Raw genomic sequence first — 113,235 nt, forward strand, 5'->3', positions numbered from 1 at the left:
TACGGGCTTTCCGGCACGCTGTCCGAACTCGGCAGCCAGCAGGACCGCAACTACCGGCTCGACACGGAAGACGGCCGCTATGTGCTGAAGATCTGCCATGCCGCCTACGAGACAGAAGAGCTCGAGGCGCAGAATGCGGCGATCCACCATTTGCGCGCCAAGGCGAGTGCGCCGCGTGTTCCCAACGTGATGGCGTCCACCGAGGGGCAGGAGATCGTTTCCGTCAGCGTGCGGGAGCAGGATTACCAGGTCCGTTTGCTGGAATATCTCGAAGGCGAAGGCCTGACCCACCGTGCCTATCTCGCGCCCGCCTCGGTCGCGGCGCTCGGCGCGCTCTGCGCGCGGCTGGCTGAGGCGCTTGCCGATTTTACCCATCCCGGACTCGACCGCAGCCTGCAATGGGACCTGCGCCGCGCCGGGCCCGTGGCCGTGCAACTGCTTTCCTCCATTACCGACAGCGCCGCGCGCGACAGGATCGCCAAGACGATGGTCATGGCTGTGCGCCGCATCCAGCCGCTTGCGCCGTCACTGCGGCTTCAGGCGGTTCATCACGACGTGACGGGTGATAATGTCGTCAGCCGCCCTGATCTGCACGGGCGGCCTGTTCCCGACGGCGTGATCGATTTCGGCGACATCATCCGCGGCTGGCTGGTCGGCGACCTTGCCGTGACCTGCGCCTCTCTGCTGCATCAGGCAGATGGCGATCCCTTTTACATCCTGCCGGCAGTGAAAGCCTATCACGAGATCTATCCGCTGATCGAGGACGAGCTGAAGGCACTCTGGCCGCTCATCGTGGCGCGCGCCGTCATCCTCGTCGCCAGCAGCGAGCAGCAGATCGCGATCGACCCTGACAATGACTATGTCAGAGGAAATCTGGAGGGCGAACGGCGCATCTTCGATACGGCGATGTCCGTACCGTTCGAACTGATGGAAGCGGCTATCCTGAAAGCGGCCGGTGTCGATATTGCCGGTGTCAATACGACGGACTGGCAGTCGCTCTTGCCGGAGATCGATCCTGCAGCCATCGCCTATGTCGATCTCGGCGTGCAGAGCCCGCATTTTTCTGACGGCAACTGGCTGGCGACCGACATGGACTGGCGGCTTCTTGCCCGTGCTGCGGCGGAAACGGGAACCGCGGCGACGCGTTACGGCGAATATCGCCTGTCCCGTGCCGGCTTGCACCACGCAAAAGTCCAGGCGACCTATGCCCTGCATATGGATATCTGCCTTGCGGCAGGCAGCGTCGTTGCGGCGCCCTTTGCCGGTCGGATCACCTGGTACGACCAACATCTGGTCCTCACAGGCCCCGACATGAAGCTGCATATCGACGGCATCGAGCTTTCAGTCGAGGACGGCAGCGAGGTCGCCGCCGGTCAGGGGCTCGGCACGGTCTCCGGCGAGACGTCCTCACTCGGCGGATTGCGCCTGCAGCTTTGCAGCATCGCCGGCTTCGAGCCGCCACTCTTTTCGACACCGCAACAAGCCGAGGCGTGGTCCGCGCTCTGCCCCTCGCCTTCGGTGCTCCTCGGGCCGGGTGCCGATGCACCAAAACCCGAAACGGCAGCGCTTCTCGAGCTGCGGCAGGCGCATTTCGCCAGTCCGCAGAAGAATTATTACGCGCACCCGCCGCAGATCGAGCGCGGCTGGAAGGAGCATCTCTTCGATATCGAGGGTCGCGCCTATCTCGACATGGTCAACAATGTCACGATCCTCGGCCATGGTCATCCGCGCATGGCGGAAGCGATCGGCCAGCAATGGCTGATGCTGAACACCAATTCGCGCTTCCACTATGCCGCCGTCGCGGAATTCTCGGAGAGCCTAGCATCGCTGGCGCCCGACGGCGTGGATGCCGTGTTCCTGGTCAACAGCGGCTCGGAAGCCAACGACCTGGCGCTGCGGCTTGCCTGGGCGCATAGCGGCCGACGCAACATGGTCTGCCTGCTGGAGGGCTATCACGGCTGGTCGGTGGCAAGCGACGCGGTCTCCACCTCTATTGCCGACAATCCGCAGGCGCTGACGACAAGGCCGGACTGGGTTCACGCCGTCGTTTCGCCCAATACCTATCGCGGCCAGTTCCGCGGGCCGGAGTCGACTGCAGATTATCTCGGCACCGTGATGCCGGTGCTGGAGGCCATCGATGCCAAGGGCGAAGGGCTGGCCGGCTTCATTGCTGAATCGGTCTATGGCAATGCCGGCGGCATTCCACTGCCCGACGGCTATCTCACGGAGGTCTACCGGCAGGTGCGGGAGCGCGGCGGCCTCTGCATCGCCGACGAGGTGCAGGTGGGCTATGGGCGGCTCGGCCATTATTTCTGGGGCTTCGAGCAGCAAGGCGTCGTGCCCGATATCATCACCATCGCCAAGGGCATGGGCGATGGCCATCCGCTCGGCGCCGTCATCACGACGAAGGAGATCGCCGTTTCGCTGGAGAAGGAAGGCTATTTCTTCTCCTCGGCCGGCGGCAGCCCGGTCAGTTGCGTTGCCGGCATGACGGTTCTCGATGTCATGGCCGAGGAGCGGCTGCAGGATAATGCCCGGGAGGTGGGCGACCATCTGAAGGCGCGGCTGGCAGCACTCATCGACAGCTACCCGATCGTCGGCGCCGTGCATGGCATGGGCCTCTATCTCGGCCTCGAATTCGTGCGCGACAGAACGACGCTGGAGCCGGCGACCGAAGAGACGGCGGCGATCTGCGACCGGCTGCTGGAACTCGGCGTCATCATGCAGCCGACAGGTGATCACCTGAACGTGTTGAAGATCAAACCACCGCTCTGCCTGACCGAACAAAGTGCTGATTTCTTCGTCGACATGCTGGAAAAGGTGCTTCGAGAAGGCTGGTAGACGGGGGAACTTCGGCCGTTAACCATTTCGGTCTTTTCGAGGCTTTGCGATTTTTAACGAAAAGCCCCATTGCCGGAATCAAATCGACTTCCTATGTCTGCCTCGGCGATTTCGAGGCGTCTCGAACCGTCACATTGATTGCACGAAGGCGTGATACAATTCTTCCTGCAAATTGAAATGTGGTGGAATGAAATTTTTCGGATCGCCGATATTTTGACACGTTTCGGAATATGTTTCTTATAGGCCATCAGCTATTCTCTACTAAGTTAGTAGATTAAAGAGATGGTCTTTCACCGGCCCCGGGCTCTACCGGGACCACGCAAGTGCAACGCCAATACAAGGAACGAGACATGATCGATTTCGCAATTCTCGCCAGAGTCCTTGGGCGATCTGTGCTTGGCAATGACCGTCCGGGCGCCCTCTCCCGCCCGAACTGTCGAATGTGACGTTCGTCCCCTTTCAACGGTAACAGACAAGTCAATTCGCCATAGCCAGCGCATCCGCGCGGCAGGAGTTCTACGCATGAAAAAAGAAGTTATCGAATATGCAGGCATCCCGGTCGGGATCGTCATTCCGGACGATGACCGGTTGAAGTTCATTGCCGTCAAGTTCCATGTCCATGACCTCGACGAGCAGCATTTCAGCTCGCCCGCCGAGGTGAAGCTGGCCATTCACGACCTGATGACCCGCCGCCACCCGAAGCCCCTTCATGCCTGACGCAGAACGCGGCTTTAATACTCAGAGGATTTCCGACCGGCCCGGCAAAACGGGCCGGTCTTGTTTTTTGCCAGTCTTGTCTTTTAAACGCATTTGACTTCCTATCGGCGCGCTTCCCTTCAAGACAGGAGCCAGCGCTTGTCCGATCTTCTCAACCTCCTCACCGATATTGAAGGCGTCTCCGTCGGCCACGCAACCGACCTCTCGCTTGGTTCCGGCGTCACGGCCATTGTCTTCGATGAACCGGCAGTCGCTTCCGGCAGCGTGCTCGGCGGTGCGCCGGGCGGGCGCGATACAGCGCTGCTCGACCCTTCCATGGTCGTCGATGCTGTCGACGCCTTCGTGCTGTCGGGCGGATCGGCCTTCGGTCTCGACGCTGCGGGCGGCGTGCAAGCAGGCTTGCGAGAGATGGGACGTGGATTTCAGGTCGGCCCGGTTCGCATTCCGATCGTGCCCCAGGCGATCCTGATGGATCTGCTGAATGGCGGCGACAAGGATTGGGGCGTGCATTCGCCCTATCGCGAGATGGGCTATGAGGCCGTGAAAGCCGCCTGCAAGGGCGCGTTCGATCTCGGCACCGTTGGTGCGGGCACGGGGGCAACGACCGCGACCTTCAAGGGCGGGCTCGGCTCGGCAAGTGCGGTCAGCAGCGCCGGGCATCGCATCGCGGCCATCGTCGCCGTCAATGCCGTCGGTACGGCGACGATCGGCGAAGGCCCGCATTTCTGGGCCGCCCCCTTCGAACAGAATGCAGAATTCGGCGGGCTCGGCTTGCCCAGCCTGATGGACCACAGCCTGCGGCTGAAGGGCGTGAAGACGACGGCCACGACGATCGGCGCCATCGTCACCGATGCATCGCTGATCAAGGCGGAGGCGCACCGGCTTTCCATCGTCGCCCATGACGGGCTGGCCCGCGCCGTGTTGCCCGCCCACCTGCCGCTCGATGGCGATACGATTTTTGCGGCTTCCACCGGCAAACACAAGCGCAACGACATGGCAAGCCTGATGGAATTGTGTCATCTGGCCGGGATCGTCATGGCGCGGGCGATCGCGCGCGGCGTCTACGAGGCGACGGCGCTTCCGGTGCCGGATGCGCTGATGGCATGGCGCGACCGCTATCCGGCCGGACGCTAGTTGCCTAGATTACATAAAAGAGCCTCACGGCGGAGAACGGGTGAATGCAGATTCGGGCGCTGATGTATTTCGACGAGCTGGTGCGAACCAACTCCATGCGCCAGGCCGCCGAAAACCTGAATGTCGCGCCGACGGCCATCAGCCGGCAGATCGAGAACCTCGAATACCACTTCGGCGCGCCCCTTGTGGAACGCAGCGCCCGCGGTGTGAAGCTGACGGCTGCCGGCGAGCTGCTGGCGGCGCGTGCCGGGCGCACCCTGCGCGAGCTCGATCATGTGCAGCAGCTGATTGAGGATCTGAAGGGCCTGCAGCGCGGCCGCGTCAACATTTATGCAAACGGCGCAACCGTTGCTAATCTGCTTGCGCCTGCGCTGGCCGAATTCAGCCTGAAATATCCCAAGCTGCGCTTTGCCGTGACGATCACCAGCGCACGGGCGGCCATCGAAGCGGTCAACAGTGCGGAAGCCGATATTGGGGTGACCCTGTTTGCGCCGCCGATGTCCGGCACCAAGGTGCGGCTGCGCTCGGAAATCGCCTACGACCTCATCACCTCGCCGAGCCACCCCGCAGCGGCGCGTCCGGATATTCCCCTGAAGGAATTGGCCGATTACGCGCTGGCTCTGCCCGATCAATCCTTTGGTTTTCGCCAGGCCTTCGACGCGCTCTTCGAGAAGGAAGGGCTCAGCCTCGATCCGGTTTTTGTGACAAGTTCGCTGGAGATGCTCAAGGAACTGGTGTTGAGCAACGCGGCGGTGACGCTGCTGCCGGCGCTGACCGTTCGCCGCGAGATCGAGGCCGGGCAGCTCTGCGCCATTCCCTTTGCCGGCAAGACCAGCATCCGCACGCATGTCGATCTCTGCGTGGCGCCCGATCGACAGCTTTCCTTTGCCGCAACGAAGCTTCTCGATTTCATCGAACGCTTCATGCGCGAGCAATCGAACCGCAAGACCGACAGCAAAGAGTAGAACTCGCGGACTTGCATCAAGGCAAGAATTGCGGTGTAGCTTTTTCGGCTACGCTGAGCACACAAAATCGTCATTGTGTGTGCACTGCCGTAGTGTCACTCTACTCGCAAAAGGGATCCGCCAAGCAGCGGAACCAAACAGGGGAACAGGATGATCAAGGTCTCGCTCGTGCCGTCGGCGCGTCTCATGCGGCGTCTTTCCATTGGTGCGGCGCTTTTCGCCGGCATCATGATGCTGGCGCTGACGCCCGCCGAAGCCGCCAAGACCACACTCAATCTCGGTATGAGCGTCGAGCCTGCTGGACTCGACCCGACGATCGCCGCACCGGTCGCCATCGGCCAGGTCACCTGGCAGAATGTCTTCGAAGGGCTGGTCAGCATCGACGAGACCGGTAAGGTGCAGCCGCAGCTCGCCAAGAGCTGGGAAATTTCCCCCGATGGCCTGACCTATACGTTCAAGCTGCAGAGCGGCGTGAAATTCCACGACGGCGAGGCCTTCGATTCGGCCGCCGCCAAGTTCGCTCTCGACCGCGCCCGCGGCAAGGATTCCGTCAATCCGCAGAAGCGCTTCTTCGCGTCGATCGCCTCCATCGACACACCCGATGCCGAAACATTGGTGTTGCATCTTTCCGCCCCGACCGGCAGCCTGATCTACTGGCTCGGCTGGCCGGCCTCCGTCATGGTCGGCCCGAAGTCTGCAGCGGACGACAAGACGACGCCTGTCGGTACCGGACCGTTCAAATTCTCCACCTGGGCCAAGGGCGATCATGTGGAACTGGTCAAGAACGCCGACTACTGGAACAAGGACGGCACGGCCAAGCTCGAAAAGGTGACCTTCCGCTTCATCAACGATCCGCAGGCACAGGCGGCAGCACTGAAATCCGGCGATCTTGACGCCTTTCCGGAATTTGCCGCGCCGGAGCTGATGAGCTCCTTCGATGGCGACGCGCGTCTCGCGACCAAGGTCGGCAATACCGAGCTCAAGGTCGTTGCAGGCATGAACAATGCCCGCAAGCCTTTCGACGACAAGCGCGTGCGTCAGGCCCTGATGATGGCGATCGACCGCCAGACCGTCATCGACGGCGCGTGGTCCGGCCTCGGCACGGCGATCGGCAGCCACTATACGCCGAACGATCCCGGTTATCAGGACGCGACAGGCGTGCTGCCTTACAATGTCGAAAAGGCCAAGGCACTGCTTGCCGAAGCCGGCTATCCCAGTGGTTTCACCTTCACGATAAAATCGCCACAGATGACCTACGCCCCGCGCAGCGCGCAGGTGATGCAGGCGATGTTTGCCGAAATCGGCGTGACCATGAACATCGAGCCCACGGAATTTCCGGCGAAATGGGTGAAGGATGTGATGACCAGCCGCGATTACGACATGACGATCGTCGCGCATGCCGAGCCGATGGACATCGATATCTATTCGCGTGATCCCTATTACTTCAACTACAAGAACCCCGCCTTCAACGATCTCATGAAGAAGGTGCAGGAGACTACTGATACGGCCGAACAGGCCAAGATCTACGGCGAGGCACAGAAGATCCTCGCCGAGGACGTGCCGGCGCTCTACCTCTTCGTTATGCCCAAGCTCGGCGTCTGGGACAAGAGGCTGAAGGGCCTGTGGGAGAACGAGCCGATCCCGTCCAACGTTCTCAGCAACGTTTCCTGGGAAGATTAAACAACCGAGTGCGGGCGGCGACTGACAGGGTGATGAAGACGATATGATCGCACTGCTTTCCCGCCGCCTTGCCGGCCTTGCCATTACCCTTCTCGTTGTATCGCTGGTGATCTTCGCCGTCATGGATCTGCTGCCCGGCGATCCTGCTTCGATTATGCTCGGCACTTCGGCAAGCCCGGAGACACTGGCGGCGCTGCGGCATGAGCTCGGCCTAGACCAGCCGCTTCTGTTTCGTTACGGCCAATGGCTTGCCGGTGTCTTCTCGGGCAATCTCGGACAATCCTACACCTATGGCGTTCCGGTCGCCGGGCTGATTATCGAGCGGTTGGCAGTGACGCTGCCGCTCGCGCTGATCGCCATCATGCTCTCGGTTTTGATTGCCTTGCCGCTCGGCGTGCTGGCGGCGGCGCGGCGCGGCGGCATTGTGGATGCGATTGCCACGGTCTTCTCGCAGGTCAGCATCGCCGTGCCGGCCTTCTGGGTGGCGCTGCTGCTCATCATCCTGTTTTCCACTACGCTCGGTCTCATGCCGGCAGGCGGTTTTCCGGGATGGGACGCCGGGCTTCTGCCTGCATTGCAGGCGCTGGTGATGCCGGCCGTAGCGCTGGCTCTGCCACAAGCCGGAGTGCTGACGCGCGTGACGCGATCTGCCGTGCTCGACACAATGCATGAGGATTTCGCCCGTACGGCCGTCGCCAAAGGATTGGCGCGCAGCACCGTGCTCTGGCGGCATATCGTGCCGAATGCACTGGTCCCGATCCTGACCATCCTCGGGCTGCAATTCACCTTTCTCGTTGCCGGCGCGGTTCTGGTCGAAAACGTCTTCAACCTGCCGGGGCTTGGCCGGCTTGCCTTTCAGGCGCTGTCGCAGCGCGACATCATCGTCATGCAGGATGTCGTGCTGTTCTTCGCGAGCCTCGTCATCGTCATGAACTTCATCGTCGATCTCTCCTATCTCGTGATCGATCCGCGCATGCGAAAGGCGGCATGATGGCACCCATCGTCTCCTCCGCCATCATTCCGCGACGCAGAAGCTTCAGGCTTAGCCGGCGAAAGAATCTGATCGCCGGAGCCGTGATCGTTGGCTTTCTGGCCGCGATAGCCCTGCTGTCGCTTGTCTGGACGCCGCTGCCTCCGGCAAAGATGCAGATCATTCACAAGCTGCAGCCGCCGCTTGCCTTCGGCCTGCTTGGCACGGACCAGTTCGGCCGCGATGTGCTCTCCATGCTGATGGTCGGATGCTGGAATTCGCTGTCGATCGCCGTCAGCGCGGTCGCCATCGGTGGGACGCTTGGCTCGATCGCCGGCATTTCCGCGGCTGCGATCCGTGGCCCCTATGAGACGCTGATGATGCGCGCCTGCGACGTGATCTTCGCCCTACCTCCGATCCTTTCGGCCATGATCCTCGGCGCCTTTCTGGGACCGGGGCGCTTTACCGCCATCACGGCAATCGCGGTCTTCATGGTACCTGTCTTTGCCCGCGTGACGCTCGCTACCTCCTTGCAGGCCTGGAGCCGAGATTACGTTCTGGCGGCGCAGGCGATCGGCAACAGCCGCTTCACGATCTCGGTCCGACATGTGCTGCCGAACATCATAAGCCAGATCATCGTGCATGCGGCGATCCAGCTCGGCCTCGCGATCCTGACGGAAGCCGGCCTTTCCTTCCTCGGCCTCGGCATGGCGCCGCCGGCACCGACCTGGGGGCGAATGCTGGCGGATGCCCAGACCTTTCTGTCGCTGGCCCCGTGGCTGGCGATCCTGCCCGGCCTTGCGATCGCGCTCACCGTCTTCGGCTTCAACATGCTGGGTGACGGGCTGCGTGATCTTTTCGACCCGCGCGAAGCGAGCCGCTGATGTCCTCCCAAGACAAAACGCCCGAAAGACCAGATCATGCTAGATACCGATTTCACCATTCGCGAGCTCCGGCAGCACTTCACTGACAAAAGCCTCTCGCCGCTCGAATACTGGCTTGCCCTCGAAAGGCATATCGAGGCCTGGGAACCTTCGATCGCAGCGCTTTATCTCTACGATCCGCAGGCGGCGCGCGAGCAGGCGAAGGCATCGAACGAACGTTGGATGAAGGGTCGAACACTCGGTCCGCTGGACGGCATCCCGGTCACGCTGAAAGAGCTGATCGCGACCAAAGGCCAGCCAGTACCGCTTGGCACGAAAGCGATCGAACTGAAGCCCGCGGAAGCGGATGCCCCGGCGGCGGCTCGTCTGCGGGAGGACGGCGCAATCATCTTCGCCAAGACGACCTGCCCCGATTACGGCATGCTCTCTTCGGGCCTTTCCAGCTTTCATCCTCTGAGCCGCAATCCCTGGGACATCACCCAAAACCCCGGCGGTTCGAGCGCTGGCGCCTCGGCGGCAACCGCTGCCGGCTACGGGCCGCTGCATGTCGGCACCGATATCGGCGGCTCTGTGCGCCTGCCGGCGGGCTGGACCGGCGTCTTCGGCTTCAAGCCAAGCCATGGGCGCATTCCGGTCGATCCCTATTATGTCGGGCGCTGTGCGGGGCCCATGACCCGCACCGTGGAGGATGCCGCCTATTCCATGGCGACCCTTTCCCGTCCCGACTGGCGCGACGGCACCAGCCTGCCGCCGAATGACTTCGACTGGATGGATCTCTATATCGATCTCAGCGGCATGCGGATCGGGCTGATGCTCGATGCCGGCTGCGGTCTTGCGGTCGATGAAGATGTGAGGATAGCGGTCGAAGCAGCCGCGAAGCTCTTCGAGAAGGCGGGAGCGACGATTGTTCCAGCCGCGCCAGTGCTGACGCGCGCCATGCTGGATGGGCTCGACACTTTCTGGCGCTCGCGTTTCTGGGGCGACATTGCCGGGCTCAGCGAGGAACGCCGCGAGAGCATTCTTCCCTATATCTACGAATGGGCGAAGGGCGGAGCCGATGTCAGCGGCGTGGATGCCGTCAAGGGTTTCAATCAGACGATCGAGATGCGCAAGACCTGCGGCCGGCTTTTCACCGAGGTCGATGCGGTGTTGTCACCGACCAATCCGATCGTCTCCTATCCGGCCGAATGGCCCTCGCCGACCAACGATCCGAAGCTGCCCTTCGAACATATCGCCTTCACGGTGCCATGGAACATGTCGGAGCAGCCGGCGTCGTCCATCAATTGCGGCTTCTCGAAGGGCATGCCGATCGGCCTGCAGATCGTCGGGCCGCGCTTCGATGACATGCGTGTGCTCAGGCTTTCGAAAGCCTTCGAAAACTGGACGGGTGGCGTGAAAAATTGGCCACAGCCACCGACTGCCTAGAGCGATTACGCAATTTTAGAACGGCCGGCGATAGCCGGTCGGCTGCTCATAGAGCCAACCGATGCGCTCGACGGCGGCCTCGAAATTCTCGCGCGCAACGGTCATCGTGTGGCCGTTGGCATGGATGATCATTTCCGGATCTTCGAAAACGGCGACGTGGCCTTTCCAGAAGACCAGATCGCCGCGGCGCACTTCCGAACGGTCGATCGGCTCGCCGAGATCAGCCGCCTGCATGTCGGTATCCCGCGGCGCGCTTCTGCCGGTCATCTGCAGCGCAAGCTGGACGAGGCCGGAGCAATCGATGCCGAGGCCGGAACGGCCGCCCCAGAGATAGGGCGTTTCCAGAAAGCGGGCGGCGATATCGACATAATCCTGGCCGTCCAAGGCACCCAGCGGCTGCAGGTGCTTCGAGAAGATCGCAGTGCCGTCATCAAGGACCAGATAGTGATTGCCGCGCGCTTCCGCTTCGCCGGCAATATGGACGCGGCTACCCATGGAAAGCACTGACCTATAGGGTTTACGCAATTCCGGTTCGGGATAGAGGAAGGTGCGCTGCGGAACGACGATATGGGTCGGGGCCGTCGCTGCTTCTGCAACTGCGTCCTCGGGCAGGTAGCCGACATAGCCGTCGGATGCGGCTTTGACCCAGCACCAGCCGTCGGCGCGATCGAATATCGTGACATCCTCGCCATAGAGCAGTTCCGTGTCGATGCCGCGGGCAAAGTCCGGCTGGGGCCGCAAGGCAACGACCGGGACGCAGACGCGGGCCGGCGTGCCGTTCACAAAGCGCGTCGCTTCGACCTTGCCCTCAAGGCCGGCTTCCGCGAGATCCGGGCGATAGGCGTGGAGGCGGCGGTCGAGCATCGTCATGGCATTCCTTTCAGATGGCCTTTCAGCCGGGGGCCTCTCAGACCGGAAGCTTGCGGCCCTGCTCGCGCACGAGGTCGCCGAGCTTTTCGAGATAAAGCGCGCCGCCAACGGTACGCTTGATGATGACGTTGCGCCGGTCGGCATCGTCGCGGACGCGATCGACGAGGCCCATTTCCCCCATCGTATCCAGCGCCCGGGTGATGACCGGCTTCGTCACGTTCAGCGTCGCAGCCAGTCCGCGCACGGTATGCGGCGGCGGCACCAGATAGATATGCAGCAGGATCGCCATCTGGCGCAACGTCAAATCTCTGTTGTCGTGACGGACTTGGTTGAGCGCCACACTGTGCCAGAGGCCAAGCGCCTGCGAGGCGGTCAGTTCAATCGGCACGGCCCCTCCGGAAATCGTTACGCTAACGTTTCATTTTCCGGCAGTTACAGCGCGCAAGCAAGAGGCGGCACAGAATGCCGCCTCACAAGGTGAATAAAATTTTAACGATTGGCTCAGCGAAGGCTTTTGCTTTCACATGTCGTTATAGCCAAACCGCTGCACACTTTTGCGCGACATGCTTTGGCGGCTCAGCGGACGTTGTGGCGGATATGGTGGTAAAGCGCGCGAATTGCCTGCGCCTCGCCGCCTCCAGGCGAATGTGCGCGCTCGTTCGGTGCCCAGCCGTAGATATCGAAATGCGCCCAGCTCTTTGCTTTGCTGACGAAGCGCTTCAGGAAGAGTGCTGCGGTGATCGCACCGGCCATACCGCCCGCCGGAGCATTGGTGATATCGGCAAACTTGGTGCGGATGTCCTTCTCGTAGCCGGCGTAAAGCGGCAGCCGCCAGAGCGGATCGTCCGTCTCGAGGCTTGCTTCCGTCAAGTCGTGAGCGAGGATCGCATCATCGGTGAAGAAGGGCGGCAGATCGGGGCCGAGGGCAACGCGAGCAGCACCCGTCAGGGTCGCCATGTCGATCAGCAGATCGGGTTCTTCCTCGTCTGCATAAGCGAGCGCATCGGCCAGAATCAGGCGACCTTCGGCATCGGTATTGTCGATCTGGACCGTCAGACCCTTGCGGCTCTTGTAGATGTCGCCGGGGCGGAAGGCATTCGACGAGATGGAATTCTCGACGACCGGGATGATGACGCGCAAGTCCACCTTCAGCTTGGCATCCATGATCATGAGCGCCAGGCCCATGACGTTCGCGGCACCGCCCATGTCCTTCTTCATCAGCAGCATGGAGGAAGCCGGCTTGATGTCGAGGCCGCCGGTGTCGAAGCAGACGCCCTTGCCGACGAGCGTCACCTTGCGGTGGCCCTTCTTGCCCCAGCGCAGCTCCAGCAGGCGCGGCGCGTCGGCGCTGGCGCGGCCGACAGTGTGTACCAGCGGGAAGTTTTCCTTGAGCAGGTCGTCACCGATGATGACCGACATCTCCGCCTTGTAATGGGCGGCAAGGCCGCGGAAAGCAGCTTCGAGCTGCTCCGGACCCATGTCGTTGGTCGGCGTATTGATCAGGTCGCGGGCGAGGAAGACGCCGGCGAGCTGGCGCTTGATCTCATTGCCGTCGGCATCGCGCGGGATCATCAGCGTCGCAGCCGGGGATTTTTCAGACTTGTAGCGGTCGAAACGGTAGCTGCCGAGGCCGAAGCCGAGCGCCAGACGGTTGGCCGTCAGCGGTGCGGTCTCGACATGCCAGTCGCCGGCCGGAAGTGCGCGGGCGAGCTTGCCGGTTATAAAAGGCTGTTCCGATGGATTGCTGCCGAGGCCGAAGAGCGCGCCGCCGAGGTGACCCTCGGCGGTGGGGATCAGCAGCACCGAGCCKCTTTCCGCCTTGTAGCCGGCCTTGCCGGCCCAATCGAGCGCGATCGGATCGATCGTGCCGGTTTCGATATGGGCGGGCGTGACGGCGAAGATGGGCAGCGTCGACCCACCCTTGGTGTTGAAAGGCGTGGGTCTTTCGATGAATTGGAAGGGGGCCATGATTGTCCTTAGCGGCGGGGCAGAATCATTTCTTAACTGTATGTTAGGGTTAACAGACTATTGCTGGAGCGAAGATTGCGTCAAACCTTTCCCTGTTCCGTTTCGAGGTCAGGCGCCGATTTATTCAGGAACGCGCAATGCCCTTCTCGGCCTCTACCCCTTTTAAGAAGCGTGTTTTTCAGGGAACCGTGGCTCTTCTCGCCATGCTCGCCCTCGGCGGCTGCTCGACAACATCAAAGGATCGGATGACAACCGGTTCGATCCCGAAACTCGACAGGCCAGTCGAGCAGATGGATGCCAACGAATTGCGGGCCGCCATCGACCGCGTCGGCCAGGCCTATGAGAAGAACCCGCGCGATCCCGTCAACGGCGTAAACTACGCCAATCTGTTGCGCATGAACGGACGCGACGCGCAAGCGCTCGCCGTCATGCAGCAGGTTGCCATCGCCAATCCCGCTGACCGCAACGTGCTTGCCGCCTATGGCAAGGCGCAGGCCGCCGCGGGGCAGCTTCAGCAGGCGCTGGATACGATCGGCAGGGCACAGACACCCGATCGGCCCGACTGGCGGCTGATCTCGGCGGAAGGCGCGATCCTCGATCAGATGGGCAAGCCAAGCGACGCGCGCCAGCGTTACCGCGATGCGCTCGATATTCAGCCAAATGAGCCATCGATCCTTTCCAACCTCGGCATGTCCTATCTTCTGACGGGCGATCTGCGCACGGCGGAAACCTATCTTCGCTCGGCGGCAGGCCAGCCTTCTGCCGACAGTCGCGTGCGCCAGAACCTTGCCCTCGTCGTCGGCCTGCAGGGCAGATTCCCCGAGGCCGAGCAGATTGCGCGGCGCGAGCTTTCGCCGCAGCAGGCCGATGCTAATGTCGCCTATCTCCGCGGCATGCTTTCCCAGCAGAACTCCTGGCAGAAGCTCGCGGCAAAAGACACGACGTCGCCTGCTGCCGCCAACACCAACTGACCTATTTGCTGCTCAGTCCCGAGAGGATGAGACGCAGGCCGAGGCCGGCCATGACAGCGCCTGCCGCCCTGTCGATCCAGACCTTGGCGGCGATATAGAGCTTTCGCGGATGATGGGCCGAGAAGGCAAATGCCACAATCGCATACCATCCCGCCTCCACCAGGAAGACGCCCACTGGCAGCGCCAGCAAAAGCTCCGCCGGCACGGTTTTGGGCAGCAGTGCTGCAAAGATGCTGGCGTAGACAACGATCGTCTTCGGATTGCTCAACTGCGTCAGCAGAGCAGCCGTAAAACTGCGTGCCGGCACGCTTTTACCGGCGACATCGCCCGACAATACAAGCGGCTCGCTCGCTCCCTTCCAGATCGCGAAGGCGATATAGAGCAGGTAGGCTCCGCCAGCGATCTTCAACACCAGATAGAACCACTCGAATTGTGAAAGCAGCGCCGTCAAGCCGGCAAGCGCAAGGATGGCAAAGGTCACGCCGCCGATGCCCATGCCGAGTGCAGCGGCAAGCCCGTCAAAGCGGGAACGGGAAATGGCAATGCGCGAGACGACGACGAAACTCGGGCCGGGGCTCATGGCGCCGATCATCAAAGCGCTGATGATGCTGATAAAGATGCCCAGAGAGGACATGGCAAAACTCCATTTTTCACACAATTCCGGACTCAAAACCGCTGTATAGTTTTGCCGGTATTGCTCACGTGATCAAGGGTTGCCGAGGCGGGCGGCGCGAAGTTCCGCGCTTACCGATGGGTCGCCATCCGTTTCGCCAGTCACGCGGAAAAGCAGGGTCGTCGGATCTTTTGACGGCGACAAGCGTCAGAACCGGTCGGCAACCTGGATGCCGGCAGGACCAAGGATGACGGCGACCAATACCGGCAGGAAGAAGAGGATCATCGGAACGGTCAGCTTCGGCGGCAGGGCAGCAGCCTTCTTTTCCGCCTCGTTCATACGTTCGTCGCGGCCTTCCTGCGCAAGCACGCGCAGCGCCGTCGCAACCGGCGTGCCGTAACGGTCCGCCTGCATCAGTGCCTGGGTGACCGAACGAACGAGATCAATCTGGGTGCGAGTTGCGAGATTCTCGAGCGCGACGCGGCGATCCGGCAGGAAGGAGAGCTCAGCGGTCGTCAGCACCATTTCTTCGGCAAGCGGAGGCGATTGTTCGCCGAGCTCTTCGGAGACGCGACGCATTGCCGCTTCGATGGAAATGCCCGATTCCACGCAAATCAGCATCATGTCCAGCGCGTCCGGCCAGGCGCGCTTGATGGATAGCTGACGCTTGCCCATACGGTTGGAGATATAGATGTTCGGTGCATAGAAGCCGATATAGGCGATACCGATGACGATGAAGACTCGTATCGGCAGGCCCTTGTCGGCAAGATTGCCGAGGCCGAACATCCAGAATGCGGCAACGGCCAGGAAGAGAAACGGCAGAAGAAAGCGCGCAACGAGGAAGGTATTCAGCGCATTTTCCGAGCGCAGACCAGCCGCGCGCAACTTGTTCATCGTGTTGTCGTCGACAAGCGCCTTGCGCAGGTTGAAACGCTCGACGATCTGGCGGACGGATCGATTGTTCTGGTTTCTGAGCGTGGCCTTGCTGCCGACATCGGCATTCAGACGGGCGCGCTCGCGGGCGCGGATCTGCTCGCGCTCGGTCGAGACGGCCTTCATGCGCTTGTTGAGATCACCGCGCTCGAAAAAAGGAACGGCAAGCGTGTAGAAGGTGGCGAAGACGGCGATGGCGACGAGCACCGCCACGATCATGGCGGGATCGGTCAATGTTGCGGCGAGTTCCTGCGACATGCTGCTTTGCTCCCGCTAGATATCGAAGTTGATCATGTTGCGCATCACGAAGATGCCGATCGACATCCAGACCGCCGAAAAGCCCATGATGAAGTGGCCGCGCGGATCGGTGAACAGGATCATCATGTATTGCGGCGACGTCAGGTAGACGAGCGTGGCAACGATGAATGGAAGGGCGCCGATGATGACGGCAGATGCCTTGGCTTCCATCGACAGCGCCTTTACCTTGGCCTTCATCTTCTTGCGGTCGCGCAACACCTTGGAGAGATTGCCGATCGCTTCCGACAGGTTGCCGCCGGCCTGCGACTGGATGGCGATGACGATCGCGAAGAAATTGACTTCCTGCAACGGCATCTGATTGGTCATGCGGGCGCAGGCTTCGGGTACGCTGAGTCCGACCTGCTGCGATTCGACGATACGCCGGAATTCGCCCTTGACGGGCTCGACCCCCTCGGTCGCAACGAGGCGGATCGCATCGTTCAGCGGGAGGCCGGAGCGGATGGAGCGGACGATGACGTCGAGCGCATTCGGAAATTCATCGAGGAACTTGTTCTGCCGGCGCGAGACGAGGAAGCCCACCACCCAGCGCGGCAGACCAAGCCCTGCGACCACGGGCACGCCAAGCATGATCGGTGTCGATGCGCCGGCGATGAAAAGCACGACCAGCAGCACAAATGCGAAGAGCGCGCTGAAAAGATAGAAGCGGGCGGGCGTGATCGGCAGTCCCGCCTGCACCAGGCGGGATTTCAGCGACAGTGTCTTCTTGGTCTTTTCGTGCTGCCGCTTTTCGAGATCCTTCAGGTTGTCCTGCACCGATTTGCGGCGCTTCGACAGTTCCTGCACACGGTCGCGGGCGGCCTTGACCTTGGTGCGATCGAGTTCGGCCGATTTGACGCGGTTGATGCGGCTTGCCGATTTCTTGTCGCTCTCGATACGCGAGAACAATATGGCATAGCTCACCGCGGCCGCCGCAACGGCTGCGAGAACGACAATTGCCAGCACTGTCGGATCGATGCCAAACATCTCAATCCTTCGATTTCGATTCCATCTCGTCGAGCGCGGCGGCGAGGCGTTTTTCTTCGTTGTAATAGCGGGCGCGATCCCAGAAATGCGGCTTGCCGATACCGGCGGACATATGGCGGCCAATCAGACGGCCGCTGGCGTCCTCGCCTTCGATCTCGTAGCGCATCAGGTCCTGAGTGATGATGACGTCACCTTCCATGCCGATCACCTCGGTGATCTGGGTGATGCGACGCGAACCGTCACGCAGGCGCTGCGCCTGGATGATGACGTCGATCGAGGAGGAGATGATCTCGCGCACGGTCTTTGCCGGCAAGGTGAAGCCGCCCATGGCGATCATCGATTCCATACGGCTCAGGCATTCGCGTGGGTTGTTGGCGTGGATCGTGCCCATGGAGCCGTCGTGGCCGGTGTTCATGGCCTGCAGAAGGTCGAAAACCTCAGGTCCGCGCACTTCGCCGACGATGATGCGTTCGGGGCGCATACGCAGGCAGTTCTTGACGAGGTCGCGCATGGTGATTTCGCCCTCGCCTTCGATGTTCGGCGGGCGAGTTTCCAGGCGCACCACATGCGGCTGCTGGAGCTGCAGTTCGGCCGTATCCTCGCAGGTGATAACGCGCTCGTCGCGGTCGATGTAGTTCGTCAGGCAGTTCAGAAGCGTGGTCTTGCCGGAACCCGTACCGCCGGAGATGATGACGTTGCAGCGAACGCGGCCGATGATCTGCAGGATGGTCGCGCCTTCCGGCGTGATGGCGCCGAAGCGCACCAGCTGATCAAGCGTCAGCTTGTCCTTCTTGAATTTGCGGATGGTGAGTGCCGGGCCATCGATGGAAAGCGGTGGCGCGATGACGTTGACACGCGAGCCGTCAGGCAGGCGCGCGTCGCAGATCGGGCTCGATTCATCGACGCGGCGGCCGACCTGGCTGACGATGCGCTGGCAGATCGACAGAAGCTGCGAATTGTCGCGGAAGCGGATTTCGGATTCGATCGTCTTGCCGCCGACTTCGATGAAGGTCTGGCCAGCACCATTGACCATGATATCGGCAATGTCGTCGCGCGCCAGCAGCGGCTCCAGCGGACCATAACCCAGCACGTCATTGCAGATATCCTCGAGCAGTTCCTCCTGCTCGGAGATCGACATCGCGAAATTCTTGATGGTGATGATATCGTTGACGATATCGCGGATTTCCTCGCGCGCGCTTTCGCCGTCCAGCTTGGAAAGCTGCGAGAGGTCAATCGTATCGATCAGCGCGGAAAAGACCTGCGCCTTGGTATCGTAATATTCGTCTGTCCGGGCCGGGCGCTTACGCTGCGGCGTCTGCATCGGCGGCGGTGCCACCTGCTGGCGGACAGGCTCACGCGACGGTTCGACGAGCACTGCGGGACCGGATGGGGCTGCCGGGGCGGCAGCCGGCATCGGCGGCGGCGGAGCGGCGACACCGCCGGCACCGGCCTTTCCGAAACCTTCATTTCCGCGTTTTCCGAACATTGATCCGATCCAATTCTACTCGTTCACTTACGCTTCAGAAGGCCGAGAAGGCCGCCCTTCCTGGATTTCTTGATTGCCACGCGACCCGTGACGATGTGCGAGATCTGCGAAAAAGTCTCCGCCGTCGGCGACTTCGGATCGACCTCCGAAATCATCCGGCCACTGTTGGCGGCGTTTCCGAAGAGGCCGATATCGAAGGGAATGATGGCAATCGGTTCGACTTCCAGCGGCTCGCAGAAATCGGAAACCGAGATTTCCGGCCGCTTCGGCATACCGACCTGATTGAGAATGAGATGCGGTACCTTGTCGTTCGGGCGTATCTTGCGGAGCGCATCGAGCATGTTCTTGGTGTTGCGCAGGTTGGCGAGATCGGGAACCGCGCAGATAACCACTTCGTCGGCGCTTGAGAGTACCGTACGGGTCCAGTCCGACCAGGCATGCGGAACGTCGAGCACCGTTACGGGCGCGCTGCGCTGCAGCACATCCATGACAGGCTGGAAGGCCTGGCCCTCGAAATCATAGGCACGGTCGAGAAGCGAGGGGGCGGCCAGCAGCGAAAGATGCTCCGAGCATTTGGTCAGCAGGCGGTCGAGGAAAACCTCGTCAAGCCGCTCCGGCGCAAAGACGGCCTCGGCAATGCCCTGCGCCGGATCCTGATCGAAATCGATGTTCGCCGTGCCATAGGGCAGGTCGAGATCGGCCAGGATCGTTTCGGTCGAGAACAGGTTCGAGATGCCGAAGGCGCAATTATGAGCGATGGTCGATGCGCCGACCCCGCCCTTGGCGCCGATGAAGGCGATGCTGCGGCCAAGCGGCTCGGCTTCCGGATCGACGAAGATCGTCGCCATTGCGCCCATGATATCGGGCATGGCGACGGGTTGGACCATATATTCGGAAATGCCGTTGCGGATCAGATCGCGGTAGAGACCGATATCATTGTAGTAGCCGACGATGATGACCTTGGTCGAGGGATCGCAGACGGCAGCGAGCGGAGCCAGTTCGGCGAGCAGGCCGGCGGAGTTCGCCCTGGTCTCGATGATGATCAGGTTCGGCGTCGGAGCGCCTGAGAACATGTTTGCAGCAGCAGCCGTGCCGCCGCTGGTGATGCGCAGACTGACTTTCGACATGCGCCGGTCATTGGCGCAGCGCTCCATCACCCGCTGCAGTCCTTCGCTCTCGCAGAAGGCATGAACGGAGATGCGCGGCAGCGGCCGCATGTTTTCCAGTTCGCCCATGCGCATTGCCTCTTCGGCATGGCGGAGTTCGCTGTTATTCTTGATCTCGTAGTCGACGGTGCTCATCGTTCCATCCCGCCTGATCAGAAACCGGTCTGGCCGGAATCGACGTCCTCGATCGTGGACGTCGTCGTCCGGTATTCCTGGATCGCCTGATTGCGCCGCTCTGCGTCGATCGGGGTCATGCCGCGCGGAGCGACGAAATCTTCCGGATTGGCGACCTGGGCGGCGAGGTTGTTCTGCGAGGCACAGCCGAAATTGTAATAGTTCTGGTTCGTGAAGTCGGCCGTGATATCCTTCGGCCATTGGCCGCACTGGGTCGTTACCGCCGTTGTGCCGGTAAAGCTCAGCCGCAGCGGTGCAGCATCGAGGAGACCGGTTGCCGCATAGGACGTATTGATGATCTTGTTGCTGGCGATACCGCGCGAGGCAAGTTCGGCCCGGACCTGGCTGCGCAGGGCGCGGGCCGCTCCCGCATTCGGTGAACCTTCCGGAGACAGGATATAGACCGGGCCGGAGGCGCGCGACACATAGTTGGTTGCAAAGCCGCGGATCAGCTCACGCTGGGCAATCGTCAGGCGGCGATCGGTAGAGGCGACGGGAATGTCTACCGTCTGCTCGGCTTCCGTAACGACAATGGGATGGCGCTCCCGGTAGTCATCAGGGATGCCGCCCGTCGTCAGTTGGTCGCGCGGGCCGGCGCAGCCGGAAAGGATGGCAACGGCGAGCGAAGCAGCCACGAGCAGTGGTTTTGCGCCTCGGGACTGTCTCGTATTCGAAGGAGCCATCGCCTGATCTCTGTTCTTTTTCATCGGTCCAGACCGCGCTCCGCTCATTTGTAGATAAACCCGATGGAACCGTGGAACTGTGCATCGGCAACCGGCGCCTGGCGGCTGCCGTAAACCTTGTTGACGCGGTTCATGAAGAAGGCGGAGGCATCGTTTTCCGGACTGAAATTGTCATCCGGACGATTGAGCTGGTTGCGCGCCACCGGACGCACCAGATAGGGCGTTGCGATGATGACCAGCTCCGTTTCCTGGCGCTCAAATCCCTTCTGGCGGAAGAGCGTGCCGAGAAGCGGGATCTTCGAGACGCCAGGTGTGCCGTTCATCGTCTGGGAAATGTTGTCCCGAATGAGGCCTGCAAGAGCGATCGAACCGCCCGAAGGGAGTTCGACTGAAGTCTCTGCCGAGCGGCGCTGATAGGTGGGCGCGGTACCCGATACCGACGGCGCCGGCTCCGAGACGTTGGTCTTGATCTGCAGGCTGATGCGGCCGGAAGAAAGGACCACCGGCTTGAAAGCCAGATTGATACCGTAGTTATAGGGAACGACCGTGACGTTGCCTTGGTTGTCCGTCGTTGAATAAAGAACCTGACCGCCGGAATTGAAAGTCGCGGCCTGACCGGAGATCGCCGTCAACGTGGGTTCGGCCAGCGTGCGAACGACCTTGCCCTGTTCCAACGCATTCAGGTAGGTCGAAATATCGTATTTGCCGATCGAGTTCTTGAAGAGTGCGGCGAGGCCACCACCGACGACGGATGTGGCCGTATCCGCCGAGGGGCTGCCGAGCTGGGCGACCGTCATGCCCGAGGAATTGGTGACGAGATTGTCGAAGCCAAGCTGTTTCAGGACTTCACGGCGGACCTCCGCGATCGTGACCTTGAGCGTAACCTGGTCTTCGCCCTCGATCTTCAGGAGGTTAACGACCTGGGAGACCTGGCGGTTTTCGGCAAAGAGCGCAACCGCACTGTCACCGCCGCTACCCGAAGCGGTTTCCGTGCGCGTCGTGGCCTCGCCGCCCTTCAGGAATGCCTCGGCGAGCGATGCTGCCTGGGTTGCATCCTGCGGCGTGCGAACGGTACCCGTCAGCACGATATTATCAGAAACGATCTCGACTTTGATGGCGGAGTCGGGAATGAAGCGGCGCAGATTGGTCTCAAGACCGGAAACGTCGCGCTCGATCTCGATATCAAGGCTGACGACCTCCTCGCCGCTGGCGCCGAAAACGAAGATGTTGGTCTGTCCGACCTTCTTGCCAAAAAGATAGATGCGCCGCGACGTACGGGTCACGGCATCGGCCATGCTGGGATCGGAGACGAGAATGTCATGTGCGTCTTCCGGCAGGTCGACGACAACAGCCTTGTTGAGGCCGAGCTTCAGACGGCGATGTGCGCCGGGACCGCTTTGCGAAATGCGGATGAGGCTTTCCGAGCCGGCGTTGGCCTGCTTCACGTCGAAAGGCGCATGAAAGGAAAGCGGTGTAACGCCCGTCGCCGCCGTTGCCAGAGAAAGGCAGCCGGCCAGGAAAAGCCTGGTGCACTGTTTTGAGTTGCCCATCTGCATTTCCCTTACTCCGGCTTCACTGAGCTGGTGGCATCCGTGACGATGGAGCCGGACTTGATGACCTGGATGATTGCGCTGCCGTTATCGCCGCTCAGCAGATAATCTGCCGCACTGGTATCCTGCTCCTGCGCGTCGGCGACGGAGCGCAGGGCGAGCGAAAGGCGATCGGCCATCTGCTGGGCGACGGCCAGAACTTTGGTCTGGTCGGGGGTCAGCTCCAGCGTTGCTGTCGTGCCGACCGCGGCCTTGGTGCCGTCCTCCTTCTCCTCGATCTGCTGGTCGATGGCGAGAACGCGGACATTGCTGAGCACGGTTTCGGTTATGTATTTGTCCGTACCCTGCCCCTTGCGCACCATGATGACGTCAACGCGGTCATTGGGGAGGATGAAGCCGCCGGCGCCGGTCGCGACGGAGATTTCGGTCGCGACGGCGCGCTTGCCGGCGGGCAGCAACGAAGACAGGATACGACTGTTGGAATCGGCGAACTTCTCCGGACGGATCGGCTCTCCTTCGAAGACGGGCAAGCGCACGACGGCGCCCTGCAGATCCTTGATCGCATCCGGCCGGTCAGTCTCGGTAATGAAGCCCTGGACAACGCCGTTCTGAGGCCAGGCCATCCAGTGAACGGCCTTCTCATCCAGTCTCGCGCCGACAGGAAGATTGGCGCTGGAGACCAATACGTTGACGGTCGGCTCCTTCTCGATAACGGATTGAACCTTCGTCACGACACCGCCACTACCGGCCATGTTCATCGCAAGAAGACCGGCGAGGCCGGCTGCCACCACGGCGACAGCTAGAATAATAAGGCGGGCCGGTTTCATTGATCATTCCTTGGGGCACAACGCGTTCGCCCCGCAGAATGCTCAGGAATTGGTATAATTATGGTTAATGGAACGCTTACATTTTAAGTTAACGGCCGATTAAAATGCCGTCATTTCAGGCTTTCCAGCGCGGCAATGAAGAGCGGCGAGGATGGGAAGGCCAGGAAGCCGCCGATCGCAATGGCGATACCATAGGGAATTTTCTTGGCGAGCAGGAGCGAATTGGGAATGGGCAGGCCGATCGCCAATATCGTATTTGCCTGCGAGCGGATCAACAGGATTGCCAACGTCACCAGGCCGCCGATGACACTGACATAAACTAGAAAAGACAGCAGAGCGGGATCGTACCCGAACCAGATCGCGGCCGCGCTCAAGAGTTTCGCGTCTCCACCGCCCATCACATTCAGCGCAAAGAGGGCAAAACAAATGCCGAACACGATCGCGGCGCCAAGTGCGTGCATTCCGATTGCCGGAAGAGACAAGCCACTTAAAGGCGCCAACACTACGAATGAAAGCACCATTATCAACGATACCCTGTTCGGAATCGTCATCGTCAACAGATCGGATATGGCAGCAAAAGCAAGGCAGAGCGGAAAAACCAGAAGGATTGCGGCTACGATCATCCTCTCACCTGCCCAAGTTCTCATCTGCCTAAGACAAATAGGCTCACGGCGTTTCGCTCGTGAGCCTGACCTTTTCTAAACCAGAGCTGTGCTCCAGTAATAGTTATTACTTCACAGCGTCGTCCAGCTTGTTGCCCAGCTCGGCGAACGTAGAGTTCAGCTTGCCGCCGAGCGTAGTGGCACCAGCAACGAGGGCTACGGAAATCAGAGCGGCGATCAGGCCGTATTCGATTGCGGTCGCGCCGGATTCATCCTTCAGAAAACGGCTAAAAAGCTTGGTCATGGTTACTCCTAACTCCAGTTGATGTTCAGCACGTCCGCCAACTGTTGCCGTTGATCGGATGGCTGCAACCTAGCGAATGGCCGTTTCCATCGACTTAATGAAATGCATTAACAAGGTGTAAACGAGACAACCGACCCAGCCAGGGTAAGCAACTCCTTACCGCATTGCTTGCATTTCTAAGGAATTTCTGGAAGCAAGTGGAACAATAGCTTTCAAGCATCCAGAAATGGCACGAATTTTTGCTGCCCGTCGATTTCATGCCTCATCGAAGCGTACCGAAACAATCCCGGGCGTTTCACTCATGAACATGGCATGGAGAGCTTAAAGCTTCGTTCACCATTTTTTTCCATTCTATCTGCAATTAGCATTACGATCGTGAAAGAGGGCCAAAATGCCATCGAACGGCAAGACCGTTTTCTTTGCCTGGGTGATTTCGGCTCTTACGGCATCCGCGGCCTCCGCCCAGGAAGACATGCTGCGCGTCTATATGGATCACGCACGCGTCCTGAAACTCGACCGGCCGGTCAGCAAGGTCATCGTCGGCAATTCCAAGGTTGCCGATGCGACCGTCGCCGACTCCAAGACGATCGTGTTGACGGGCCGGAGCTTCGGCACGACCAATATCGTGCTGCTCGATGGCGACGGCAACGCCATTCTGGACGACCGCATTCTCGTCTCCATCGATGAAGGCAATACAGTGCGCGTCTATCGCCAGACGGAGCGCTCGGTTCTTTCCTGCACGCCCAATTGCGAGCAGCATTCACAGCAAGGTGAAGCGGCTTCCGGAAACTAGCTAATTACGCCCAGCTCACACCTGTTCGTTAAAATAGCTGCTCCGGCCTGAAACGGAAAATCAACGAACGCGCCTTAGTGTGGCGCCCGAAGAACATTTTCGGGGCCAGACCATGGCGATCAGTGAGCAGGAGACGGGCAAGGTGCGTGCGTCCCTCCGTTTATCCAGACTTCGCGCCCTGGCACGCTCGCGTGATGGCTCTGCCGCGATCGAATTCGCATTGCTGGCCATTCCCTATTTCATCATCATATTCGCCATCCTGGAAACCTTCATCGCCTTTGCGGCGGAACAACTCGTCTCGAGCGCCGTCGATACGATGAGCCGTCAGATGCGGACAGGGCAGATCACATTCGATTCCACCCGTACGACCTACAAGACACAGACACAGTTCCGGCAGGCTTTCTGCGACGAGATCTCGATCATCATCCGCTGCTCGGCGACGGAGGCGGCGACACCTGGCAAGCTCTATCTGGACGTGCGGAGCTTCACGACCTTTGCCTCGATCCCGACGACGATCCCCCGAGTGTCTTCAGATAAATATTCCGATCTAAAGATTTCAGACTTCAAGTTCACGCCCGGCGGCCCCGGTTCGATCAACATGGTGCGGGCCTATTACCGCTGGTCCATCATCGTCGATCTCGTCCGTCCTTATGTCACCGGCCTTCGCCCAGTCGGCAGTTCCATGCCGAGCGAATATCTGATCGTCGCCACGGTAGCCTTCCAGAACGAGCAGTATCCATGATGGCACGCCGCGGACCCCTGATCTGGCTGGCTTCGACGGCGCGGCGCTTTGTACGCGACCGGAAGGGCGTGGGCGCCATCGAGTTTGCGATCATCTTCCCGGTTCTGATCATGCTCTATCTCGGCGCATTCGAGATCACGCTCGGGCTCAACGTCAGCAAGCGCACGACACGTGCCGCCGGCTCGATCGCCGACATCATTACCCAGCAGCAGAGCGTCACCAAAAGCTCGCTCACAGATATCGCCAAAGCTGCCCCGGCGATCTTCGCGCCTTATGACAGTTCCGGTCTCTCATTGAAGGTCACGGCAATCCAGATCGACGGCAGCGCCAATCCCACGGTTCTTTGGTCCTGGGCCCCAAGCGGTGCAGCACCCTATGCCAAGAACAGCGCGGTTTCAGATGTGCCGACGGAAATGAAGAAAGCAAACAGCTTCCTTATCCGCACCGAGCTCAGCACGCCCTATACGCTGCTCGTCTTTGCTCCCAGCTTCTTGCCGGCGGAGACGCGCACCATCACGATCAGCCGCAGCTATTTCTATCGCCAGCGGCAAAACGACAATATTCCCTGCGGCGACTGCTGAAGCGTGTCGCGATCCTTCGGATCCGCCTGCCAAACTTTAAGTTCCACACCGCAAATTTGCCAAGCCGTTCCCGTCATTATATGGCTGTGCGCTACTGCATAATTCCTTAAATCGGAATCGATTTAAGGATAAAATTATGCAGCAATTTAAAGTGCTACAGCGTCCTTTGCGCGTCCGAAAAGACGCGCGGCGCTGTAGTCGGATCGTTCCAGCTATACGCTGGCGACAGCAGATAATACGGGTGAAAAATGGCGCGTGCCTTTCTCTTCGTTCTGGATTCCTTCGGTGTCGGCGGAGCACCGGATGCGGCAGCCTATGGCGATGAAGGCGCCGACACGCTCGGCCATATCGCCGAATTCTGTGCGGCGGGTGCTGCCGACCGAGCCGGTCTGCGCTCCGGTCCCCTCGCACTCCCGAACATGTCGGCGCTCGGGCTGCTGCATATTGCGCGGGCGGCTTCCGGCCAGTTTCCGGCCGGCATGCCGTTGCCGGACAAGATCTACGGCATCTACGGCGCTGCCAACGAAACTTCGCGCGGCAAGGACACGCCATCAGGTCACTGGGAAATCGCCGGAACGCCTGTTACCTTCGACTGGGGCTATTTTCCGAGCGAAGGCGATGCCTTTCCGCAGGAACTGATCGACGCGCTCTGCCGCGCAGCGGATGTGCCCGGCATTCTCGGCAACTGCCATGCCTCGGGAACGGAGATCATCGCCCGTTACGGTGAAGAGCATATGCGCAGCGGCAAGCCGATCTGCTACACTTCCTCGGATTCCGTGTTCCAGGTGGCGGCTCATGAGGTCTATTTCGGCCTCGACCGCCTGCTCACCTTCTGCCAGATCGCCCGCAGCCTTCTCGATCCCTATAATATTGGCCGCGTCATCGCGCGCCCCTTCATTGGCCAAAGCGCCGCGACCTTCCAGAGAACGGGCAACCGTCGCGATTTCTCGGTGCCGCCGCCAGAACCGACGCTGCTCGACCGGCTCGTCCAGCATGGCCGCAATGTGCACGCCATCGGCAAGATCGGCGATATCTTCGCCCATCATGGCGTTTCACGGGTCATCAAGGCTAATGGCAACGATGCACTGATGGATGCCTCCCTTGCTGCGATAGACGAAGCGGAGGATGGCGATCTTGTCTTCACCAATTTTGTCGATTTCGACATGCTGTACGGCCATCGCCGCGACGTGCCGGGTTATGCAGCTGCCCTTGAAGCCTTCGACGAGCGCCTTACTGAAGTTCACCGGAAGCTGCGGGCCGGCGACCTCGTGATCCTGACCGCCGATCACGGCTGCGACCCGACCTGGCGCGGCACCGACCATACGCGCGAGCGCGTGCCTGTTATCGCCTACGGTCCCGGCATCAGGTCACGTTCGGTCGGCGTGCGCCGGACCTATGCCGATATCGGCGAGAGCATTGCGCGGCATCTCGGTATTCCCTCGGGACAGTATGGGAGGAGTTTTCTGTGACATCGCATTTGAGGAAGGTCGAGCTGCACTGCCATCTGGAGGGTGCTGCTCCCCCTGATCTGACCGAGGCTCAGGCGCGCAAATACAACATCGACATCAGCGCCCATCTGCAGGGCGGCGCCTATGTCTGGCATGATTTCGCGAGCTTTCTGGAATGTTACGACAAGGTTTCCGAGGTCTACAAGACCGAGGAAGACTACGCGCTGCTGACGGAAACCTATCTGGAAGAACTTGCCGGCATCGGTACGATCTACAGCGAGCTCATCGTTTCACCCGACCACGGCAAGCGCATCGGCCTCGGTGCGGACGCCTATATATCCGGTGTTTGCGAAGGCATCCGCCGGGCGAAGGCAAAAACCGGCATGGAGGCCCGGCTGATCGTGACCGGGGAACGACATTTCGGTCCGGAAAGCGTGATCGGCGCTGCGGAATATGCGGCGAAGGCCAATAATCCGCTGATCACCGGCTTCAATCTCGCCGGCGAGGAGCGGATGGGTCGCGTTGCCGACTATGCGCGCGCCTTCGACATCGCCCGCGATGCAGGGCTCGGCCTTACCATCCATGCCGGTGAAGTTTGCGGCGCCTTCAGCGTTTCGGACGCATTGGATGAGGTGCGCCCTTCGCGTATCGGCCACGGTGTGCGGGCAATCGAGGATGCCGACCTCGTCAAACGGCTTGCAGACCTCGGCACGGTACTGGAGGTCTGCCCCGGCTCGAATATCGCGCTCAAGGTTTTTCCGGATTTCGTCTCGCACCCGCTCCGTCAACTGCGGGATGCCGGCGTGAACGTGACGATCAGCTCCGATGATCCCCCCTTCTTCCACACGTCGCTCAAGCGGGAATACGAGCTTGCCTCGGAAACCTTCGGCTTCAGCGACGCCGAAATTAATGCGATGACGCGCACGGCCATCGAGGCTGCCTTCGTCGATGATGAGACACGCAAGGCGTTGCTTGCCCGGCTCTAAAGCGTGCCGCGATCTATCGGATTCGCTTACCACGCTTTAGACTTTTATTTTCGCATGCCGTTATCGCAAAACCGCGGCGCACTTTTGCGCGACATGCTTTAGTGGCGCGAGATTGTTAATGCTCCAGGCAAATTCGCCTCCGCTCTTGCAGAGGAGACGATTTCCATGAAAGAAACAGCCGATAAGAACAAAGAATTGGAAGGTTTCCCTATGGACGGCGTCACAGTCATCGATCACCCGCTCGTGCAGCACAAACTCACCATCATGCGGCGCAAGGAAACCTCGACAGGCAGCTTCCGCCGGCTGTTGCGCGAAATCTCGACATTGCTTTGTTATGAGGTCACCCGCGATCTGGAGCTGACGATGGAGACGATCGAAACGCCGATCCAGCAAATGCAGTCGCCGATCCTCGAAGGCAAGAAGCTGGTTTTCGCCTCCATCCTGCGCGCCGGCAACGGTCTTCTCGAAGGCATGCTCGATCTCGTGCCGTCCGCCCGTGTTTCCCATATCGGCGTCTATCGCGACCATGAAACGCTGCAGCCGGTCGAATATTACTTCAAGGCGCCCGAGGATGTCGCCGAGCGCCTGATCATCGTGGTCGACCCGATGCTTGCGACCGGCAACTCCTCGATTGCGGCCATCGACAAGCTGAAGGAGCGCGGAGCACACAATATCCGCTTCCTCTGCCTGCTGGCCGCTCCCGAGGGTATCAAGAACTTCCGTACCGCCCACCCCGACGTTCCGGTCTTCACGGCGGCGATCGACAGCCATCTGAACGAGAAGGGCTATATCGTGCCCGGTCTCGGCGATGCCGGCGACCGGATGTACGGCACCAAATAGTTTCAGCTTCCTTTACCAATTCGAAAACCTTCCAAGGCCCGGCGGTTCGTTCCGGGCCTTTTTTGTGTCGCCGTTAGCAACTTTTCAGCACTTATGGCTTAGCTGCTTGAAGCGTGAGGTCCCGCATGAGGCGGGGTTTATACAGGAAGGATTTCTGTTTCATGCTCATGCGTACCGTCATATTTGCCAGCATCGCGGCTGCGCTGGCGACACAAGTGCCTTCTCTGCTCACCCGCACGACGCAGCAGCCCGGCAATACGATCTCCGCAAATTTCGTCTCGACCGAAGATAGTGCACCCGATACGTCGGCCACGATCGCCGATGGCGGCATGATCCGCCTGCAAGCCGATGCTCAGGGCCACTATACCGGCAATTTCAGGATCAACGGCAAACCGGTACAGGGGCTGATTGATACCGGCGCCACCTATGTCGCGCTGAACGAAAGCCTCGCTCGCAGGCTCGGCTTTTCCGGCAACCAGCTCGATTTCCGCTATGCGGTCAATACGGCGAACGGCCAGACCAAGGCGGCGCATGTGATGCTCGACCGCGTGGAAATCGGCGGCATTCGCGTTCGCAGCGTCGAAGCCTTCGTGCTGAAAGACGAGGCGCTGAGCGGCACGCTTGTTGGCATGAGCTTCCTGCAGAAGCTTGCCTCCTACTCCGTCGCCGACGGCTCACTCAGCCTCAAGCAGTAAACTCCATCAGATACGGCCGGCGATAACTGGGGGAAGCTCCGGCTTCTCGTCTGCAATGCGATAGTTTGCGGCAAGTGCGACGACGGCCCTTTCGGCCGAAGCTTCGTCGGCAGCGTGAACGAGCGCTATCGGATCGCCCTCATTCACGCGTGTTCCAAGCGGCAGCAGACCCGTGAAGCCGACGCTGTGGTCGATCCTGTCAGCCGGATGGCGTCGCCCGCCGCCAAGGTCGATCACGCTCACGCCCACATCGCGGGCGTCGCAGGCCGCGAGCCAGCCGGTGCGCGATGCCGGAACAGGCCACTCTATCGGTGCCTTGCGCAGATAGGCATCCGGCCGTTCCAGAAGATCGGCCGGGCCGCCGAGCATATGCACCATGCGCGCGAAGATCTCCGCAGCCTTGCCGGAAGAGAGAGCATCCTGTGCCCTGCCCTCCGCCTCCATAAGCGAGCCCGCAATACCCGACTGCACGAGCATCTCGGCGGCAAAGGCAAGCACCACAGTTTCAAGGCGCGTACCGGTCTTTCGACCTGCCAGAAAATCAAGGCAGTTGCGCACTTCCACGGCATTGCCGGCGCTATCGGCAAGCGGCTGGTTCATGTCCGTGATCAGCGCAGATGTCTTCACGCCCGCGCCATTTGCGACTTCGACCAGCGAATGCGCCAGCACGATTGCCTGCTCCGGATCGGCCATGAAAGCGCCGTTGCCGGTTTTGACATCGAGCACCAATGTCTGAAGGCCGGCGGCAAGCTTCTTCGACAGGATCGAGGCTGTTATCAGCGGGATGGAATCGACGGTGGCCGTCACATCGCGCACGGCATAGAGCCGGCCATCGGCCGGCGCCAAGGCACCCGTCGGACCGATGATGGCGCAGCCGACCTCCTTCACCACTTTGCGGAAGAGAGTGGCATCCGGATTGATCGTATAGCCTGGAATGGATTCGAGCTTGTCCAGCGTTCCCCCGGTATGACCGAGGCCGCGGCCGGAAATCATCGGCACGGCCAGACCGCAAGCGGCAGCGATCGGGGCAAGCATCAGCGAGACGTTGTCGCCCACTCCCCCGGTCGAATGCTTGTCCGCGACTGGCCGATCGATGCCCTCCCAGGAGAGCATGTCGCCGGAGCGCGCCATGGCAAGCGTCAGCGCGACGGTCTCGGTGCGTGACATGCCCTTGAACCAGACCGCCATGGCAAAGGCGCCGATCTGGCCTTCCGACAGATTGCCGGCAGCCAGGGCTGCGATAAAAGCGTCGATATCATCGCTCGGCAGTTCGGCGCCGTTGCGCTTCTGGCGGATAATCTCCTGCGGGATCATCTCAATAGCTCGAAGCGGCCGCCGCCGGCTTCGGCTCCGTGCCACCAAGCACGGAGAGGATATTGTCGAGCAGGCCGGAGGCACCGAAACGGAACGTGGAGGGCATCGCCCAGTCCGGCGTCATGATGGTTTCCGCAAGGCTCAGATAAAGGGCGGCATCCGCAACGGTCGATATGCCGCCGGCCGGCTTGAAACCCACCTTGCGGCCGCTCTCTCTGATCGCGCGGATCATGATGTCGGCTGCTTCCAGCGTCGCGTTGACGGCAACTTTGCCGGTAGAGGTCTTGATGAAATCGGCGCCCGCTTCGATCGCCAGTTCCGAGGCACGGCGGATGAGGGCGGCATCCTTCAGCTCGCCGGTCTCGATGATGACCTTCAGGAGCACGGGTGCAACGCACTCGGCGCGCACGGCCGCGACCATATCGGTAACGGCCTTCTCGTTGCCTGCCATCAGCTTGCGATAGGGGATGACGAGATCGATCTCATCGGCGCCATCGGCGATCGCCTCGCGCGTTTCGGCGGCGACATCAGCGATTTCCATGTCGCCGGAGGGAAAATTGACGACGGTCGCGATACGGACCGGGTGGCCCTTGCCGAGCACGATGCGGGCATGGGCGACGAAACGCGGCCAGATGCAGATTGCAGCGCTGCTGCCATAGGGTGTCTGCGCGCGGGCGCAAAGCGTATCGATCTGCTCCTGGGTGCAGTCGTCCTTCAGATTGGTAAGATCGAGAAGGGAAAGGGCGACAGCAGCCGTTTCGCGGCTGGAATGGCTATTCATATTCGCTTCCTCCACCGGCAATCAGTTTCCGGCAATCATTTCTTTGAGTATAGCGGCAAGACGGGCACCGCCGACCGGCGCCATATCCTTGGTTTCTTCGTGGCTGAGCTCGTTTCCGGTCATGCCAGCCCCATAGTTGGTGATTACGGAGGCGGCGGCAACCCTCAGCCCCAGCATTCTTGCGATGATGACTTCAGGCACGGTCGACATGCCGACTGCATCGGCGCCGAGAATGCGGGCCATGCGGATTTCGGCCGGCGTCTCGAAACTCGGGCCCGAGAACCAGATATAGACGCCGCTTGCGAGCGGGATATCGAGTGTCCTGGCAGCCTTCTGCATGGCAGCCGAAAGCTCGGCGTCATAAGCATTGGTCATGCCGACGAAACGGTGGTCGCTCTGTTGCCCGATCAGCGGATTCATGCCGGAATAATTGATGTGATCGGCAATCTGCATGACCGAACCGGGCGGTATATCCTCTTTCAGCGAACCCGCCGAATTGGTGAGAACCAGGGCCTCGACGCCGAGCGCCTGCAGGACCTCGATCGGCAGCCGCATGGCGTTGGCATCACCCTTTTCATAATAGTGGACACGGCCGGAGAGCATGATGACCGGCACCGAACCGAGATGGCCGGCGACGACCTCTCCGGCATGACCGGAGACGGCGCTGACCGGAAAACCCGGCAGATCCTTATAGGGAATACGCACGACATCGGTGAGCTCACTGACCAGAGAGCCGAGGCCGGAGCCGAGCACGATGCCGTAGCGCGGTTTGAGCCCGCCGAGCAGAGCCGCGAGCAGATCGATGGTCGCGATCATCCGAGTTCCGTCTCGAAGCTGAAGGGAAGAAGCTCTTCCATGGTCATGGTCTTCTTCACACCGGCTTCATCGCAGAGATAGATCTTCGTGTCCTTCGAGGCGAATTCCGAGATCTTCTGCCGGCAGCCGCCGCAAGGCGGGCAGAGCGGCAGTTTTTCGGCGATGACGGCCATTTCGACGATCTTCTTGGCGCCACCCATGATCATGGCGCTGATTGCCGTCGGCTCTGCGCACCAGCCCTGCGGGAAGGAGAGGTTTTCGATATTGGCGCCGGTATAGACTTTGCCATCCTCGGCGCGGATTGCCGCGCCGACGGGAAACTTGGAATAAGGAGCATGCGCGAAGGCCATGGCGCCGCGGGCGGCTTCGAACAGGTCGTGAGACATATCAACGCTCCTTCGTATAGGGCACGCCGCCGGCCTTCGGCGGTATTGCAACGCCGATGAAGCCGGCGAGCAGAACACAGGTCAGGATATAGGGCAGAGCCTGGAAAACCTGTACCGGTACTTCACCGATCAGCGGCACCTGTTTGCCCTGCATGAAATTCGCCAGCGCATCGAGGAAGCCGAACAGCAGGCAGGCGAACATGACAGGCACCGGCCTCCACTTGGCGAAGACGAGAGCGGCGAGCGCGATATAGCCCTTGCCTGCCGACATGTCCTTGATGAAGGCAGCCGATTGGGCGATCGCCAGATAGGTGCCGGCAAAGCCGCAGAGGATGCCGGCGCACATGACGGCGCGGTAACGCAGCCAGGAGACCGAAATGCCTGCCGTATCGACCGCACCCGGATTTTCGCCGACGGCGCGAAGGCGCAGGCCAAAACGCGTGCGGTAGAGCACCCACCAGGAGAAGGGCACGGCGAGGAAGGCAAGGTAGGTGAGGATATTGTTGCCGGAGATCACGCCGGCATAGAGCGGGCCGATGATCGGCACCTCACGGATGGCATCGGCACCGGGGAGTATGATCGGCGCGAAACGGGCGTCGGGTGCCAGTTGCGGCGTGCGGCCGCCCTGCCCGAACCAGGCCTGGCCGAGCACGATGGTGATACCGGCGATGAAGAAGTTGATGGCCACGCCCGAGATGATCTGGTTGCCGCGATTGGTGATCGAAGCAAAGCCGTGCACGAGGCTCAACGCCACCGAGCAGACCACGCCGGCGCCAAGGCCGGCCCAGGCCGAGCCGGTGAGATAGGCGATGCAGGCGGCGGCAAAGGCCGAGCCCAGCATCTTGCCTTCGAGGCCGATGTCGAAAATGCCGGCGCGTTCGGAAAACAGGCCGGCAAGTGCGGTAAAGATCAGCGGAATGGAGAGCCGGATCGTCGAGCTCAGAACATTGATGAAAATTTCATAATATTCCATCGTCTGTTCCTCAGGCTCGCTTGAACTGCTGGTAGATGAGCGCCATCGCCGGGCGGAACATATATTCCAGCGCGCCGGCAAACAGGATCACCAGACCCTGAATGACAAGAATCATCTCGCGGGTGATGTTGGGCATTTCGAAGGAGATCCAGTCGCCGCCCTGATAAAGGACGCCGAAGAGGATCGCGGCGAAGATGATACCGAGCGGGTGGTTTCGTCCCATCAGCGATACGGCGATGCCGACGAAGCCTGCGCCGCCGACGAACTCCACCTGCAGGCGAGCCGACGAGCCCATGACCGGGTTCAGCGCCATCATGCCGGCGAGAGCGCCTGACAGCAGCATGGCGATGATGATGGTGCGCGCATGGGGCGTGCCGGCATAGGCGGCAGCTGTCGGGCTGATGCCCAGCGTGCGCATGTCAAAGCCGAGCTTGCTGCGCCAGACCAGCACCCAGACGAACCAGGCGGCGAACAACGCGATGATGAAGGAGACGTTGAACGGGGCCGCACCGAGCTTGGCTCCGAACATGGTCATGACCCAGCCGAGCTTCGGAAGCTGTCCGCCTTCGAGGAAGGTGCGGGTTTCCGGTGCCATCTTGCCCGGCACGATCAGCACATGCACCAGCAGATAGACCATGAGGGCGGCTGCGATATAGTTGAACATGATCGTCGTGATGACGATGTGGCTGCCGCGCTTGGCCTGCAGGAAGGCGGGAATGAAGGCCCAGGCAGCGCCGAAAAGGCCGGCGCCGATAACGGCGATCGGCATCGTCACATACCAGGGCACATAATTGTCGAGCGCCAGCGCCACCAGCGCACAGCCAAGGCCGCCAATATAGGCCTGGCCTTCCGAGCCGATATTAAAGAGGCCGGCATGGATGGCGACGGCGACCGAAAGGCCGGTGAAGATGAAGCTCGTCGCGTAATAGAGCGTGAAGCCTATGCCCTCACCGCTGCCGAAGGCACCTTCGATCAGCAGCGACAGCGCGGCCAGCGGGCTTTCGCCGATCAGCCAGACGACGAAGCCGGAGATCAGGAAGGCGACGATCAGATTCAAGAGAGGGATCAGACCGTAATTGATCCATCTCGGTAGTGTTACGGAAGCAGTGCTCATCGAGGCCTCACGCGGCAATGCCGGCCATCATCAGGCCGAGGGTCTGTTCACCGGCATCGGGCGTCTTCTCGCCGACGACGTGGCCGGCAAACATGACAAGGATACGGTCTGAAAGGGCACGGATTTCGTCGAGTTCGACCGATACGAGCAGGATGGCCTTGCCCGCATCGCGCATCTCGATAATCCGGCGATGGATGAATTCGATGGCGCCGATATCGACACCGCGGGTCGGCTGGCCGATGATCAGCATTTTCGGATCGCGCTCGATCTCGCGGGCGACGACGATCTTCTGCTGGTTGCCGCCGGAGAAATTCGCCGTCTTCAGGCGCGGGTTCGGCGGGCGGATGTCGTATTTCTCGATCTTCTCCATGGCATCCTTACGGATGGCTTCGAGATCGAGCAGCGGGCCACGGCTGTAGGCCGGCCGGCGGTGATAACCGAGCACAGCATTTTCATATTCCTCGAATTTCAGGACCAGGCCCATGTGGTGGCGGTCTTCGGGGATATGCGCGAGGCCGAGCTCACGCAGGCGCGCCGGATCGGCCTTGTCGATGGTCTGGCCGTCGAGCAGGATCTCGCCGGAGGCCGGCTTGCGGATGCCGGCAATCGCTTCCAGCAGTTCCGACTGGCCGTTGCCGGCGACACCGGCAATGCCGACGATCTCGCCGGCGCGGACATCGAAGGAGACGTTATCGACCATCGTCACGCCTCTGTTGTCCTTGACCGTCAGGTTGCGGACGGAAAGCATGACATCGGCAGGCTTTGCCTCGCCCTTCTGGACGCGCAGCAGAACACGGCGGCCGACCATGAGTTCGGCAAGCTCTTCGACCGTGGTCTCGCTGGTCTTGCGGGTGGCGACCATCTCGCCGCGGCGCATGACGGAGACAGTGTCGGTGATCGCCATGATCTCGCGCAGCTTGTGGGTGATGAGGACAACGGTCTTGCCCTCGTCGCGCAGCACGCCAAGGATGCGGAACAGGTGATCGGCCTCGGCCGGGGTCAGCACGCCCGTCGGCTCATCGAGGATCAGGATCTCGGCGCCGCGATACATGGCTTTCAGGATTTCCACACGCTGCTGCAGGCCGACCGGGAGCTGCTCGATCAGCGCGTCCGGATTGACCTCCAGGCCGTACTCGGTTTCCAGCCGCTTGAGTTCGGCGCGGGCAGAAGCAACGCCCTTCGCCAGCAGCGCGCCGCCTTCGGCACCGAGCATGATGTTTTCGAGGACGGTGAAATTATCGACCAGCATGAAATGCTGGTGCACCATGCCGATGCCGGCTGCGATCGCCGCCTGGCTGTCCCTGATGGTGATGGGCTGGCCGTTGACGCGGATCTCGCCGCTGTCGGCCTGGTAAAAACCGTAGATGATGGACATCAGGGTCGATTTACCAGCGCCGTTTTCCCCGATAATGCCATGGATCGAGCCCTTGGCGACGGTCAGGTTGATGTCCTTGTTGGCGTGAACGGCGCCGAATTTCTTGTCGATGCCGACAAGTTCGATAGCAGGCTGGTCTGTCACAGCAGGCTCCAAATAAGAAAAGGGCGTATGGCGAAAATCCTTGTCCGCCATACGCCCGATCTCAGTTACGACTCACTTCGGGCAGGCGTTGTCCGTGGTGTAATCGTGGACCTTGACGGTGCCAGCAATGATGTCGGCCCTGGCCTTGTCGACGGCGGCCTGCATTTCCGGCGTGATCAGCGACTTGTTGTTCTCGTCCATCGCGGCGGCAACGCCGTCTTCCTTGACGCCGAGAGACTGGACGCCAGCCGTGAACTTGTCGTTCTTGGTGTCGTTATAGGCGTTGTAGACGGCGAGATCGACGCGCTTGACCATCGAGGTCAGAACGGAACCCGGATGCAGGTGGTTCTGGTTGGAATCGACGCCGATCGACAGCTTCTTGTTGTCGGCTGCCGTCTGCAGAACACCGAGACCGGTCGCACCGGCTGCTGCGTAAACAACGTCTGCGCCCTGGTCGATCTGGTTCTTGGCGAGCTCGCCGCCGCGAACCGGGTCGTTCCAGGCAGCACCGGTCGTGCCGGTCATGTTCTGGAAGACTTCGACGTCGGCCTTGACGGCGCGTGCGCCCTGCTCATAGCCGCACTCGAACTTGCGGATCAGCGGAATGTCCATGCCGCCGACGAAACCGACCTTGCCGGTCTTGGACGCCATGCCGGCGAGAACGCCGACGAGATAGGAGCCTTCCTCTTCCTTGTAGAGGACGGAACGGACGTTCGGCTTGTCGACGACGGAGTCAACGATGATGAACTTGGTGTCCGGGAATTCAGCGGCAACCTTCTCGACAGCCGAGGTCCAGGCGAAGGAAACGGCAACGACCGGGTTGAAGCCGCGGCTTGCGAAGTTGCGGATGGCCTGCTCGCCCTGGGTGTCGCCGGTCGGCTCGAAATCGCGGTAGGCGATGCCGGTTTCCTTCTTGAACTTTTCAGCGCCGTTAAAGGCAGCTTCGTTGAAGGACTTATCGAACTTCCCGCCGGTGCCGTAAACGAGAGCCGGCTTGATGTCGGCGGCAAGCGCCGTCGTCGACATCGCTGCCACGGCAAGGAGGGTGAGAAGGGATTTTTTCATGAGTTTGCAGCCCTGTTGTTGCTATTTGTTTGGGGTCCTCCCGCAAGCCTTTTTCAGGCATGTCTGCGGAACCACCGACCTCCCCCCGGAGGCCTGGCTGCGTGCATCCTTGCATGGCTCAGCGAAAAATTCACCAGAAATTTTTCGGTTGGTAAAGATTTGCCATTATTGCCGAAAATCAGTCCTTTGGTGCTGAATTCTGGGCAAATCGACTGCTAAAATGCGAATTTTCTAACCAATGCCTTGGCGTCATCGGCACCATTATCTTCCCGTTCTGGTAGCTGCCGATTGCGCTCATCCACACCCTCCGGCCCCTGTTTGTCAGGCGGTAAAACGGCCTGCCACCGGCGGCTTCTTGTAGCCGATCATCCACAGCAGCAGCGACAGCACCAGAAGCACGGCAAAGGCCGGCTGCAGCATGAGCCATTGGAAGATGAAAGCGTAGAAACGCGGATGGACGTAATAGGAAACGGAGGACTGCAGCGCGACAAGCGTCGAGGGGCTGACATCCTCCCATGCATCCGACATCGGGGTCATGATCACTTGCGAAGATGCGACGGACTGGATCGAATCGATGGTACCGGCAATGACCGCAACTGCCAGCGCAAACAGACTGGCAAGACGCAACAAGAAACGCATCGATTCCTCCGACGACGGGTAGGCCTGATTATACGGCGAGCCGCGCCATTCTCCACTCAGACCTAGAGATAGGTTGGCAACGGAGACGGCGCAATGGACGGCATTGCGCGTAGTTTTATCGGAAGAAGTCAAAAAACTGTTAGATTTGGGTTGATCGGTGAAAAATCATCGGTATATATCGCGCCGTTCCGACGATTTGCATCCTCTGCGGATGCGAACACCCAATAAGGACAGGTGGCCGAGTGGTTTAAGGCGCACGCCTGGAACGCGTGTGTACGTGAAAGCGTACCGTGGGTTCGAATCCCACCTTGTCCGCCATTGGTTTCATCTAAGCTCACGTAATCGCTGTGTTTTTGTCGTCGTGAAATTTGGCGATCCTAGGAGCGATCCCAGCAGCTGAATAGCCTCGCCTCCTTACCAAGATTCGCCGATTTGAAATCCTGCGCTGTTGCCTCATTGACGTCCCGCCTGAAATGCAGATGCGGCAAGAGGGGTGCCGAAATCGAAATCGGCCATATGTCTCGATAGGATGGAGGAAAGAGCATGTGCGGAAGGGTGTTCGTTAAATCCGATCTGCAGACGTTGATGCAGAATTTCGCCTTTGCGGGCCGCGAAGGCGTGCTCGGCATGGCAAACCAGTTCCCGCGCTATAACGGGGCTCCAACCCTTGAATATCCCATCATCATCATGGACACCGATCGCAGCGGCAAATACGGGGCGAACTTCGCAAGTGCCAATTGGGGGCTCAAGCCGGCTTGGTGGAAAGCCGGCATGGTTACGCCGATCAATGCCAGGTGCGAAGAAGTCGCTACCAAACCGATGTTCCGGGATGCCCACCGGTCAAGGCGCTGCCTCATCCCGATTGATGGGTTTTTCGAGTGGCACAAGCTCGACGAAAAGGGAAAGAAAAAGCAGCCCTATGCCATTGCGATGAAGGCCGGCCAGCCCTTTGCATTGGCCGGCCTTTGGGAGATATGGCGCGATCCGGAAACCGATCTGCAGGTCCGAACTTTCACCATCGTTACCTGCGCGGCAAACGAGATGATGGCGACGATCCATGACCGGATGCCCGTCATCCTGCATGAAAAGGACTATCAGCGCTGGCTATCCGAGGAACCGCCGCCGCATGATCTGATGACGCAATTCCCGAGTGAGCTTATGACCATGTGGCCGATCGGGCCGGGTGTCGGCAATCCACGGAATGACCGGCCCGATATTATCGAAGAGATCGATCCCGATCCGGAGCCATCATTTATCTGATCGGCAGCGGAACGACAAAAGCCTCGGCGATCGAGCCGCATTGATATCGTAAAAGATCGCCCGATGGCCGACCAATTTTGTGTCCTGATGGAACAAACATCCGAATGCCTAACCACCGCGGAGACGCAAGGCAGTGGCGGTAGAGCTTGCTGCATCTTGGTGAACTCTGCCCGGGGCTGAGAACTACGGTGCTCCCTGATTTTGCGGGAGAGATGGAACAGACGTCTGCGGGGGAGAGGGAACCGATCCCTGCGAGGGAGAGGGAGCCGACGTTTGCGGGCGGGAGAGAACCCATGGAGCCAATTTCTTAGCAGATCGATATTTGATACCGAGATCGGTAAAGGCGGCCGGCAATCCATCCGTGGAGTTTACAAGAATCTCCATATTTCTCATGATGGTCTTCACTTCCAGCGCACTGGCTAAGCTACGGCTTCTACCTTTTAGCTTATTGTAGGCTTTGACCGCTTCCACGACGACCCGAAATGTTCTCGCGAAATCGTAACGGAATTTCATTTGAAATCGGACCTGCGGGTTCATCAGGTTGTTCTGCTCCCGTAAAACTCTAATCCCCTTTCGAAGTTCCTGTCCGGTGGCGATCACAATCCGGCGGTTCGTGCTATCCGTATATCGACTTAGCCGGAATTGCAGCTTGTGTTTCTTGTCCTTTGTAGCGAAGCTCCAGATATGGTCGTAATTGATGAGTGTAGCGGCTAAAAGCTCTATTGCAGCTTCAAATTCCGCTTCTGTATCATCAGCGACATATCGCTGTTCCTGAGCCATAAGCAGGCTTGTTTGTGTTCCAATATACTCCGCCTGCGCCTTCGCAACGGATCTATTTTCTGCCAACTCTATGCGCTGCTCTTTTAATTCCATTGATTGTAGGAAAACCGCTACGACGAGCCAGATAAAGGCGAGCGGCGAGAAGGAACCCGCCAGAAAATCTCCCCATTCGTTGGCCGTAGTTAGACAGTCTAAGCCATAAAAGCATTCCACCATAGAGCCGCCATTTGAGGTGCTATGGTGAAACAGGAAATAACCAGCTGCTCCAAGCCAAACCAAAGTGCTTAACCCAGCACCGACGAGCACAAGCTTCGAGACGGGAGACAAGCCTGTACTTGCAACGGCTCCCGGATCAGCATCACCTTCCGTGTTAGCAACCGCGGCCATTGCGATCCCCCTGCATGACCTACCCGGAACGAATATTCTCAGTCATTGAGCGGCAACGTCAAGTTCCAAATAGGAGCGCCACCCCAGAAAATTGCAGCTATTTTTCAAACCTCCCTCGCGCTTGCAAGCCGCGTATCCTAAATAGTTGTCAGGATAGCTCGACCAAATAACCGGGCGACGACTTGGAGTGTGTCTTGCAAGGTCTAATGTTTGTCTTCGGTCGAGAACTGCTTCGCTTTATTGTGCTGGAGGTCTGGGCGTATTGGCGCAAGCAGCGGCGTGAGCGCAAGTATGAGGCCGACATGGCCGCTTTCAGGGCTGGTAAGGGCAACCTTCGGCGGCCTGTCAGTGGCGATGCCAGGTAACATCAATCAGCGGCGAACCGCCTCTTTCGCCTCTGGCACCAACACCCCATCAATCAACCACCGCCAGTAAGGCAGGCTCGCAAAGGGCGTCAGCCTGAGAACCGTCGCAACGTCGCCTTCTGTCATGCCGGGCGCATTGCATGTGATTGCGCCCTTCGCATTGGCGACGGCGAGGCCGGCAAGGCTCGTGGCATCCGAAGCAAGCTCGTAGGTCGGGCCGAGCAAGCTGCCCACGATCGAGCGCGAGGCGTAGAGGCTCGGATACCCAACTCTTCGAGACGTTGCACCTCCGGCCCGCCAAGTTCAGCAGCGCGACGAAATTCGCGGGCTGCTCCACAACGCGATCCTAACACGATAAGTTGGTCTACATTTTCATTGCAACGACGCAGAGGGGAAACCAGCAGTGGCGAATTTCAAGGCTGAGGACGAAGCGATCGGGACGATCATCCTGGTGGAGGAGCTGTTTCAATCCCTGGTCAAGTCCGGCATTGTGCCTGCAGCCGTCATGGCTGATGTCGTGCGCGGTGCCGTTGCGCGGCTGGATACGACCGATCATTTCGGCGCGGGTGCGGCCGTGCGCCACTATTTCGAAAGCTGGCTGTCGAAGTAGATACTCTTCGCTGGGTGCATAGGGTGCAGGAGATGCATAGGCAGTTTTCCACGCTCTATAGGAAATGTCAGATTCAATGTCTGTCATGTCACCATCTGACATTTCCCACACGGCGTAAGGGAGATCCTATGCAAATTATGCACCCTATGCAGAGAGGTATTTGAAAACCCTCATCAGAACGGGATTATTGGTTGGCTGCCGCGATGAACATGCATTTCGGCGAAAGCATCCGCGCAACTTAGAGCCCCGTGCGTCCATTCGGACGCACAAAGGACGCTCTAACTCTTTGAATCTACGCATCGGGCTTTCCGAAAATCGATTCCGATTTTCGGGCCGATGCTGTAGCGCCGTCACCTACGCAGCGTCTTTGCCTCAACTCTTCCCTACGTTTTCGACTTTCCAAAGCACCGCATTGACGCGGTTTTTCCCCGCACTGACGATCATCTGGCCGTTGACGATCCGGCCGCAGTGTTTGCGCAGGAACCCGCTGAACCGCGTCGTATTCAGCCGCCCGCGCTCGATGAAATCCGAAAGCGCCTCCACCAGCCCCTCGTGCCGGCGGTTGCCGATCGGATCGAAGGCTCCCTCGTCCACCATCCTGGCGATATCGGCCGCGACCCAGGGCTTGCCGGCCGGCAGGGCTGAAATGATCGCCGATGTTCGTTCCTTCTCCGGGTCGTTATCCCGGATCTTTACCGCATTGCCGAGCGGATCGGGCAGGCCGAGCCAGACGAGCGCGGAGCGGACGAGGTTTGACCAGTGCTCGAAGGAGCCGAGCGCCGGCGAGACCTTGTCGGCCTCATTGGCGACGAATGCCCGCAGGAGCGTCAGGGCTGATGTGACGATCTCCACGCGTTGCCGGCGTGCGTCCTCGATGACGTCGCTCTCGAAGACGCGCTCTTCCGGCCGCTCGACGCCGGCATCGAGGTTGATCAGCACCACGCGCCGCGTCAGGTCGCCGGCAAAGCGCAAGCCGTTGCCCGTGGCGCAGAACATGACCGCCGTTGCCGAGTCCAGCGAGACGGTCTTGCCGAGCGGGCGAATATTGACTTCCTCCTGGGACAGAACCTGGCAAAGGTGATCGGAGCGAAGCGCCACCGACAGGTTGTCCAGATTGATGAAACTGTCGCCCTGCAGGAGCCGCGACTCCAGAACCTTGCGCAGCTCGTTATCGTCGCCTGCATAGGAGTTGACCGCGGCGACCCGGCCGGTCGCCAGAATGGCGGCAACGTCCACGAGCTTGGATTTGCCGGTACCGGGCGCCGTCGCATTCACGCCGAACAGCGGCGCGGTTTTCAGGCTGGGGCGGATGATCGCCGTCAGGATCATGGCGAGCGCTGCCGATTCATCGACGCCGCCCACGAAGGGGAAGCTCGAAATGAGCTTCCTGATGGTGTCCAGCGCCGCCAGTGCCGCAGCCCTGTCAGGGCTTTCGGGTATTGCGGGCCATGTCTTGTCCGATTCAAACARGATGCCGGATTGCTGGTCGAAGCCCTGCGCATCGATGATGGTGCCATCGCTGCGCATCGTCGGCAGAGAAACGATCGCCCTGATCTGCGGGAAAGGCCAATCGCCGTGTCGCGCAATGACGGATCTCGCGACCAGCGCCGGGCAGGATATATCCCTGTAGCCGAGCTTCTTTCTCTCGTCGGGCTTCAGCCAAAGCACGTATCTCGTCAGGATGTCGATGATCGCATTCTCATCGGCAAGAACCAGCACCGTCTTTTCCTTCCCCGCAACGCGGACGGCCTGAAACAGGGCCGTGTCGCGGGCGTAGAGCCGCGCGCCGGCATCGACCACCAGGCGGCAGGCGCTCGTCACCGCTTCCGAAAGGTCGGCTTCGTGGAAGATGAGCCTCGGCCGGTCGTCTCCCTCTCTGGCCGGTGGCGGCATGTCACGGACGACTGCTTTGCGCCGCGACGCGCGGCCGACGCGCTCGACCGTTACAGGCTTTTCGTCCTGTGCAGCCGGCAGCGCAAAGGGGCGCACCGTGGCCTGCATGAAGGCGTCGATCTCGGCTTGCGTCCATCCATCGTCCAGCGCATCGGCGCAATCCCAACCGCGACCGGGATAGAGGCCCGCCCGCCAGTCTTCGACGCGATAGGTCTCACGCTCGCTTTCGACACCGATATCGGCAAAGCCAACGAGCCGGACACGGGAGCCGAGGCTCGCCAGGTGCGCGGCGATTTCATTTGCCGCCGCCATGCCCGGGGGATCGAAATCCGGCCAGATGAGCACGTCGCGGCCTGATAGCGGCGACCAATCGGTGTGCTTGACGCCCTGCGTTCCGCCCGCCCAGGAAACGACCGCCCGCCCGCTCGATTCATGCAGCCTGTCGCGGCACTTCTCGCCCTCGACAACAAGCACTTTTCCCTCGCCGATATCTGGCCGGTTGCCGATCGTCTCCAGGCCGTAAATCGGCCGGGGCTTCGGGAACGGGAAGCGGCACCATGTTTCGGTCCCGTCCGGCAGACGGACAAACATCACCATCGGCGTTTCCTTAACCCCATCGGCGAGATCATGGCGCAGCACATAGCCTGATAGAGAGCCGTCGGCATTGCGATAGGGAAAGACCATCGAGGGCGCAAAAGAGCCCCATTCGGAGCGCTCGCCCTTGCGCTTGGGATTGTAGAGCCGCACGCGCTGGCCGGCCCGCAACAGATCCGCCGGCGGCCGGATCGGCGTTACGCCCTCATAGGGATCGCGCGCCTTGACCGGTTTCGGCCGAAGGTTCGGCCGGCCGCTGACGCCTCCGCCGAGGATGCGGATGGCTTCGGGCAGATCGACGCCCTTCACCTCGCGCACGAAATCAAGCACATCGCCCTTCCTGCCGCAGCCGAAGCAATGGAAGCGCTCGATACCGTCATTGCCTGTGAAGATCGTGAAGGACGGGGTGTCTTCCGCATGGAAGGGGCAGCAGGTTTCAAGCTCCTGCCCGTTGCGATCGAGCTTGTAGCCGTGTTGCGAGACGGTCAAAGCAAGCGACACCTCACGGCGCAGACATGCGATATCGTTCACGTCCATCTTCGACGGCGTGTATTCAGGTATTCGGAGCATGGCATTGTCCCGTTTCAGACGGTGCGGTTGGCGGTTTCGGCCGGCGCCTTGATGTGGCTCTCGATGAAAGCCTGCAGATCCGCGGGGCGAAACAGGGTGCGCCTTCCGACCTTCACAAAGCCAAGCTGGCCGGCCCTCATCTGCCGGTAGAGGGTGGGGCGACTAAGGCCGGTCACCTCGATGACTTCCTTGAAACTAAGCAGGATTTTCGGGCTGGCTTCCACGGTTTCTCTCCAGGTCAGATTGTGTCTGACCGGATTCGTAGAGGCGGAAAGTTGTCGGGAAGAAGTGGTGGGCTGGAAGAGCGGGCTTGGGCTTCTCGGGCTTTCTCCCGCCTGAGAGGGTATTTGTTTGCGCATGTCGTTATCGCAAAACCGCTACACACTTTTGCGCGACATGCTTAAAGACACCAAAAATGGATGGCGTTTCGGGGCGCGGCCCGCTTTCAGCCGCGCGCCTAGTAAGGCTTGGCAAAGCAAAACCCGGTAACGAACTGATGTGGCGTGATCCGGAGCGAGAGGGGTGGCAAGGGCTGCTGCCCGCCGGGGCGCGACCATCCGGGGACCTACCATGAAGAAACTCATCATTGCGGCCGCCTTTGCGGCATTCCTGCCTGTGATGGCCCAGGCGGAAACGCTGGAATTTCCGAGCGACGATCCGGTCGCGACCGTCACCATTCCCGACAACTGGGGACCGAAGGAAACGGAGACCGGCATAGACGCTTCGTCGGCCGATTCGGCGATCTATCTTTCGATCGATGTTGCCGATGAAAAGACCAGCGACAAGATCATCGACGAGGCCTTCGCCTTCCTGCAGAAGAACGGCGTGACCATCGAGGAGAAGACCCAGAAGGAGTCCGAAGCCGAGATCAACGGCATGAAGATGAAGACCTTCGATTGGGATGGCGCGGACAAGGAAGGGCCGGTCAATATCGGCGTCGCCGTGCTTTCGCCTGCTGAAGGCAAGCTGCTCCTGATCACCTACTGGGGCACCAAGGGCAAGCAGGACGCCCATGACGACGAGCTGATCGCCATCATCAGCTCGCTGAAGCCGGCCGGCTGATCTTGTCCGACGCGATGCGAGGCGCTGCCGGCAAGGCGGCGCCTTTTTCATGCGGGAACAAGTGCGCGCCGACACGGTTCCTTTCCCATGGCAAAAACAGGCACGATCCGCATCGGCATATCGGGATGGACCTATGCGCCCTGGCGCGGTGTCTTCTATCCCAAGAGGTTGGCTAGGAAGAGCGAGCTTGCCTATGCCTCCCGGCAATTTCCCTCCATCGAGATCAACGGCACGTTCTATGGGCTGCAGAAGCCGGATGTCTTCGCCCGCTGGCGTGACGAGACGCCCGAAGGCTTCGTCTTTTCGGTCAAGGGATCGCGCTACATCACCCATCTCAAGCGCCTGCGCGATATCGAAACGCCGCTTGCCAATTTCCTCGCCTCCGGCCTGCTGCGGCTAGGCCCGAAACTCGGGCCGATCCTCTGGCAATTTCCGCCAAGCCTGACATTCGATGCCGATCTGTTTGCCCGGTTTCTGGCAATGCTTCCCAAGGATACAAATGCTGCGGCCGAGATCGCGAAGCGGCATGACGAACGGCTCGATGGCCGTGCCTGGACGAAGAGCGAGACGAGGCAGCCCATGCGCCACGCGCTGGAAATTCGCCACGACAGTTTCTGCAAGCCCGACTTCATCGAATTGCTGCGTGAATACAAAGTCGGGCTGGTGGTCGCCGATACCGTGGAATGGCCGTTGCTGATGGATGTGACGGCTAATTTCATCTATTGCCGGCTGCACGGATCGGAACAGCTTTATGTCAGCGGCTATAGCGATGAGGCGCTCGATCGCTGGGCTGGACGCATCGATGCCTGGACGCACGGGATCGAGCCTGATGATGCCAGCCGTATCAGGTCGCCGCTGAAACGCTCGGCGAAGGGCCGCGATGTCTATGTCTATTTCGACAACGATGTGAAGGTTCGGGCGCCAGCCGACGCTCGATCGCTCGCGGAGAGGCTCGGCGTCGCCCACCCGCCTGACGACAGTGTCGTCGTCAATCCGAAAGGCCGCGGCAGCAGGCTGATGGCAGAAGAGCCGCGCCGGCACTGGCCGGCGCCGCGTTCCGTTTCTTAGACCAGCACAGCCTGATCGGTGCGGTCTTCGGCGCCAAAGAATTTCAGATAGCGTTCGACTTCGGCCGGTTCGCCGGTCGCCTTCTGCGGATTGTCCGAGAGCTTGACCGCCGGGCGGCCATTGGCGTCGCTCACCTTGCAGACGATGGAAATCGGCAGGAAATCGGAACTGTCGTTCGGCGCGCAGCCGGCGAAGTCATTCGTCAGGTTCGTGCCCCAGCCGAAACTCATGCGGACACGGCCTTCGAAATGCTTGTAGGTGTCGATGATCGCATCGACATCGAGGCCATCGGAGAAGATCAGGAGCTTCTGGCGCGGGTCGCGGCCCATCTTTTTCCACCAGTCGATGATCTTTTCGCCGCCTTCGACCGGCGGGGCGCTGTCCGGGCGGAAGCCGGTCCAGTCGGCCACCCATTCCGGCGCGTCGCGCAGGAAGGCGGCCGTTCCGAAGGCGTCCGGCAGTACGATCAAGAGGTTGCCGCCATAGAGCTTGTTCCAGTCGCGCAGCACCTTGTAGGGCGCGTTCTTGAGCTGCTCGTCGGTCTCGGCAAGGGCGGCCGCCACCATCGGCAGCTCATGCGCATTGGTACCGACGGCTTCGAGATCGGAATCCATAGCCAGCAATACATTACTGGTGCCGGTRAAKGCMGGACCGATTCCTTCCTTCAGCGCTTCCACGCACCAACGCTGCCAGAGGAAGCTGTGGCGGCGGCGGGTGCCGAAATCGGAAATGCGCAGGCCCGGCAATTCACGCAGCTTTTCTACCTTGGCCCACATCTTGGCCTTGGCGCGGGCATAGAGCACGTCAAGCGTGAAGGGACCCATCGTCTTCATGGCTGCGCGCGAGCGCAGCTCGTTGATGATGGCGAGGGCCGGGATTTCCCACATGGTCGTTTCCTTCCACGACCCATGGAAATCCAGCACATACTGGCCGTCTTTCTTGGAGAGCTCATATTCCGGCAGCTGGAAATTGGAGAGCCAGGCCAGGAATTCCGGCTCGAAGATCTGTGCGCGGCCATAGAAGCTGTTACCGGCGAGCCAGATCATCTCCTTCTTGGCGAGCCTGAGCGTGCGCGCATGATCGAGATGCTCGCGCAATTCGCCCTCGTCGATCTGTTCTGCAAGGCGCACGCGCTTGGTGCGGTTGATGAGCGTGAAAGAGGCATTGACCTCAGGATAGAGCTTCCAGATCATCTGCAGCATCAGAAGCTTGTAGAAATCCGTATCGATCAGACTGCGAACGATCGGATCGAGTTTCCAGGTATGATTGTAGACGCGCCTAGCGATATCGGTCCTGGCCATGAAACTCCTGCCTGTCCGTCAATCCGGTCAGGTGCGGCCCTGGAACGGCCAGCGCACAAACCGGCTCGTGCGCTTTCTTATCGAAAAATCGATCGGCAAAGTCCAGAAAAAACAACAGGCAACGTCCCGCAGCAGGAATGGCTGCGGGACGTGGTTTAAATGCCTGACATCCGCACGTTATTGTGCGGGTGCCGCGGGCTGAGCCGGGGCCGGGCTGGCGTTCTGCGCGGGAGCGGCTGGAACCTGCGACTGCATTGCCTGGCCCGGCTGCTGCGGAGCGACGTCATTGGCTTGCCTCTGGCCCCAGATCTCGACCGGGATCCAGATGAGGAAGGCCAGCACCAGAGCGGCCACCAGCACCGTCAGGATGCGACGACCCGTGCGGCCCTGCCTGGCCTTCAAAGGCGAAATCTGCTCTTCGGCATGAAGCTTCTGATCGGACTTTTCCCAACGCGTTTCGGTGTGCGTCATGGTCGTCTCCTTCGGTTATCCGCAGGCGAGGCCGGCGGAACTTCGGTTAGGAAACGGGGAGTGGCGTCGGATGGTTCCGAAAGGGATCAGTAGCCCGCCTTACGATCGACGACGAATTGCAGCGGCTCGCCGCGTTCGAAGCGGGCGATCTGGGTCTCGACATGACGGAAAAGCGCGTTCTCTTCGGAGATCGCAGCGTCATGCGGGGTGATGAAGACAGTCTCCAGATGCCAGAGCGGATCATCCGCCGGCAGCGGCTCGACCTCGAAGACATCGAGCGAGGCGCCGCCGAGCATGCCTCCCTCGATCGCCGCGACGATGTCGGCCTGGACCTGGCTCTTGCCACGGCCGGCATTGATGAAAACAGGTTTGCCGAGCGCGCCGCCCTGGCGAAGCCTGGCGAAGAAGGCCTTGTTGTAGAGGCCTGATGTATCAGGCGTCAGCGGCAGCAGGCCGACGACGATATCGGTCTTCGACAGGAAGGTATCTAGCTCCGAACCGTCGAAGGTTTCGATGCCTTCAACCTCTTTCTTCGAGCGCGACCAGCCGATCACGTTGAAGCCCATGACCCTGAGCTTGGCGACGGCATCCTGGCCGAGAATACCGAGGCCCATGACACCGACGGTGATTTCGGCGGCTTCCGGCGGGACGAGCTTGCCCCAGACCCGGTCGCGCTGGTCCCGGTCATGCTCGCGCTGCAGGCGCAGATGCATGAGGCATTGCATGACCACCCATTCGCTCATGCGCGTCGTCAGGCTGCTATCGACGAAGCGGACGATCGGAAGATCGGGCAGATCGGGAATGGACAGGATGCTATCGACGCCGGCGCCGCCGGAGAAGAGCACCTTCAGGTTCGGCGCGCGCTGGAAGATATCGGCATCCGGCTTCCAGAGCAGCGCGTAATCGACGCCGGTGAGGTCGAGCGCCTTGTTCGCGGGATCGGCTGAATTGATGCTGCCGCGATCGGCAAAGGCGGTCTTGAGGATGCGGGCAACGGTATCAGGGTCGAACTTGAGGTCGACGAGAATGGGAGGTCTTGCTGACATGATCTTCTTTACTGCTGCCCGTCTTTTACTGCTGAATTGCCGGCGTCGGCACCGCCTCGATGTTGAAGGCGGCGGCCATCAGCGCCCTGGTATAGTCATCCTTCGGCGCACGGAAGATATCCGCTGACGGCCCCTGCTCCACCACCTTGCCGAAGCGCATGACAATGACGTCATTGGCGAGCGCCTTGACCACTTTCAGGTCGTGGCTGATGAAGAGATAGGCAAGTTCGTGCTTCTTCTGCAGGTCGCGCAAGAGATCCACCACCTGCGCCTGCACGCTCATGTCGAGCGCCGAGGTCGGCTCATCGAGCATGACGAAACGGGGCTTCAGAACCATGGCGCGTGCGATCGCGATGCGCTGGCGCTGGCCGCCGGAAAATTCATGCGGGAAGCGCCAGCGGGTGAGCGGATCGAGGCCGACTTCTTCGAGCGCCCAGCAGACGCGCTGGTCGCGCTCTTCGGCCGAGAGCGAGCGCTCGTGCACTTTCAGGCCTTCGGCAACGATATCGCCGACGGACATGCGTGGGCTCAGCGAGCCGTAGGGATCCTGAAAAACGACCTGAAGCTGGTTGCGCAGCGGCCGCATGTCCGTGAATGAATAGCTCGCTATATCTTTCCCGACGAAGGAAATGCGCCCCTTCGAGGAGATGAGGCGCGTCAGCGCCAGCCCCAGCGTGGTCTTGCCGGAGCCGGATTCGCCGACGACCCCGAGCGTCTGGCCGGCTCTGAGTGTCAGGTCGATGCCGTCGACGGCCTTCACGTGATCGACGACCTTACGCATGAAACCGGCCTTGATCGGGAACCAGACCTTGATGTCATTGCCTTCCATGACAACAGGCTTGGAGGGGTCGGTCACCGGCGGTTCGCCGCGCGGCTCGGAGGCGAGCAAATGGCGCGTGTAGTCGTGCTTCGGATCGGTGAAGACCTCCTCCACCGGTCCGGTCTCGACGATCTTGCCCTTGGTCATGACGCAGACGCGGTCGGCGAATTTGCGCACGATGCCGAGATCGTGGGTGATGAAGAGCATGGACATGCCGTGCTCGCCCTTCAGCTTGCGCAAGAGTTCGAGGATCTGCGCCTGGACCGTGACGTCGAGCGCGGTGGTCGGCTCGTCGGCGATCAGCAATTCGGGGCGATTGGCGAGCGCCATGGCGATCATCACACGCTGACGCTGGCCGCCCGAGAGTTCATGCGGATAGGCTTTCAGCCGTTTTTCCGGCTCGCGGATGCCGACCTGGTTCAGCAACTCCAGCACGCGGGTGCGCGCCGCCTGCCCGGTCATGCCCTGATGCAGTGCGAGGATTTCGGCAATCTGCTTTTCGATCGTATGGAGCGGATTGAGCGATGTCATCGGCTCCTGGAAGATCATGGTGATGTCGTTGCCGCGAACTTCGCGCAATTCGCGGTCGGAGGCCTTCAGCAGATCCTTGCCCTTGAAGAAGATCTCGCCGCTCGGATGGCTTGCCGAGGGATAGGGCAGAAGCCGCAGGATTGAGTTTGCAGAGACCGACTTGCCGGAACCGGATTCGCCGACCAGTGCGACAACCTCGCCCTTCTCGATACCGAAAGAAATGCGGTCGACGGCAAGCGAGGTTTCGCCGCCCTGATGGAAGGCGACGGAGAGATCGCGGACGGAGAGCAGCGTTTCACTCATTGGAACGTCTTTCTCGGATCGAAGGCATCGCGCACCGCTTCGCCGATGAAGATCAGCAGCGACAGCATGATCGACATGGTGAAGAAGGCCGTCAGCCCGAGCCATGGCGCCTGAAGATTGGCCTTGCCCTGGGCGATCAGTTCACCGAGCGAGGGAGAGCCCGGCGGCATGCCGAAGCCCAGGAAGTCGAGCGAGGTCAGCGTGGTGATCGAACCCGAGAGAATGAAGGGCAGGAAGGTCAGCGTCGCGACCATCGCATTCGGCAGCATATGCCGCCACATGATGGTGCGGTTGTTGACGCCGAGGGCGCGAGCGGCCCGCACATATTCGAAATTGCGGGCGCGCAGGAACTCGGCACGCACGACGCCGACGAAGCCCACCCAGGAAAAGAGCAGCATGATGCCGAGCAGCACGAAGAAGCCGGGCGGCAGGATGGCGGCGATGATCAGCAGGATGTAGAGAACCGGCATCGAGGACCAGATCTCGATGAAACGCTGGAAAAACAGGTCGGTCCAGCCGCCGAAATAACCCTGGATGGCACCGGCCGTCACACCGATGACGGCCGAGCAGATGGTGAGCACCAGGCCGAAGAGAACGGATATGCGGAAGCCATAGATGACGCGGGCAAATACATCGCGCGCCTGATCGTCCGTGCCGAGCCAGTTGAGATTGCCGAGCCTGCAGCCGGGATCATCGACGCCCTGCGGATAGGCCGAGCAACGCTCCTGCGCCGACATCAGCCAGAAGGGCGCGGTTGGGGCCGAATGCGGGATATTGGAATTGACCGACTGATAGGAGTAGCGGATCGGCGGCCAGATCATCCAGCCGTTGGCGTTGATCTCATCTGAGATGACGGAGGAGCGATAGTCCGTCTCGGCCAGGAAGCCGCCGAACTTCTCTTCGGGATAATCGATGACGACGGGGAAAAGGATCTCGCCCTTGTAGGAGGCGATGATCGGCCTGTCATTGGCGATGAATTCGGCAAAGAGGCTGAGCACGAAGAGGACGAGGAACAGCCAGAGCGACCAGTAGCCGCGCTTGTTGGCCTTGAAGTTCCGCCAACGCCTGATGTTGGTCGGCGACAGCAGGCCTTTGCGGGGCGGGCGGACGGGCGCTGATGTCGTCGGATTTGCGGCGGCATCCATCAGACGTCCCTCCGCTCGAAATCGATGCGCGGATCGATCCAGGTATAGAGCAGGTCGGAAATCAGGCCGACGAAGAGGCCAAGCAGCGAGAAGATGTAGAGCGTCGCAAAAACGATCGGATAATCGCGGTTGACGACCGAGAGGTAGCCGAGGCGGCCAAGGCCGTCGAGCGAGAAGATGTTCTCGATCAGCAGCGAGCCGGTGAAGAAGGCGGAGATGAAGGCGCTGGGGAAGCTTGCGATGACGATCAGCATGGCATTGCGGAAGACATGGCCGTAGAGCACCTGCCGCTCGTTCAGGCCCTTGGCGCGCGCGGTGATGACATATTGCTTCTTGATCTCGTCGATGAAGGAATTCTTGGTCAGCAGCGTCGTCGTGGCAAAAGATGCCAGCGACAGCGAGATCAGCGGCAGCGTGAGATGCCAGAAATAATCGAGCGGTTTCTGCCACCAGGCAAGCTGGTCGAAATTATCGGAGACGAGGCCGCGCAGCGGGAACCAGTCATAGAAGGAGCCGCCGGCGAACAGTACGATCAGCAGGATGCCGAACAGGAAGCTCGGCACGGCATAACCGACGATGATGACGCCTGATGTCCAGACATCGAAGGAGGAGCCGTCCTTGACCGCCTTGCGGATGCCGAGCGGAATGGAGATGGCGTAGGAAAAGATCAGGATCCAAATGCCGAGCGAGATCGAGACCGGAAGTTTCTCGATAATCAGATTGAGCACGGTCGTGTTGCGGAAGAAGCTCTCGCCGAAATCGAAGCGGATGTAGTTCCACATCATCTCGCCGAAGCGGGTCAGCGGTGGTTTGTCGAAGCCGAACTGCTTTTCGAGCTTGGCGATCAGTTCCGGATCGAGGCCCTGCGCACCGCGATATTTCGAGCCGGCGTCGTCTCCTCCACCGACCATGAGATCACCGCCGCCGGAGAGGCGTTGATCGGCACTGTCGGCCTGGCCGGTCAACTGGGAGATCACTTGCTCGACGGGGCCGCCGGGCGCGAATTGAACGACGACGAAGGAAATCGCCATGATGCCGATGATCGTCGGGATCATCAGAAGCAGGCGGCGAAGAATATAGGCTCCCATCAGTCTCGGGCCTCCGGGAATATCTTCGCCTGCATGCCGTCCAGTCTATTGCCGTTCAATCTGCCAGCCTTCCTTTGCCGGCTTGTGCCGGCATTCATGATTCGTCGATGCCATTTGGAGCGCAGGCCCCCTCGCATTGCAAGTCTGCTCATTTCGCCGAGGTGGACCACCAGGCATCGGGGAAGCCAAGGCCGTATGCCGGAAACTCTGCCGGACKCGTCACCGTATTCCAATAAGCAATCGAATAGGTGTCTCGGTAGAACAGCGGAATGACATAGTGATTGGCGAGCAGCACACGGTCCATAGCCTTGATGGCCGCAACCTGTTCATCTCTGTTGGGGGCAAAGATAATCATGCGAACAAGCGCATCGACGGCCGGATTGGCGATGCCGGCATAGTTGCGCGACCCTTGCTGATTGGCGGAACCCGATCCCCAGTAATCGGCCTGCTCGTTGCCGGGGTTCACGGTTTCGGCCCAGACATTCCAGATCATATCGAAATCGAAGCTGCGCGCACGGTTGGTATATTGCGCGGCATCGACTGTGCGGATCCGCGCATCGATACCGATCTTCTTCAAATTGGTGGCATAGGGCACCGCCCAGCGCTCAAGCAAGGGGCTCGACAACAATATCTCGAAGCTCATCGGCTGACCGCTCTTGGCATTGACCATCCGGTTGCCCTTCAGCTCCCAGCCGGCTTCTTTCAGAAGGGAGATCGCCTTGCGAAGGTTGTCACGGCTTTTCTGCGGATCCCCGCCGACGGGATTGCTGTAGGGGGTCGTAAAGATGTCCGCCGGAACCTGATCCTTCAAGCCCTGAAGAATTTCCAGCTCCCTGCCTTGCGGAAGGCCGGACGAGGCAAGATCGGTGTTCCAGAAGTAGCTGTCGATGCGCTTGTAGCTGTTGTAGGCAACCGTGCGGTTCAATTCCTCGAAATCGAAACCGTAATTCAACGCCTCGCGCACCCGCTCGTCCTTGAAGATGTCGCGCCGCATATTCGGCACCAGCGCCTGCATGATGCCGGTGGAACGCAGGGGATTGGTGACATCTTCCTTCTTGACGCGCCCTTCCTTCACGGCGGGGAAATCATATCCTGTTGCCCAACGCGCTGCAAAAGTCTCCTGCCAGTAATCGCTGTTGCCGGCACGGAACGCTTCGAACTCGACGTCCCGATCGCCATAATAGGTGTAGAGAATGTTGCGGAAATTGTTCTGACCAACGTTCACATTGAGGTCCTTGCCCCAATAGTCGTCCCGCAACTCGTAGCGGATCGTCGCACCAGCCGAGAAGGCGGCAATCTTGTATGGTCCTGAACCCATGACGGGCTCGAGCGTCGTCTTCGAAATGTCTCGCGGTTTACCATCCGGTCCCGGTGCCTCCCACCAGTGTTTCGGCACGATCATCAATTGGCCGAGAATGTTCGGCAGCTCGCGATTGTTCTTTTCATCGAAGGTGAATGTAACGTCCCGCTCGCCCGTCTTCTCGGCCTTGACCACGTGATGGTAGTAGTTCCCGGCAAGCGGGTTCAGCTCCTTGGTCTCGTCGAAGCTGAAAACGACGTCTTCGGGCGTGACCGGCTGGCCATCAGCCCATTTTGCTTCCTTGCGAAGGCGAAAGGTGGCGCTCGATACGTCGGGCGGATAGGAAAGGCCCTCAGCAAGCAGACCATAGGAGACGAGGAGTTCGTCATCAGCTGGCTTCAGCAGGGTGTCGTAAACGAGCGACAAACCTACCGCTGTCTGGCCTTTTGCCAGCAAGGGATTGAAAGTGTCGAAAGTGCCGCTTGAAGACAGGCGCAGATCGCCGCCTTTCGGTGCATCGGGATTGACGTAGTCGAAGCGGGTAAAGCCCGGCTTGTACTTCATCTCGCTGATGACCGAACTGCCGATTTTAAACTGCTGGTCCTGAGCCAATACAGTCATAGGTGCGAGCGCACCCGCCAATGCTACCAGCACACCGATTTTCGACCACGAAGCCACTATTCATTCTTCCCCTGTTATTAGTTTCGCCGACAATACGAGAAATGCAGGCGAAAAACAGGAAAGAGTTTGTTTTTTACCGGGCTCGCGAAATTTTGACCTTACCAATGGAGGTCAGGGCGTCACTTCCTCGAGGCGCTTGCGGAGCATGCGACGCAGCTCTCCAACCAGGCGCGGATCGCCCGAACCATCAGGGTCATTGGCGGCCGCGACGACGATGCGCAGCAGCTCCAGGACGAGGGCGCCCAGGAGATCGACATCGCGCTCGACCGACGGTTCAGCATTCTTCAGGAGTGCGGTGATGTTGGCACGAAGCTCCGCACGCGACTTCGCCTTTCGCTCCTTCGGCACGTCGCGTCGCGCGGCGAGAACCGGAAATTCCGGATGATCCTCGATGAACCGGCCGAGCCGCGTAAAGATCGCATCGCCGATTTCGGCAGCACTCTTCCCCCTGGTCTTCTCGGCGAGTTCGGCGAGCCCGCTGTTCAGATGCTGCAGGCGATCGATATGCAGCGCCTCGGCAAGCAGAGGCTTGGTCGGGAAGAACTGATAGAGCGAACCGATCGAAGAATTTGCGGCCGCGGCAATCTCCGTCATGGTTGCAGCATCATAGCCTTTTTCGAGAAAGACCCTGGCTGCCGCTTCCAGCAGGATCGCAACGCGCTCATGGCCGCGCTGGCGTTTCGGCACACGGGTTTGCGGTTCGGGGCTTGATTTTTGTGAGGCTATCCTCGTATTTGTCATTGTGAGGATGTCCTCATGTTTCCTTCCCCCGGAGATTTCTTATGTCCCTTTATGATCCGAAGACCACCGCACTCATTTCCATCGACCTGCAAGGCTTCATCGTCGGCCGGCAGCTTGCGCCCCATCCCGCCCGGCAGGTGATCGAGAATACCGCCGCAATCGCCACCAGGCTGAAATCCGAAAGCGGGACGGTGATCCTCGTTACCGTCGGATTCTCCCCGGACTATGCCGATGCTGTCAACCAGCCGGTGGACGAGCCGACGGTTTTCCCGGAAGGTGGTCTTCCGGCGGCCGCGCTTGCGGCACCTGCGGAAATCGCAGCCCTTGCCGTCGATGTGCATGTCGTCAAGCGCCAGTGGAGCGCCTTCTATGGCACGGACCTGGACCTGCAGCTTCGCCGCCGCGGCATCAAGACCGTGATCCTGACGGGCATCGCCACGAATTTCGGCGTCGAGGCGACGATCCGCGATGCCTATGCCCATAATTACGCTGTCATCGCCGTCGAGGATGCGATGAGCACCTTCACCGCCGAAATGCATTCGCTTGCCTGTGAGCGCATCCTGCGGCGCCTGTCGCGCGTGCGCAAAACGGCCGAGGTTCTGGCCAACGCGTGATGCTGCGGCGATCCGTCCCCACGCCGCCTGCCAAAACATCGATTCACCAAAATTGCTTTTCACGATAGATTCGATTGCAAATCACTTTGGCGCAGCAAGGGAATGGCATGGCTTTCGGCTTGGCTCAGGTTTTCAGGACTTTCGGCAAACTGACATTCGATGTCAGGGCGTTTGGCAAGCTGACGCTTGCCGGCGCAATGGGCGCAAGCCTTATCGCCGGTGATGTCGGCGCACAGCAGAAGACGCCGAGCCCCGGCAGCGCCAAGGCGATTTTCGGCGCCGAGAAATTGCCGACGCAGGGGCCGGCGCAGCCGATCGGTTTCTATGCCAAGGGCTGCATGACCGGTGCGGAGGCGCTGCCGGCGGACGGGCCGACCTGGCAGGCGATGCGCCTTTCACGCAATCGGCGCTGGGGCAATCCGGTGATGATATCGCTTCTGGAAAAATTCTCGCAGGATGCGCGTGCCAAGATCGGCTGGCCGGGCATCCTCGTCGGCGACATTGCCCAGCCGCGCGGCGGGCCGATGTTCAACGGCCATGCGTCGCACCAGATCGGGCTGGATGCCGATGTCTGGTTTACACCCATGCCCTCGCAGCGCTTGAGCTACGAACAGCGGGAAGATCTGCCCTTCACCACCATGCTGCAGAAAGACAAGTTCCTGACCGTCGATCCGAAAGTATGGAGCGAGCAGCGGGCGGCACTCTTGATGCTGGCGGCAAGCTATCCGCAGGTCGAGCGCATCTTCGTCAATCCGGCAATCAAGAAGAAGATGTGCGACACCTGGACCGGCGACCGCACCAATCTCGGCAAACTGCGGCCCGAATACGGGCACGATTCGCATTTCCATATCCGCATCAAATGCCCTGTTGGAGCCAAGGGCTGTACAGGGCAGGCGCCGGTGGCCGCTGGTGACGGCTGCGACAAATCGCTTGCCTGGTGGTTCACCAAGGAACCTTGGGCGGCGCCGAAGCCGCCGCAACCCGGTGCAAAGCCGCCGAAGCCGCCGCGTGAGGTTATGGTCTCCGACCTGCCGAAGGCCTGCTCTGCCGTTGCCGATGCCCCGTCCATCGCCTCTACAGAAGCAGGGACCTATGGCGGCCCTTCCGCGGCGAGTGCTCTGACGGCAGCCCCGGCGGCTGCACCACCTGTCGATACCGGCAGCGCGCTTCCTTCCGTCGGCCCGGTTCCGAACGACAAACCGGTCGTGCAATAGGCTGAACAGGCCAAACAGGCTGGCAGGCGGCTGTCTTTCAAATCACAAACGCCTGGTGTAGAAGCGGTCAAATCGATTGAATTACTCGCGCGGAGAACCCGTTCATGGCCGGCGGCAAATGCCTTGCATTGATTGCGCATGACCAGAAGAAGGATGACATGGCGGCGTTTGCCCGCCGTAACAGGGATCTTCTCGCCCAATGGAAAATCGTCGCCACCGGCACGACGGGCGGGCGCGTGCTCGACGCTGCTCCCGACCTTCACGTGACTCGGCTGAAAAGCGGCCCGCTCGGCGGCGACCAGCAGATCGGCGCACTGATTTCCACCGGCGAGGTCAGCGCCCTGATCTTCTTCGTGGACCCGCTGACGCCGATGCCGCATGATGTCGACGTCAAGGCGCTGATGCGGCTTGCGATCGTCTACGACATTCCGATGGCACTGAACGAGTCGACAGCCGAAAAGCTTCTCCCTACCCTTAACGCCTGATCCCTCGGGCCTACAGCACGGAACCGGCCATGACTGCATCCTCTACTCCCTTGCCCTTTCCGATCCTGATCGGCGACATCGGTGGCACGAATGCCCGCTTCTCCATCCTGACGGATGCCTATGCGGAGCCGAAGCAGTTTCCCAATGTGCGCACCGCCGATTACGAGACGATCGACGAGGCGATCCAGAAGGGTGTGCTCGACAAGACCTCCGTACAGCCGCGCGCCGCGATCCTTGCCGTTGCCGGACCGATCAAGGCCGATGAAATCCCCCTGACCAACTGCCCCTGGGTGGTGCGGCCGAAGCGGATGATCGAGGGCCTCGGCCTTGTCGATGTGCTCGTCGTCAACGATTTTGAAGCACAGGCGCTGGCAATCGCGGCACTTTCCGACGACAATCGCGAACGTATCGGCAACGCTTCGGGTGACATGGTGGCCTCCCGCGTCGTTCTCGGACCCGGCACCGGCCTCGGGGTCGGTGGTCTGGTCCATACCCAGTCGACGTGGATTCCGGTTCCAGGCGAAGGCGGGCATGTCGACCTCGGGCCGCGCAGCAAACGCGACTATGAGATCTTCCCGCATGTCGAGACAATCGAGGGCCGCATTTCGGCCGAACAGATCCTCTGCGGCCGCGGCATCGTCAACCTTTATCGCGCCATCTGCGCGGCCGACGGTGCTGAGCCGACCATGAGCGATCCGGCGGACATCACGTCGCATGCGCTCGTCGGCAGCGACAAGGTCGCGGTCGAAACCGTTTCGCTGTTTGCCAGCTATCTCGGCCGCGTGGCGGGCGACATGGCGCTGGTGTTCATGGCCCGCGGCGGCGTCTATCTCTCGGGCGGCATCTCTCAGAAGATCCTTCCGGCACTGAAAAAGCCGGAATTCCGGGCCGCATTCGAAGACAAGGCGCCGCATTCGGCCCTGCTGCGTACGATCCCGACCTATGTCGTGACGCATCCGCTGGCTGCTCTTGCCGGGCTTTCTTCCTATGCACGCATGCCTGCAAACTTCGGCCTTTCGACGGATGGACGGCGCTGGCGGGCCTGAGCCTGAAGCATAGTTTCAAGGCGTTAGAGCGTCCTTTGTGCGCCCCGATGGGACGCACGGCGCTCTAGCCAAAGCCCCGTCAACTCTTTATAGAGCCCGCGCATATGCGTGCCGCGCCTGTGGCACGCAGCCCCGAGACAGGAAGCCTATTTTTGGAAGCCGCCGACAGCAGAAAGCCACATGTCAACAGCGATACCGTGACTGGCATCCTGAAGCGCATCATTGCGGAAAACGGCCGGGACCATCTCTGGGGCTATGTCTTCGCGATCTCCTGCCTTGTCGTCATAGCGCTTTCGACGGCATTCACGGCCTGGATCATGCGGGCGATCATTGACGAGGCCTTCGCCAACAGGCGTGCGGACGTCGTCTGGATCATCTGTCTTTCGATCTTCATCGCTTTCATGCTGCGCGGTTTTGCGAGCTACGGGCAAGGCGTTGCCCTTTCAAGGATCGGCAACGATATCGTTGCGCGCTATCAGCGACGGATCTATTCGCACCTGATGACGCTCTCCGTCGGCTACTTCAACGAGTCTCGCTCCGCCCATATTGCGGCCCAGGTGAGCCAAAACGTTACCGGTATCCGCGACGTATTGAACCTCACCATCACGTCGACCGTGCGCGACCTCCTCACCTTCGTCTCGCTGATCGGCGTCATGGTCGTTCAGGATCCGCTGCTGAGCCTTGCCGTTTTCATTCTGGCGCCGCCGCTGCTTTATGCGCTACGCTACGTTTCCAAGCGGCTGCGCTCGGCCACTCGCGAGGCCGTCGACCTCAATAGCCATGTTCTCGGCGCCATGCAGGAGACGATCCAGGGCATTTCCATCGTCAAGGCCTTCACGATGGAAGAGGCACTGGAGAAGAAGGTCAACAAGCTGATCGGCGCTGCCGAGGGCCGGGCAAACCGCATCGCGCGGCTTTCCGAGCGCACCTCGCCGCTGACGGAGAGCTTTGCGGGCTTTGCCGTCGCGAGCGTGCTTGCCTATGCCGCCTATCGCTCGATCTATCAGGGCGTGCCACCGGGCGCCTTCTTCTCCTTCGTCACGGCGCTGCTGCTCGCTTACGATCCGGCCCGACGTCTTGCCCGCCTGCAGGTGCAGATGGAGCGCGCCGTCGTCAACGCCCGGATGATCTACGAGTTGCTCGACATGGAAACGCGCCAGCGCGATCTGCCGGATGCCAAGCCGCTTGTTGTCACCGAAGCGAAGATCGAATTCCGCAACGTCTCCTTTGCCTATGGCAATGAAAGCGTGCTTGACGGCGTGACGCTGACGGCCGAGGGCGGCAAGACGACGGCGCTCGTCGGTCCTTCGGGCGCCGGTAAGTCCACCGTCATCAGCCTCATTCCTCGCTTCTATGATCCGAAGGGAGGCGAGATATTGATCGACGGACAGGATATCGCCCATATCACCAAACGGTCGCTGCGCCAGCAGCTCGCTTATGTCTCGCAGCAGCCTTACCTCTTCGAAGGCACGATCCGCGACAATATCCGTTACGGCCGTCCGGAAGCCACGGACGAGGATATCGAGAAGGCAGCGCGGCTTGCCTATGCGCATGACTTCATCGTCGCGCAGTCACAGGGCTATGATACGCCCGTCGGCGAAAACGGCGTGACGTTGTCCGGCGGCCAGCGCCAGCGGCTGTCGATCGCCCGCGCTCTGGTGCGCAACGCGCCGATCCTGCTTCTCGACGAGGCGACCTCGGCGCTCGATACGGAATCGGAAGCAGCCGTGCAGAAGGCGCTCGACGAAGCCATGACCGGCCGCACCGTCGTCGTTATCGCCCACCGGCTTTCGACCGTGGTGCGCGCCGACAAGATCATCGTGATGCAGCAGGGCCGCGTCGTCGAAGAAGGCAATCACGAGACGCTTGCGAAGGTCAGCGACGGACTTTACGCTCGCCTCAACAATCTGCAGAGGCCTTCGGCTTCTGATTCATACTGATCGGGATGACGGACTGACATGAGCGACGCTGCGATGAAACTGGTTGTGGTCGGAGCGGCAGGGCGCATGGGACAGACGCTCATTCGTCTCATCCATTCCATCGACGGTCTGACACTGCATGCAGCGGTCGCGCGGCCGGGCTCGCCCTTCGTCGGCAAGGATGCCGGTGAAATCGCCGGTCTCGGCGCCAACGGCGTCATCATCGGCGACGATCCCCTGGCAGCGTTCCTGCATGCCGAGGGCGTGCTGGACTTCACATCGCCCGCCACCAGCGTGGAATTTGCCGGACTGGCGGCGCAGGCGCGCATCGTTCATGTCGTCGGCACGACCGGCTGCTCCGATGAGCACAACGCAAGGATTGCGGCCGCCTCGCGCCATGCCCGCATCGTCCAGTCGGGCAATATGAGTCTCGGCGTCAATCTGCTCAGCGTTTTCGTACGGCAGGCGGCTCAGGCGCTCGATCCTGCCGACTGGGATATCGAAATTCTCGAAATGCATCACAAGCGCAAGGTCGACGCGCCTTCAGGCACCGCATTGCTGCTCGGCGAGGCAGCCGCAAAGGGCCGCAATATCGATCTTGCCACGAAATCCGTGCGCGTGCGCGACGGCCATACCGGGCCGCGCGAAGCCGGCACGATCGGCTTTGCGACGCTGCGCGGCGGTTCAGTCATCGGTGAGCATTCCGTTCTCTTTGCCGGCGAAGGCGAGACCGTCACACTTTCGCATAGCGCAACCGACCGTTCGATTTTTGCGCGCGGCGCCATCAAGGCAGCCCTTTGGGCACGTGACAAGAAACCGGGGCTCTATTCCATGCTCGACGTTCTCGGGCTTTCTTCCCATTGACCATTTCTCGGAGGCATTTTTCATGAGCGGTACCCTCGTCCTCGTTCGCCACGGCCAGAGCGACTGGAATCTCAAGAATCTCTTCACCGGCTGGAAGGACCCCGACCTGACCGAGCTCGGCATTCAGGAAGCCACGACCGGCGGCCAGGCACTTGCCGACTACGGCATCAAGTTCGATATCGCCTTCACCTCCGCACTGGTGCGCGCGCAGCACACTCTGAAGCTCGTCCTCGACAAGGTCGGTCAGCCTGATCTCGAGACGATCCGCGACCAGGCACTCAACGAGCGCGACTACGGCGATCTTTCCGGCCTCAACAAGGACGATGCCCGTGCCAAGTGGGGCGAAGAGCAGGTGCATGTCTGGCGCCGCTCCTATGACGTTCCGCCTCCGGGCGGCGAAAGCCTGCGCGACACCGGCGCCCGCGTCTGGCCTTACTATCTGACGGAAATCCTTCCGCGCGTCCTGCGCGGCGAAAAGGTGCTGGTTGCCGCGCACGGCAATTCGCTGCGTTCGCTCGTCATGGTTCTCGACCGCCTCACCCGCGAGCAGGTTCTGTCGCTCAATCTCGCGACCGGCGTGCCGATGGTCTACAAGCTGAAGGCAGATTCCACCGTCGCTTCCAAGGAAGTGCTCGGCGACATGTCCGGCGCGCACTGATCACAAGCAGGCATCGATAAGGTTTGAGGCCGGCTCGCGCCCGGCCTTTTTCGTTTTCAGTTCTCGATGGTGAACTGGACGCGGTCTGCCGCGAAACGACTGATCGAATATTGCACCGGCACGCCGTCCAGATCGGTATTCATCGCCTTGGTGATCAGCAGCACGGCGCCCGGCGTCAGCTCCAGATCGGCGAGGTCGCCGGAATCGGCGTGGGCGGCGGTGATCTCGGTCGTGGCGCGCACATAGTCCGACAGGCCAAGTGCTGCGAAAGTCTTGGTGACGGACTCGGTCTGGCGATAGGTCTCGACGAGGCCGGGAAAACGCGCGGCCGGAAACCAGCTCGTGCCGCGCGCGACAGGCCGCCTGTCCGCATCGCGCACCGTTTCCAGCCGGATGACCGGCGTGCCCGGTTCGATGCGAAGCCAGCGGGCCACTTCGGTATTGGCCGCCTCTTCCGCGTGGCCGAGTAGGAGCGAGTGCGTCTCGCGCGCCTGGTCGCCCAGACCATCGGTAAAGCGGGTGCGGCGGCTGATCGGAAAATTCAGGCGTTCCTTGCGCTCGATCAGTGTGCCGCGGCCCTGCACCGCACGCACGATGCCTTCCTGGGCGAGCGCTGCAAGGGCGCTGCGCACCGTATGCCGGTTGACGCCGAACTGCAGCGCCAGAACGGTTTCCGGCGGCACCATGCCCGTTTCGTCATAGGCGCCGCTGCTGATCGCCTCGCGGATCCTGTCGGCGATCTGCCGCCAGAGCGCCACGCCCGTCTGCCGCTGCACCTGCTTCATGCCTGCCATTGCGCCCCTGCCAGCTCATCTTCGACCCGAATTCATCTTCAGGCTCGGCCAATTTCGGACGTGTCGTGTCACACGCTTGTCACCTCGCCGATTTAGGGATAGGTATAGCTTGTATGGTTGTCTATATCAATAGACATTTCGAGGAAAAACGATGACGGCAGCAGAGAAGACAGACGCTGCGGCGCAGATAGACAACGGACGCAAACGCACCGTTGATCTGCTCGCCCGCGCCGAGACACAGGAATTGCTGGCGGCGTGGGATGCGCTTGCCGAAAAGCCGGCGGCACAGCCGGTGCGCGGCCCGGAAACGGGTCTCGTCATGGTTCGCGGCCGCATCGGCGGCGGCGGTGCGCCCTTCAATCTCGGCGAAGTGACGGTAACACGAGCGACCGTACGTCTTGCCTCCGGCTCCGTCGGCCATGCGCAGGCGCTCGGCACCGACCGCGAGAAGGCACGGCTTTGCGCGATCTTCGATGCGCTCTGGCAGGAGGAGGCCACCAAGGGCTTCGTCGAGGACAGGCTGCTGTCGCCGATCGCAAGCCGCATTGCCGAAGAGGCCGGTCGCAAGGCCGAGGAGACGGCTGCGACCCGCGTCGATTTCTTCACCATGGTGCGGGGAGACAACTGATGAGCGCCAAGACCGATGTTCTGACCGGCGGCTTCGCCGAGCCGGTATTCGAGGCCCAGAGCGTATTCAAGATGCTGATGGACGGCATGGCCCGGCCCGGCACGATCCAGACGGTCGCGGCCGATGTGACGGCGCCCGCACCGCTCGGCATTGCCGCCGGCGCGATCGGCCTGACGCTCTGCGACCATGACACGCCCGTCTGGCTTTCGGCCGGACTTGCCAAGTCGGCGATCCCGGAATGGCTGGGCTTCCACACCGGCGCACCGCTGACGGCCGAAAAGGCCGAGGCGCGCTTCGCCTTCGTCGAAGCCGGCGCGATGCTTTCCACCTTCGGCCTGTTTGCCGCCGGCACGCAGGAATATCCCGATCGCTCCACCACGGTGGTGATCGAGCTTGCCGACCTCGAAGGCGGGCGTCGCCTGGCGCTGATGGGGCCGGGCATCCAGAGCGTGACCGAGATCGCGCCCGTCGGCCTGCCGGAAACGTTCCTGCGCCTGTGGACGGAAAACCGCGCCCTCTTCCCGCGCGGCATCGACATCGTGCTGACGGCGGGCAAGCGTTTCCTCTGCCTGCCGCGCACCACCAAGATCACAGCAACGGAGATCTGAGCTCATGTATGTTGCCGTCAAGGGTGGCGAGGCCGCCATCGCCAATGCCCACCGCCTGCTCGCTGACCGCCGGCGTGGCGACCGCTCCGTGCCGGCGATCGGCATCGAGCAGATCGTCGAACAGCTTGCTCTCGCCGTCGATCGCGTCATGGCCGAAGCCTCGCTCTACGACCGCACGCTTGCCGCACTTGCCGTGCGCCAGTCGCGCGGCGACATGATCGAGGCGATCTTCCTGCTGCGCGCCTACCGCACGACGCTGCCGCGCTTCGGCTATTCCAAGCCGCTCGACACCGCCAATATGCAGATCGAACGCCGCATCTCCGCCACCTACAAGGATCTTCCGGGCGGCCAGTTGCTTGGGCCCACCTTCGACTATACGCACCGCCTGCTCGACCCCTCGCTGCTCTCCGACGAAGCCGTGGAAGAGCCGGCGCAGCGTGAGGCGGAAGCCGGCCGCGTCATGCGCGTCTCCGAAATCCTCGGCCAGGAAGGCCTGATCGAAAACGACGGTGAACTGCCTGAGGACCACGAGACGGGCGACCTTACGCGCGAACCGATGGAATTCCCGATGGCCCGCGATCTGCGCCTGCAGGCGCTTGCGCGCGGCGACGAAGGCTTCCTGCTGGCGCTCGGTTATTCCACGCAGCGCGGCTACGGCCGCAACCACCCCTTCACCGGTGAAATCCGCATCGGCGAGGTCGAGGTGGAATTCGACGTGCCGGAACTCGGTTTTGCCGTATCGCTCGGGCCGATCCARCTCACCGAATGCCAGATGGTCAACCAGTTCAAGGGTTCGGCCAAAGCGCCGCCGCAGTTCACCCGCGGCTATGGCCTGGTCTTCGGCCAGAGCGAGCGCAAGGCCATGGCCATGTCRCTGGTGGATCGCGCATTGCGGGCTGAAGAGCTCGGCGAGGACATTACCGCGCCAGCCCAGGACGAGGAATTCGTCATTTCCCATTCCGACAATGTACAGGCGACCGGCTTCGTCGAGCACCTGAAGCTTCCGCACTATGTGGACTTCCAGGCTGAACTTGACCTCGTCCGCCGCATGCGCCGCGAATTCGAAGCCGCCCGCAACAGCGGCGAGACCCAAAAGGAGGCCGCCGAATGAGTGATCTCGCCACCTACAATTTCGCCTATCTCGACGAACAAACCAAGCGCATGATCCGCCGTGCCATCCTGAAGGCGATCGCCATCCCCGGCTATCAGGTGCCTTTCGCCTCGCGCGAAATGCCGATGCCCTATGGCTGGGGCACCGGCGGTGTGCAGGTGACGGCCGCCATCATCGGGCCTGACGACGTTCTCAAGGTCATCGACCAGGGCGCTGATGACACGACGAATGCTGTCTCCATCCGCGCCTTCTTCCAGAAGGTCGCCAATGTCGCCGTCACGACCCACACCAAGGACGCGACGATCATCCAGACGCGCCACCGTATCCCAGAGGAAAAGCTCGGAGCCGGCCAGGTTCTCGTCTACCAGGTGCCGATCCCGGAACCGCTGCGCTTCCTCGAACCGCGCGAGACCGAGACACGCAAAATGCATGCGCTTGAGGAATACGGCCTCATGCATGTGAAGCTCTACGAGGATATCGCCCGCAACGGCCGCATCGCCACGACCTATGCATATCCAGTCAAGGTCAACGGCCGCTACGTGATGGATCCCTCGCCGACGCCGAAATTCGATAATCCGAAGATGCACAAGTCGGAAGCGCTGCAGCTGTTCGGCGCCGGCCGCGAAAAGCGCATTTACGCCGTGCCGCCCTATACCGACGTCGTCAGCCTTGATTTCGAAGACCATCCCTTCGAAATCCAGCGCTTCGGCAAGCCCTGCGCGCTCTGCGGCGCAGAGGACGTCTATCTCGACGAGGTGATCCTCGACGACAAGGGCGGGCGCATGTTCGTCTGCTCCGATACCGACCATTGCGAAGACCGCCGCGCGCACGGACATGCCGGCGAAATGCTGGCCCGGGAGGCTGCAGAATGAACGATACACCGCTTCTCAAAGTCAACGACCTCTCGAAGTTCTACGGCAACCGCATCGGCTGCCGGAACGTCTCCTTCGAGCTGTGGCCCGGTGAAGTGCTCGCCATTGTCGGCGAATCCGGCTCGGGCAAGACGACGCTGCTGAACTGCATTTCCACCCGGCTGATGCCGACCACTGGCAGTGTCGAGTACCACATGCGTGACGGCACCTACCGCGACCTCTACCACATGAACGAGGCCGAGCGCCGCTTCCTGATGCGTACCGACTGGGGCTTCGTGCAYCAGAACCCGGCTGACGGGCTGCGCATGACGGTTTCTGCCGGCGCCAATGTCGGCGAACGGCTGATGGCGATCGGCGATCGCCACTACGGCAAGATCCGCTCCACCGCCCTCGACTGGCTGCAGCGCGTCGAGATCGACGCCGACCGCATCGACGACCAGCCTCGCGCCTTTTCCGGCGGCATGCGCCAGCGCCTGCAGATCGCCCGCAATCTCGTCACCGGCCCACGCCTCGTCTTCATGGATGAGCCGACCGGCGGTCTCGACGTATCAGTGCAGGCACGTCTGCTCGATCTGGTGCGCGGTCTCGTCAACGATCTCGGCCTGTCGGCCATCATCGTCACGCACGACCTCGCCGTCGCCCGCCTTCTCTCCCATCGCATGATGGTGATGAAGGACGGCTTCGTCATCGAGCAGGGTCTGACCGACCGCGTGCTCGATGACCCGCGCGAGCCTTACACCCAGCTCCTCGTTTCCTCGATCCTGCAGGTTTAAGAACCATGGCAACGCCTCTCGTCGTTTCAGAAGTCGCCAAGAGCTTCATCATGCACCTGCGCGACGGTATCAAGCTGCCAGTCGTCTCGGATGTCTCCTTCTCGGTGGCATCGGGCGAATGTGTCGTTCTCGGCGGCCCGTCGGGCATCGGCAAAAGCTCGCTGCTCAAGATGATCTACGGCAATTATGCCGTCGATACCGGCCAGATCCTCGTCAACCACAAGGGCAAGATCGTCGACCTCGCGGCCGCCGACCCGCGCACCATTCTCGACGTGCGGCGCCAGACGCTCGGCTATGTCAGCCAGTTCCTGCGCACCGTGCCGCGTGTTGCGGCGATCGACGTCGTCGCCGAACCGCTGCTTGCTCGTGGCGAAAATGCCGCCAGCGCCAGGGAAAAGGCCGCCGCCCTGCTGGAAAAACTCAACCTTCCGGAAGCGCTCTGGCAGCTGCCGCCCGCCACCTTCTCCGGCGGCGAGCAGCAGCGCGTCAACATTGCCCGCGGCTTCATCACCGATCACACGATCCTGCTGCTCGACGAGCCGACCGCCTCGCTCGACGCGAAGAACCGGGCCGTCGTCGTCGGCATGATCGAGGAAAAGAAGAAGGCCGGCGTCGCCCTGCTCGGTATCTTCCACGATGAGGAAGTGCGCGAGGCAGCCGCCGACCGCATTCTCGACGTTCAGCAATTCTCTCCGCGAAAGGCAATCGCAGCATGAGCCGCAAGCTGGGCATCGAGCCCTATTTCCATGAAACCGCCTCCGTCTCCAATTCGACCTTCGGCCGCTATACGGAAGTCTCCGAGCGCTGCCGCATCAGCGAGGCGGAGTTCGGCGACTATTCCTACATCATGCAGGACGGCTCTGTCTGGTGCGCGACGATCGGCAAGTTCGTCAACATCGCCGCCGCCGTGCGCATCAATGCCACCAACCATCCGACCTGGCGTGCGACGCTGCACCACTTCACCTATCGCGCCGTCGACTACTGGCCGGATGCCGACATGGAGACGGAATTCTTTGAATGGCGCCGCTCCAACCGCGTCGTGATCGGCAATGATGTCTGGATCGGCCACGGTGCTACGATCCTGCCCGGCGTGACGGTCGGCAACGGGGCCGTGATCGGCGCGGGCGCGGTCGTCTCGAAGGATGTCGCTCCCTACACGATCGTTGGCGGCGTGCCGGCCAAGCTCATCCGCGAGCGCTTTCCGAAAGAGGTTGGCGAGCGCATGGACGGGCTTGCCTGGTGGGACTGGGAACACGACCGGCTGCGCGAAGCACTGGCGGATTTCCGGGCGCTCGGGGCCGAAGACTTCCTTTCGCGCTACGGTGGTTGAGCCCAATTTTGCGGTGTGGGGAATTGTGACAGGACTTACACAAAACTGACATGCGAGGTTCATGAAGCGAGACTAATGCGATCCCTGACGCAAGGCTGTAATGCGAAGGAAGAGCATGATGTTCGAACTGAAGAATGTCACACGCCGGTTCGGAAAGAAGCTCGCCGTTGATTCCGTAACGCTGGACATTCCACAGGGCCAGATGGTCGGCATCATCGGCCGTTCGGGCGCCGGCAAGTCCACGCTCCTGCGCATGATCAACCGCCTGCAGGAGCCCTCCTCCGGCACTATCCATTTCGGTGGTGTCGAGGTTTCCGGCCTTCGCGGCCAGGCGTTGCGCAACTGGCAGCGCGACTGCGCGATGATCTTCCAGCAGTTCAATCTCGTGGCGCGTCTCGACGTACTGACCAACGTCATGCTTGGCCGCCTGAACCACCGCTCGACGATCCTTAGCCTCCTCAACGTCTTCAGCCGCGAAGAACGCATCCAGGCGATCGCCGCACTCGAGCGCCTCGGCATCGAACAGACGGCGCTGCAGGCCGCCGGCACGCTTTCGGGCGGCCAGCAGCAGCGCGTGGCGATCGCSCGCGCGCTGATGCAGAATCCGAAGATGGTTCTGGCCGACGAGCCGATCGCTTCGCTCGACCCCTTGAATGCAAAGATCGTCATGGATGCGCTGCGTGACATCAACGAGCGCGAAGGCATCACAGTGATCACCAATCTGCATACGCTCGATACGGCCCGCAACTACTGCGAACGCATCGTCGGCATGGCGGGTGGCCGCGTCGTCTTCGACGGCAAGCCCTCCGAACTGACCACCGAGGCCGTGAAGGAAATCTATGGCACGGACAAGGATGGCGCGGGCATCGACGAAACGATGACGTCGACAGCAATCAACATGGCTCCGGAAGGAGCCGAAAACCAATCCGCCGGCAACCAACCGCTGGCGCTGGCCGGTCTGTGAGAGGGACGGCCGCGATCGAATGCCCGCGTCAAGGGCACATTTCTTCTTAACAAAACGACCGAGCCCCGGTCATTCAGGAGAGAACCCATGTTGAAGAAAGCACTTTTTGCTGCGACGGCGATGCTGTCGCTCGCAGCCGGCGCTGCCAATGCCGCTGACCTCAAGGAATTCCGCATCGGCATTCTCGGCGGCGAAAACGAAACCGACCGCCTGCGCAACTACGCCTGCCTTGCAGACCACCTGAAACAGGAATTCGGCTTCGAGAAGGTTTCGCTCTTCCCGGCTGCTGACTACGACGGCGTTATCCAGGGTCTCCTCGGCGGCACGCTCGACTTCGCTGAACTCGGCGCTTCCGGCTACGCAGCTGTTTACATCAAGGACGCCAAGGCTGTTACGCCGATCCTGACGACGCAGCAGAAGGATGGCTCCACGGGTTACTACTCGATCGGTCTCGCTCTGAAGTCCTCCGGCATCAAGACGATCAAGGACGCCAAGGGCAAGAAGCTCGGCTACGCCGATCCGGACTCCACCTCGGGCTACCTCGTTCCGCTGACGCAGATCCCGAAGGACACGGGCATGCCGAACGACAAGTTCTTCGCTTCCACGCAGTTCAACGGCGGCCACGAGAACAACCTTCTCGCTGCTTATGATGGCAAGGTCGACGTTGCTGTTGACGACTCTTCGGGCATCGGCGATTTCAAGGACGGCTACACCTCCGGTACCTTCCGCAAGGAAGTCGACAAGGGCGCCGTCGACCCGAACAAGCTGGTTGAAGTATGGCGTTCGCCGCTGATCCCGAACGGCCCGCTCGTCGTTCGCAACGCTCTCGGCGAAGAATGGCAGAAGAAGCTCACCACCTTCTTCACCGCTCTGCCGGAGAAGGACCACAAGTGCTTCGCAGCTATCGAAGGCGGCGACTACAAGGGCTACTCCCCGGTCAAGCACGACTTCTACRACGCCGTTGTAGAAGTTCGTAAGGCTGCCATCGGCGGCTAATTGCGCCATTCGTATACGGGGCGGCCGGCAACGGCCGCCCTTTTTCTTGTGACCAGGCGAGGCGCTCATGACTATTGCCGATACACAACCGCATGTGCCGATGCAGAGCACGAAGGATATCGCCACCGCTTGGGACAAGATGATCGCCAGGCGGCGCTTCTACACCATCCTCGGTCTGGTCATCCTGTTCGCGGCCTTCGTAAGCTCCGTGCGTTTTGCCGACGAAAGCAATGCCGGTCACTTCTTCGACCGCCTTCCGCACCTTTTCGACTTCCTGAGTTGGCTGATCCCGAAGGACTGGGCCGACGTCTGGCGCGCGCTTTTCGACATAGCGAGCCCGAACGACAAGGGCGGCGAAGAATTCAACTTCTTCAAGGGCCGCGTCTACGTCTGGGGTGATTTCTATATTCCCGAATATTTCGAGCTGATGATCATCACGATCAATATCGCGCTCGTCTCGACCATCATCGCCTTCATCTTCGCGGTTCCGCTCAGCTTCTTTGCAGCGCGCAATCTGACGAAGAACTGGCCGCTGCGCATCTTTACCAAGCGCCTCATGGAATTTCTGCGCGCTTTTCCCGAGATCGTCATTGCCGGCCTGTTTTCGGCAATCCTGTCGATCGGTCCGGTAGCCGCCATCATCGCGATCACGCTCCATACGATCGGCGCACTCGGCAAGCTCTTCTACGAAGTCGCCGAGAATATCGACATGAAACCGGACGAAGGCATGAGGGCCGTCGGCGCGAACTGGATAGAGCGCGTGCGTTTCGCCGCGCTGCCGCAGGTCATGCCGAACTATGCGTCCTAYGCGCTGCTGCGCCTTGAGATCAACGTGCGCGCATCCACCATCATCGGCGCCGTCGGCGGCGGCGGTATCGGTGAAGAGCTCAAGCTCTCCATTTCCCGCGGCTTCGGCGCCAAGACCGTGGCGCTGGTGCTGTTGCTCTTCGTGACGATCGTCGCGGTCGACCAGTTCTCCGCCTGGCTGCGCCGCCGGCTCGTCGGCGAACACGCCTTCCTCCTGCAACATTGAGGCCGCCATGACGGTAATCGACGCAAACCGCATGCATGAGATCGAAACGCGCTACCCGGAATATTTCCACCGGTCCTTTCGCCAGCGTTTCGGTGGCCTGCTGATCGTTCTCGCGACGATCCTCTACGGCAGCTACGCCGTCTGGTTCTTCGACCTGCCGAAAGTCATCGCCGAAGCCCATTGGGAACGCTTCGGCATCTATATGAGTCAGTGGATCAGCTACGATGTGCAGCCGGAATTCCGTCTCGAGGATGATGGCACCATCCAGACACGTTACCCGCGCTTTTCGCCGCTTGGCGACGATCCGCATCCGGACTGGGTGAAGGCCAATGCCGATGGCAGCATCACGGTTCTCGTCAGCGGCAGCGGCCGCACGGTGACCGTCAGCAAGAGCCAGACGGTGATCACAGCCCATGGCGTCACGGTGCCGGTCGACGTTACCAGTGGCGCGCCGAAGGTTGTAGGTCCGGTTCCGAACTGGATGACGGTCTATGACGATAACGTGCTCGCCAATCTTGGCTTTGCCGGCGATGTCAGCATCTCGGTCGATCGCGTGAAGGTGCGCAAGCGCTTCATCGGCTGGGCGAACTTTGTCTTCGACACGCAGTCGCCCTTTTTCGACAAGCCGGCAAGCGAAGTCATCAGCCTCATCGTTTCCGGCCCGCGCATCCATCCCGACCAGTCGAACCTGTCACTCGCCTTCGATAGCATCTGGAACAACAGCGAATGGCAGCATGGCGACGTCTGGACCAAGCTCTTCCAGACCATTGTGATGGCCTTCCTCGGCACGCTGCTCGGCTCGCTCGCGGCCTTCCCGCTCGCCTTCATGGCGGCGCGTAACATCACGCCGAACAGGTTCCTCAATCAGGCTCTGAAACGCTCCTTTGATTTCCTGCGCTCGGTTGACATGCTGATCTGGGCCCTCTTCCTGACGCGCGCCTTCGGTCCGGGTCCGCTTGCCGGTTCCGGCGCCATCTTCCTCACGGAGACCGGCACGCTCGGAAAGCTCTATTCGGAAGGCCTTGAGAACATCGACAACAAGCCGCGTGAAGGCGTGAAATCGACAGGCGCCTCGACCGTGCTCGTTCATCGGTACGGCATCATGCCGCAGATCGTTCCTGTTATCGTCAGCCAGACGCTCTACCAGTGGGAATCAAACGTGCGCGGCGCGACGATCATCGGTGCGGTCGGCGCCGGCGGTATCGGTCTCAAGCTCTGGGAGGCCATGCGCACCAATTCCAACTGGGAAAACGTCGCCTACATGGTCATCCTGATCCTGATCGTCGTCTTCCTGTTCGACGCCGCATCGAACGCGCTGCGCCATCGCCTGATGGGCACCCAGGCCGGTCACTGAGCCCAAGTAAAAGATGATGACGGCCCTGCCGTCATCATCATTCTGTCATGGAAATCTTTTAGCCGGAGCGTGCTTGCGGTTCGCCGCCAAATCACTGCACATTGCCCTCCCCGTTCGGACGATCTCCAGGATAAAAGCCTTGCGCTACGCTCTCTATTTTTCGCCGTCCAAGGATGATCCTCTGACGGATGCGGCCTCCGTCTGGCTCGGCCGCGATGCCTTTACCGGCGAGACCTATCCTGCACCCGAATACGAGACATTGCCGGCTGGCGAACAATTCGAACTGACGGCCGATCCGCGCCGCTATGGCTTCCATGCGACGATCAAGGCGCCCTTCGAGCTTGCCTCCTCCGTGACCGAAAAGGACCTGATGGCGGTCGTCGAAGATTTCGCCGCCAACACGCCGGCCTTTGAAATCCCGGAGCTTGTGCTCGGCCAGCTTGGTCGCTTCTTCGCGCTTGTGCCGGGTTCGCTGCACCAACCACTTCAGGATTTCGCGGCAAAGGTGGTAAAGTCTTTCGAGCCGTTCCGGGCGGCACTCTCCGAGGCCGATATTATCAGGCGCAAACCGGAAAGGCTCTCTGAGAGCCAGCGCAATAATCTCATGCGCTGGGGCTATCCATATGTCATGGATGACTTCGGCTTCCACATGACGTTAACCGGCCAGGTGCCGGAAGAGCGCGCGGAAGTGATGAGGGCGATCCTGACGGAGCGTTTCGCAGCTTTTACCGGCAGGCCGCTTCGCATTTCCGGCCTTGCCGTCTTTAGCGAGGAGGCGCGCGGCGCGCCTTTCAAAGTCCACACGTGGCTGCCTCTTGCTGGCGCCAAAAGCTGAAAGATTTTCTGACATGAGCAAAGAAACCGTTCTCTCAAACGCCCGTATCGTTCTCGAGGACGATATTCTTTCGGGCTCCATTCTCATCCGTGACGGCAAGATCGCCGATATTTCGGAGGGCAATTCGGTAGCCGGCGAAGACTTTGAGGGCGACTACATCATCCCCGGCCTCGTCGAGCTGCACACGGACCATCTGGAAGGCCACTATTCGCCGCGTCCGGGCATCCGCTGGAACAAGACGGCGGCCATCCAGGCCCATGACGCGCAGATCGTCACCTCGGGCATCACCACGGTCTTCGACTGCCTGCGCATGGGTGCTGACGAAGACGGCGGTTTCGAGCACGGCGAAATGCGCGAGATGGCCGATGCCATTCAGTCCGCCGAAAAGGAAGGGCGCCTGCGCGCCGAGCATCTCATCCATCTGCGTTGCGAAGTTTCGGCCGACAACGTGCTGCAGCACTTCGCCGATTTCGAAAACGACCCTTATGTTCGTCTCGTCTCGCTGATGGACCATGCGCCCGGCCAGCGCCAGTTCCAGACAATGGACCAGTACATTTTTTACTATCAGAAGAAGCGCGGTCTTTCAGATGAGGAGTTTGCCCGCTTCTGCGCCAGACGCATCGCCGAGTCCGATCGCAATTCGACACCAAATCGCGACGCGATCTCCAAGGTCTGCGCCGAACGCGGCATCACAGTTGCGAGCCATGACGACGCCACATCTTCCCATGTCGACGAGGCGATTGAAAACGGCGTTCGCCTGGCCGAATTCCCGACCAGCATAGACGCAGCCCGGCTGTCGCATGAAAACGGCATGAGCGTTCTGATAGGCGCGCCGAACATCGTGCGCGGCAAATCGCACTCCGGCAATATCGCCGCGCGTGATCTGGCGCAGCTCGGTGTTCTCGACGTGCTTTCATCCGACTATGTGCCGCTCAGCCTGCTGCATGCGCCCTTCATCCTTGCCGACGAGGTTGAGGGCATTACGTTGTCGAAGGCAATTGCAATGGTGACGGCAACGCCAGCACGCACCGTCAGCCTCAACGATCGCGGCCGCATCGAAACCGGCCTGCGTGCCGATCTTGTCCGCGTCCACCGCTCGCATGGCGTGCCGGTGACCCGTTCCGTCTGGCGTGAAGGACGCCGTGTCGCATGATGATGTCACCCGAACCCCATCCGGGCGCCGGTGCCGAGCGCGGCATCATGGTCGTCGTCGTCGGTCCGAGCGGGGCTGGCAAGGACACGCTGATGAACCTTGCGGCCCGGCATTTCGATCGCCGGGAAGACGTGCATTTTGCCCGCCGCATCATCACCCGTGACGGCGCTGCCGGCGGAGAAGAGCATCTCGCCGTTTCGGATGCCGGATTCGCATCGATGGAGCAGGCCGGCGCCTTTGCCGTCTGGTGGGAGGCGCATGGTCTCAAATACGCCATTCCGGGAGAGGTTTCCGTAGCACTTTCCAAGGGCCACATTGTCGTTGCGAACGGTTCACGTTCGGCGCTGCACCGTTTCCAAGCCGCCTTTCCGCGGCTGAAGGTCATCAATGTGACGGCCCGCCCGGACGTGCTGGCCAGCCGCCTGGAAGCGCGCGGCCGCGAGACGCATGAGGACATCATGGCCCGCCTCGCCCGCGGCCTGCTGACGGTGCGCGGCGATTACGATGTCGTGGAGCTCGACAACAGTGACTCGCTGGAAGAGGCCGAGCGCAGGATGATCGACATCCTGGATGGTTTCCTGAAGGAAATCGTCTGAACGAGACAGGAAACGAGAATGGCCATTCGTGTCGTCGACTATAACCCGGAATGGCCGTCTCTCTTCCGTCAGATCGTCGGCGAGCTTGAGCCGTTTCTTGCCGATCTCTATCCCGTCTTTCATCACGTCGGCAGCACATCCGTCCCAGGACTGGCGGCCAAGCCGAAGATCGATCTGCATGCCGCTTTTGTGCATGCGGATGCGCTTCCCGAGGCGATCGAACGTGTGCAATCGCTCGGCGCCTACACCTTCCATGGCGACAAGTACCAGCAGCAGACCTGGACATTCACCAGCGGCAAGGGCTCGTACGGCGCGCGGCTTTATCTCTGCACGACGGATAATGCCGTGCTGCGAGACCGGATCGCTTTTCGGGACTATCTGCGCTCACATCCGGGAAGAGCAGAGGCCTATGCCGCCCTTAAGATGAAGCTCATGGGCGAGGCAAATGACGATTGGGATTATTATACCGGCGGCAAGCGTGACTTCGTGCTCGAGACGCTGCGGCTGGCCTCCGAGGAAGGATAACCAGCCGCGATCCGATTATTCGCCGTCGCCGCGCCCCGAGACAATTTCACGCTTGCCGACATGGTTTGCCGGGCCGACCAGCCCTTCCTTCTCCATGCGCTCGACGAGCGAGGCAGCGCGGTTGTAGCCGATGCCGAGGCGGCGCTGGATATAGGAGGTCGAGCACTTCTTGTCGCGCATGACGACCTTGACGGCCTGCTGGTAAAGCTCGTCGCCATCCTCGACGCCCATGGCGCTCTTGTCGAAGACGGCGCCGTCCTCTTCATCCTCGGCTTCTTCTTCCTCGCCGGCCGTGACCGTATCGAGATATTCCGGCCGGCCCTGCGTCTTCAGGTGTGCCACGACCTTTTCGACCTCCGCGTCGGAAACGAAGGGGCCGTGGACACGGGAGATGCGGCCGCCGCCCTGCATATGCAGCATGTCGCCCTGGCCGAGCAGCTGTTCAGCGCCCTGTTCGCCGAGGATCGTGCGGCTGTCGATCTTCGAGGTCACCTGGAAGGAAATGCGGGTCGGGAAGTTCGCCTTGATCGTGCCGGTAATGACATCGACCGATGGACGCTGGGTTGCCATGATGAGATGGATGCCGGCGGCACGCGCCATCTGCGCCAGACGCTGGATCGCCCCTTCGATCTYCTTGCCGRCSACCATCATCAGGTCGGCCATTTCGTCGACGATGACGACGATATAGGGCATCGGCGCGAGATCCAGCTCCTGCTGCTCCTCGATCGGCGCACCCGTCTGCCGGTCGAAGCCAACCTGGACCATGATATGGATGGTCTCGCCCTTTTCGCGGGCCTGGGAGACGCGGCCATTATAGCCGTCGATATTGCGCACGCCGAGGCGCGACATTTTGCGATACCGCTCTTCCATCTCGCGCACCGCCCATTTCAGCGCCATCACGGCTTTCTTGGGATCGGTAACGACGGGCGTCAGCAGGTGCGGAATGCCGTCATAGACGGAGAGTTCCAGCATCTTGGGATCGACCATGATGAGGCGGCACTGCTCCGGCGTCATGCGGTAGAGCAGCGAAAGGATCATCGTGTTGATGGCAACGGATTTGCCCGAGCCGGTGGTACCTGCGACGAGCAGATGCGGCATCTTGGCAAGCTCGGCGATCACGGGTTCGCCGCCGATCGTCTTGCCGAGGCCGAGCGCCAGCTTGTAGCCGCTCTTATCGAAATCGTCGCTCTCGATCATCTCGCGGAAATAGACGGTTTCACGTGTCGCATTTGGTAGTTCGATGCCGATGACGTTGCGGCCGGGAACGACAGCAACACGGGCAGACAGCGCCGACATGGAGCGGGCGATATCATCGGCAAGGCCGATGACGCGGGATGATTTTACACCCGGCGCCGGCTCAAATTCATAGAGTGTGACGACCGGGCCGGGGCGGACATGGATGATCTCGCCCTTGATGCCGAAATCTTCCAGCACGCTTTCCAAGAGGCCGGCATTCTGCTCGAGCGTTTCCTGCGACATGATCTCGCCGAGCCGCTCCGGCGGCTCCTGCAACAGGGCGCGCGACGGGAATTCGTAGCCCGATGCATCGACCTTCTCGACGATCATGCGGGCCGGACGAACCGGGGACAGTGCAGGTGCGGCGATTTCGACACGCGACGCGGGCCGGACATCCGCCGGTGCCTGGTTCGACTGAACCACAGGCGGCTGAATTACTGGTGCTTGGACTACTGGAGCCTGAGCTGCTGGAGCCTGAGCTGCTGAGGCCTGAACTATCGGAGCCTGAGCGACCGGAGTTGGGGCGACTGGAGCCTGGGCAGCACGTACAGCCGGAGGACGTGCGGGGCGGGCTGGCGCGGGTGTGACAGGCAGCTTTGCGCGCGGTGCCACCGGCGCCGGATTATGCCGGCCCGGGCGCCATTCCATGATGCGGAAGCGCGAGGTGATCGATTCGGGTTCGGCCTGCTGCAATGCGATGACCGGGGTACGCGATGGGCCGACATCCGTCTCCTCGAAGGCCATGACTTCCCAGAAGGCGAAATCCGAAATGGAGGAAAGCTCTGTTGCTGCGCGTAGCGTGGTTTCTAGGGGAACTGCGGCAACGGGCTGCGGCTGATGTTCCGGCGCGACAATCGGTTCGGCGACCTCGGGCAGATAGATATCGAAGGGCACGTTCACCGTGATCGGCGCGCGCATCTGCGGTGCTGCTAAGGGTTGCGGCGCTGCTACGGCCTGCGGGGGAGGCACAACGATTTCCTCACGACCTGGCTCTTCCGGCGCGCGGCGCTTGCTGATCAGCGTTTCCGGCGTGCGGGTGAAGCGGACGTTCGGGGCGAGCGAGAAATTGCTCTGCCAGAGTGGCGGCACCGGCTTTTCGCCTTCATATTCCACGGGTGCATTTTCCACGGGATGTTCAGCTTCAAGTCCGGAAGAGAAATCTCCGGCATCCGTCAAATTGGTTCTAGGAAAACGCATGCGACAGTTACTCACTCACGCTTGGTAAATTCTGACATCCTTCCGGATAGGAAATGAAGGTTAATAAGTTCCTTCCAGCCGTCTCGTTCCGGGACGACCAAAAAGACGAAACCTCATTGGTTTCAGAGATTTGACTCTTCAGGAAAAATCTTTGGGGTAATCTGACGAAGCGCCTAAAGCGCGACGCGATCTTTCAGATCCGCTTGCCGCACTTTAGGCTTTCCTTTTCGCATGTCGTTACCGCAAAACCGCTACACACTTTTGCGCGACATGCTTTAGTGCGCTTCGTCCCAGTTGGTGGCGGCGCGTGCGTCGACGCGAAGCGGCACACGCATTTCCAGCGCCGGCGAGGTGGCGTTTTCCATGACCGAGACGATGATCGGCATCGCCTTTTGGACATCCTCGTCTTCGACCTCGAAGATCAATTCATCGTGCACCTGCAAGAGCATGCGGGCCCGATCGGCAAGGCCGGCCTCGGCAAGCGCCGGCTCGATCTTGATCATGGCGCGGCGGATGACATCGGCGGCCGAGCCCTGGATCGGCGCATTGATGGCAGCACGTTCGTTGAAGGCGCGGACGGAAGGATTCGACGAGCGGATTTCCGGATAATTGATTCGGCGACCGAAGATCGTTTCGACATAGCCCTTGTCACGGGCCATCTGCTTGCGGCTTTCCATGTAATCGCGGATGCCGGGGAAGCGTTCGAAATATTTCTTGATGTAGTCGCCGGCTTCCGAACGCTCGATGGAAAGCTGGTTGGCAAGGCCGAAGGCGGAAATGCCGTAGATGATGCCGAAGTTGATGGCCTTGGCGCGGCGGCGCACTTCGCCCGGCATGCCCTCGACCGGCACGCCGAACATTTCGGAAGCGGTCATCGCATGGATGTCGATGCCGTCTTCGAAGGCGCGCACGAGCTGCGGGATTTCGGCGACATGGGCAAGCACGCGCAGCTCGATCTGGCTATAGTCGGCCGAGATCAGCTTGTGACCCGGCGACGAAATGAAGGCGGTGCGGATCTTGCGGCCTTCGGCGGTGCGCACCGGAATGTTCTGAAGGTTCGGCTCCGAGGAAGAAAGACGGCCTGTTGTCGTTGATGCCAGCGAATAGGAGGTGTGCACCCGCTTCGTTTCCGGATGGATGTAACCCGGAAGCGCATCCGTGTAGGTAGACTTCAGCTTGGTGAGCTGGCGCCAGTCGACGATCTTGCGGGGCAGCTCGAAGCCGGCTGCCGCCAGGTCTTCCAGCACGCTTGCCGAGGTCGACCACTGGCCGGTCTTGGTCTTGGTGCCACCGGCAAGACCCATCTTGCCGAACAGGATGTCGCCAAGCTGCTTGGGAGAGCCGATATTGAACCTCTCGCCGGCAAGCTGATAGATTTCATCCTCGTATCTGGCTGCACCCTGGGCCAGTTCGCCCGAGAGGCGCGAAAGGATCTGTCGGTCGACCGTGATGCCGCGCGCTTCCATCCGAGCCAGAACCGGCAGGAGCGGACGTTCGAGGCGCTCATAGACGCGCGTCAGCTGGGTGGCGGCAAGGCGCGGCTTCAGCACCATCCAGAGACGCAGCGTCACKTCGGCGTCTTCGGCGGCATAGTGTGTCGCGCGCTCGATATCGACGAGGTCGAAGGTAACGTTCGACTTGCCGGAGCCGGCGACATCCTTGTAGGCGATCGGCGTGTGGCCGAGGAACTTTTCCGACAGCGGGTCCATGCCATGCGCGCCGGTGCCGGCATCGAGCACGTAGGATATCAGCATCGTATCGTCGAAACTCTTCGTCTCGATGCCGTAACGCTTCATCAGCAGGTAGTCATACTTCAGGTTCTGCGCCACCTTGAGGATCGATTCATCCTCCAGCAGCGCCTTCAGCCGCGACAGCGCATCGCCCATCGGGATCTGGTTGTCGGCGAGACCGCCACCGAGCAGATCACCGACACCCGTCTTGTGGTTGATGGGCACATAGGCAGCGCGGATCCGCGTGCCGGTCGGATCGGCGGTGTTGTCGGCAATCGCCAACGAGAAACCGACGAGCTCGGCCTGCATGGCGTCGAGCGAGGTCGTTTCCGTATCGAAGGCGACGAGGCCGGTATCCCTGGCATCGGCGATCCATTGGTCGAGGGTCGCAAGGTCGCGGATCGTCACATAGGAGGAATGGTCGAACGGCAGGCTCGCAAAGGCCTCCGCACGTGCCTTGGCAAGATCCGCAGGCGCAAACGTGCCTTCGACCGCGGTCTTCGCTTTCGCGCGCGGCGGAACGGCGACGGCTTCCCCACCTATGTCAGGCACAGCGCCGGCGACAGGCTTCGGCTCCTCGGCGTCGAGATCCGGGCCATGCGCATCCGCACCCCATTCGATCTTCACGAAGGCTGGCTCGATCTCACTGGCATCGCAATTGCAGAATTCCGCGACACGACGCGTCAGCGTCGTGAACTCCATGGTCTTCAGGAAACCGATCAGCTTGGGGCCATTCTGTGGTTCCAGGACGAGCGCGTCGAGATCGAGTTCCAGCGGTACGTCGGTGCGAAGCCGCACCAGCTCGCGGGAGAGCTTTGCCTTGTCGATGTTTTCGAGAATGGTCAGGCGGCGCTTTTCCTGCTTGATCTCATGGGCACGCTCGAGAAGCGTATCGAGATCGCCATATTCAGCGAGAAGCTGGGCGGCCGTCTTCGGGCCTATGCCGGGGATGCCGGGAACATTGTCGACGGAATCGCCGGTCATCGCCTGCAGGTCGATCATCTTTTCCGGCGGCACACCCCATTTCTCGATGACATCGGGGATGCTGATCTGCTTGTCCTTCATGCTGTCGTACATGTGGACATTCGAGGTGACGAGCTGCATCAGATCCTTGTCGGAGGAGACGATCGTCACATCGGCGCCGACAGCTTCGGCCTCGCGGGCATAGGTCGCGATAATATCGTCGGCCTCGAAACCTTCCGTCTCGATGCAAGGCAGATTGAAAGCGCGCGTCGCTTCGCGGATCAGGCCGAACTGCGGCACCAGCTCTTCGGGCGGCGCCGAACGGTTCGCCTTATAGGCGTCATAGAGATCCTTGCGGAAGGTCTTCGACGAGTAGTCGAAAATGACGGCAAGATGGGTGGGCGTGGCAGCCACATCGGTACCGCGTGCATCTCTCAGCAGCTTCCAAAGCATGTTGCAGAAACCGGAGACGGCGCCGACCGGCAGGCCGTCGGATTTGCGTGTCAGCGGGGGCAAAGCGTGAAAGGCCCGGAAGATGAAACCCGAACCGTCGATAAGGAAGAGGTGATCGCCTTTTTTCATGGCAGCATGGATAGCGCGGCGGCCTTTCAAGGTCCATATAAACTTGGGTGCGCAAAAAGATTCCGCCTCACCAAACTGTTACCAATTTGTAATAGGCGGTTTTTTCTCTTTCCCTTGAAAAACCACATTCTCAATCACAAATCACACCTACCGGCGTTTGATCGCGCCGCGGGTCTGATAGCCGGCTTGTCCCCCGCCGCGTCAGGCTTGGACAAAGGCCTCATCCCCCTCTCCGGGCCTTTGTCCCCATTTTCAAGCCGCCATGGCCATCCTCCAGGCCATGGCGGCTTTGTTTTTCAGCCAGGCGCTTCACCTCTCGAAAATTTAAGAGCTTGCCGCATATGTTTTGATGGATCGTATGCGATTTGTTGCATTGTCTACTGCACGATTTTGAGCCTAATTTACAATCATGGGATTTAATCGAATGGATTCCGGTGCCTACCTTGCCAGCCAGCTGGCCAAGGGTTTTGCCCGCTCGCTACATCAGCGCGCGGCAGGACTCGGTTTTTCTCCCGGCCAGTTCCCCATACTTCTGGAACTTTGGGCCGAAGACGGGCTCACCCAGAAGCAGCTTCTGGAGCGCGTCGATATCGAACAAGCGACGATGGCCAACACGCTCTCCCGCATGGTGCGCGACGGGCTGATCGAGCGGCGCCCACACCCAACCGACAAACGCGCCCAACTGATCTTCCTCTCCGAGAAAGCCAAGGCGATGGAGGCTGAGGCCATCGATACGGCACGCGAGGCCGATCTTGCGCTCTTCAAGGGCTTTCGAGTCTTCGAGCGGGAGCTGATGCTCGAATATATCCGGCGCCTCATCAACAACGCCAAGGCACTCTGAATCGCTCCGGGGCGGCGCGGTTGCGCTTGAGCTTTATTACCTGGGCCTCGGCATGCCGAAAATCTGCGCCCACTCTAGCTCAGCGACCTGCAGAGCCTGGCGAAACATCATGATGGGCGAGATGCTCGCTCATCTCTTCGACGCGCCTGTGCTGGGTGAGGTCACGAACGACGAGAACATCGCAATGGCGCCCGCGATAAACGATCCGCCGCGTGACGACCTCGACACGGATCTCCCTCTCGTCCTTAGCAATCAGCAGCATTTCCCGCTGATCACTCTCCTGCCCAACATGGATGAGAGCCAGGACGGCAGAGGGAATGTTGCCAGTGAGTTCCGCAAGCTTCCAGCCAGACAGGGTCAGGAAGCGCTCATTGGTGTCGATGATCCTGCCTTCGCGCAGGATGACGAGGCCCTCCTGCGAAACGTTGGCAAGGCCGCGAAGATCGGTCAGATGGCTTTCCAGGAAGACTGCGCCGAAGGCCATGAGGATGAGGCCGGTTGCGACAACCATGACGATCACCGCAAGAACCTCGGGCTGGAGCGCCATCGCCGGCACCTCGCGCGTTGGGTCGGGCACCAGCGTAATGCTGCTCATCGAGATGAAATGCAGCGTGCAGATCGCCAGCACAAAGGCGCCGGAGGAGGCGGCGAAGCGTTTCATGCCTTTCAACTGGAAGAAGACGAGGAAGGCTACCGTCGCCAGAACCGCGCAGGAGCAGAAAGCAACGACCGACGTGAAGGCATCATAGACGATGACGGCCGGGGCCTCGATCGCCTGCATGCCAGTCATATGCATGGCCGTGATGCCAAGCGCCATCAGCAAGCCACTAAAAGCAAGGGAATAGCCGGTCCTGCCCTCCGACGCGATCAGTATGGCCACCCAGGAGCGGAAAATCGACAGGAATACCGAGAGAAAGGTAAGGCGCAGATCGTAGCTGATCGGCATGCCGCCATCATAAGCGAGCATCGCGATGAAATGCGTTGCCCATACACCCACGCCGCAGGCAAAGGCTGACGTGCCGATCCAGAGCTTTCGCTGGCCGACATCGCATTCCTGGGCACGGAAAAGAAGGAGCATGGTCGTCAGGCTGCCAACGAGGCAGACGATCACAGCGGCAACGACCAGCCGCCAGTCATGATTATCCCTGATGCAGGCAATAACCGAGAACATTCGCCACCTCGAAAGTCGACCTCTGCACGATGTTATTTAGATTGTGCTAAATAACCGTAAATTGCATTTAATGTCACTACTTTATCTATTGTAGCATTTGGTGCCAACATAACATCTTGAAATTTGACGCTCGAAACCGCGGCCGATTGGGTCTATCGTCCGGCCGAATTTCAGAAGGAGTCGGAAATGACTGAACTAAATCCCATCCTTGCGCGTGCCGACAAGAATCTCGATTCAAGCCTCGAAAAGCTGTTCGAGCTCTTGCGCATCAAGTCGATCTCGACCGATCCGGCCTATAAGGCCGAATGCCGCAAGGCAGCCGAGTGGCTGGTAGCCTATCTCAAGACGCTTGGCTTTGATGCCTCGGTTCGCGACACGCCCGGCCACCCTATGGTGGTCGCCCATCACGAAGGTGCCTCGGCTGATGCGCCCCACGTCTTGTTCTACGGTCACTATGACGTGCAGCCGGTCGATCCGATCGAGCTCTGGGAAAACGACCCCTTCGATCCGGCCATCAAGGATGCCGGCAACGGCCGCAAGATCCTGACCGGCCGCGGCACGGCCGACGACAAGGGCCAGCTGATGACCTTCGTCGAGGCCTGCCGCGCCTATAAGGAGATCAACGGCGCGCTTCCCTGCCGCGTCACCATTCTTTTCGAAGGCGAGGAAGAGTCCGGATCGCCGTCGCTGAAGCCGTTCCTCGAAGCCAATGCCACTGAGCTCAAGGCCGATTACGCCCTCGTCTGCGACACGAGCATGTGGGATCGCGATACGCCGGCAATCGCGGCCGCTCTTCGCGGCCTTGTCGGTGAAGAAATCGTGGTAACGGCCGCCGATCGCGACCTGCATTCCGGCCTGTTCGGGGGGGCCGCCGCCAACCCGATCCATATTCTCGTGGAGGCGCTTGCCGGCCTGCATGACGAAACCGGCCGCATTACACTCGAAGGCTTCTACAACGGTGTGGAGGAAACGCCCGCCAACATCAAGGCATCCTGGGAGGCGCTCGGCAAGTCGGCGGAAAACTTCCTCGGCGAAGTCGGCCTCTCCATTCCCTCGGGCGAAAAGGGCCGCTCAGTCCTGGAACTCACCTGGGCGCGCCCGACGGCCGAGGTCAACGGCATCTGGGGCGGCTATACCGGTGAAGGCTTCAAGACTGTCATTGCCGCAAAGGCATCGGCGAAAGTCTCCTTTCGCCTCGTCGGTACGCAGGATCCGGCAGCGATCCGTGAAAGCTTCCGCAACTACGTTCGCTCGAAGATCCCGGCCGACTGCTCGGTCGAGTTCCATCCGCATGGCGCCTCGCCGGCCATTCATCTTTCCTATGACTCGCCTGTTCTGACCAAGGCGCGCAACGCGCTTTCCGATGAATGGCCAAAGCCTGCCATTGTCATCGGCATGGGTGGCTCGATCCCGATCGTCGGAGATTTTCAGAAAATGCTCGGCATGGAATCCCTGCTCGTCGGCTTCGGCCTCTCCGACGACCGTATCCATTCACCGAACGAAAAGTACGAGCTCGCCTCCTACCACAAGGGCATCCGCTCCTGGGTGCGCATCCTTGCCGCACTGAAGGCTTGAAATAAAAAAGGCGTGCCCGCGGTCTGCGCGGCACGCCATCCGAAATCTGCAAACAAAAAGGCCGGGGCAAACCGGCCTTCCGTTATCCGCCTCATCTCAGTGCCAGTACATCCGTGGTCAAAGGAGAAGCGGATAGTGCACAGCCAGAGTGATCCCGAAAGGTTTACTGCCGGTAAACGGCTAGTTCAACCAGATCGCGGAAACGATGCGACGATAACGCGCACAACATCTCCGGGCTGCGATTTCTGAAACCTTATATCGGAAGCCGCCTTTCACATTTCAAGGCCTCGTGAAAAACCTTGATCGCCGTTCAAGCTGCGCTCATCCTGACACTTCCGTAAGTCTTTGAAAAACAATCTAAAATCTGAACGACGCGATCGCGACCGCTGGCGCCGCGGGCCGGATTATTATTATCGCGAGCGCGGGCCTTATCGCCCCTAAAGAAAAGGACCCGACGTATCTGGTGATACGCCGGGCCTGATATCGATCGGCACGTGTTGAGGGGAGACGGCCGATCTGAGCGGGACGTGAGGGGTATGTCCCGCTCTCGATAAAACTGCTGCAAAGCCTATTGGTTCCCTCACCAGCCGGAAGAAGTGCGACGCTGGGTCGCCAGCAGATCACGCATCTCTGCATAAGGGCCAAGCAGCATCTTCAACCGGCTCTCCTCCACCCTGTCGAGGCGATAATGCTGCGCAAAGGCATGCACGCTCCAGACTTCGCGGAGGCGAGCTTCGTCCATCTTGTCGGGATCGATCGTCATTTTCTGCCTGATATTGCGCTCTGCTTCTTCGGAGAAGCGAAGTCGCGGCGATATATGTCAGTTTTGTGACACTCACAATGAATGGCAGCCATGTGGGGAAGTCATGGCTGGCTGACGGAAAAAATGCAGGCAGGGAGAGCACTTGGCCGTATTGGTATTGTTCTTAACAGCCCGTTAATTCGCCGCATTTACAATTCAATCGGATAAAACCGTTGCCTGGGGGCGCGGTCTTAGAGCAAGGGTTCAGCCGCTCCACGATGGTAGCCAGACGCAGATCAGACGACAGGATCGAACCGTCCTTCAACGGCCGTGGCGGCCGTGAGGAGGATGACGAATTTGCGCTCGATGCCGACGACCGCATCGACGGGCGACACGGCTCCAAGCGTCCATCGCGATCGCCCGCTCCTCGCCGCGCACCTGCAAAGCGCCGTCCCGAGCCGCGCGAGCGTGAAGGCGGTGGTCTGTTCGCGTTCCTGCGCAGGGTCGTCTACTGGTGTATCGTACTTGGCATCTGGGCTGGCATCGGTGTTGCCGGGCTCGTGTTCTATTATGGTTCGCGCATGCCGAGCGCCAGCACCTGGGCAATCCCGGAACGGCCGCCAAACGTCAAGATCACCGCCGTAGACGGCAGCGCGATCGCCAACCGCGGTGCGACCGGCGGCGAGGAGCTCTCCCTGGAGAACATGTCCCCCTATATTCCGGAAGCGATCATCGCCATCGAAGACCGACGCTTCTATTCGCATTTCGGGGTCGATCCCTTTGGGCTGGCGCGTGCCTTCGTCAACAATGCGACCGGCCAGCCGATCCAGGGCGGTTCGACGCTGACGCAGCAGCTCGCCAAGAACCTGTTCCTCTCGCCCGAGCGCACGCTGGAGCGCAAGGTGCAGGAGGTGCTGCTCTCCTTCTGGCTGGAGCAGAAATACACCAAGGACCAGATCCTTGCGATGTATCTGAACCGCGTCTATTTCGGCTCGAATGCCTATGGCGTGGAAGCGGCCGCCCGCCGCTATTTCAACAAGTCGGCGCGCGATGTGAACCTCGGCGAAGCGGCACTGCTTGCGGGCCTCGTGAAAGCGCCGTCGCGCCTTTCGCCGGCCCGTGATCCGGACGCCGCAAATGCCCGCGCGCAGATCGTGCTGCAGGCGATGCGCGACCAGGGCTATATCAGCGACGGCGAGATCAAGACGGCAATGTCACAGACGCCGGCTTCTGCCCGCAGCTACTGGTCGGGCGCCGGACAATATGTCGCTGATATGGTGATGGACGAGCTGCAGGGGCTGGTCGGCGACGTGAAGGAAGACGTCATCGTCGATACGACCATCGACAAGAACCTCGAAAAGAAGGCCGAGCAGTCGCTGGTCGATGTGCTCGACAAGGAAGGCGGCAAGTTCGACGCGTCGCAGGCGGCCCTCGTCTCGATCGACGGTACGGGCGCGATCCGTGCGCTTGTCGGGGGCAGGGATTACGCGACGAGCCAGTTCAACCGCGCCGTCAAGGCCAAACGCCAGCCGGGCTCCTCCTTCAAGCCATTCGTCTATGCAGCCGCGCTCGAAAAGGGCCTGACGCCGGATTCCGTTTTCAACGATGCGCCGATCCGCATCGGCAACTGGACACCGGAGAATTACGAGAAGAAATATAATGGCGAAGTGACGCTCCGCACTGCGCTCGCAAAGTCGCTCAATACGGTGGCCGCCCAGCTTGTGATGTATGACGGCCCGGATCAGGTGATCAAACTCGCCCACCGCCTTGGTATCGAATCAGACCTGCAGCCCAATGCCTCGATCGCGCTCGGCACCTCGGAAGTGTCACTGATGGAGCTGACGGCCTCCTATGCAGCCTTCATGAACGGTGGCTACAAGGCAACCCCGCATGTGATCCGCCGGGTGACCACCACCGAAGGCAAGGTGCTGTACGAGAATACCTACGACAATCCGCCGCGCGTGCTTTCCGAGCAGATCGTCGCCGAAATGAACATGATGATGATGGGCGTCATCAACGGCGGTACAGGCTCGAGCGCCAAGCTTCCCGGCTGGCAGGCAGCAGGCAAGACCGGTACGACGCAGAATTCGCGCGATGCGCTGTTTGTCGGCTTCACCAGCAATCTGACGACGGGCGTGTGGTTCGGCAATGACGACGGCACGCCGATGAAGAAGGTGACCGGCGGAGGGCTCCCGGCCAAGGCCTGGAAGGAATTCATGGTCGCCGCGCATAAGGGGCTTTCGCCGGCACCGCTTTTCGGCATGGGCCAGACATTCTCCGATCCCAATGTCGATCCCGGCAACGGCCAGCCGATGGCGCAGGCGCAGCCGGCACCTGAGCAGCCTTCGACGGTCGGAAGCATCATTTCCGGTGTCTTCGGCGGCAATGCCGACCTGAACCGCTATCCGCCGGCGCCCGGACAGCCGCGGACGGCGATGCCGGTGAATGGCGGACCTGTGCCGCCTGCCGATGTCGCCGGCGGCGGTTACGACGACATGGTGCCGCCCGGTGATGTCGGCGGACCGCAGGCAACATCAGGGGCGCAGCCACGTCGCACGACCCTGCTCGATCTCATCATGGGGCAATAGGAGACAGCAGACAGTATTGAGACCGGATAAGACGCCTTGCGGGAGCACGTCCCGCGCAAGGCTCGGCATGCAAGATTTGCACGGTTTGAAGGTGCAAAGCAGACCCTTTTCCGGCTACTGTAAAAATTGAACGCAACACATTCGTTTTGCTGGATTCCAGGCCATTTCTCGCCTTGCAGTCCAGAAAACCGCTCCTTATATACGCCGCATCACCGCAATCACGATTGCGTAATCTTAGTAGACCCATCCCGTAAGGGGCTGTCAGGGAAATGCCTTACCGGGGTTCCGACAGCTTGCTTCAAGGAGAGAATGACATGGCAAAAGTAATTGGTATCGACCTTGGAACGACAAATTCCTGCGTCGCGGTCATGGACGGCAAGGACGCAAAGGTCATCGAGAACGCGGAAGGCGCGCGTACGACCCCTTCCATGGTGGCATTTTCCGATGACGGCGAACGCCTCGTCGGTCAGCCGGCCAAGCGCCAGGCGGTCACCAACCCCACGAACACACTCTTCGCCGTAAAGCGCCTCATCGGCCGCCGCTACGAAGATCCGACCGTCGAGAAGGACAAGCACCTCGTTCCCTTCACGATCGTCAAGGGCGACAATGGCGACGCCTGGGTCGAAGCCAACGGCAAGGGCTACTCGCCTGCACAGATTTCCGCGATGATCCTTCAGAAGATGAAGGAAACCGCCGAATCCTATCTCGGTGAAAAGGTCGAAAAGGCCGTCATCACCGTTCCCGCATATTTCAACGACGCGCAGCGTCAGGCAACCAAGGATGCCGGCCGCATTGCAGGTCTTGAAGTGCTCCGCATCATCAACGAGCCGACTGCTGCTGCTCTCGCCTACGGCCTCGACAAGAAGGACGGCAAGACGATCGCCGTCTACGACCTTGGCGGCGGCACCTTCGATATCTCGATCCTCGAAATCGGCGACGGCGTCTTCGAAGTGAAGTCCACCAACGGCGATACGTTCCTCGGCGGTGAAGACTTCGACATGCGTCTCGTCGAATATCTCGTTGCCGAGTTCAAGAAGGACAACGGTATCGACCTGAAGAACGACAAGCTCGCCCTGCAGCGCCTCAAGGAAGCTGCTGAAAAGGCAAAGATCGAGCTGTCCTCTTCGCAGCAGACCGAAATCAACCTGCCGTTCATCACGGCTGATGCTTCCGGCCCGAAGCACCTGACACTGAAGCTGACCCGCGCCAAGCTCGAAAGCCTGGTCGACGATCTCGTTCAGCGCACGATCGCTCCGTGCAAGGCAGCCCTCAAGGATGCCGGCGTTACCGCTGCCGAAATCGATGAAGTCGTTCTCGTCGGCGGCATGAGCCGCATGCCGAAGGTACAGGAAGTCGTCAAGCAGCTGTTCGGCAAGGAACCGCATAAGGGCGTCAACCCGGATGAAGTCGTCGCTCTCGGCGCTGCCATCCAGGCCGGCGTTCTCCAGGGCGACGTCAAGGACGTTCTGCTTCTCGACGTAACCCCGCTGTCTCTCGGCATCGAAACGCTCGGCGGCGTCTTCACTCGTCTGATCGAACGCAACACGACGATCCCGACGAAGAAGAGCCAGACCTTCTCGACCGCCGATGACAACCAGCAGGCCGTCACCATCCGCGTCTCGCAGGGCGAGCGTGAAATGGCTGCCGACAACAAGCTGCTCGGCCAGTTTGACCTCGTTGGCCTGCCGCCGGCACCGCGCGGCGTTCCGCAGATCGAAGTCACCTTCGACATCGACGCGAACGGCATCGTGCAGGTTTCGGCCAAGGACAAGGGCACCGGCAAGGAACAGCAGATCCGCATCCAGGCCTCCGGTGGTCTCTCCGACGCCGACATCGAAAAGATGGTCAAGGATGCCGAATCGCACGCTGCCGAAGACAAGAAGCGCCGCGAAGGTGTGGAAGCCAAGAACCAGGCCGAAAGCCTGATACATTCCACGGAGAAGTCGCTCAAGGATTACGGTGACAAGGTTTCGGAAGCCGACCGCACCGCGATCTCCGACGCGATTGCCGCTCTGAAGTCCGCGACCGAAGCAACTGAAGCTGACGCCGAGGACATCAAGGCCAAGACCCAGACCCTCATGGAAGTTTCCATGAAGCTCGGCCAGGCGATCTATGAAGCCCAGCAGACCGAAGGCGGCGCGACCGACGCTTCGGCTGAGGATGACAATGTCGTCGATGCCGATTACGAAGAAGTCAAGGACGACGACCGCAAGAAGTCCGCTTAATCGGCGGACTGGCGGCCTACGCTAGACGATAGACATCCGGCTGCTCACCATGGCAGCCGGAAATCCATTTCCGGGGCTTAAATTGGCAAAAGCGGACTTTTACGAAACTCTGGGTGTAGCCAAGACGGCGGATGAAAAAGAGCTGAAAAGCGCCTTCCGCAAGCTGGCGATGAAATTCCATCCGGACAAGAACCCGGATGACAAAGACGCCGAACGCAAGTTCAAGGAAATCAACGAAGCCTACGAAACGTTGAAGGACCCGCAAAAGCGCGCGGCCTACGATCGCTATGGCCATGCGGCCTTCGAACATGGCGGCATGGGCGGTCCCGGTGGCTTCGGCGGTGGCGCCGGATTTGCCGGTGGCGGCTTCTCCGACATCTTCGAAGACATTTTCGGCGAGATGATGGGCGGGGGCCGCGGACGGCAGCGCTCTTCGGGCGGCCGCGAACGCGGCGCCGACCTTCGCTACAATATGGAAATCTCGCTGGAAGAGGCCTTCTCCGGCAAGACGGCACAAATCCGCGTTCCGACGTCGATCACTTGCGACGTCTGTTCGGGCTCCGGCGCAAAACCGGGCACGCAGCCGAAAACCTGCGGCACCTGCCAGGGTTCGGGTCGTGTGCGCGCAGCGCAGGGCTTCTTTTCGATCGAGCGCACCTGCCCGACCTGTCATGGCCGCGGCCAGATCATTCCCGATCCGTGCCCGAAGTGCCACGGCCAGGGCCGTGTGACCGAAGAGCGTTCGCTTTCGGTCAACATCCCTGCCGGTATCGAGGATGGCACCCGCATTCGCCTGCAGGGCGAAGGTGAAGCAGGCGCTCGCGGTGGCCCGGCGGGCGATCTCTATATCTTCCTGTCGGTGAAACCGCATGAGTTCTACCAGCGCGACGGAGCCGATCTCTATTGCGCTGTGCCGATCTCCATGACTACGGCGGCACTCGGCGGCACCTTCGATGTAGCGACGCTCGACGGCACCAAGTCGCGCGTCACCGTTCCCGAAGGCACGCAGGCCGGCAAGCAATTCCGCCTGAAGGGCAAGGGCATGCCGGTGCTGCGTTCCAGCCAGACGGGCGATCTCTACATCCAGATCCAGATCGAGACGCCGCAGAAGCTTTCCAAGCGGCAACGCGAGCTTCTGCAGGAATTCGAGCAACTCTCCTCCAAGGAGAACAATCCGGAATCGACGGGCTTCTTTGCCCGGATGAAGGAATTCTTCGAGGGCTAAGCTCGATATCCTTCAAGGTTACAAAAGCCGGAGGTTCCGCCTCCGGCTTTTTTCATGCGCGCTCCAATTCGGGACAGCTGTTTCAAGTCGGGACGCAGATCGAAATGCAGATGTCTTGTGTTAACGCACAGATCCGATGACGCTTGCAAGTTACTGAAATCCATACTGTCTTTGGCCCGCAATCCGGGACTAACAGAGGGTATCTTGATGTCGGCAACGAACTTTTCAAATTGTCTGTCCGAAGATGTCGATGCGTTGGCAGGTGCGCTCTATTCGTGGTGCGCCGAACGCAACATCAAGCTTCGCAGCCAGCAGGGCCTTTCGATCGCCAGCATCGCGATCGACCTTTATCACGCCGGCCATCAGACGCAGGATGCCCTGCTCGTCGCGCTGCACGAGCGCGAGCTTCACTGAAATCCCGTCGATTTCAAGGATACATGCGACGCATCAAGCGGCGTTTTCGGTTGCCTGACCGCACATGAGGTTGAGGATCGTCTTGACCGCCTGCTTGCCCGCAATCGAGCTCAACCTGTCAAAACTGACCGCCAGTTCATAGGCCTCAGGGCTCAGCTCGACGCGGTTGGTAAACTGCGAAATTCCCGTACCTTCAAATAGCTCGGAAATATCGACCCCCAGGAAGACCGCTATCTGATGCAGCTTGCTGGCAGAGACGCGGTTCGTCCCCTTCTCGTATTTCTGTATCTGCTGGAATGTAAGGCCAAGCGCTTCGCCGAGCTCCAGTTGAGAAACACGTCGGCGGGCGCGAAGCTGTCTCACGTTGCTGCCGACAATGATATCAATCGGATCTGGCACTGCTGCACTCTCTCCCGGTAAACCCTTCATTTACCATATAGCGTCAGCTGAATATCTCAACCCGCAAGTTGCAAATTTCAACCGACTTTTTTTGGGCATTACGCTGCCCAAATAACTGTTCGCCGCACGTATTTACAACTTCTAATCATTGTTTGATGACCTGGCGGCGATGTCGCGAAAAGTTGAACACCCTGTAGTTGACTTCATTGCATGGGACGATAGTTACTCGCGCCGGAACCCCTATAGTACCAGTCAGACAAGAGGCTTCGAATACTGCATGACATCCGCTCCCACCGGGAAATCTGGTGCCGACAGTATCGTCATCGATATGCGCCGCCAGAAACTGACGATGATGATCGATTCATTGAAATCGCTGCGCGGTTCGATCGAAGACCGGCCGGATCTCCTCTATTGGATCGAAAAGGCGATTGCGGAGGCCGAGGCACAGCTCGAGCCGCCCACCCCTCGCAGGCATTGACAGCCGAAACGGCTCTCAGCCTTGATATCCCTGACGCTTCGGCTTAGAGCCTTTTCTAGTCAGATTGATTCATTCTGACTAGGAAAGGCTCTCACTGTTAGCCTTGATGTTTCCGGATATCCGATGCCGCACAAGGTTGCCCTCTCCCGTCTGAAACTGACCGACTTTCGCAATTATGCGTCGGCCTCGCTTACGCTCGACGGGCGGCACGTGGTGCTGACCGGGGACAACGGCGCCGGCAAAACCAACCTGATGGAGGCGGTCTCCTTCTTGTCACCGGGACGCGGGCTGCGCCGCGCCGCCTATGGCGATATTACCCGCGTCGGTGCTGTGGGCGGATTTTCGATCTTTGCCGAGCTTGAAGGCATGGAAGGCGATGTCGAGATCGGCACAGGGATCGATACCAGCGACGAGGCGATGGCGCGCCGGCTGCGTATCAACGGAACCACGGCCAAGACGGTTGACGAGCTGACGGACCACCTGCGTGTGCTCTGGCTGACGCCGGCAATGGACGGGCTCTTTACCGGTGGCTCGTCCGATCGCAGGCGGTTCCTCGACAGGCTGGTGCTGTCGCTCGACCCTGAGCATGGCAAGCGGGCGAGCGATTTCGAGCGCGCCATGCGCAGCCGCAACAAGCTGCTCGATGAGGGCCGCTTCGATCCGTCCTGGCTTTCCGGCATCGAGGAGCAGATGGCAAGCCTCGGTATTGCCATGGCACTCGCCCGGCAGGAAATGCTCGGCCTGCTGACACGGCTCATCGAGGAAAGCCGCGAGACCTCCCCCTTCCCATCAGCATCGCTGCAGCTCTCGGGCTTCATGGATGGCCAATTCTCCCGACCCGCAGTTGATCTGGAAGATGAGTATGCGGCAACGCTCGCCGCCAACCGCTACCGCGATGCCGGCGCCGGACGCACGCTGGAGGGGCCGCATCGCGCCGATCTCATCGTGCATCATCGTGAGAAGCAGATGGAAGCGGCGCGCTGCTCCACCGGGGAGCAGAAAGCCCTGCTGGTGGGCCTTGTGCTTGCCCATGCGCGGCTCGTCGGCAACCTGACTGGCCATGCGCCGGTTCTGCTCCTGGACGAGATTGCCGCCCATCTCGACGAGGGACGCCGAGCCGCATTGTTCGACCTCATAGACGGGCTTGGCGGCCAGGCCTTCATGACGGGAACGGACCATCAGATGTTTGCCGCACTTGCCGAGCGGGCGCAATTTTTCACGGTTGCTGACGGAAGGGTTTTCGAATGAGCGATAGCGCTTCTCCCGACGGTTCGGGGCATGTTAGCATCACGCCTATGGAACCCCTCAGCCCTGACGAAATCGCACGCTATCATCGCCATATCCTGCTGCCGGAAATCGGCGGCGCGGGCCAGCAGAAGCTGAAGGCCGCGCGCGTGCTTGTCATCGGCGCCGGAGGGCTCGGGGCGCCGATCCTGCAATATCTGGCAGCCGCAGGCGTCGGCACGCTCGGCATTGCCGATGACGACCGTGTTTCGCTCTCCAACCTGCAGCGACAAGTGATCCACGATTCCGGCACGATCGGCGAAATGAAGACGGAAAGCGCGGCCATTGCGATCGCTCGGCTGAACCCGCATATCAAGGTCATCCGTTTCACTGAGCGCCTTTCCGCCGATACGGCGCGTTTGCACCTCTCAGGCTTCGATCTCTTGATCGACGGCTCGGATAATTTCGAGACGCGCTATATGGCTGCCGATGCAGCAGAAGAAGCGCGTATCCCACTTGTGACAGGTGCCGTCGGCCGCTTCGACGGGTCGCTGACGGTGCTGAAACCCTATGAGGCTGCGGAAGACGGCACGCAGAACCCTGGATATCGTGATCTCTTTCCCGAAGCACCGCCGGCCGGATTGATCCCCGCCTGCGCGGAGGCCGGTATCATTGGCGCATTGACGGGCGTGATCGGCACGCTGATGGCCATGGAAGCGATCAAGCTCATTACAGGTGCCGGCGAACCGCTGATCGGCCGCTTGCTGCTCTATGACGCCCTGTCTGCCCGTTTCGATACGATCCGCTACAGGCGCCGGCGCGCGAGGCAGAGCAGGACCGCATGACGCCTTTTCGCATCGATGAGAGCTTTGCCCGCTGGAGCGAGCTGCTCGATCTCATTCTCGCATCCTTCGCCTATATGGAAGGCCGCATCGATCCGCCCTCCTCCGCAACTCGCCTGACGATGGAATCGCTGGCGGAAAAGGCAAAGGCGGAAATCGCCTATGCCGTGGAGAATGCGGGGCAGCTTGCCGGCTGCATTTTCCTGCGCCCGGAGAAAGATTGCCTCTATGTCGGAAAACTCGCGGTTCTGCCATCCGCGCAAGGCAGGGGCATCGGCCGGCAACTGCTTGATATCGCCGAAGAGACGGCGCTTAATCTCGGCCTTCCGGCATTGAGGCTCGAGACACGGATAGAGCTCGTCGACAATCACTCGACCTTCGCTGCCTGGGGCTTTGAAAAGACCGCAGAGAAATCCCATCCGGGTTTTACGCGCGTGACGTTTATCGAGATGAAGAAAGCGCTCGCCGGCTGATCCGGCCAGCTAGAGATGGGAGCGCTCCGGCCATCACCGGCCCGGCAGCACCCGATTCGGTGGGCGATGACCATCGATGAAGGCGCGGATGTTGATGATGACCTTGTCGCCCATCTCCGCACGTCCCTCGATCGTTGCCGAGCTCATATGCGGCAGCAGCACGACCTTGCCCTCATTGGCGAGCTTTACCAGCTTCGGATTGACGACAGGTTCGTTCTCGAAAACATCGAGCCCGGCGCCGGCGATCTTTCCTTCCCGCAGGCTTTTGATGAGAGCAGCCTCGTCGATCACGTCACCGCGAGAAGTATTGACGAGATAGGCCGTCGGCTGAAGCAGCGCCAGGCGCCTTGCCGACAAGAGATGGAAGGTTGCGGGCGTCGAGGGGCAATTGACCGAGACGATGTCGACACGGGCGAGCATCTGGTCGAGGCTCTCCCAATAAGTCGCCTCCAGCTCATCCTCGGTCGCCGGATTGACGCGTTTGCGGTTGTGATAGTGGATCGACAGGCCGAAGGCCTTGGCGCGTCGCGCAACGGCCGTGCCGATACGGCCCATGCCGACGATGCCGATTCGCTTTCCATGGATGCGTCGCCCGAGCATCCATGTCGGAGACCAGCCGGCCCATTCGCCGGGCTTGTCGGTCAGCACGCGCGCACCTTCGCCGATTCGTCGCGGTACGGCGAGGATCAGCGCCATGGTCATGTCGGCGGTGTCATCGGTCAGCACATTCGGCGTGTTGGTGACGGTGATGCCTTTTCGGGCGGCGGCCTCGACATCGATATGGTCGGTACCGTTGGAAAAGCTGGCGATCAGCTTCATCTGCGGCCCGGCCTGTTCGATGAGGGCAGCATCGATGCGGTCGGTCACGGTCGGAACCAGCACGTCGCAGGTCCTGACGGCTTCGACGAGTTCGGGGACGGATCGCGGCGTATCGTCGATATTCAACTCGGCATCGAAAAGCTCGCGCATGCGGGTTTCGACGACATCAGGCAGCTTGCGGGTTATGTAGACCTTCGGTTTTTTCTTCGTCGTCATAGCGGCTTGCAGTGCCTTGTTTAGAGGTCTTTAACCAAGATGGGCGATCATTTTCCCGTTCCGGGCATTTTCTACCAGACCCGCACGCGAAGACAAACAAAACTCGTGTGGCGGCCGGGGAATCCCGGAAAGCGAGCAGGCGCGGCCTGCTGCGAATTCGAGCCAACGGAAGCTTCCATGCGTCGCACAGTTCTGAAGTCCTGCCTCGTTCTGGCGGTTGCCTTTGCCGTATCGGCGGGCACCATCGAATTTGCACAAGCCCAGGCGGCCAAGGGGCCGAGCGGCCTGCCGCTGCCGCGCTTCGTGACGCTGAAGTCCAAACGCGTGAACCTGCGCATCGGACCGGGAACAGATTATGCGGTTTCCTGGATGTATCTGAAGACGGGTTTGCCGGTCGAAATCATCCAGGAATACGACAACTGGCGCCGTATCCGCGATGCCGACGGCACCGAGGGCTGGGTCAATCAGTCGCTGCTGTCGGGCCAGCGGGCCGCAATCGCGGCACCGTGGATGAAGGGCAAAGGCAAGGGCGTTTATGTCAACCTGCGCCGTGAATCGCAGCCGTCCGCCAGCATCGTCGCCAAACTGGAGCCTGGTGTGATGATCTCGATCGGCGAGTGCAATGGCGAATGGTGTTTCGCAAAGACCGACGGCGCCGAAGGCTGGGTGGCGCAGTCGGAAATCTGGGGTGCCTATCCGGGCGAGGCCTTTAAATAAGGCCCGCCTCCTTTGCAGCTTCGGAGAGCGACTTCATCGGCCGCGGGCCGATCTGCTGAATGACGATGCCGGCGGCAAGGCAGCCGAGCTTGCCGCAATCTTCCAGCGTGCGGCCCTGCGTGTAGCCGTAGAGGAAGCCTGAGGCGAAGAGATCGCCGGCGCCCGTCGTATCAACCACTTCGTTGATCTTGATCGCATCGACGTAGTGGCGCTCGTTGCCTTTCAGGATCACGGCGCCGTCCTCGCTCATGGTCACAGCGGCGATCTTGCAATCCTTGGCGATCTTGTTCAGCGCTTCCTCAAAATCGTCGGTCTCGTAAAGCGACAGGATCTCCTGGCGGTTGGCGAAGGCGATATCGACCTTGCCCGAGCGCATCAGGTCCAGGAATTCGCTGCGGTAACGATCGACGCAGAAGCTGTCGGAGAGCGTCATCGACATTTCGCGGCCGTTCTCGTGGGCGATGCGGGCGCAATCGAGGATCGCTTCCTTGGCACGCGGCGGATCCCAGAGATAACCTTCGAAATAGGTCACCTTGGCTTGCGCCACCACATCCGCTTCGACATCCTCAGGCCCGAGTTCGACGCAAGCGCCGAGATAGGTGTTCATCGAGCGTTCGCCGTCATCGGTGACGAAAATCATCGAGCGTGCGGTCGGCGGAAATTTTCCCTTGGCCTCGGTCCGGTAGTGAACGCCCTGAGCACGGATATCATGCGCGAAGATCTCGCCGAGCTGGTCTTCTGCGACCTTGCCGAAATAGGCGGCCTTGCCGCCGAGGCTTGCCACGCCTGCAGCCGTATTGCCGGCGCTGCCGCCGGAAGCTTCGAGTGCCGGCCCCATGCGAGAATAGAGCAGTCCGGCGCGATCGGCATCGATGAGGTTCATCGCTGCCTTGGTGATCTTGTTGTCAATGAGGAACTGGTCGTCGCAACGGGCGATAATATCGACGATTGCGTTGCCGACTGTCAGAACATCGAATTTGGTCATGAAATGGGAAGTCCCGGATTTGTGATAGCCGGTAGTCGGTCTTAGCGAAATTTGCCGGTATTGGAAGGATAAACAGCACACTGCCTTCCAAGTCTTCGCAAAACTGCCGTTTATTCGTCATGCCGCTGTCACCGTGCCTGCCTAAAACAGCATCAGGAAGACCGGCATGCAGGTATCTCGTATGGCCGGGTATGGGAGGGATGATCCCTTCAATCTTATCGGGACGACGCTGACCACGGATGAACTGGCAGTATCGCAACCGGCTATCCGGCAGGACCGGATGCGGAAAAGCGGGCCTAGCCCGCTTTTTTTGTTGCGCCGCGAAAGATATTGCATCCAAGGCATTTGTCATGGCTGGCGGTTAGCTGCTAGACCTCGGCGATCCCCGCGCAGAGCAGCAGTTTATGTCAGCCATCATCTTCGACGTTCTTCCGATCTTCCTTCTCATTCTCATCGGCTGGCTGATTGTCCGAATAGGGTTGCTGACGGCTGAGGTCGGCGATGCCTTGAGCGAGTTCGTCTTCAAGATCGCCGTGCCCCTGCTGCTTTTCCGCACCATCGCCGAGGCCGATTTCCATGGCGCGTCGCCGTTTCGGCTCTGGATCGTCTATTTTGCCGGTGTCGCGGTGACATGGACGGCCGGGCACATCGTTGCCACGCGCTTCTTCGGGCGCGATGAGCGGATCGGCGTGCTYGCCGGCGTGTCCTCCGCCTTCGCCAACAACATCTTCATCGGTCTTCCGCTGGTCGAGCGTACTGTGGGCAGCGAAGGGCTTGTTGCCCTTTCCATCCTGCTTGCCGTGCATCTCCCGATCATGATGGTGGCCGGCACGATCATGATGGAACATGCCGAACGCAAGATTTCCGGCAAGAGCGACCGCAGCATGACCCTAGTACTGAAGCAGATCGGCCTGAACCTGCTACACAATCCGCTGGTCATCGGCATCGCGGCCGGCGCGGTCTTTCACGTCTCGGGCCTGACCATGCCGGCAACGGTCAGCTCCGTCGTTGGGCAGATCGCCAGCACGGCTGGTCCGGCGGCGCTGATTTCGCTCGGTATGGCGCTGCAGAAATACGGCGTCTCCGGTAATGTCGGGATCGCCAGCGCGACCTCCGCCTTCAAGCTGCTGCTGCTGCCTGGCTGTGTGTGGGCAGCAAGCCATCTTTTCGGCCTCAACAACGAATGGGCGGCGGCTCTGGTGCTGACCTCATCGGTGCCGACGGGGGTGAATGCCTGGCTGATCGCCAACCGCTTCGGCGTCGGTCACAGCCTTGCCGCCTCGACGATTACAGTGACCACGGCGCTCGGCGCGATCACCGTTTCCTTCTGGGCCTATATTCTCGGTGCCTGAGGCAATAAAAAAGCCCGGCTTGTGACCGGGCTTCTTCTCGAAAAAATTCGTCGCTTCTTACTGCGTTGCAGTCGGAGCATTCGGATCCGGCAGCGGAGCCGGTGAATCTGCCAGCGTGTGCAGATAGAGAATGACGTTGGCGCGGTCCTGATCCTTCGGCAGGCCTGCAAAGCCCATGGCGGTACCCGGGACGTCTTTCTTCGGTGCCAGCAGGAACTTGTTGAGGTTTTCGAAGGTCCAATGCTCGCTGCTGCCCTTGGAGAAGTCCTTCATGGCGGAGGAATATGCAAAGCCTTCATGCGAAGCGATCGGCCGATCTACGACACCAAAGAGATTCGGGCCGACTTTGTTCGGTCCGCCTTTGGTGCCGTCATGACAGGCCTGACACTTCTTGAATACGGTCTCGCCGGCCTTGGCGTCGGCGCTGGCAAGAAGCTGCGCGATCGGAACAGCAACGGCAGCAGGTGCGCCTTCACCGCCGGCGGCGGGTGCCTCCTCGGCGACGATGGCAAAACCTTCCTTCTCCGGCGCCTCGGAATGGAAGATCCCCTCGGACGCGATGGAGACAGACATCAGAACGAAGATCGTTCCTAGCAGCGCCCCCACGGCCGTATTGACGTATGAATTCATCTGCAATGCTCCCCTTGCAGCCGGCAGACCAGAAACCGGACCATCTTGAAATTGCGCGGAACCTATGTCTTTTGGCTATTCGTTGCAACTGTCTAAATGGTCTTGTGCGTGAGACTTTTTGCCACTTTTCAACCCGGATTAGAAGGCCCGAACAATGACTGATTCAAAATTGGATGACGTGCTGGTGCTGATCCCCGCACGCATGGCCTCGACCCGCCTTCCGGGCAAGCCGCTGGCCGATATTTGCGGTCTGCCGATGATCGTGCAGGTGGCGAAACGAGCACAGGAAGCGGCGATCGGCCGGGTGGTTATTGCCGTCGACGACCAGCAGGTGTTCGATACTGTCGCCGCAGCGGGCTTTGACGTGGTCATGACACGCCAAGACCATCAGTCTGGCTCGGATCGTATTTTCGAGGCACTGAACAAGGTCGATCCAGACGCGAAAGCCAAAATCGTCGTGAACATCCAAGGCGACCTGCCGACGATCGAGCCGGAAACCGTGCGTGCGGCTTTGCGCCCTCTCGAGAACGAAGCCGTCGATATTGGAACTCTGACGACCGAAATCGACAACGACGACGACAAGACCGCGCCGCACATTGTGAAAGTCGTCGGTTCACCACTCTCCGACAGCCGTCTGCGTGCGCTTTACTTCACCCGCACGACCGCGCCTTACGGCAACGGGCCGCTCTATCACCATATCGGGCTCTATGCCTACCGACGCGCGGCACTCGAGCGTTTTGTCTCACTTGGCCCATCGACGCTGGAAAAGCGCGAATCATTGGAGCAGTTGCGGGCACTCGAAGCCGGTATGCGCATCGATGTCGAGATCGTTGACACGGTTCCGCTTGGTGTCGATACTCCGGCCGACCTCGAAAAGGCGCGGCGCATTCTCTCCGCAAAGGCCAACTGACGGATTTTCCTCATGAACATCAAGACCAACAGAATCGCCTTCCAGGGCGAATTTGGCGCCAATTCCGACATGGCGAGCCGCGACATGTTTCCGACCATGGAGCCGTTGCCCTGCCAGACCTTTGAGGATGCCTTCACGGCGGTGGACAATGGTGACGCCGATATCGGCATGATCCCGATCGAAAACACGATTGCGGGCCGCGTCGCCGACATCCACCACCTGCTGCCGGAATCGCGCCTGCACATTATCGGCGAATATTTCATGCCGATCCGCTTTCAGCTCATGGTGCTGCCGGGCGTGACGAAGGACGAGATCCGCACTGTGCACAGCCATATCCATGCGCTCGGCCAATGCCGCAAGATCGTGCGCGCCAATGGCTGGAAGCCTGTGATCGCCGGCGACACGGCAGGGGCCGCCAAGCTCGTCAAGGAAACCGGCGACCGCTCGATGGCGGCGCTCGCGCCGCGCCTTGCCGCCGACCTTTACGGCCTCGATATCATCGCCGAGAATGTCGAGGATACGGAAAACAATGTGACGCGCTTCGTTGTACTGTCACGTGATGAGGAATGGGCAGAACGCGCTGCCAGTGACGAAAAGATCGTCACCACCTTCGTCTTCAACGTCCGCAATATTCCGGCAGCGCTCTACAAGGCGCTCGGCGGTTTTGCGACGAACAACATCAACATGACGAAGCTCGAAAGCTATCAGCTCGGCGGCAAGTTCGTGGCGACGCAGTTCTACGCTGATATCGAGGGCCACCCGAACGACGCGCATGTGCGACGGGCACTGGAGGAACTGCGTTTCTTCTCCGAGAAGGTGCGCATCCTCGGCGTCTACAAGGGCCATGCAATGCGGGGACTTCTGTAAGGATTACCCAAAGCCTCTCCGACAACTGACCGGAGAGGCCTTATGCATACCTTGATTTATTTATCCGGCTCACAAACACGCAAGCGATGCCCGTCCGGATCCAGCACGACGAAGGTCGGACCGAAGTCGAGTTCGGTCAGATCCTGAGCGAAGGGCAGGCCACGGCCGCGCCAGTCTTCGTAGTGCCTGGCGACGGCATTTTCTCCATCGACCATGAAGGCGACCTCACCGCGGTTGCCGATGGCAGAGGGCTGCGGTTCGACGCTGCTGCGGCGCCAGAGGCCGAGAGTGAAGCCGCCATCGAGCGGAAAGGCGACGAAATTCGGCGCCTCCACAGCCGGCTCGCGGCTCAGAATATTGCGATAGAAGGCAGCGCTTTCAGCGGGATCCTTGACATAGAGGATAATAAGATTGGGGCTGGCCATTTCAGTTCTCCACTGGGTTGAAAGATGCCCGGCCGAGAGCTACTGCCATTTTATGGCAGTAGCTCTCGGATTGCAGCGCTGCAGACAGCGCCGCAATCGTTACCGGGAGGAATATCAATGTGGCCGGCGTGCGGCCTTAACGGAAGAGATCGTCGCCGACGCGCCAGTCCTGTCCGTCCATGATGCCGAGATCGCGCTTGTGCCACTGCGGCATCGTCTCGAGATCTAGGCGCGGACGGCGTGATGAGGCTCCTGTGAACCTGTCAGCGAACAGGCGCACCAGACGCGAACGAAGGTTTTTTCCGGCTCCGACTGAAGTACGACGGCCGGCATATTGAACGACTTGGGGCATTCCCATGATCAGTACTCCTTCCTGCTGGACTGGTACTGACAATAGCGCTTCCTGCTGACAGTTTATGGCAGTAGCGTTAGTGCTCGATCGGAGTATCCTGTGTTTCCCGCCATTCCTTCAGGAGAACGGTGCGACGACGCGGATACCGCGTGTCATGGATGGTCATATCGATGATACGATCGGTGCGAAAATGACGGAAATCCTGGCGCAGTTCGCACCAGGCCATGATGATCCGCACATGCTCGAAATAGCCGAGCGCGAAGGGCCAGACGCGGCGGCGGGAAATACGTCCCTGTTCGTCGCCATAATGCAGTTCAAGGATACGCTCCAGGCGGATCGCTTTGCGGATGGCCGAAACATCCGCCTTGTCCTCATCCTGCCGTTTGCGGCCGACAAAAAGTGTGGCCGAATCGACCATATCGCGCATGTCGGGCGGCAGCACGGCGGCGATCTTCGCCAGCGCATCAGCGCCGGCATTGGCCAGGCGCGGCTCGGCGGCGCGCGCCACCCAACGCGAGCCAAGCACCAGTGCTTCCAGCTCCTCCTCGGAAAACATCATCGGCGGCAGCATGAAGCCGGGTTTCAGCACATAGCCTATGCCGGCCTCGCCCTCGATCATGGCGCCTTGCGCCTGAAGGCTCGCAATATCGCGGTAGAGTGTGCGAAGGCTGACGCCCGTTTCTTCGGCCAATACAGTGCCGGTGACCGGCCGCCGATAGCGCCGGAGCGTCTGAAGCAGGGTCAGCAGCCGTTCTGAGCGGGCGACCATGATTATGCCCTCATGCAGACAGGCCGGGCCGGCTGACGATCATCCGTGCTCTCCGACCTCTTGTTCAGCGTTTCCACTCGACCCAATCGCGCATCAGGCGATGGGCAATCGCACCCTTCGGCGGCGGCGCCTTGCCGTTGGCGCCAGGACGCTCCAGCATTTCGATGGTTTCCTCGCGGGTGAACCAGCGGCAATCCTCGAGCTCAGCCTCATCGCGGTGGATATCGCGCGACTTCGCCTCGGCATAACAGCCGATCATCAGCGAATGCGGCATCGGCCAAGGCTGAGAGGCATGATAGCGGATACGGCCAGTCTTGATGCCGGATTCTTCCAGCGTTTCACGGCGAACGGCATTTTCAATCGTCTCGCCGGGCTCCAGAAAGCCTGCCAGACAGGAATACATGCCGGGCGCGAAATGCGGGCTGCGACCGAGCAGGCAAAGATCACGCTCCTCATCGACTGTCAGCATGATGACGACGGGATCGGTGCGCGGGAAGATCATGTGCTCACAGGCCGTGCAGACCCGCTTGTAACCGCCGATACGGATTTCCATGACCGAGCCGCAACGGCCACAAAACTGGTTGTCGCTGTTCCAGCGGATGAGGCTTGCGGCCTGCGAGAACTCGCCGAGCAGCATTTCGTCGACAAGCTCGTCGCGGAAGAGCGAGCGACCGTCGACCGGCTTGTACTGGCTTGCCATGCTTTCGGCATCGATACCGACGGGTACGGCCAGGCGCGGCTCACCGGTCTTTCTATAGCCAAGCAATACGGTCTCGTCCCAGTTCGGCTTCAGTTCCTGCAGCTCGTAGCGTGCGAAGAGCGGATCGAGCACCTGGCCGTCGTGCTTGAGCACCAGCTTGTCCTTGGCGAAGGCGAAAATATGCGTGCCTTCGCGGGCAAGCGCCTTTTCGACCGAGGCTTCATCGCGATGTTCGCTGTCGCGGTGCAGGTCGTTTGCGGCAAAGGCGGTGAGATTGCTGGGTTCCGGATGCGGCAGGTCCGAATCGAAAAGCGAATGACTCATGGTGAAAGGGCTTCCCGCAGCTTTGCTATGAATTCGTCTCGTATTGCGTCCTCGTAAGGCTCGGCCTTGCCGAAACCCCAGACGGGACCCGGCCAGTTCGCGTCACCTTCGGAACGCGCAATGACATGAACATGAAGCTGGCGGACGATATTGCCAAGAGCTCCGACATTGATTTTTGTGGCACCGGTAACCTTCTTGAGTGCTGCGGAGACGAGCTCGATCTCGAAGGTCAGCAGCACCTGATCGAGCGGCGTCAATTCGAAGATCTCAGTGATATCAGCTCGGCACGGCACCAGGATCAGCCAGGGCCAGCGAGCGTCCTTCGACAGCCTGACGTCGCACAGGCCAGCCACCATGATACTGGTGCTGTCGTTTTCGAGCCGGGGGTCGAGCACGAAATCGCTCAAAGGCATTCTCCTCATGTTTTCCAATGGACTAGCAGTTTTTTCGGAGCTTGGCTTGCTTTTGATGAGGAATTTGCCGATATGTGCATCCGGGAGGTTGGTGGTGGACGAGCCACTCGCCAACCGGGTCAGGTCCGGAAGGAAGCAGCCCTAACGAGCCCGGCACGGGTCATCGTGCCAGCCTCCCACCTTCTCTTCCAAGAAGCCCGGCCTTCCGGGCGCAAGCAGGGCGATGAGCGACACCGAGCGACAATCACAAGATGCCGCCTCGACGGGCACCGGATACCGGGTGCTGGCACGCAAATACCGCCCCAAGGATTTCACGGACCTGATGGTCGGCCAGGAGCCGATGGTCCGTACGCTCACCAACGCCTTCGAGACCGGTCGCATCGCGCAGGCCTATATGCTGACCGGCGTTCGCGGCGTGGGCAAGACGACGACGGCGCGCATTCTGGCCCGCGCCTTGAACTACAAGACGGCTGAGATCGACAAGCCGACGATCGACCTTCGCGTGCCGGGCGAACATTGCCAGGCGATCATGGAAGGCCGCCATGTCGACGTGATCGAGATGGACGCTGCCTCGCATACCGGCATCGACGATATCAGAGAGATTATCGAGCAGGTGCGCTACCGGCCGGTTTCTGCCCGCTTCAAGGTCTATATCATCGACGAAGTGCACATGCTTTCGACGCAAGCCTTCAACGGGTTGTTGAAGACGCTCGAGGAGCCGCCGGAGCATGTGAAATTCATCTTCGCGACGACGGAAATCCGCAAGGTTCCGATCACCGTTCTCTCGCGCTGCCAGCGCTTCGACCTGCGCCGCATCAGCGCTTCCGATCTCGTCGGCCTGTTTTCGACCATCGCCGCCAAGGAAGGCATCGAGGCGGAACCGGATGCGCTGGCGATGATCGCGCGCGCTGCGGAAGGCTCTGCCCGTGACGGCCTGTCGCTGATGGACCAGGCGATCGCGCATGGCGGCGGCGTGGTGCAAGCCGAGGCCGTGCGCGGCATGCTCGGCCTTGCCGACCGCGCCCGCATCGTCGACCTCTTCCAGCATATCGTGCGCGGCGATGTCGCAAGCGCCCTCAATGAATTCCAGAGCCAGTACGAAGCGGGCGCCAACCCGGTCGTGGTGCTGACGGATCTCGCCGACTTCACGCATCTGGTGACGCGGCTGAAATATGTGCCCGATGCCGCAAACGACCCATCGCTCAGCGAAGTGGAGCGCACCAAGGCTGCGGAATTTGCGCAAGGTGTCGCGGTTACCACGCTCTCGCGCATCTGGCAGATGCTGCTGAAGGGCATTCCAGAGACGGAAAACTCTTCGCGCACGGCGGGTGCAGCCGAGATGGTGCTGATCCGGCTCGCGCATGCAGCACATCTGCCGGCACCTGAGGATGCGGCGCGGCGGCTTGCGGAATTTTCCAACGAAAACGGTGCACCACGCCCGTCCTCGCCTGTGCCTTCGGGCAATGGCGGCGGCACGCGCGTGCCCTACCAGACGAATGTGACGGCACGGGCTCCCGAGCCCGCCCCACGGCCACAGCCCTCGGGGCCAACCGCCATGCTGCGCGCCGTGCCCAATCTGGAGCCGCAGAGTATCGGCCGCGTCGAGACGAAGCCGGCGGAAGCGCCGAAGCCGCTCGTGCCGGTCGGTTCGATTAGCGATATCGTTGATCTCGCTGCTGAAAAACGCGACGTCAAACTCAAGGCATTGGTGCGTAACTTCGTGCGGCCCGTACGGATCGAGCCTGGCCGTCTGGACGTGAACCTCACCGAGGGCGCACCCGGCACGCTGCTCAACGAGCTTGCCGTCAAGCTCAAGGAATGGACAGGCATCCACTGGATCGTCAGCACCAGCCGCGAAGAAGGCGGGCCGACGATGGTGGAGGCGGAAACCAAGGCGCAGGAGCAGCGCGTCAGCGATGCGCGTCAGGATCCTGATGTCGCGGCAATTCTCGCCCAGTTTCCGGGTGCCAAGATCATCGACGTACGCGTGCGGGCGCCGACGCCGGAGGAAGAAGCAGAGGAGGTCAACCCGCCTGCTGCCGCCGAATCCGAAGAGGGCGATATCCTGCCCGGCGACGACATAGAATTCTAGTTTCAAGAAGGAGAAGACGATGCGCGACATCATGGGCATGATGGGCAAAGTCAAGGAGATGCAGGCCAAGATGGAACAGATGCAGGCGGAAATCGCCGAGCTGACCGCCGAAGGCAAGGCAGGCGGCGGGCTCGTCACCGTCATCATCTCCGGCAAAGGCGAATTGAAGAGCCTGAAGATCGACCCTTCCCTCTTCAAGGAAGACGATGTCGAGATCCTCGAAGACCTAATCGTTGCCGCCCACAAGGATGCCAAGGACAAGGCGGAAGCCATTGCTGCCGAAAAGACCAAGGCGCTGACGGCCGGCCTGCCGATCCCGCCCGGTTTCAAGCTGCCTTTCTGATTTCGTCGACTGGTCCGGTAATGACTGGCCCCGGAAGAGGAGACGGGAGATGATGACCTTGACGACGCTGCTGGTTTTCGCAGGCGCTCTTTTCATTGCCGCCGGCACACCCGGACCGAGCGTTGCGGCGCTTGTCGCCCGGGTCATCTCAAAAGGCGCGCGCGACGTGCTGCCTTTCCTGTTCGGCATGTGGGCCGGGGATGCGATCTGGCTGACCTGCGCCATTGCCGGCCTCTCGGCGATCGCCGAAAGTTTCTACCACGTCTTCGTCGTCATTAAATGGTTGGGCGTGCTCTATCTTCTTTATCTCGCCTGGCGGATGTGGTTCGCCAAAGCTGATGTCGAGGAAGAGGAGCTGCCGCAGGAACGTTCGCGTGGTCGGATGTTTCTGACCGGCCTGGCGATTGCGCTCGGCAATCCGAAGATCATGATGTTCTATGTGGCACTTCTGCCGTCGATCATCGACATCCCGTCGGTATCGCTTGCCGGCTGGGCCGAACTCGTCGTCACGCTGTTCGTCGTTCTGGCTGTCGTCGATTTCAGCTGGATGTTCCTCGCCGCAAAGGCGCGCGGTTTTCTGAAGAGCCGGCGTGCCGTGCAGATCGCCAATCGGGTGAGTGCGGGAACGATGGCGGGCGCTGCCGTCACGATCGCGATCCGTTGAGCTATGGCTGTGCTTCCAGTTCGGCTCGCAGCTTGTAGTGAACAGGCGCCGCCAGATAGCGCTCGCGGTCTGCTGCTGAAAGCCGGCGTCCGAAGGTTTCCATCATTTCCGGCATTGTGACTGCAACGCCCGAAAATGGCTTATACTCGACCGGCATTCCAGCTTCCACGATTCCATTTGATATCACGCGGCAATAAATGCCGGGGCGTGCTGCTCTGGTGTAGCGCTTGACGAATTTCGGATCGTTCATCCTCGCAGCGAACGTGGCGCAGGGGATGCGGCAGGATGTGACTTCGAGGATCAGTTCGCCTGTCATGAAGCGGTCTCCGACCGCGACATCGCGGTTATCAAGCCCTTCGATGACGAGATTCTCGCCGAAGGTGCCGGGCTCGACGGGCTGGCCGAGTTCGCTCGCCCACCAGTCGAGGCTGACAGAACCCTCCAGATAGACGGCCTGATCGACGCCACCGTGGTGTTTCCTGTTGCAGATGGCATCCCCGACGAGGCCTTCGGCATCGATCATGATGCCGCCGGTGACGGCATGTTTGAAGATACCGGTCTTGTAGCTTTTGCCCGGCAGCCTTTCGGCGGAGCCGCGGCAGACGGCGAGGATTTTCATGGTTTCAGCGATTCTTCCGTGATTCCGTTTTCGTTCCATATCAGTTAAGAACGGCGTATGGCAAAGAGAGTCACTGGCCCCGAAATCGAAAAACTGATCCAGCTTCTGGCGAAAGTGCCGGGCCTCGGGCCGCGCTCGGCGCGGCGGGCAGCGCTGCATCTCATCAAGAAGAAGGACCAGCTTCTCGGTCCGCTGTCACATGCGATGGGCGAAGCCTATGACAAGGTGAAAATCTGCTCGCGCTGCGGCAACGTCGATACGGTCGATCCCTGTACGGTCTGCACCGATGCGCAGCGCGACCAATCCGTGATCATCGTCGTCGAGGATGTCTCGGATCTCTGGGCGCTGGAACGCGCCGGCGCACTGAACGCCGCATATCATGTGCTTGGCGGCACGCTCTCGCCGCTTGACGGAGTCGGCCCTGACGATCTCAATATCCGCGGGCTGATCAACCGCGTCGGCGAGGGCGGTATCAAGGAAATCATCATCGCTGTGAATGCGACGGTCGAGGGGCAGACGACAGCGCATTACATCACCGACCAGCTCGCAGATCTCAATGTGAAAATCACGCGGCTGGCGCATGGCGTGCCTGTGGGGGGCGAGCTCGACTATCTCGACGAGGGTACGCTGACGGCTGCGCTTCGAGCGCGCACAGCAATATGAGGGAATTGAGGATGCGGCAAACCACCCCCCTCTGCCCTGCCGGGCATCTCCCCCACAAGGAGGGAGATCACGAGCGGCTCGGGTCTCCCATCTCACGAACGGCTTACCCGGTTGAGACGTCGATAGCTGGCGGAAAACAGCGCGCCCAGCCAATCTCCCCACCTGTGGGGGAGATGCCCGGCAGGGCAGAGGGGGGTATTTTACGGCGGCTGCGGATATTGACGCTCATGTTGGTGCCCGCACTTTTTCCCTTGCCCTCTCACGCCGCACCTTCGAAAGCCGATGTCGAAGCCCAATTCGAAAAATGGGTGCAGGCCGATCTCTGGCCGGAAGCGAAAAAAAACGGCATTTCAGAGAAGACCTTCCGCGCCGCCTTTTCAGGCGTTGAACTGGATTGGACCCTGACCGATCTTGCCCCTCCCGGCTTTCCGCCGCCGAAGGAGCAGAAGCAAACTCAGGCCGAGTTTTCCTCCCCTGGCCCCTATTTTAACGAGGATCGACTGAAGCGGCTTGCGATGACCGGACGCGGCTTTGCCTCGCAATATGCCTCGACGCTCAGCCGCATCGAAAAGACCTATGGCGTGCCAGGCTCGATCGTGCTGGCAATCTGGGGACGCGAGACCGGTTTTGGCGCGGCGAAGATCCCGAATTCCGCCGTCGAGATTCTGGCGACCAAAGCCTTCATGTCGACGCGCAAGGAGATGTTCCGCATGGAGCTGATCGCTGCGCTGCATATTCTCGACGGCGGCGACGTGACCCCTGCCGATTTCAAGGGATCGTCGGCAGGCGCGCTCGGCCAACCGCAGTTCATGCCGACGAGCTACCTGAAATATGCCGTCGATTTCGACGGTGACGGTCACCGCAATATCTGGACCTCGGTTCCCGACACGCTCGCCTCGATTGCCAATTTCCTCGTGAAAAAGGGCTGGCAGCGCGACCGCGACTGGGGCTTCGAAGTGACGATCCCCGACCCAGTCTCGTGCGCACAGGAAGGGCCTGATCTTGCCAAGCCGCTCTCCCACTGGGCGTCGCTCGGCATCAAACGCATTTCCGGCAAGGGTTTTCCATCCGGCGAATTGAAAGCGCAGGGCATGATGCTGGTTCCTGCGGGGCGTGACGGGCCGGAATTCATCGTCACGCCGAACTTCTATATCATCAAGGAATACAACAACTCCGACCTCTATGCCCTCTATATCGGCAACCTTGCCGACCGCATCGCCTCCGGTTCCGGTTCCTTCCAGGGACAATGGGGCGATGTCGGCAAGATGCTGCGCTCGGATGTCGCCGCCATGCAGCGCGCACTGGAACGGCAGGGTTACGATGTCGGCGGTTCGGATGGATTGCCCGGCTACAAGACACGCCGCGCGATCGGCCAGTGGCAGGAAAAGAACGGCATGAAACCGACTTGCTTTCCCGAGGCATCGATGAAGGGCAAGCTCAAGTAAGAGGCGTGCGCGCCAGGCGGATGCTTTACAGGTTGCGCTTCAACCCCTCATGGCTCGTCACGAAACCGAGCTTTTCATAAAACCGGATCGAATCCGCACGCGTCTTGTCGGATGTGAGTTGCACGAGACCGCAACCACGTTCCGCGCAGCGGGCGATCGCCCATTCGATGAATTGCGAACCGAACCCGGAACCACGATGGCCCTTCGCAATGCGCACGCTTTCGATCTGGCCCCGCCACATGCCCGTTCGCGAAAGGCCGGGAAGAAAGCTCAGCTGCAAGCAGCCGACGACCCGGTCCGTCTCGTCGATTGCAACAGCCAGCAACTGGTTGGGATCTGCCTCGATTGCGGCGAAGGCTGCGAGATAGCGTATATCGACGGGATCCGAGACGACCTCCCGTGTGCTGCCGAGATCATCATCGGCGAGCAGCCGGATGATGTCGGCGAGATCGGATTGTCGTGCGCTTCGGAAGACGTGCATGGCTGACCTCAATGGTGCAGATCGATCGGTGCCTTGTGGAAGACGTCATCGACGGGCGGAATGGCCTGCCGTTCGATCATGCGATGAACGTTCGGCAGGCCCTCGCCGCAGTGCAGGGCGCGAAGCCGGTCGGTATTTTCGGCATCGGCCTGCGTTCGGCGCTGGTTGTGCCTGATATATTCGACCCAGGTCGGCGTGTGATAGGTTTCCGTCCAGAGGCCGGGATTTTCGAGATCGCGCATCAGTGCCCAGTTGCGGGCGCCATCGCGGATGCGGATGCGGCGGCGTTCAACCATCAGCGTCATGAATTCGGCCAAGTCGCTATCGGCGATCTGGTAAGCGACCTGGATGACGATCGGGCCGCTGCGCGGCGTGATATCGAGACCGAGCGCGGGCTCGATAAAGCGGTTCAGCGGATCG

At 60.6% G+C, this 113,235-nt stretch carries 111 protein-coding genes, 1 tRNA gene, 1 other RNA gene, 1 pseudogene and 1 riboswitch (1 of these 115 only partly in view); of the genes and pseudogenes, 63 read left to right on the forward strand and 51 right to left on the reverse strand.

What is annotated here, in order from left to right; translation table 11 throughout:
• From AC1DTN_RS15485 to AC1DTN_RS15520, 8 genes are all read left to right on the forward strand, one after another.
• On the forward strand, positions 1-2,841 hold a 2,841-nt coding region (locus tag AC1DTN_RS15485; protein WP_477921609.1), incomplete at its 5' end, for an aminotransferase.
• Between the two features lie 522 nt (positions 2,842-3,363).
• Positions 3,364-3,558 (forward strand): hypothetical protein, encoded by a 195-nt coding sequence (locus AC1DTN_RS15490; RefSeq protein WP_025669973.1) that lies wholly within the window; start codon positions 3,364-3,366, stop codon positions 3,556-3,558.
• A 138-nt stretch (positions 3,559-3,696) separates the two neighbouring features.
• Complete coding sequence (locus AC1DTN_RS15495; protein WP_439017050.1) at positions 3,697-4,692, forward strand: P1 family peptidase; 996 nt, start codon at positions 3,697-3,699, stop codon at positions 4,690-4,692.
• 44 nt (positions 4,693-4,736) lie between these two features.
• Entirely contained in the window at positions 4,737-5,657 is a 921-nt protein-coding gene (locus tag AC1DTN_RS15500) for a LysR family transcriptional regulator (protein ID WP_439017049.1), read from the forward strand.
• A gap of 150 nt (positions 5,658-5,807) precedes the next feature.
• Positions 5,808-7,337, forward strand: coding sequence for an ABC transporter substrate-binding protein (locus AC1DTN_RS15505; RefSeq protein WP_439017048.1), 1,530 nt, complete (start codon positions 5,808-5,810; stop codon positions 7,335-7,337).
• 43 nt (positions 7,338-7,380) lie between these two features.
• Entirely contained in the window at positions 7,381-8,328 is a 948-nt protein-coding gene (locus AC1DTN_RS15510; protein ID WP_439017047.1) for an ABC transporter permease, read from the forward strand.
• On the forward strand, positions 8,328-9,191 hold the full coding sequence (locus AC1DTN_RS15515; RefSeq protein ID WP_477921759.1) for an ABC transporter permease: 864 nt from the start codon (positions 8,328-8,330) through the stop codon (positions 9,189-9,191). The genes AC1DTN_RS15510 and AC1DTN_RS15515 overlap by 1 nt, the downstream gene beginning before the upstream one ends.
• A gap of 36 nt (positions 9,192-9,227) precedes the next feature.
• Complete coding sequence (locus AC1DTN_RS15520) at positions 9,228-10,616, forward strand: amidase (protein WP_477921611.1); 1,389 nt, start codon at positions 9,228-9,230, stop codon at positions 10,614-10,616.
• Between the two features lie 15 nt (positions 10,617-10,631).
• On the opposite strand, the gene AC1DTN_RS15525 is transcribed toward AC1DTN_RS15520, so the two are convergent.
• The 3 genes from AC1DTN_RS15525 to AC1DTN_RS15535 all read right to left on the reverse strand — a co-directional run bounded on the left by AC1DTN_RS15525 (position 10,632) and on the right by AC1DTN_RS15535 (position 13,454).
• Positions 10,632-11,486: a C40 family peptidase gene (locus AC1DTN_RS15525; RefSeq protein WP_477921612.1), complete on the reverse strand. Its 855-nt coding sequence runs from the start codon at positions 11,484-11,486 to the stop codon at positions 10,632-10,634.
• 37 nt (positions 11,487-11,523) lie between these two features.
• On the reverse strand, positions 11,524-11,874 hold the full coding sequence (locus tag AC1DTN_RS15530) for a MarR family transcriptional regulator (RefSeq protein WP_037100586.1): 351 nt from the start codon (positions 11,872-11,874) through the stop codon (positions 11,524-11,526).
• A gap of 188 nt (positions 11,875-12,062) precedes the next feature.
• Entirely contained in the window at positions 12,063-13,454 is a 1,392-nt protein-coding gene (locus AC1DTN_RS15535; protein ID WP_477921613.1) for a leucyl aminopeptidase family protein, read from the reverse strand.
• 137 nt (positions 13,455-13,591) lie between these two features.
• On the opposite strand from AC1DTN_RS15535, the gene AC1DTN_RS15540 reads away from it, so the two are divergent.
• Positions 13,592-14,425, forward strand: a complete 834-nt coding sequence (locus AC1DTN_RS15540) for a tetratricopeptide repeat protein (RefSeq protein ID WP_037100581.1) — start codon at positions 13,592-13,594, stop codon at positions 14,423-14,425.
• 1 nt (position 14,426) lies between these two features.
• Here AC1DTN_RS15540 and AC1DTN_RS15545 read toward each other — a convergent pair whose 3' ends face one another.
• The 10 genes from AC1DTN_RS15545 to AC1DTN_RS15590 form a co-directional block, all read right to left on the reverse strand.
• The gene (locus AC1DTN_RS15545) at positions 14,427-15,059 is read right to left on the reverse strand and encodes a LysE family translocator (RefSeq protein WP_477921615.1); all 633 of its coding nucleotides are present in this window, start codon (positions 15,057-15,059) and stop codon (positions 14,427-14,429) included.
• Positions 15,060-15,133: 74 nt separating this feature from the next.
• A riboswitch (ZMP/ZTP riboswitch) is annotated at positions 15,134-15,213 on the reverse strand.
• A gap of 32 nt (positions 15,214-15,245) precedes the next feature.
• Entirely contained in the window at positions 15,246-16,229 is a 984-nt protein-coding gene (locus AC1DTN_RS15550; RefSeq protein ID WP_007827278.1) for a type II secretion system F family protein, read from the reverse strand.
• Positions 16,230-16,244: 15 nt separating this feature from the next.
• Positions 16,245-17,252 (reverse strand): type II secretion system F family protein, encoded by a 1,008-nt coding sequence (locus AC1DTN_RS15555; protein WP_037100577.1) that lies wholly within the window; start codon positions 17,250-17,252, stop codon positions 16,245-16,247.
• A gap of 1 nt (position 17,253) precedes the next feature.
• Positions 17,254-18,738: a CpaF family protein gene (locus tag AC1DTN_RS15560; protein ID WP_477921617.1), complete on the reverse strand. Its 1,485-nt coding sequence runs from the start codon at positions 18,736-18,738 to the stop codon at positions 17,254-17,256.
• A 23-nt stretch (positions 18,739-18,761) separates the two neighbouring features.
• On the reverse strand, positions 18,762-20,039 hold the full coding sequence (locus AC1DTN_RS15565; protein WP_477921619.1) for a CpaE/TadZ family protein: 1,278 nt from the start codon (positions 20,037-20,039) through the stop codon (positions 18,762-18,764).
• Positions 20,040-20,056: 17 nt separating this feature from the next.
• Entirely contained in the window at positions 20,057-20,809 is a 753-nt protein-coding gene (locus AC1DTN_RS15570; RefSeq protein WP_113320567.1) for a CpaD family pilus assembly protein, read from the reverse strand.
• Positions 20,806-22,317, reverse strand: a complete 1,512-nt coding sequence (locus AC1DTN_RS15575; RefSeq protein WP_477921620.1) for a type II and III secretion system protein family protein — start codon at positions 22,315-22,317, stop codon at positions 20,806-20,808. The genes AC1DTN_RS15570 and AC1DTN_RS15575 overlap by 4 nt, the downstream gene beginning before the upstream one ends.
• A 5-nt stretch (positions 22,318-22,322) precedes the next feature.
• Positions 22,323-23,138, reverse strand: coding sequence for a Flp pilus assembly protein CpaB (gene cpaB, locus AC1DTN_RS15580; protein ID WP_477921621.1), 816 nt, complete (start codon positions 23,136-23,138; stop codon positions 22,323-22,325).
• 110 nt (positions 23,139-23,248) lie between these two features.
• Positions 23,249-23,761 (reverse strand): A24 family peptidase, encoded by a 513-nt coding sequence (locus AC1DTN_RS15585; protein ID WP_477921622.1) that lies wholly within the window; start codon positions 23,759-23,761, stop codon positions 23,249-23,251.
• Between the two features lie 106 nt (positions 23,762-23,867).
• Positions 23,868-24,044 carry a Flp family type IVb pilin gene (locus AC1DTN_RS15590; protein ID WP_477921624.1) on the reverse strand — a complete coding sequence of 59 codons (177 nt, stop codon included), beginning with the start codon at positions 24,042-24,044 and terminating at the stop codon, positions 23,868-23,870.
• A 391-nt stretch (positions 24,045-24,435) separates the two neighbouring features.
• On the opposite strand from AC1DTN_RS15590, the gene AC1DTN_RS15595 reads away from it, so the two are divergent.
• The 7 genes from AC1DTN_RS15595 to AC1DTN_RS15625 all read left to right on the forward strand — a co-directional run bounded on the left by AC1DTN_RS15595 (position 24,436) and on the right by AC1DTN_RS15625 (position 30,129).
• Positions 24,436-24,837, forward strand: a complete 402-nt coding sequence (locus AC1DTN_RS15595; protein WP_477921625.1) for a pilus assembly protein N-terminal domain-containing protein — start codon at positions 24,436-24,438, stop codon at positions 24,835-24,837.
• 112 nt (positions 24,838-24,949) lie between these two features.
• Entirely contained in the window at positions 24,950-25,579 is a 630-nt protein-coding gene (locus tag AC1DTN_RS15600; protein ID WP_477921626.1) for a TadE/TadG family type IV pilus assembly protein, read from the forward strand.
• Entirely contained in the window at positions 25,579-26,160 is a 582-nt protein-coding gene (locus AC1DTN_RS15605) for a TadE/TadG family type IV pilus assembly protein (protein WP_477921761.1), read from the forward strand. Before AC1DTN_RS15600 ends, AC1DTN_RS15605 begins: the two co-directional genes overlap by 1 nt.
• A 248-nt stretch (positions 26,161-26,408) precedes the next feature.
• Positions 26,409-27,629 (forward strand): phosphopentomutase, encoded by a 1,221-nt coding sequence (locus tag AC1DTN_RS15610; protein ID WP_477921628.1) that lies wholly within the window; start codon positions 26,409-26,411, stop codon positions 27,627-27,629.
• A complete protein-coding gene (locus AC1DTN_RS15615) occupies positions 27,626-28,594 on the forward strand; it encodes an adenosine deaminase (protein WP_477921629.1) in 969 nt (322 codons plus the stop codon). Before AC1DTN_RS15610 ends, AC1DTN_RS15615 begins: the two co-directional genes overlap by 4 nt.
• A gap of 210 nt (positions 28,595-28,804) precedes the next feature.
• A complete protein-coding gene (gene upp, locus AC1DTN_RS15620; protein ID WP_183887651.1) occupies positions 28,805-29,434 on the forward strand; it encodes a uracil phosphoribosyltransferase in 630 nt (209 codons plus the stop codon).
• A 125-nt stretch (positions 29,435-29,559) separates the two neighbouring features.
• Complete coding sequence (locus tag AC1DTN_RS15625) at positions 29,560-30,129, forward strand: TIGR02281 family clan AA aspartic protease (protein WP_310379766.1); 570 nt, start codon at positions 29,560-29,562, stop codon at positions 30,127-30,129.
• Positions 30,130-30,135: 6 nt separating this feature from the next.
• Here the strand turns inward: AC1DTN_RS15625 and deoA are convergent, their stop codons facing one another.
• The 9 genes from deoA to AC1DTN_RS15670 form a co-directional block, all read right to left on the reverse strand.
• Positions 30,136-31,443 (reverse strand): thymidine phosphorylase, encoded by a 1,308-nt coding sequence (gene deoA / locus AC1DTN_RS15630; protein WP_477921630.1) that lies wholly within the window; start codon positions 31,441-31,443, stop codon positions 30,136-30,138.
• Between the two features lies 1 nt (position 31,444).
• Positions 31,445-32,224 (reverse strand): deoxyribose-phosphate aldolase, encoded by a 780-nt coding sequence (gene deoC / locus AC1DTN_RS15635; RefSeq protein ID WP_477921631.1) that lies wholly within the window; start codon positions 32,222-32,224, stop codon positions 31,445-31,447.
• 21 nt (positions 32,225-32,245) lie between these two features.
• A complete protein-coding gene (locus AC1DTN_RS15640) occupies positions 32,246-33,040 on the reverse strand; it encodes a purine-nucleoside phosphorylase (RefSeq protein WP_477921633.1) in 795 nt (264 codons plus the stop codon).
• The gene (locus AC1DTN_RS15645; protein WP_113181347.1) at positions 33,037-33,426 is read right to left on the reverse strand and encodes a cytidine deaminase; all 390 of its coding nucleotides are present in this window, start codon (positions 33,424-33,426) and stop codon (positions 33,037-33,039) included. The genes AC1DTN_RS15640 and AC1DTN_RS15645 overlap by 4 nt, the downstream gene beginning before the upstream one ends.
• Before the next feature lies 1 nt (position 33,427).
• Entirely contained in the window at positions 33,428-34,399 is a 972-nt protein-coding gene (locus AC1DTN_RS15650; protein WP_113320555.1) for an ABC transporter permease, read from the reverse strand.
• A 10-nt stretch (positions 34,400-34,409) separates the two neighbouring features.
• On the reverse strand, positions 34,410-35,513 hold the full coding sequence (locus AC1DTN_RS15655; protein ID WP_310379775.1) for an ABC transporter permease: 1,104 nt from the start codon (positions 35,511-35,513) through the stop codon (positions 34,410-34,412).
• Positions 35,514-35,520: 7 nt separating this feature from the next.
• The gene (locus tag AC1DTN_RS15660; protein ID WP_113320585.1) at positions 35,521-37,032 is read right to left on the reverse strand and encodes an ABC transporter ATP-binding protein; all 1,512 of its coding nucleotides are present in this window, start codon (positions 37,030-37,032) and stop codon (positions 35,521-35,523) included.
• A 72-nt stretch (positions 37,033-37,104) separates the two neighbouring features.
• Positions 37,105-38,097 carry a BMP family lipoprotein gene (locus AC1DTN_RS15665; protein ID WP_113320553.1) on the reverse strand — a complete coding sequence of 331 codons (993 nt, stop codon included), beginning with the start codon at positions 38,095-38,097 and terminating at the stop codon, positions 37,105-37,107.
• A gap of 321 nt (positions 38,098-38,418) precedes the next feature.
• The gene (locus AC1DTN_RS15670; RefSeq protein ID WP_113320552.1) at positions 38,419-38,736 is read right to left on the reverse strand and encodes a hypothetical protein; all 318 of its coding nucleotides are present in this window, start codon (positions 38,734-38,736) and stop codon (positions 38,419-38,421) included.
• A gap of 228 nt (positions 38,737-38,964) precedes the next feature.
• On the opposite strand from AC1DTN_RS15670, the gene AC1DTN_RS15675 reads away from it, so the two are divergent.
• Together AC1DTN_RS15675 and AC1DTN_RS15680 are read left to right on the forward strand one after the other, a co-directional pair.
• Positions 38,965-39,054 (forward strand) — tRNA-Ser (locus AC1DTN_RS15675).
• A gap of 225 nt (positions 39,055-39,279) precedes the next feature.
• Complete coding sequence (locus AC1DTN_RS15680) at positions 39,280-39,996, forward strand: SOS response-associated peptidase (protein WP_477921636.1); 717 nt, start codon at positions 39,280-39,282, stop codon at positions 39,994-39,996.
• 183 nt (positions 39,997-40,179) lie between these two features.
• Here the strand turns inward: AC1DTN_RS15680 and AC1DTN_RS15685 are convergent, their stop codons facing one another.
• Complete coding sequence (locus tag AC1DTN_RS15685; protein ID WP_162747915.1) at positions 40,180-41,163, reverse strand: hypothetical protein; 984 nt, start codon at positions 41,161-41,163, stop codon at positions 40,180-40,182.
• Between the two features lie 371 nt (positions 41,164-41,534).
• On the reverse strand, positions 41,535-41,762 hold the full coding sequence (locus AC1DTN_RS15690) for a hypothetical protein (protein ID WP_477921637.1): 228 nt from the start codon (positions 41,760-41,762) through the stop codon (positions 41,535-41,537).
• A 169-nt stretch (positions 41,763-41,931) separates the two neighbouring features.
• Between AC1DTN_RS15690 and AC1DTN_RS15695 the strand changes: the two genes are divergently transcribed.
• Positions 41,932-42,138 carry a hypothetical protein gene (locus AC1DTN_RS15695; protein ID WP_113320548.1) on the forward strand — a complete coding sequence of 69 codons (207 nt, stop codon included), beginning with the start codon at positions 41,932-41,934 and terminating at the stop codon, positions 42,136-42,138.
• 372 nt (positions 42,139-42,510) lie between these two features.
• Here AC1DTN_RS15695 and AC1DTN_RS15700 read toward each other — a convergent pair whose 3' ends face one another.
• Both AC1DTN_RS15700 and AC1DTN_RS15705 read right to left on the reverse strand, forming a co-directional pair.
• Positions 42,511-45,195 carry a CHC2 zinc finger domain-containing protein gene (locus AC1DTN_RS15700; RefSeq protein ID WP_477921639.1) on the reverse strand — a complete coding sequence of 895 codons (2,685 nt, stop codon included), beginning with the start codon at positions 45,193-45,195 and terminating at the stop codon, positions 42,511-42,513.
• A 14-nt stretch (positions 45,196-45,209) separates the two neighbouring features.
• Positions 45,210-45,419, reverse strand: coding sequence for a helix-turn-helix transcriptional regulator (locus AC1DTN_RS15705; protein ID WP_162747914.1), 210 nt, complete (start codon positions 45,417-45,419; stop codon positions 45,210-45,212).
• A 346-nt stretch (positions 45,420-45,765) separates the two neighbouring features.
• On the opposite strand from AC1DTN_RS15705, the gene AC1DTN_RS15710 reads away from it, so the two are divergent.
• Positions 45,766-46,257 carry a histidine kinase gene (locus AC1DTN_RS15710; RefSeq protein ID WP_477820841.1) on the forward strand — a complete coding sequence of 164 codons (492 nt, stop codon included), beginning with the start codon at positions 45,766-45,768 and terminating at the stop codon, positions 46,255-46,257.
• Positions 46,258-46,344: 87 nt separating this feature from the next.
• A complete protein-coding gene (locus AC1DTN_RS15715) occupies positions 46,345-47,325 on the forward strand; it encodes a DUF72 domain-containing protein (RefSeq protein WP_477921641.1) in 981 nt (326 codons plus the stop codon).
• Here AC1DTN_RS15715 and pncB read toward each other — a convergent pair.
• From pncB to AC1DTN_RS15755, 8 genes are all read right to left on the reverse strand, one after another.
• The gene (pncB, locus tag AC1DTN_RS15720) at positions 47,322-48,626 is read right to left on the reverse strand and encodes a nicotinate phosphoribosyltransferase (RefSeq protein ID WP_310379801.1); all 1,305 of its coding nucleotides are present in this window, start codon (positions 48,624-48,626) and stop codon (positions 47,322-47,324) included. The two genes, AC1DTN_RS15715 and pncB, sit on opposite strands and share 4 nt — an antisense overlap.
• A 177-nt stretch (positions 48,627-48,803) precedes the next feature.
• Positions 48,804-49,097, reverse strand: a complete 294-nt coding sequence (locus tag AC1DTN_RS15725; protein ID WP_310379803.1) for a hypothetical protein — start codon at positions 49,095-49,097, stop codon at positions 48,804-48,806.
• Positions 49,098-49,183: 86 nt separating this feature from the next.
• A complete protein-coding gene (locus AC1DTN_RS15730; RefSeq protein ID WP_477921642.1) occupies positions 49,184-50,143 on the reverse strand; it encodes a 2-hydroxyacid dehydrogenase in 960 nt (319 codons plus the stop codon).
• Positions 50,144-50,168: 25 nt separating this feature from the next.
• Entirely contained in the window at positions 50,169-51,797 is a 1,629-nt protein-coding gene (locus tag AC1DTN_RS15735; RefSeq protein WP_477921644.1) for an ABC transporter ATP-binding protein, read from the reverse strand.
• Positions 51,794-52,942 (reverse strand): ABC transporter permease, encoded by a 1,149-nt coding sequence (locus AC1DTN_RS15740; RefSeq protein WP_477921646.1) that lies wholly within the window; start codon positions 52,940-52,942, stop codon positions 51,794-51,796. Before AC1DTN_RS15740 ends, AC1DTN_RS15735 begins: the two co-directional genes overlap by 4 nt.
• On the reverse strand, positions 52,942-54,030 hold the full coding sequence (locus AC1DTN_RS15745) for a microcin C ABC transporter permease YejB (protein WP_439017017.1): 1,089 nt from the start codon (positions 54,028-54,030) through the stop codon (positions 52,942-52,944). Before AC1DTN_RS15745 ends, AC1DTN_RS15740 begins: the two co-directional genes overlap by 1 nt.
• Positions 54,031-54,178: 148 nt before the next feature.
• On the reverse strand, positions 54,179-56,011 hold the full coding sequence (locus AC1DTN_RS15750) for an extracellular solute-binding protein (protein WP_477921763.1): 1,833 nt from the start codon (positions 56,009-56,011) through the stop codon (positions 54,179-54,181).
• A gap of 111 nt (positions 56,012-56,122) precedes the next feature.
• A complete protein-coding gene (locus AC1DTN_RS15755; RefSeq protein ID WP_439017016.1) occupies positions 56,123-56,752 on the reverse strand; it encodes a TetR/AcrR family transcriptional regulator in 630 nt (209 codons plus the stop codon).
• Positions 56,753-56,793: 41 nt separating this feature from the next.
• Here AC1DTN_RS15755 and AC1DTN_RS15760 point away from each other — a divergent pair, with 41 nt between their 5' ends.
• The 7 genes from AC1DTN_RS15760 (at position 56,794) to AC1DTN_RS15790 (ending at position 63,552) form a co-directional block, all read left to right on the forward strand.
• Positions 56,794-57,366 (forward strand): hydrolase, encoded by a 573-nt coding sequence (locus tag AC1DTN_RS15760; protein WP_477921647.1) that lies wholly within the window; start codon positions 56,794-56,796, stop codon positions 57,364-57,366.
• Between the two features lie 107 nt (positions 57,367-57,473).
• Positions 57,474-58,580, forward strand: a complete 1,107-nt coding sequence (gene mepA / locus AC1DTN_RS15765; protein WP_477921648.1) for a penicillin-insensitive murein endopeptidase — start codon at positions 57,474-57,476, stop codon at positions 58,578-58,580.
• 104 nt (positions 58,581-58,684) lie between these two features.
• Positions 58,685-59,065 carry a methylglyoxal synthase gene (locus tag AC1DTN_RS15770; RefSeq protein ID WP_037100501.1) on the forward strand — a complete coding sequence of 127 codons (381 nt, stop codon included), beginning with the start codon at positions 58,685-58,687 and terminating at the stop codon, positions 59,063-59,065.
• 29 nt (positions 59,066-59,094) lie between these two features.
• Complete coding sequence (locus AC1DTN_RS15775; protein ID WP_477921650.1) at positions 59,095-60,111, forward strand: glucokinase; 1,017 nt, start codon at positions 59,095-59,097, stop codon at positions 60,109-60,111.
• 152 nt (positions 60,112-60,263) lie between these two features.
• A complete protein-coding gene (locus AC1DTN_RS15780) occupies positions 60,264-62,051 on the forward strand; it encodes an ABC transporter ATP-binding protein (protein ID WP_310379821.1) in 1,788 nt (595 codons plus the stop codon).
• 18 nt (positions 62,052-62,069) lie between these two features.
• Entirely contained in the window at positions 62,070-62,894 is an 825-nt protein-coding gene (gene dapB, locus AC1DTN_RS15785; RefSeq protein WP_477921651.1) for a 4-hydroxy-tetrahydrodipicolinate reductase, read from the forward strand.
• Positions 62,895-62,916: 22 nt separating this feature from the next.
• Complete coding sequence (locus tag AC1DTN_RS15790) at positions 62,917-63,552, forward strand: 2,3-bisphosphoglycerate-dependent phosphoglycerate mutase (RefSeq protein ID WP_007813953.1); 636 nt, start codon at positions 62,917-62,919, stop codon at positions 63,550-63,552.
• Positions 63,553-63,608: 56 nt separating this feature from the next.
• On the opposite strand, the gene phnF is transcribed toward AC1DTN_RS15790, so the two are convergent.
• Complete coding sequence (gene phnF / locus AC1DTN_RS15795; protein ID WP_310379826.1) at positions 63,609-64,346, reverse strand: phosphonate metabolism transcriptional regulator PhnF; 738 nt, start codon at positions 64,344-64,346, stop codon at positions 63,609-63,611.
• A 151-nt stretch (positions 64,347-64,497) separates the two neighbouring features.
• Between phnF and phnG the strand changes: the two genes are divergently transcribed.
• The 15 genes from phnG (at position 64,498) to AC1DTN_RS15870 (ending at position 77,124) form a co-directional block, all read left to right on the forward strand.
• On the forward strand, positions 64,498-64,974 hold the full coding sequence (phnG, locus tag AC1DTN_RS15800) for a phosphonate C-P lyase system protein PhnG (RefSeq protein ID WP_477921653.1): 477 nt from the start codon (positions 64,498-64,500) through the stop codon (positions 64,972-64,974).
• Positions 64,974-65,582 (forward strand): phosphonate C-P lyase system protein PhnH, encoded by a 609-nt coding sequence (phnH, locus tag AC1DTN_RS15805; RefSeq protein WP_113320526.1) that lies wholly within the window; start codon positions 64,974-64,976, stop codon positions 65,580-65,582. The genes phnG and phnH overlap by 1 nt, the downstream gene beginning before the upstream one ends.
• Before the next feature lie 4 nt (positions 65,583-65,586).
• Positions 65,587-66,693: a carbon-phosphorus lyase complex subunit gene (locus tag AC1DTN_RS15810; RefSeq protein WP_477921654.1), complete on the forward strand. Its 1,107-nt coding sequence runs from the start codon at positions 65,587-65,589 to the stop codon at positions 66,691-66,693.
• Entirely contained in the window at positions 66,690-67,565 is an 876-nt protein-coding gene (locus AC1DTN_RS15815; RefSeq protein ID WP_113320524.1) for an alpha-D-ribose 1-methylphosphonate 5-phosphate C-P-lyase PhnJ, read from the forward strand. The genes AC1DTN_RS15810 and AC1DTN_RS15815 overlap by 4 nt, the downstream gene beginning before the upstream one ends.
• Complete coding sequence (gene phnK / locus AC1DTN_RS15820; protein WP_477921656.1) at positions 67,562-68,338, forward strand: phosphonate C-P lyase system protein PhnK; 777 nt, start codon at positions 67,562-67,564, stop codon at positions 68,336-68,338. The genes AC1DTN_RS15815 and phnK overlap by 4 nt, the downstream gene beginning before the upstream one ends.
• Before the next feature lie 5 nt (positions 68,339-68,343).
• Positions 68,344-69,054 (forward strand): phosphonate C-P lyase system protein PhnL, encoded by a 711-nt coding sequence (gene phnL, locus AC1DTN_RS15825; protein WP_113320522.1) that lies wholly within the window; start codon positions 68,344-68,346, stop codon positions 69,052-69,054.
• Positions 69,051-69,668 (forward strand): DapH/DapD/GlmU-related protein, encoded by a 618-nt coding sequence (locus tag AC1DTN_RS15830; protein ID WP_113320521.1) that lies wholly within the window; start codon positions 69,051-69,053, stop codon positions 69,666-69,668. The genes phnL and AC1DTN_RS15830 overlap by 4 nt, the downstream gene beginning before the upstream one ends.
• A gap of 118 nt (positions 69,669-69,786) precedes the next feature.
• Positions 69,787-70,632: a phosphonate ABC transporter ATP-binding protein gene (gene phnC / locus AC1DTN_RS15835; RefSeq protein WP_439017007.1), complete on the forward strand. Its 846-nt coding sequence runs from the start codon at positions 69,787-69,789 to the stop codon at positions 70,630-70,632.
• A gap of 87 nt (positions 70,633-70,719) precedes the next feature.
• On the forward strand, positions 70,720-71,628 hold the full coding sequence (gene phnD / locus AC1DTN_RS15840) for a phosphonate ABC transporter substrate-binding protein (protein ID WP_477921657.1): 909 nt from the start codon (positions 70,720-70,722) through the stop codon (positions 71,626-71,628).
• Positions 71,629-71,695: 67 nt separating this feature from the next.
• Positions 71,696-72,661 (forward strand): phosphonate ABC transporter, permease protein PhnE, encoded by a 966-nt coding sequence (gene phnE, locus AC1DTN_RS15845; RefSeq protein WP_113320518.1) that lies wholly within the window; start codon positions 71,696-71,698, stop codon positions 72,659-72,661.
• Positions 72,662-72,668: 7 nt separating this feature from the next.
• Positions 72,669-74,015 carry a phosphonate ABC transporter, permease protein PhnE gene (gene phnE, locus AC1DTN_RS15850; RefSeq protein ID WP_439017006.1) on the forward strand — a complete coding sequence of 449 codons (1,347 nt, stop codon included), beginning with the start codon at positions 72,669-72,671 and terminating at the stop codon, positions 74,013-74,015.
• 139 nt (positions 74,016-74,154) lie between these two features.
• Positions 74,155-74,850, forward strand: coding sequence for a DUF1045 domain-containing protein (locus AC1DTN_RS15855; RefSeq protein WP_477921658.1), 696 nt, complete (start codon positions 74,155-74,157; stop codon positions 74,848-74,850).
• A 13-nt stretch (positions 74,851-74,863) separates the two neighbouring features.
• A complete protein-coding gene (locus tag AC1DTN_RS15860; protein WP_477921659.1) occupies positions 74,864-76,003 on the forward strand; it encodes an alpha-D-ribose 1-methylphosphonate 5-triphosphate diphosphatase in 1,140 nt (379 codons plus the stop codon).
• A gap of 2 nt (positions 76,004-76,005) precedes the next feature.
• Positions 76,006-76,599 (forward strand): phosphonate metabolism protein/1,5-bisphosphokinase (PRPP-forming) PhnN, encoded by a 594-nt coding sequence (gene phnN, locus AC1DTN_RS15865; RefSeq protein WP_477921765.1) that lies wholly within the window; start codon positions 76,006-76,008, stop codon positions 76,597-76,599.
• Between the two features lie 18 nt (positions 76,600-76,617).
• Positions 76,618-77,124: a GrpB family protein gene (locus AC1DTN_RS15870; protein WP_477921660.1), complete on the forward strand. Its 507-nt coding sequence runs from the start codon at positions 76,618-76,620 to the stop codon at positions 77,122-77,124.
• A 15-nt stretch (positions 77,125-77,139) separates the two neighbouring features.
• On the opposite strand, the gene AC1DTN_RS15875 is transcribed toward AC1DTN_RS15870, so the two are convergent.
• Together AC1DTN_RS15875 and polA are read right to left on the reverse strand one after the other, a co-directional pair.
• Positions 77,140-79,557, reverse strand: a complete 2,418-nt coding sequence (locus AC1DTN_RS15875) for a DNA translocase FtsK (protein ID WP_477921661.1) — start codon at positions 79,555-79,557, stop codon at positions 77,140-77,142.
• 275 nt (positions 79,558-79,832) lie between these two features.
• Positions 79,833-82,832: a DNA polymerase I gene (gene polA / locus AC1DTN_RS15880; RefSeq protein ID WP_477921663.1), complete on the reverse strand. Its 3,000-nt coding sequence runs from the start codon at positions 82,830-82,832 to the stop codon at positions 79,833-79,835.
• Positions 82,833-83,256: 424 nt separating this feature from the next.
• Here polA and AC1DTN_RS15885 point away from each other — a divergent pair, with 424 nt between their 5' ends.
• On the forward strand, positions 83,257-83,673 hold the full coding sequence (locus AC1DTN_RS15885; protein WP_007813909.1) for a MarR family winged helix-turn-helix transcriptional regulator: 417 nt from the start codon (positions 83,257-83,259) through the stop codon (positions 83,671-83,673).
• A gap of 103 nt (positions 83,674-83,776) precedes the next feature.
• Here the strand turns inward: AC1DTN_RS15885 and AC1DTN_RS15890 are convergent.
• Positions 83,777-84,844, reverse strand: a pseudogene (locus AC1DTN_RS15890) (MHYT domain-containing protein); the annotation flags it as partial.
• Positions 84,845-85,030: 186 nt separating this feature from the next.
• On the opposite strand from AC1DTN_RS15890, the gene AC1DTN_RS15895 reads away from it, so the two are divergent.
• Complete coding sequence (locus AC1DTN_RS15895; protein WP_477921664.1) at positions 85,031-86,419, forward strand: dipeptidase; 1,389 nt, start codon at positions 85,031-85,033, stop codon at positions 86,417-86,419.
• 580 nt (positions 86,420-86,999) lie between these two features.
• On the opposite strand, the gene AC1DTN_RS15900 is transcribed toward AC1DTN_RS15895, so the two are convergent.
• On the reverse strand, positions 87,000-87,182 hold the full coding sequence (locus AC1DTN_RS15900; RefSeq protein ID WP_007813904.1) for a hypothetical protein: 183 nt from the start codon (positions 87,180-87,182) through the stop codon (positions 87,000-87,002).
• Between the two features lie 257 nt (positions 87,183-87,439).
• Here AC1DTN_RS15900 and AC1DTN_RS15905 point away from each other — a divergent pair, with 257 nt between their 5' ends.
• From AC1DTN_RS15905 to AC1DTN_RS15920, 4 genes are all read left to right on the forward strand, one after another.
• The gene (locus tag AC1DTN_RS15905) at positions 87,440-89,749 is read left to right on the forward strand and encodes a transglycosylase domain-containing protein (RefSeq protein ID WP_477921665.1); all 2,310 of its coding nucleotides are present in this window, start codon (positions 87,440-87,442) and stop codon (positions 89,747-89,749) included.
• Between the two features lie 314 nt (positions 89,750-90,063).
• Positions 90,064-91,974, forward strand: coding sequence for a molecular chaperone DnaK (dnaK, locus tag AC1DTN_RS15910; RefSeq protein WP_477921667.1), 1,911 nt, complete (start codon positions 90,064-90,066; stop codon positions 91,972-91,974).
• 82 nt (positions 91,975-92,056) lie between these two features.
• Positions 92,057-93,199, forward strand: a complete 1,143-nt coding sequence (gene dnaJ / locus AC1DTN_RS15915; protein WP_113320509.1) for a molecular chaperone DnaJ — start codon at positions 92,057-92,059, stop codon at positions 93,197-93,199.
• Positions 93,200-93,406: 207 nt separating this feature from the next.
• A complete protein-coding gene (locus tag AC1DTN_RS15920; protein WP_007813896.1) occupies positions 93,407-93,613 on the forward strand; it encodes a hypothetical protein in 207 nt (68 codons plus the stop codon).
• 33 nt (positions 93,614-93,646) lie between these two features.
• Here the strand turns inward: AC1DTN_RS15920 and AC1DTN_RS15925 are convergent, their stop codons facing one another.
• Complete coding sequence (locus AC1DTN_RS15925; protein ID WP_007813894.1) at positions 93,647-94,012, reverse strand: helix-turn-helix domain-containing protein; 366 nt, start codon at positions 94,010-94,012, stop codon at positions 93,647-93,649.
• A 277-nt stretch (positions 94,013-94,289) separates the two neighbouring features.
• Here AC1DTN_RS15925 and AC1DTN_RS15930 point away from each other — a divergent pair, with 277 nt between their 5' ends.
• From AC1DTN_RS15930 to AC1DTN_RS15945, 4 genes are all read left to right on the forward strand, one after another.
• On the forward strand, positions 94,290-94,490 hold the full coding sequence (locus tag AC1DTN_RS15930; protein ID WP_113320508.1) for a hypothetical protein: 201 nt from the start codon (positions 94,290-94,292) through the stop codon (positions 94,488-94,490).
• Between the two features lie 123 nt (positions 94,491-94,613).
• Positions 94,614-95,738 carry a DNA replication/repair protein RecF gene (gene recF, locus AC1DTN_RS15935; protein WP_477921668.1) on the forward strand — a complete coding sequence of 375 codons (1,125 nt, stop codon included), beginning with the start codon at positions 94,614-94,616 and terminating at the stop codon, positions 95,736-95,738.
• The gene (locus tag AC1DTN_RS15940) at positions 95,735-96,559 is read left to right on the forward strand and encodes a molybdopterin-synthase adenylyltransferase MoeB (protein WP_477921670.1); all 825 of its coding nucleotides are present in this window, start codon (positions 95,735-95,737) and stop codon (positions 96,557-96,559) included. Before recF ends, AC1DTN_RS15940 begins: the two co-directional genes overlap by 4 nt.
• Positions 96,556-97,029 carry a GNAT family N-acetyltransferase gene (locus tag AC1DTN_RS15945; protein WP_477921671.1) on the forward strand — a complete coding sequence of 158 codons (474 nt, stop codon included), beginning with the start codon at positions 96,556-96,558 and terminating at the stop codon, positions 97,027-97,029. Before AC1DTN_RS15940 ends, AC1DTN_RS15945 begins: the two co-directional genes overlap by 4 nt.
• A gap of 33 nt (positions 97,030-97,062) precedes the next feature.
• On the opposite strand, the gene AC1DTN_RS15950 is transcribed toward AC1DTN_RS15945, so the two are convergent.
• Positions 97,063-98,064 (reverse strand): 2-hydroxyacid dehydrogenase, encoded by a 1,002-nt coding sequence (locus AC1DTN_RS15950; RefSeq protein ID WP_477921672.1) that lies wholly within the window; start codon positions 98,062-98,064, stop codon positions 97,063-97,065.
• Positions 98,065-98,241: 177 nt separating this feature from the next.
• On the opposite strand from AC1DTN_RS15950, the gene AC1DTN_RS15955 reads away from it, so the two are divergent.
• Positions 98,242-98,781: an SH3 domain-containing protein gene (locus AC1DTN_RS15955; protein ID WP_477921674.1), complete on the forward strand. Its 540-nt coding sequence runs from the start codon at positions 98,242-98,244 to the stop codon at positions 98,779-98,781.
• Here AC1DTN_RS15955 and AC1DTN_RS15960 read toward each other — a convergent pair.
• Positions 98,774-99,766: an adenosine kinase gene (locus AC1DTN_RS15960; protein ID WP_477921676.1), complete on the reverse strand. Its 993-nt coding sequence runs from the start codon at positions 99,764-99,766 to the stop codon at positions 98,774-98,776. The genes AC1DTN_RS15955 and AC1DTN_RS15960 overlap by 8 nt on opposite strands.
• Positions 99,767-100,170: 404 nt before the next feature.
• Between AC1DTN_RS15960 and AC1DTN_RS15965 the strand changes: the two genes are divergently transcribed.
• Entirely contained in the window at positions 100,171-101,118 is a 948-nt protein-coding gene (locus AC1DTN_RS15965) for an AEC family transporter (protein WP_477921677.1), read from the forward strand.
• 57 nt (positions 101,119-101,175) lie between these two features.
• Here AC1DTN_RS15965 and AC1DTN_RS15970 read toward each other — a convergent pair whose 3' ends face one another.
• A complete protein-coding gene (locus AC1DTN_RS15970) occupies positions 101,176-101,748 on the reverse strand; it encodes a c-type cytochrome (protein WP_113016191.1) in 573 nt (190 codons plus the stop codon).
• A gap of 154 nt (positions 101,749-101,902) precedes the next feature.
• Here AC1DTN_RS15970 and AC1DTN_RS15975 point away from each other — a divergent pair, with 154 nt between their 5' ends.
• A complete protein-coding gene (locus tag AC1DTN_RS15975) occupies positions 101,903-102,658 on the forward strand; it encodes a 3-deoxy-manno-octulosonate cytidylyltransferase (RefSeq protein ID WP_477921678.1) in 756 nt (251 codons plus the stop codon).
• A 12-nt stretch (positions 102,659-102,670) separates the two neighbouring features.
• Positions 102,671-103,525, forward strand: coding sequence for a prephenate dehydratase (locus AC1DTN_RS15980; protein WP_310379885.1), 855 nt, complete (start codon positions 102,671-102,673; stop codon positions 103,523-103,525).
• 56 nt (positions 103,526-103,581) lie between these two features.
• Here the strand turns inward: AC1DTN_RS15980 and AC1DTN_RS15985 are convergent, their stop codons facing one another.
• The 5 genes from AC1DTN_RS15985 to AC1DTN_RS16005 all read right to left on the reverse strand — a co-directional run bounded on the left by AC1DTN_RS15985 (position 103,582) and on the right by AC1DTN_RS16005 (position 106,502).
• Positions 103,582-103,950: a VOC family protein gene (locus tag AC1DTN_RS15985; protein ID WP_025669404.1), complete on the reverse strand. Its 369-nt coding sequence runs from the start codon at positions 103,948-103,950 to the stop codon at positions 103,582-103,584.
• A 136-nt stretch (positions 103,951-104,086) separates the two neighbouring features.
• On the reverse strand, positions 104,087-104,308 hold the full coding sequence (locus AC1DTN_RS15990; protein WP_113320497.1) for a hypothetical protein: 222 nt from the start codon (positions 104,306-104,308) through the stop codon (positions 104,087-104,089).
• 70 nt (positions 104,309-104,378) lie between these two features.
• Complete coding sequence (locus tag AC1DTN_RS15995; protein ID WP_113320496.1) at positions 104,379-105,074, reverse strand: helix-turn-helix transcriptional regulator; 696 nt, start codon at positions 105,072-105,074, stop codon at positions 104,379-104,381.
• 61 nt (positions 105,075-105,135) lie between these two features.
• On the reverse strand, positions 105,136-106,095 hold the full coding sequence (nudC, locus tag AC1DTN_RS16000) for an NAD(+) diphosphatase (RefSeq protein ID WP_477921679.1): 960 nt from the start codon (positions 106,093-106,095) through the stop codon (positions 105,136-105,138).
• A complete protein-coding gene (locus AC1DTN_RS16005; RefSeq protein WP_477921680.1) occupies positions 106,092-106,502 on the reverse strand; it encodes an HIT domain-containing protein in 411 nt (136 codons plus the stop codon). The genes nudC and AC1DTN_RS16005 overlap by 4 nt, the downstream gene beginning before the upstream one ends.
• An 89-nt stretch (positions 106,503-106,591) precedes the next feature.
• Between AC1DTN_RS16005 and ffs the strand changes: the two genes are divergently transcribed.
• The 4 genes from ffs to AC1DTN_RS16025 all read left to right on the forward strand — a co-directional run bounded on the left by ffs (position 106,592) and on the right by AC1DTN_RS16025 (position 109,607).
• Positions 106,592-106,688, forward strand: an RNA gene (gene ffs / locus AC1DTN_RS16010) — signal recognition particle sRNA small type.
• A gap of 43 nt (positions 106,689-106,731) precedes the next feature.
• Positions 106,732-108,600, forward strand: a complete 1,869-nt coding sequence (locus tag AC1DTN_RS16015) for a DNA polymerase III subunit gamma/tau (protein ID WP_477921681.1) — start codon at positions 106,732-106,734, stop codon at positions 108,598-108,600.
• A gap of 19 nt (positions 108,601-108,619) precedes the next feature.
• Positions 108,620-108,943, forward strand: coding sequence for a YbaB/EbfC family nucleoid-associated protein (locus AC1DTN_RS16020; RefSeq protein WP_007813855.1), 324 nt, complete (start codon positions 108,620-108,622; stop codon positions 108,941-108,943).
• 52 nt (positions 108,944-108,995) lie between these two features.
• Positions 108,996-109,607: a LysE family translocator gene (locus tag AC1DTN_RS16025; RefSeq protein ID WP_477921768.1), complete on the forward strand. Its 612-nt coding sequence runs from the start codon at positions 108,996-108,998 to the stop codon at positions 109,605-109,607.
• Position 109,608: 1 nt separating this feature from the next.
• Here the strand turns inward: AC1DTN_RS16025 and AC1DTN_RS16030 are convergent, their stop codons facing one another.
• On the reverse strand, positions 109,609-110,226 hold the full coding sequence (locus AC1DTN_RS16030; RefSeq protein ID WP_477921682.1) for an MOSC domain-containing protein: 618 nt from the start codon (positions 110,224-110,226) through the stop codon (positions 109,609-109,611).
• Positions 110,227-110,283: 57 nt separating this feature from the next.
• On the opposite strand from AC1DTN_RS16030, the gene recR reads away from it, so the two are divergent.
• A complete protein-coding gene (gene recR, locus AC1DTN_RS16035; RefSeq protein ID WP_007813850.1) occupies positions 110,284-110,889 on the forward strand; it encodes a recombination mediator RecR in 606 nt (201 codons plus the stop codon).
• A gap of 173 nt (positions 110,890-111,062) precedes the next feature.
• Entirely contained in the window at positions 111,063-112,334 is a 1,272-nt protein-coding gene (locus AC1DTN_RS16040; RefSeq protein ID WP_477921683.1) for a lytic murein transglycosylase, read from the forward strand.
• A gap of 25 nt (positions 112,335-112,359) precedes the next feature.
• Here AC1DTN_RS16040 and AC1DTN_RS16045 read toward each other — a convergent pair whose 3' ends face one another.
• On the reverse strand, positions 112,360-112,815 hold the full coding sequence (locus AC1DTN_RS16045) for a GNAT family N-acetyltransferase (RefSeq protein ID WP_113320491.1): 456 nt from the start codon (positions 112,813-112,815) through the stop codon (positions 112,360-112,362).
• An 8-nt stretch (positions 112,816-112,823) separates the two neighbouring features.
• Positions 112,824-113,235, reverse strand: the 3' end of a protein-coding gene (locus AC1DTN_RS16050; RefSeq protein WP_477921684.1) for an MFS transporter. 1,220 nt of this gene lie beyond the right edge of the window; 412 of the gene's 1,632 nt are visible here — the last part of the coding sequence; the start codon falls outside the window, past its right edge; its stop codon occupies positions 112,824-112,826.

The sequence above is a fragment of the Rhizobium sp. 01T444 genome (genome assembly GCF_056398305.1).

Excerpts from the sequence above, each read along its gene's own strand:
- deoC (WP_477921631.1), bottom strand. The coding sequence starts at position 32,224 with ATGAATAGCCATTCCAGCCGCGAAACGGCTGCTGTCGCCCTTTCCCTT.
- AC1DTN_RS15985 (WP_025669404.1), bottom strand. The coding sequence starts at position 103,950 with ATGGCCAGCCCCAATCTTATTATCCTCTATGTCAAGGATCCCGCTGAA.
- AC1DTN_RS15500 (WP_439017049.1), top strand. The coding sequence starts at position 4,737 with ATGCAGATTCGGGCGCTGATGTATTTCGACGAGCTGGTGCGAACCAAC.
- AC1DTN_RS15625 (WP_310379766.1), top strand. The coding sequence starts at position 29,560 with ATGAGGCGGGGTTTATACAGGAAGGATTTCTGTTTCATGCTCATGCGT.
- AC1DTN_RS15610 (WP_477921628.1), top strand. The coding sequence starts at position 26,409 with ATGGCGCGTGCCTTTCTCTTCGTTCTGGATTCCTTCGGTGTCGGCGGA.
- AC1DTN_RS16045 (WP_113320491.1), bottom strand. The coding sequence starts at position 112,815 with ATGCACGTCTTCCGAAGCGCACGACAATCCGATCTCGCCGACATCATC.
- AC1DTN_RS15735 (WP_477921644.1), bottom strand. The coding sequence starts at position 51,797 with ATGAGTGAAACGCTGCTCTCCGTCCGCGATCTCTCCGTCGCCTTCCAT.
- AC1DTN_RS15570 (WP_113320567.1), bottom strand. The coding sequence starts at position 20,809 with ATGAGCGGAGCGCGGTCTGGACCGATGAAAAAGAACAGAGATCAGGCG.
- AC1DTN_RS15960 (WP_477921676.1), bottom strand. The coding sequence starts at position 99,766 with ATGACCAAATTCGATGTTCTGACAGTCGGCAACGCAATCGTCGATATT.
- AC1DTN_RS15970 (WP_113016191.1), bottom strand. The coding sequence starts at position 101,748 with ATGAATTCATACGTCAATACGGCCGTGGGGGCGCTGCTAGGAACGATC.
- AC1DTN_RS15605 (WP_477921761.1), top strand. The coding sequence starts at position 25,579 with ATGGCACGCCGCGGACCCCTGATCTGGCTGGCTTCGACGGCGCGGCGC.
- AC1DTN_RS15645 (WP_113181347.1), bottom strand. The coding sequence starts at position 33,426 with ATGTCTCACGACCTGTTCGAAGCCGCCCGCGGCGCCATGGCCTTCGCG.
- upp (WP_183887651.1), top strand. The coding sequence starts at position 28,805 with ATGGACGGCGTCACAGTCATCGATCACCCGCTCGTGCAGCACAAACTC.
- AC1DTN_RS15740 (WP_477921646.1), bottom strand. The coding sequence starts at position 52,942 with ATGGATGCCGCCGCAAATCCGACGACATCAGCGCCCGTCCGCCCGCCC.
- AC1DTN_RS15560 (WP_477921617.1), bottom strand. The coding sequence starts at position 18,738 with ATGTTCGGAAAACGCGGAAATGAAGGTTTCGGAAAGGCCGGTGCCGGC.
- AC1DTN_RS15990 (WP_113320497.1), bottom strand. The coding sequence starts at position 104,308 with ATGGGAATGCCCCAAGTCGTTCAATATGCCGGCCGTCGTACTTCAGTC.
- mepA (WP_477921648.1), top strand. The coding sequence starts at position 57,474 with ATGGCTTTCGGCTTGGCTCAGGTTTTCAGGACTTTCGGCAAACTGACA.
- AC1DTN_RS15945 (WP_477921671.1), top strand. The coding sequence starts at position 96,556 with ATGACGCCTTTTCGCATCGATGAGAGCTTTGCCCGCTGGAGCGAGCTG.
- AC1DTN_RS15540 (WP_037100581.1), top strand. The coding sequence starts at position 13,592 with ATGCCCTTCTCGGCCTCTACCCCTTTTAAGAAGCGTGTTTTTCAGGGA.
- AC1DTN_RS15830 (WP_113320521.1), top strand. The coding sequence starts at position 69,051 with ATGAGCCGCAAGCTGGGCATCGAGCCCTATTTCCATGAAACCGCCTCC.
- AC1DTN_RS15975 (WP_477921678.1), top strand. The coding sequence starts at position 101,903 with ATGACTGATTCAAAATTGGATGACGTGCTGGTGCTGATCCCCGCACGC.
- AC1DTN_RS15680 (WP_477921636.1), top strand. The coding sequence starts at position 39,280 with ATGTGCGGAAGGGTGTTCGTTAAATCCGATCTGCAGACGTTGATGCAG.
- AC1DTN_RS16015 (WP_477921681.1), top strand. The coding sequence starts at position 106,732 with ATGAGCGACACCGAGCGACAATCACAAGATGCCGCCTCGACGGGCACC.
- AC1DTN_RS15525 (WP_477921612.1), bottom strand. The coding sequence starts at position 11,486 with ATGACGATGCTCGACCGCCGCCTCCACGCCTATCGCCCGGATCTCGCG.
- AC1DTN_RS15650 (WP_113320555.1), bottom strand. The coding sequence starts at position 34,399 with ATGGAATATTATGAAATTTTCATCAATGTTCTGAGCTCGACGATCCGG.
- AC1DTN_RS15505 (WP_439017048.1), top strand. The coding sequence starts at position 5,808 with ATGATCAAGGTCTCGCTCGTGCCGTCGGCGCGTCTCATGCGGCGTCTT.
- AC1DTN_RS15930 (WP_113320508.1), top strand. The coding sequence starts at position 94,290 with ATGACATCCGCTCCCACCGGGAAATCTGGTGCCGACAGTATCGTCATC.
- deoA (WP_477921630.1), bottom strand. The coding sequence starts at position 31,443 with ATGATCCCGCAGGAGATTATCCGCCAGAAGCGCAACGGCGCCGAACTG.
- AC1DTN_RS15590 (WP_477921624.1), bottom strand. The coding sequence starts at position 24,044 with ATGACCAAGCTTTTTAGCCGTTTTCTGAAGGATGAATCCGGCGCGACC.
- phnH (WP_113320526.1), top strand. The coding sequence starts at position 64,974 with ATGAGCGCCAAGACCGATGTTCTGACCGGCGGCTTCGCCGAGCCGGTA.
- cpaB (WP_477921621.1), bottom strand. The coding sequence starts at position 23,138 with ATGAAACCGGCCCGCCTTATTATTCTAGCTGTCGCCGTGGTGGCAGCC.
- AC1DTN_RS15685 (WP_162747915.1), bottom strand. The coding sequence starts at position 41,163 with ATGGCCGCGGTTGCTAACACGGAAGGTGATGCTGATCCGGGAGCCGTT.
- phnE (WP_439017006.1), top strand. The coding sequence starts at position 72,669 with ATGACGGTAATCGACGCAAACCGCATGCATGAGATCGAAACGCGCTAC.
- AC1DTN_RS15940 (WP_477921670.1), top strand. The coding sequence starts at position 95,735 with ATGAGCGATAGCGCTTCTCCCGACGGTTCGGGGCATGTTAGCATCACG.
- AC1DTN_RS15870 (WP_477921660.1), top strand. The coding sequence starts at position 76,618 with ATGGCCATTCGTGTCGTCGACTATAACCCGGAATGGCCGTCTCTCTTC.
- AC1DTN_RS16030 (WP_477921682.1), bottom strand. The coding sequence starts at position 110,226 with ATGAAAATCCTCGCCGTCTGCCGCGGCTCCGCCGAAAGGCTGCCGGGC.
- AC1DTN_RS15860 (WP_477921659.1), top strand. The coding sequence starts at position 74,864 with ATGAGCAAAGAAACCGTTCTCTCAAACGCCCGTATCGTTCTCGAGGAC.
- AC1DTN_RS15670 (WP_113320552.1), bottom strand. The coding sequence starts at position 38,736 with ATGCGTTTCTTGTTGCGTCTTGCCAGTCTGTTTGCGCTGGCAGTTGCG.
- AC1DTN_RS15775 (WP_477921650.1), top strand. The coding sequence starts at position 59,095 with ATGACTGCATCCTCTACTCCCTTGCCCTTTCCGATCCTGATCGGCGAC.
- AC1DTN_RS15520 (WP_477921611.1), top strand. The coding sequence starts at position 9,228 with ATGCTAGATACCGATTTCACCATTCGCGAGCTCCGGCAGCACTTCACT.
- AC1DTN_RS15905 (WP_477921665.1), top strand. The coding sequence starts at position 87,440 with ATGGTAGCCAGACGCAGATCAGACGACAGGATCGAACCGTCCTTCAAC.
- AC1DTN_RS15575 (WP_477921620.1), bottom strand. The coding sequence starts at position 22,317 with ATGCAGATGGGCAACTCAAAACAGTGCACCAGGCTTTTCCTGGCCGGC.
- phnG (WP_477921653.1), top strand. The coding sequence starts at position 64,498 with ATGACGGCAGCAGAGAAGACAGACGCTGCGGCGCAGATAGACAACGGA.
- AC1DTN_RS15715 (WP_477921641.1), top strand. The coding sequence starts at position 46,345 with ATGGCAAAAACAGGCACGATCCGCATCGGCATATCGGGATGGACCTAT.
- AC1DTN_RS15815 (WP_113320524.1), top strand. The coding sequence starts at position 66,690 with ATGAGTGATCTCGCCACCTACAATTTCGCCTATCTCGACGAACAAACC.
- phnN (WP_477921765.1), top strand. The coding sequence starts at position 76,006 with ATGTCACCCGAACCCCATCCGGGCGCCGGTGCCGAGCGCGGCATCATG.
- AC1DTN_RS15545 (WP_477921615.1), bottom strand. The coding sequence starts at position 15,059 with ATGTCCTCTCTGGGCATCTTTATCAGCATCATCAGCGCTTTGATGATC.
- AC1DTN_RS15600 (WP_477921626.1), top strand. The coding sequence starts at position 24,950 with ATGGCGATCAGTGAGCAGGAGACGGGCAAGGTGCGTGCGTCCCTCCGT.
- AC1DTN_RS15725 (WP_310379803.1), bottom strand. The coding sequence starts at position 49,097 with ATGACGCACACCGAAACGCGTTGGGAAAAGTCCGATCAGAAGCTTCAT.
- phnL (WP_113320522.1), top strand. The coding sequence starts at position 68,344 with ATGGCAACGCCTCTCGTCGTTTCAGAAGTCGCCAAGAGCTTCATCATG.
- AC1DTN_RS15790 (WP_007813953.1), top strand. The coding sequence starts at position 62,917 with ATGAGCGGTACCCTCGTCCTCGTTCGCCACGGCCAGAGCGACTGGAAT.
- AC1DTN_RS15665 (WP_113320553.1), bottom strand. The coding sequence starts at position 38,097 with ATGAAAAAATCCCTTCTCACCCTCCTTGCCGTGGCAGCGATGTCGACG.
- AC1DTN_RS16040 (WP_477921683.1), top strand. The coding sequence starts at position 111,063 with ATGCCCGGCAGGGCAGAGGGGGGTATTTTACGGCGGCTGCGGATATTG.
- AC1DTN_RS15655 (WP_310379775.1), bottom strand. The coding sequence starts at position 35,513 with ATGAGCACTGCTTCCGTAACACTACCGAGATGGATCAATTACGGTCTG.
- AC1DTN_RS16020 (WP_007813855.1), top strand. The coding sequence starts at position 108,620 with ATGCGCGACATCATGGGCATGATGGGCAAAGTCAAGGAGATGCAGGCC.
- AC1DTN_RS15595 (WP_477921625.1), top strand. The coding sequence starts at position 24,436 with ATGCCATCGAACGGCAAGACCGTTTTCTTTGCCTGGGTGATTTCGGCT.
- AC1DTN_RS15640 (WP_477921633.1), bottom strand. The coding sequence starts at position 33,040 with ATGATCGCGACCATCGATCTGCTCGCGGCTCTGCTCGGCGGGCTCAAA.
- AC1DTN_RS15730 (WP_477921642.1), bottom strand. The coding sequence starts at position 50,143 with ATGTCAGCAAGACCTCCCATTCTCGTCGACCTCAAGTTCGACCCTGAT.
- AC1DTN_RS15755 (WP_439017016.1), bottom strand. The coding sequence starts at position 56,752 with ATGACAAATACGAGGATAGCCTCACAAAAATCAAGCCCCGAACCGCAA.
- AC1DTN_RS15900 (WP_007813904.1), bottom strand. The coding sequence starts at position 87,182 with ATGACGATCGATCCCGACAAGATGGACGAAGCTCGCCTCCGCGAAGTC.
- dnaK (WP_477921667.1), top strand. The coding sequence starts at position 90,064 with ATGGCAAAAGTAATTGGTATCGACCTTGGAACGACAAATTCCTGCGTC.
- AC1DTN_RS15760 (WP_477921647.1), top strand. The coding sequence starts at position 56,794 with ATGTCCCTTTATGATCCGAAGACCACCGCACTCATTTCCATCGACCTG.
- AC1DTN_RS15515 (WP_477921759.1), top strand. The coding sequence starts at position 8,328 with ATGGCACCCATCGTCTCCTCCGCCATCATTCCGCGACGCAGAAGCTTC.
- AC1DTN_RS15550 (WP_007827278.1), bottom strand. The coding sequence starts at position 16,229 with ATGTCGCAGGAACTCGCCGCAACATTGACCGATCCCGCCATGATCGTG.
- recF (WP_477921668.1), top strand. The coding sequence starts at position 94,614 with ATGCCGCACAAGGTTGCCCTCTCCCGTCTGAAACTGACCGACTTTCGC.
- AC1DTN_RS15585 (WP_477921622.1), bottom strand. The coding sequence starts at position 23,761 with ATGATCGTAGCCGCAATCCTTCTGGTTTTTCCGCTCTGCCTTGCTTTT.
- AC1DTN_RS15745 (WP_439017017.1), bottom strand. The coding sequence starts at position 54,030 with ATGGGAGCCTATATTCTTCGCCGCCTGCTTCTGATGATCCCGACGATC.
- AC1DTN_RS15885 (WP_007813909.1), top strand. The coding sequence starts at position 83,257 with ATGGATTCCGGTGCCTACCTTGCCAGCCAGCTGGCCAAGGGTTTTGCC.
- AC1DTN_RS15980 (WP_310379885.1), top strand. The coding sequence starts at position 102,671 with ATGAACATCAAGACCAACAGAATCGCCTTCCAGGGCGAATTTGGCGCC.
- dapB (WP_477921651.1), top strand. The coding sequence starts at position 62,070 with ATGAGCGACGCTGCGATGAAACTGGTTGTGGTCGGAGCGGCAGGGCGC.
- AC1DTN_RS15490 (WP_025669973.1), top strand. The coding sequence starts at position 3,364 with ATGAAAAAAGAAGTTATCGAATATGCAGGCATCCCGGTCGGGATCGTC.
- AC1DTN_RS15770 (WP_037100501.1), top strand. The coding sequence starts at position 58,685 with ATGGCCGGCGGCAAATGCCTTGCATTGATTGCGCATGACCAGAAGAAG.
- AC1DTN_RS15565 (WP_477921619.1), bottom strand. The coding sequence starts at position 20,039 with ATGAGCACCGTCGACTACGAGATCAAGAATAACAGCGAACTCCGCCAT.
- phnF (WP_310379826.1), bottom strand. The coding sequence starts at position 64,346 with ATGGCAGGCATGAAGCAGGTGCAGCGGCAGACGGGCGTGGCGCTCTGG.
- AC1DTN_RS15955 (WP_477921674.1), top strand. The coding sequence starts at position 98,242 with ATGCGTCGCACAGTTCTGAAGTCCTGCCTCGTTCTGGCGGTTGCCTTT.
- AC1DTN_RS15510 (WP_439017047.1), top strand. The coding sequence starts at position 7,381 with ATGATCGCACTGCTTTCCCGCCGCCTTGCCGGCCTTGCCATTACCCTT.
- recR (WP_007813850.1), top strand. The coding sequence starts at position 110,284 with ATGGCAAAGAGAGTCACTGGCCCCGAAATCGAAAAACTGATCCAGCTT.
- AC1DTN_RS16025 (WP_477921768.1), top strand. The coding sequence starts at position 108,996 with ATGACCTTGACGACGCTGCTGGTTTTCGCAGGCGCTCTTTTCATTGCC.
- AC1DTN_RS15920 (WP_007813896.1), top strand. The coding sequence starts at position 93,407 with ATGTCGGCAACGAACTTTTCAAATTGTCTGTCCGAAGATGTCGATGCG.
- AC1DTN_RS15710 (WP_477820841.1), top strand. The coding sequence starts at position 45,766 with ATGAAGAAACTCATCATTGCGGCCGCCTTTGCGGCATTCCTGCCTGTG.
- AC1DTN_RS15950 (WP_477921672.1), bottom strand. The coding sequence starts at position 98,064 with ATGACGACGAAGAAAAAACCGAAGGTCTACATAACCCGCAAGCTGCCT.
- nudC (WP_477921679.1), bottom strand. The coding sequence starts at position 106,095 with ATGAGTCATTCGCTTTTCGATTCGGACCTGCCGCATCCGGAACCCAGC.
- AC1DTN_RS15555 (WP_037100577.1), bottom strand. The coding sequence starts at position 17,252 with ATGTTTGGCATCGATCCGACAGTGCTGGCAATTGTCGTTCTCGCAGCC.
- AC1DTN_RS15895 (WP_477921664.1), top strand. The coding sequence starts at position 85,031 with ATGACTGAACTAAATCCCATCCTTGCGCGTGCCGACAAGAATCTCGAT.